The following is a 113,618-nucleotide window of genomic DNA, read 5'->3' as shown; positions in this document are numbered from 1 at the left end:
CGGTTCCGGTCCGCAGGGAAGCGCCAAACCCAGCGACCCGTGGGAAGTCAAGGTGGGCGGCCGCAATCCGGGCGATCCCAAGACACTGAAACCGCCGGCATGGTGGCAGGCCATCGGCGATGGCGATGGCGACGGCGACGGCGAGGACCCGGAGCCGTTCCCCGGACAGCCGCGTCTGCCGTCGCCCGTTCCTCCCGGCGGTGAACCGGTGCCGCCGGCCGGCCTTGGCGTCAACCATTTTGTCGAACACCGGCCGACGCAAGAGCAGATGGATCAATACCAGGCGGAGTATAAGAAATGGGTGCAGGACAACTGGGATGCCATCCAGAAGAATCAGGAACTGAAGCGCCAGGGGCTGCCCACCATTCCGCTGCCACCTCCGCCCCGCAATCCCCGGGAAGGGATACCGGGCGTCCTCTATGCCGTCGATCCGGCGGGAGCCACGTCGTCGCCTGCGGGTAAGCCGGCCCCTTTCCCCAACCACACCATCAACCAGGACGGCATCGACGGCAACCAGGCCTATGCCGAAATGCTGGGACGCGATTCCGACCCCAGCCAGACCGCGCGCATGCTGAAACGCGCCATCGACGATTACGGCGACCAGGGGCGCGGTGACGTCGCCGATTTGCTGGCGCGGTTCAAGAAGATCGACGGAACGAAGGCCGAGGATCTGCGCCGCGAATTGCACAAGGCCACCGGCGAGATTCTGCCCTACCGCCTTGCCCCCTTGGGCGAGGGTTTCCGCGAACTCACCGAAGAGGAGAAGATCGCCGCCGCGCCCAAGACCCCGTTCGGGTCCGCCCAGGGCGCCGACCGCTGGGCGGCGGGCACCATGGCCGACGCGCTGCTGGGCAAGGGCGATTACGCCGACGCCATCACCCACTTCCAGGGCGAGATCGGCCGCAACCGTGCCGAGGCCATGCCCTATCTCGCCGCCGTGCACGAGATCATGGGCGAGAAGAATCCCGGGCTGGCGGCCAAATTCGCCACCCAGATGCAGAAGGCGGGGTTGGCGGCGGAGGCGGAGAAAAAGCCGGAGACCGCGCCAAAACCGGTCCCACCCAAACCGGCGCCGATTCCAGCCCCAGAGCTGCCAAAACCCGAACCGGCGCCTCAGCCGCAACCAATTCCTCCGACGCGGCCTGCCACGCAGCCTACAGAGAGCAAGCCGGCTCCGGTTCCGCCGGAAACCACTCCGCCTGTTCAAGGGAAACCCGAGCCTGGAAAGGGCGGGCCGATCATCACACAGCCAATCCCCCCTGTGGCGAAGCCCAGCCCGATCCCGCCGCCGGGTGCTCCGGGCGGACCGATGAAACCAGCCCCCGACCTTCATCCATCGGTGACCATTGAATTCGACGGAAAGGAGTTTAAGGCCATTGAAGACGGCAAGGTGGTCAAGAGTTGGCCGGCGGTTTCAGGCCGTCCGGGATATCAGGGAGCGGAACATCAGGGGGAAAAGGACAAAGGTCCTCTGCCCGAAGGTGAGTGGGTTTTGAGGCAGGACCAGTTGCAGAACATCGACAAGCTCTCCGAGTGGGAGCGCTTGAAGGGGCGCTTTGGAGGCAGCAGTTGGCCGGGCCTGGAAGATTCTTGGGGCAAGACTCGTATTTGGCTTGAGCCAGGAGAGGGGACTGATACCAAGGGGCGTGGCGGTTTCTCTGTACACGGCGGCAAAACGCCAGGTTCTGCTGGCTGTATCGACCTCACCGATCAGATGGAGGATTTTGCAAACTACTTCAAGGGCATGGGAAAGGACGTAAAGGTCCGCGTCGATTATCATCGAGAATAGACGCCCAGATTCGAATTGAACGGGTGTGGTGCGGTCACTTAATCTCTGCTGCTGACCGCACCACAAACGACTGAGAACAAAATGAGATGGTTGAAAGGAGTAGCTCGATATGCCGGGGTCGCGATCCATGCGGCAGCGGGGCTGGCATTGCTCAGCATGTCGGTTGACCCCTATTTGGGGAGTCTGAAGGATTTTCGTTTTCCGTGCGAGCCTTGCGGTTGGTATTATGAAACAAAATTGACCTATTTTTTAACCTTCGCAGTTCCTGGCGCGCTCTTGTTAGTGTCTTCTGGTATCATGTGGCGTTCCAGATCGCGGCGATTTGTGTTTCTAGGACTGGTGCTACTTCCCGCTGTGGTCTATCTGTTTTTTTTTGCATTATCCGGCTCTGCATGAGATGGGGGTATCTGCAAATCTCAATTCCATGGCATTGGCAACGGGTTCTCATTGCGGTGTGCCTTGTTAGGTGCAATCGTCGCGGATTGCCTGGCTGCTGATTGGGGGGAGAACACCGTAGGGTACCCGCACCCACCCGCCCTACCACCAACAAGCGCCATGGGTCAAATTTTGCCGAAACACGTTTCTGCGGCAATGTCCGGTTTCCCTGTTTGACATCCGATAGCCGCCTTTCCCCTTCCGGCTATTACAAGCCGCTGACCAATGACGGCCCCAACGGCTGGCACAATTCCAACCTGGATCAGGCCATCCGCAGCTTCCAGAAGGACAAGGGGCTGGAGGTGGACGGCTTCCTCAAGCCGGGTGGTCCCACCATCGGCAAGATCGGCAGCCTGTTGGGCGGTTCCGGTCCGCAGGGAAGCGCCAAACCCAGCGACCCGTGGGAAGTCAAGGTGGGCGGCCGCAATCCGGGCGATTCCAACACACTGAAACCGCCGGCATGGTGGCAGGCCATCGGCGATGGCGATGGCGATGGCGACGGCGACGGCGAGGACCCGGAGCCGTTCCCCGGACAGCCGCGTCTGCCGTCGCCCGTTCCTCCCGGCGGTGAACCGGTGCCGCCGGCCGGCCTTGGCGTCAACCATTTTGTCGAACACCGGCCGACGCAAGAGCAGATGGATCAATACCAGGCGGAGTATAAGAAATGGGTGCAGGACAACTGGGATGCCATCCAGAAGAATCAGGAACTGAAGCGCCAGGGGCTGCCCACCATTCCGCTGCCACCTCCGCCCCGCAATCCCCGGGAAGGGATACCGGGCGTCCTCTATGCCGTCGATCCGGCGGGAGCCACGTCGTCGCCTGCGGGTAAGCCGGACCCTTTCCCCAACCACACCATCAACCAGAACGGCATTGACGGCAACCAGGCCTATGCCGAAATGCTGGGCCGCGATTCCGATCCCAGCCAGACGGCGCGCATGCTGAAACGCGCCATCGACGATTACGGCGACCAGGGGCGCGGTGACGTTGCCGATTTGCTGGCGCGGTTCCAAAAGATCGACGGGACGAAGGCCGAGGATCTGCGCCGCGAATTGCACAAGGCCACCGGCGAGATTCTGCCCTACCGCCTTGCTCCCCTGGGCGAGGGTTTTCGCGAACCCACCGACGAGGAGAAGATCGCCGCCGCGCCCAAGACCCCGTTCGGGTCCGCCCAGGGCGCCGACCGCTGGGCGGCGGGCACCATGGCCGACGCGCTGCTGGGCAAGGGCGATTACGCCGACGCCATCACCCACTTCCAGGGCGAGATCGGCCGCAACCGTGCCGAGGCCATGCCCTATCTCGCCGCCGTGCACGAGATCATGGGCGAGAAGAATCCCGGGCTGGCGGCCAAATTCGCCACCCAGATGCAGAAGGCGGGGTTGGCGGCGGAGGCGGAGAAAAAGCCGGAGACCGCGCCAAAACCGGTCCCTGCGCCCACACCTGCACCGGCTTCAGTTCCGACTTCTGCTCCAGCGGTCCCGCCAGCGAGCCCGCCATCTGCTTCCGCGCCCGTTTCCAAACCGGACCCGGAGAAGAAGCCAGGAACCAAGGAAGGAAATCCTGGTGGTTTGGGTGGCGCCGTTGGCATTGCCGCCGGTCAAACGGATATGCCGACTGTCCCGAAAAATGGCGGCATTGCCGGAGGCGGGAAAAGCGGGAAAGTTACCTCTCGTGCCTCCAAGGTATTGCGCGATGTGACAGGAGGAGCTCGAGCAAATATATTGAAGCCAATCACAAGAACGCTGAGCGTCTGAGGATCTATTGCGCGGACAATTCCGTTCCTTGGGGCATTCGCTACCTTTCTGGACTTCATCAATTACATGAACTCGGATGAGCCGCCCCCACCTTCCGCATAGAACGTCATAACTATCGACGGCGCCAGGAAATGCCGACCGTTGAAATTTGAGGCGGAACGTGGGTAACGTAGGCTTACGGGGCGGGGCTGGCCGCGCAAACACACGACCATCACCTCCATGTCGCTTCGCGGGATAATCTCAGAATTGCGTGCTGAGTAACCACCGTCACCCTCAAGCTAGACCCAAAAGTGACGGTGGTTTTCGCGGCAGAGCAACTCGGACAAACCTTCTTTCAAGTTCCTGGAGTAGAAATTGGATCGAGAAATTCTTTACTCCCTTATCTCAAAGATATCTGGGGTCTCTAAAGGAATTTCGGATTCAACGCGGATTTACCATGACCTGTTCATTTCCGGCGAGGATGCTTACGAGTTTTTTGAAGAGGTTCATCGTGCATTTGGAACGGATCTGTATTCCCTAGACTTTTCGAAATATTTTCCAGATGAATCCGAGTCTTTCATCTGGGGTCTGCTTATGCGCCTTGGCGTTAAGTACAAGAAAAAAGAAATAACAATAGGCCATCTTTTGGAGGTTATCCGAAAAAAGGCTTGGTTTGATCCATAATCACGCAGCCCCGGCGGAAAAATATGTCCAACATTGTGTCGTTGCCGCTACGCTATTCTGGGATTCCATGGCCTGAAGCGTCATAGGGGAGACGTCGCGATGGTAGAGACGGCATTGCTTGGCCTGCGTCCCTCATTACAGTCGTCTCGTCCATAGCGGACTGGCAGCATCCGGCCCGCAACGGGCATTGGTGGACGGTCCAGTCATGCCGCATTCCGTTCTCCCGTCGTCTCCCAATTTTTCGCGCCCATGCCAACGGCCAGTTGCGAAGCATCCGGTTTTGCGCTTTCATCCACTGGATAGAGATAAAGCGTTGGAAAACAATATTTAATTCTGATTTTCCATAAAATTCTTCGCATTTCGCACGGGGGCGATGGCGATGACGGAAATGGTGATTGGGGCACCGGGAATCGACGCCAGGACGGCAATCCAGAGCGTCAACCAGTCGCTTCAGGGGCCGGTGGCGGAAATCCTGGGGCGCTTCGTGCCCGAATTGCGACGCCTGCCACCGGACAGGGCCTATGAACGGGTGCTCGACGACATCGGGCTGTTGCAACGCTGTTTCGCCGCCTTCAACGCCCAACGCGACAGCTTCAAGGCTGTCCTGCTGGATGCCCAGGCACGGCCGGTGAGCGACGACCGGGCGATCCTGTCTTGTGGCCGCACCTTGGAACAGGTGGTGGCGATGATCGTTCGCTCGGCCGCCAAGCGCTATTTCCGCCGCAAGCTGGACAGCGCCGGCCATCATCACAACCTGCATGACGCGTCGTTGCGCAAGGACATTCCGGCCAAGGGGCTGGTGCACCGCCTGACCTCGGTTCTGGGCGAGACCAAGCCGACCAAGCCGGCGGTCAGCGCCAAACCGGTCCGCTCCCGCGCAGACGAGCTTTACGACGCCATCAAGGAACACCTGTTGCACGACTGGCAGGTGCCGTTGGTCCCCACCTATGCCGATATGAGCCCCAACTTGGCCCGCGCCCTGGGCGCCAAGATTTTGGACCTGCGCACGCCCGAGGATTTGCGTCGGGTGGTGGATGATCCGGCCGAGGCGGCGAAACTGTTCGACATCCCGGCCGAACAGGCGGCCAAGACCGAGCCGGCCGCCGCCAGCGCCGGCCGCCGCGACGAACGGGCCCGGCTGTCCGACGTGTTGACGCCGGACAACCGGCGTCTGCGGGTCGAGGCGCTGGCCAACGCCCTGGTGCGGCCCGACGTGCGGGCGCAATTGGGGGCCGGCCCCGTGGGATTGCGGCTGACCGAGGTCTTGCGCGGCGTCGGCGGCATGCCGGTCAAGCTGTTGGTGGCCGAGCTGGGCCTGACCGTCGAGCAGTTGGCGGTGTTCCTGTTGGTCGCCCACGAGACCATGGGAACCGAGGTGTTCGGCCGCATCTTCGGCCAACCCGGCGAGGCCGACCTGGTCATGCGCGTCACCCAAAAGGCACGGCTGGCCGGCATCGGCCAGCGCAGCTCGCTGCCCGAATGCGCCGCCTTCGTGCGCGGGCTGTTCGCTCGTTTCGCTTGCCGGTCTTAGGGTTTCGGTAATCAGCACCACGTCATAGTCGCATCTGGAAAGGTGTGCCCTGGGGAACGGGTCGAGCGCATCGGAAGAGGCGTCATGCCGCAAGTACGGCTGGAAGATCACAACAGCGTCGTCCGCAGGATCAGCGAGACCTTGCAAGGCCCGGTGATGGAAGCCTTGGGCGAGTTGGTCCCTGAGGTTCGCCGTCTGCCTCGGCGCAGCGCCCTTGAGGCGGTGATGGACGACGTCGATCTGTTGCACCGTTGCTTCCTGGCCTTCCGCACCAATCCCGACCGCTTCCGCGCGCTTTTGGTCAACAAGCACAAGGTGCCGGTGGACGACGCCGAAGCGTTGCTGGAATGCGGCCGCAGCCTGGACCAAGTCATCGCCATGGTGGTGCGCACCGCCGCCAAGCGCCATTTCCGCACCCGCCTGGACGGCAGCCCCAAGGCCCGCCGCGCCCGCCCGCTTTATCGCGCCCAACGCAAGAGCCTGCTGGAACGGCTATGGAGCGCGCTGGGAGGAGAACCGGCGCACCCAGCCCTGGGCGGCGGTTACCAGGCGCCGAAAAGCCGGGGAGAAGCGCTGTACGAGGCCTTCCAGGATTATCTGTTGCATGACTGGCAAGTGCCGATGATCCCCGAATACGCGCTGTTGTCGCCCGGCACCGTGCGCCGGCTGGGCCCCCGGCTGCTGGATTACCGCATCGCCGAGGACATCCGCCGCCTGCGGGTCGATCCCGACAACCCGCCGCCGCCGACACCGTTGACCGCAGCGCCGCAACAGGCGTTGGCCGGGATGGCGTTGCCGGCCTTCCTGACCGCGCCCAAGGACGGCGCCCCCATGGTCAGGCCCGCCGCCCCGCCGCCGCCGGAAGCGCCCCCGCCCACCGCCGCCGTCACCGCCATCGTCACCGCCGACACCCGCGTCAGCGATGGCATGGCCAAGTTGGAACCGGAAGCCGCCGACAGCACCATCAAGGACGAACGCGCCCGCCTGGACGACATCCTGGGGCCCGATGGCAAGCGGCTCAAGGCCAACGCCTTTACCCTGGTGCTGTTGGATCCCCAGGTTCGCGCAGCCATCCCCCATTCGGAACAGACGGTGCGCATCACCGCCATCCTGGGCACGGTCAACGGTCTGGCCGGCAAGATGCTGGTGGGCGAACTGGGGTTGCGCACCGACCAGTTGGCGGTGTTCCTGATGACCGCCCACGCCGCCCTGGGCGACAAGCGTTTCGAGACAGCCTTCGGCGTCCCCGGCCGTCCCAGCTACATCGCCCGTATCGTCGAACGGGCCAAGATCTACAAGATCGGCCAGGACTCGTCGCTGCCGGCAATCGCCGAATTCGTGCTGGGCAGCTTCAAGACGGCGGAAAAATAAGACCATATCCCGGTGATCGGAACCGATCCCCGGTGCCCTCAAACGGCGGGCGGGTTTCTCCGAAACCCTGGCCTCCCGCGGCATAAGCCGCGCGGCCCATCGCGGACAATGTCCGCCTTCGGCAGAGGGGCCTAACCAAATCCCGATGAGTTCCTCTCATCGGGATTTGGTATAACGCCCGTTCACCCCACCTTGCGAAACACCAGATTGGCGCAATCCAGCGCCTTGGCCAAACGATCGAAGGAACGGTCGTTCTCGATGGCGAAGGCGGGGTTGTTGCCGGGAACTTCCAGAACCAGTTCGCCCGCGTCGCCGTAAAGACGGGATTCGCGCAACAGATTGGGCGCGCCGCCCGACAACGTGTGGGCCAGCCGAAGCGCCGAACCGATGACGCGGCAACGTTGCAGCCGGGCCTCGTCCAACAATTGGATGGCCATCTGCGCCTGCGGCGTGTCGTCGCTCCCCTGATAACGGTGGTAGATGACATAAGCGATGGCGGCGCGGTCGCGATGTTCCACCCCCATGAACGGCAGCCGCAGGATACGCAAGAAAGCCTGTTCGGCGCGGTAATCGGGGTGTTCGTTCCAGAAGATGTCAGACACCAGGCAACAGGCATGACGCAAGCGCGCCTGATGCTGCGTTTCGTTCGGGAACAAGGGCGCCATCCACGCCATCAATTCGTCGCCGTGTTCGGGGAAACGGGCGTTCATCTGGGCCATCTGGCGGCACACCGACAACAGCGGGTCCTGTTGGCGCAACCGCTCCGGCAAACGACGGTAGAAATTGCCTTCCCGCATGCCGTAGATGGAAAACACCAGACGGTCTGGATTGGTGGCGTGGATGACCTTTTCCAGGATCAGCGCCGCCAGCGGCAGGTTGGCGATACGTTTCTTCGAAACGCCGGGAACCTTTTCCAGCGACTTCTTGCTTTGCGAGGACACCAGTTCGATGATCCGCAGCGCCTCGCGCGCTTCCAGCGAGAAATTGTCCAACACCGTCAGCGGATGGTGGGTCTGGCTGATGCAGATCCGCGCGATGGCGCGCCATGCACCGCCCACGGCGTAAAGAGCACGGCCCGTGCCTTCCTTGAGCCAGGGCACCGCCTTGAGATGGCGGTCGATGATGGCCGCCGCCTTGACCTTGTCGTCACCCGACGCTTCGGACAGTCGCAACACCCCCAGGGGCATGGTGACATATTCGCCGAAATCACCGTTCTGCACGGTCACCAGCTCCAGCGACCCGCCGCCCAGGTCGGCGACGATCCCGTCGGCATCGGGAGTGCCGCACAACACCCCCATGGCCGCCGCCTTGGCCTCCTGGCCGCCCGACAATACCCTGACCTCGACCTGATAGCCCTGTTCGATGGCACGGACGAAATCCTCGCCATCGGCGGCGTCGCGCACCGCCGCGGTAGCCAGGATGTCGAGCCGCTCCACCTGCATGGCCCGGCTGAGCGCCACATAGCGCCCGACCACCGCCACCGCCTGGGCGACACCGGCGGGATTGAGGCGGCCGCTGGTGCCCAGGCCCAGGCCCAAGGCGCACACCGCCTTTTCATTGTACAGCGGCACCGGCACGCGGGCGGCGCCGTCGTATACGCACAGGCGGATGGAATTGGAACCGATGTCGATGATACCCACCGGTTCCAGGTGGCGCTTGATCTTCATGCCCTCAGAGATCCTTGCCCAGCACCAGCTTCGGCTTGCGGCTCTTTTCCGAGGCGCTGCCGCGTCCCGACAGGCTGGGATTGGTCATGAAATAGGTGTGGGCGTTGAAGCCGTTCTCGACCGAGGGCATGCGGGTATAGGTGCCGTCGGCGCCCAGAATCCAGCTTTGCTCGTTGTCCTTCAGGTTGGCCACCATGATCTGTTCCAGGATCTGGCGATGCACGGTGGAATTCTCGATGGGCACCAGGGTTTCGACGCGCCAGTCCATGTTGCGCTGCATCCAGTCGGCCGACGAGATGAACACCTTGGCCTGACGCGACGGCAGGCGGGCGCCGTTGCCGAACGCCACCACACGCGAATGCTCCAGGAAGCGGCCGACGATGGACTTGACCCGGATGTTGTCGGAAAGGCCGGGCACGCCGGGCCGCAGGCAGCAAATGCCGCGAATGATCAGGTCGATCTGCACCCCGGCCTGGCTGGCGCGGTAAAGCGCGTCGATCAGCGTGGGATCGACCAGCGAGTTCATCTTGGCCCAGATGGCCGCCGGCTTGCCGGCCTTGGCGTTCTCGGTCTCGGCCTCGATCAGCGCCAGAAGCTTCTTCTTGAGGCCCAAGGGCGCGATGTTCAGCTTTTCCATCTGCTCGGGCGTGGCGTAGCCGGTCATGTAGTTGAAGGCCTTGGCCGCGTCCAGGGTCAGCTTGGGATCACAGGTGAAATAAGACAGGTCGGTGTAGATCTTGGCGGTGATGGGATGGTAGTTGCCGGTGCCGAAGTGGACATAGGACACCAACCCGCCGGATTCGCGCCGCACCACCAGACTGATCTTGGCGTGGGTCTTGAGCTCAAGGAAACCGAACACCACCTGGGCGCCGGCGGCTTCCAGGTCGCGGGCCCAACGGATGTTGGCTTCTTCGTCGAAACGGGCCTTGAGCTCGACCATGGCGGTCACCGACTTGCCCGCCTCGGCCGCCTCGACCAGCGCCTTGACGATGGGGCTGTCCTTGGAGGTGCGGTAAAGCGTCTGCTTGATGGCGACCACGTTGGGGTCGCGCGCCGCCTGACGGATGAACTGCACCACCACGTCGAAGCTTTCGAACGGATGGTGGACCACGATGTCCTTCTTGCGGATGGCGGCGAAGCAATCGCCGCCGAAATCACGCACACGCTCGGGGAAACGGGCGTTATAGGGCGGAAACAACAGGTCGGGACGTTCGTCGGTGATGACCTGTTTGGTGTCAACCAGTCCTATGGAGGACTCGAACTCGTACACATCGCTTTCGGCCACGTGCATCTCGGCGATCACCAGTTTCTTCAGTTCCTCGGGAATCGAGGTGTTGAAGGTCAGACGGATGACATGGCCGCGACGGCGGCGCTTGAGCGCCGTCTCGAACACCCGGACCAGATCTTCCGCTTCCTCGTCGATGTCCATTTCCGAATCGCGGATGACCCGGAACATGCCGTGGCCTTCCATGCGGAAGCCGGGAAACAGCTTGTCCAGGAACAACAGAACCAGGGTTTCCAGCGGCAGGAAACGGATCGCCTCGCCCGGCAGGCGGATGAAGCGCTCGGTCTGCTGCGGCAACGGCACCAGGGCGCGCAACACCTCGCCGTCATCCAGGCGGAACAGATGCAGCACCAGCGCGATGCCGGCATTGGGAATGAACGGGAACGGGTGCGCCGGATCGATGGCCAACGGCGTCAGCACCGGAAAAATGTGCTCCATGAACCGGCTTTCCAGCCATTTCATGTCGGTGGGCGTCAATTCCTCGGCGTCGATCACCGCGATGCCGACGGCCCGCAACTCGACCTTGAGCTCGCTCCAGCAGCGTTTCTGAGCGGCCAACAAATCGCTGGCCTCACGGTTGATGGCCGCCAATTGCTGGGCGGGGGTCAGCCCGTCCTCGGACGTGGTCATGACGCCGGCATCAACCTGCCCCTTCAGGCCGGCGACGCGCACCATGTAGAACTCGTCCAGGTTGGACGCGGAAATGGACAGGAACCGCAGGCGCTCCAGCAGCGGATGGCGGGGATTGAACGCCTCCTCGATGACCCTTAGGTTAAAAGCCAGCCACGACAATTCGCGGTTGATGAAACGGTCCTTGGAACCAAGGTCGATGGCCGGGGTCTCGACGGATTGCGGTGTTGTCACGGATCTTTCTCCGAATAGGATGCGCTAACGTCGCTGACCTCCTTTATATAGTTTCACAAGGACCCTGTCATGGCCGCGAGGATGACGGAAATGCGACAGCTTTTTTTGCTGCGTCACGCCAAATCCAGTTGGGACGACAACGTTCCCGACGATTTCGACCGCCCGCTGAACGGCCGGGGCCGCCGCAACGCCCAAGCCCTGTCCACCCATCTGGCCCATGGCCATGTGCGGCCGGCCCTGGTGCTGTGTTCGGCGGCCAAGCGGACCTCGGAGACCTACGACATTCTTGAACCGGCGCTGGAAGGCGTGCCGGTCGCCTTCGAAAGCGACCTGTACGAAGCGACCAAGCACGACCTCATGACCCGCCTGCGCCGGTTGGACGACCATTTGTCCAGCGTCCTGGTGATCGGTCACAATCCCGGCTTGGAACGTCTGGCCGCCGCCCTGTGCGCCGGTCATGGCGAAAAGGCGCCGCTGGCGATGCTGGCCGAGAAGTATCCCACCGGCACATTGGCGGTGCTGGAAACCGACATCGAACATTGGGCGGCGCTGGAAGACGGCTGTTGCCGTCTGGCCCAGTTCGTGCGCCCGGCCGATCTGGGATAGCCGCGTCGGCCGGACGCTTTTACTCACTCCACCTTGCCGGTGGTGCCGTTCACATGGATCTCGCGCACCCGGCCCTGGTCGTCGGCGGCCTTCACCTCCCAGCGACCGTGCTCGTAATCCATTTCGCGCAGGTCCCAGAAGCCGGTTTCGGCCGCCGCGACCATGGCTTCGACGGCACCGACGCGCGGCGCCACCTTTTCCGGCCGGCCCGGCCGGGCATGGCTGAAATCGTCGGTCAGGAAGGCGGTGTGGGGATCGACGCCCACCTTGACCAACTGCCCGTCGGTCGCGACGACACGCGCTTCGAACACGCCGTCCTCAGCCTCGATGGAACGCAGTTGCAGACCGTCGGCACTCAGCTTGTGCACCAGATAGGCGGCCGGCAAGGACTGTTCCTGGGCCACGGCCGGCAGGGCGGAAACGCCAAGGACGACAGTGACGACAGTGGCGACGGTGGCGGAAAGAATGGAAAGGGTCTTCATGGCAACCTCCTGAGGGATCGTGTTGCCGACCAAATTGCGCCACCGCCCCTGAGCCTGGCGTGAACGACCCGTTCAGGAAGCGTTCAGCTTCGGGGTCAGAACAAATCGCCCTGGCGGTCGTCGCGTTCCATCTTTTCCAGGACGGAGCGGGCCAGGGAAACCGAGATGGCCCGCCGCCGTGCCAGCGAGGCGGCGTCCATCGCCTCGACCACCGCGCGGGCGGCGGCGAAGCTGCGTTCCATCCGGCCCAGGACATAGCCCACCACGTCCTCGCCGACCCGCAACTGGCGGTCGGCGAATTGCTTGACCAGGATGGCGGCCAACAAGGCGTCGTCGGGCGCGCCGATGCCCACCGCCGGCGTCGCCGCCAGCCGCGACGCCAGATCGGGCAGACGGACCCGCAGCCGAGCCGGCGCCGACCGCCCGGCCAGCACCAGCCAACGACCGGTTTCCTTGGTCAGGTTCCACAGATGGAACAACGCCGTCTCGTCGGCAAGCCGGTCCAGGTCGTCCACCATCACCACCGAGGCGTGGACCACCAACTTGGGCACAGCATCGACGGTCAACGCCTCGCCCGTGGTGGTCACCACCTGCCCCAGACGGTGATGCGAGGAAAACGCCGCCAACAGATGCGACTTGCCCGACCCCGGAGGACCATAGACCGCCAGCGCGTGCGCCGGCCAGTCGGGCCAGCGTTCCAGCCATGCCACCGCCTCGGCGTTGCAGGGCGCCACCAGGAAATCGTCGCGGCCCAGGGCGGGACGGTGCCCCAAGTCCAGCGCCAGTTGGAAATCACTCATTGCGGCCCGTGTCCGTGATAAAGCGGGCTAGAGAGATAGCGGCCAAGCGCGAACCGGACAAGCACCCCGATCACCGCCGCCAACGGCACCGCCAGCAACAATCCGACGAAACCGAACAGCGCGGCGAAAGCCAGCAAGGCGAACATGATCCACACCGGGTGCAGACCGACCTTGTCGCCCACCAGCTTGGGCGTCAGGAAGTTGCCCTCCGCCACCTGACCGATGGCGAACACCACCGCCACGAACACCGGCAAGTGCCAATCGGCGCCCTGAGCCAGGGCCAACCCCATGCCGGTGACGAAACCGGCGATGCTGCCCAGATAGGGAATGAACGACAACACCCCGGCGCCCAGGCCGATCACCAGCCCAAGGTCCAGCCCCACCACCGACAGCCCGATGCCGTAGATCAGGCCCAGGCACAGGCAAACCGTGGCCTGACCGCGGATGAAGCCCGACAGGGTGCGGTTGATTTCCTTCATCTGGGTGCGGATGGTGTCGGCGTGGTCGCGCGGCAGCCACGAATCCACCCTGGACACCATCTTGTCCCAGTCACGCAACAGGTAGAACGTCACCACCGGCGTGATGAACACCAAGGACAGCACGTTGAACACCGCCAACGACCCGCTGAGCACGCTGCGCAGCGCCCCCAGCCCCCAACTGGCGAAGGTGCCGGCATATTCGCCCACCGACGAGCGTAGTTTTTCGATGTCGCGCGGGGAAAGCCGCTTCTTGGCCTCGACCAGCAACGGCTGTAGCCGTTCGTTCAAGGTGTCCACGTATCCCGGCACCTTGTGGGCGAAGGCCAGCACCTGATCCTCGATCACCGGCACCAGGATGACCAAGGCCACCACGACCACCATGAAGAAGCTGGCGGTGATGACGCTGGTGGCGGCCAGACGCGACAGCCCCGCCCGCTCCAGCCGGTCGGCCAGGGGATCAAGGAAATAGGCCACCGCCATGCCGGCCACGAAAGGCAGCAGCATGCCCCGCAACACGTAAAGCAGCGCCAAAGCCAGCGCCAACCCGATCAGCCAAAAGCGAAGCCGTTGTCCCGAGGTCATTCCCAAGATTCCCCTTGGCGTCCATCGGCTTGTGGGTACCCGTTCCGTAAGAAAAGCGCAATGGCTGCGAAGAGGTAGCCTTGAACCCGAGGCCGCGACACCGTAGCCTTCAAGGCACCATTCCGCCCTTGGGGGGGCACCGGCATCATGCCCGACACCGACGACCTGATCCATGCCGCCCTGGCGGCGCTGGCCGAAGACCGCCTGGACGACGCGGTGGAAACCGCCGCCCGCGCCCGCGCTTCGGCACCGTCCAACGCCGCCGCGCGCTTGGCCGAGGCGCGGGCGTTGCGCGCCGTGCGCCGACTGGACGAGGCGGCCGAAGCGGTGGCCGAGGCCCGCCGGCTGGCCCCCGATGACACCGCCGTCACCCACACCATGGCGTTGATCGAATTGTCACGCGGCAATTGGGAAAACGGCTGGCGCCTGTTCGAGGTCCGGCTGGCGATGCCCCAGCGCAGGGAGTTTCGGTTCTCGCACCGGGCGCCGCCGATGTGGCGGGGACAGGATCTTTCCGGCCACAGCCTGCTCCTGCGCTGGGAAGGCGGGATTGACGACACCATCCAGATGCTGCGCTATGTCGAGCCGCTGACCTGTACCGGATGCACCTTGTTCCTGGACGTGCAGAAACCGTTGCTGCCCTTGGCGGAAACCCTGCCCGGCGTGGCTGGAATCACCGCGTCCGACAGCGACGATCCGGTCTTCGGCCATGCCGACTTTTTCCTGCCCATGCTCAGCCTGCCGCGCCACGCCGACGACCATCTGGCCCGCCCCTGTCCGCCCTATCTGACCGCCGATCCGCGTCGCGTCGCCGGATGGAAGACGCGGCTGGCCGCCCTGCCCCGGCCGTGGCGGGTGGTGCAATGGCAGGGATCGCCCGTCGCCGGTTCACAGCCGGACCATGCCCGCTCCGTCCCCGCCGAAACCTTCGTGGCCGCGTTCGCCGGCCTGTCCGGCAGTCTGATCTCGCTCGACAAGGACACGCGCTGCCCGGCTGGCATCATCGACCTGAGCGCGGAAGCGGACGATTTCGCCGATCACGCGGCCATCCTGACCTTGGCCGACCATGTGGTCACCGTGGACGGCGAGCTTGCCCATCTGGCCGGGGCGCTGGGCGTCGCCGCCCAGGTGCTGGTGGCGGTCAACGCCGACTGGCGCTGGCTGGCCCCCAATTCCGGCAATCTTTATCCCTCGCTGGTTCCGCACCACCAGGAACGCCCCGGCGGCTGGGACACACCGTTGGCCGCCGCCGTCACCGCCCGGAAACGGGACGCATGATCCAATAGCCCTCGGCCGGTTCCAGTCCCAGGCCGGCACGCTGAAGCGCGGCCACCACCTGATCGTGTTCGCCCACCGTGTGCAGCACCAGCGCCGCCTCGGCCTTGGACAGGCTGACCAGTTCCCAACGCCGCACCTGCGGCACCTGGGACAGGCGTTCACGCACGTTCAGCCAGTCGGCGAGCCCTGCCAGCGGCACCAGTGTCGACAGGCTGCCGACACGATCGAAAGCCAACAGGTTGGGTTGCTTGAACACCGTGTCCATGCCCCGGCTGATGTCCCGCACGGCGCGCAACATCACCGCGTCCAGGTTTTCCCCTTCGGTCAGGGGATAGGCGATGGAATCGAACGGTTTGGGCGCGGACGGGCTGGCGATCAGGCTGACATCCAGCCCCTTGCCGCCGGGACTGGGACTGGCCACCGCCACCACCACGTCCGAGGTCCGCCACCGCGCCCCCATGCTCTGCATGGCCTGGACATCGCCGGCCAAGGCGCGTTCGGCGGTGATGGTCTGAACGTCGGCCAGATCGCCCGGCGGCACCGCCACCGGCACCAGCCCGCCGCCGCCCAGGGCGTTCCAGGCGTCGCGCCAGGGATTGGGGTCGTCCCACAGCACGGCCCGCCCGCCGGTCGGCACATAGACCGGCACCACCACCAGAACCCGGCCGCGCGGCTCGGCATAGGCGATGCCTTCGCCCTGCAACAGCTTGCGCACCGCCGTCGGATTGAATCGCACGGTCAGCGTGGCGATGTAGCGGGTCGCCGAGGACCGTTCCTGATCGACGCTGAAATCGCGCACGTACAAGGTGCCGTCCACCTTGGGCAGGCGGGCATGGTCGGCCGGCTGGGTCAGCCGTTCCAGAAGCGTGCGGAAAGCGCGCTCCTGCCCCTCGGCCAGGGCCTGTTCCTTGGCCGCCTGAGGATTGGCGGCGGTCACGTCCACGTCGACGCCACGCACGGCGAAGGCGTCGCCCGCCGCCTGCGCCCAAACTGGCGAGACGGCGCAGACCATGACCAGGACGGCCAGCGACAGCAGCCATGCGCGGGGAAAGCGGAGAGAAGGCATTGAAAACCGTCCGGGTTGGAGTATCTTCGGGCCGCCCGAAGCTCTGATCGCGAGACGGGACACCATACCACACGCTAGCCGACGAGGAAGACCATTCCCGCCCCCACCGAAACGCAGGGCCTGACCTACCGTGACGCCGGTGTCGACATCGACGCCGGCGAGGCTTTGGTCGAGGCCATCAAGCCGCTTGCCAAGTCCACCGCCCGCACTGGCGGCGCCGCCGGGCTGGGCGGTTTCGGCGCGCTGTTCGACCCCAAGGCCGCAGGCTTCAACGACCCCATCCTGGTGGCCACCACCGATGGCGTCGGCACCAAGCTGAAGGTCGCCATCGACGCCGGCAAGCATGACACCGTCGGCATCGACCTGGTGGCCATGTGCGTCAACGACCTGGTGGTCCAAGGCGCCGAACCGCTGTTCTTCCTGGACTATTTCGCCACCGGCAAACTGGACGTCCAGGCGGGCACCGCCATCGTCTCGGGCATCGCCGAAGGCTGCCGTCAGGCCGGCTGCGCCCTGGTCGGCGGCGAGACCGCCGAAATGCCGGGCATGTACGCCAAGGGCGATTACGACCTCGCCGGGTTCTCGGTCGGTGCCGCCGAACGCGGCCAGTTGCTGCCCAGTGTCGACGTCAAGGCCGGCGACGTGCTGTTGGGCCTCGCCTCGTCGGGCGTGCATTCCAACGGCTATTCGCTGGTGCGCCGCATCGTCGAGAAGGGCGGCCTGTCCTATGCCGATCCCGCCCCCTTCGCGCCGGGCAAGACGTTGGGCGATGCGCTGTTGGAGCCCACCCGCATCTATGTGCGTTCCACCCTGGCCGCCATCCGCGCGGGCAAGGTCAAGGCCATGGCCCACATCACCGGCGGCGGCCTGATCGAGAACGTGCCGCGCGTCCTGCCCGAGGGCGTGGTCGCCCAGATCGACGCCACCCGATGGACCATGCCCGAAGTGTTCAAGTGGCTGGCCGCCGAAGGCGGCGTCGCCGCCCACGAAATGGCCCGCACCTTCAATTGCGGCATCGGCATGGTGGTGGTGGTGGACGCCGCCGACGTCGCCGAGGCGACCCGTATCCTCTCGGAACACGGCGAAACCGTCTACACCATCGGCCAGCTTCGCACCCGTCAGGGCGACGAGGCGCAAAGCCAAGTGACCGGTTTCTAAGAACGATCCCCCCCTCCCGCCGGACGGGAGGGGGGGATCATCCCTGCGGAGCGCTCGCATGAAGAAGAAAGTCGGCGTTCTCGTCTCGGGGCGCGGATCCAACCTCCAGGCGCTGATCGACGCCATCGTCGCCGATCCCACTTTTCCGGCCGAAATCGTTCTGGTCATCTCTAACGTCGCCGGGGCCTACGCCCTGGAACGCGCCGCCAAGGCCGGCATTCCCACCCGCACCATCCCACACAAGGGCTTTCCCTCGCGTGAGGCGTTCGACGACGCCATGGATCGCGAATTGCGCGCCGCCGGGGTCGAGATCGTCTGCCTTGCCGGTTTCATGCGCCTGTTGTCCACCGCCTTCACCCAAGGCTGGGCCGGCCGCATGATCAACATTCATCCGGCGCTGTTGCCCAGCTTCAAGGGGCTGCACACCCACCAACGCGCGCTGGAGGCCGGGGTCAAGCTGCATGGCTGCACCGTCCACCTGGTGACCCCGGAACTGGACGACGGCCCCATCCTGGTCCAGGCGGCGGTGCCGGTGCTGCCCGACGACGATTCCGACACCCTGGCGGCCCGCGTCCTGGAACAGGAGCACCGTGCCTATCCGCTGGCGCTCAGGCTGGTCGCCGAGGGCAAGGTGACGGTGGACGGCCCCCGCGCCCATGTCGACGCCCCCGGCAACGGCGCTTTGATGAATCCCCTGCGTTAGGCCCGTCCCGCGCCCAGAGCATGGCTGTACCCAAGGAACAGCCATGTTCTTGCCTCAAATTTACGACTATCTGCTTGGGTGTGCATAAGACACTCTTGGCGCAAAGGTCCCCCGCATGTCACTCAGTCAATTTTCCATCCCGCGCCGCATCGCTGGCGGCTTCGCCATGGTCCTTGCCCTGCTGGTGATCGTGGCCCTGCTGGGCGGTCGCGGGCTGCATAGCGGACGCATCGCCATCGACCTTTATTCCGACGTCGCCGAGGCCGCGCTCCAGATCAAGGATGCCGACGCCCGCTTCGAGGAATTGCGCCGCCATGTGGTGGCCGGCGATTACGACAAGGGTGACGAGACCCTGCGTCAGATCGAAACATTGATCGCCGAGACCGCGCCGCGGGCCGGCACGCCGGAATTGAGCGAGGCGCTGGCCTCGGTCTCGCCAAAGCTGGAAACCTACCGCTCGCTGCTGGAGCGTCTGCGGACCGGACAGGCGAGCATGGGCGAGATGGTCGCCGCCGGCAACACCGCGCAAGGATTGTTGGATCAGGTCGAGGAACGGCAGATCGCCTTCCTGCGCGCCCAGGAGGAAGAGGCGAAAAGCGCCGCCCTGACCGCCGAGATCGCCGACAGCGTCATTTCCGCCCTGGCCGTGGCGTTCGGCGCCCTGGTGGCCTGGATGATCGGTTCGGGCATCGCCAAACCGCTCAAGGAAATGACCGCCGCCATGGCCCGGCTGGCCGAGGGCAAGCTGGACACCGCCATTCCCACGGCCACCGGCAAGGACGAGATCGCCGCCATGGCCGAAGCGCTGGCGGTGTTCAAGTCGAACGGCCTGAAACGTCTGGAACTGGAGGCCGCCCAGCATGCCGCCGAAGCCCGTCGCGCCCAGCGCCAGGAAGCGGTGGACCGGCTGACCGCCGCCTTCGACGGACAGGCGTCGCATCTGGTGCGCACCGTCGCCGACACCGCGTCCGAATTGTCCAATACCGCCACCGGCCTGTCGGCCGCCGCCGACCAGACCTCGCGTCAGGCGACCTCGGTAGCCGCAGCCTCGACCCAGGCCAGCACCAACGTCGAGACGGTCGCCGCCGCGGCCGAGGAACTGGCCGCCAGCATCGGCGAGATCGGCCGTCAGGTCAGCCATTCCAACGAAATCTCTCGCCGCGCCGCAGACGAGGCCAAGCGCACCGATTCCGACGTCCAGCAACTGGCCGTCACCGCCAACCGTATCGGCGAAGTGGTCAAGCTGATCAACGACATCGCCAGCCAAACCAATTTGTTGGCGCTGAACGCCACCATCGAGGCGGCACGGGCCGGCGAAGCGGGCAAGGGTTTCGCGGTCGTCGCCAACGAGGTCAAGAGCCTGGCCAACCAGACCGCCAAGGCCACCGAGGAGATCGGCGCCCAGATCGCCGCCGTGCAGGACCAGACCAAGACGGTGGTGGACGCCATCCGCTCCATCGGCGACGTCATCGATGAAGTCTCGGCCATCGCCGGTGCCATCGCCGCCGCCGTGGAACAACAATCGGCGGCAACGCGCGAGATCGCCCGCAACGTCGAACAGGCGGCGGCCGGCACTTCCGAGGTCAGCAGCACCATCGCCGGCGTACAACAGGCCGCCGGCGACACCGGCGACGCCGCGACCTCGGTGCTGGGGGCCGCCCAATTGCTGTCGGGACAGGCGTCCGAACTGCGTCAGGCGGTGGACAAATTCCTGGCCGATGTCAAGGCGGCCTGACGGTAACCGTCCGGTCACCTATCCACGGTTGGTTTCCGCCCCGGCCCGCGCTATCGTGAAGCATGCTTCACGTGGCGCCACGGTCGGGGAGTTTCCTGCCCCGCTTGTTGGCGGCGGTCCTTGCGACCGCCGCGATGGCGCCGTGTCCGGTTGGGGCGGCCAGCACGAACGACGACCCGTTCGAATCGTTCAACCGCACCATGTTCGACTTCAACCGCGCGGTGGTCACAAAAGTGGTCAACCCCACCGTGGACACCTTGGGGCCAAGAACGCCGGACGGCGTCAAGACCTCGCTCAAGAACGCCTACAACAACCTGACCGAAATCGAGTTCGTCCTGAACGGCGCGTTGCGCGGCGACCTCAAGGGCATGGCGGTTCCGGCCGGGCGGTTCGTCGTCAACTCGACGATCGGCGTCGCCGGCCTGTTCGACGTGGCGACGCCGATGGGCATGCCGCGACAGGAAACCGATTTCATCGAATCGCTGTGCCACACCGGCCTGCCGCCCGGCCCTTACGTGGTGCTGCCGCTGGTGGGGTCGGCCAACACCTATTCCGCCGCCGCCCTGGCCGGCGGCATCGCGCTCGAGGTCTATGCCCTCAGCTTCATTTCCACCACCCTGGCGGCGGCGGATTTCATCATTATCGACCTGGGCGGCTCGGCCGCCGGATTGCGTTATATGAACAGCGCCGCCGAAGCCGGCGGCGACGATCCCTACCAGACCTTGCGCCAACAGCATCAGGCCTATGTGGTCAAGGGCTGCGCCGACACCATGGCCGACGCGGCACCGGCCCCGCCGAAGACCACCGCCACCCCGCCAAAGATTTCCGTCGCCCCGGCGGTGTTCCGCCGCACGGCGGCAACGCGGCCGTTGGCTCGGATCATAGCGGAGCGGGTGACGCCATGAAGACCCTAGCCGTCGTGGCTGCTGTTGCGGCGGTGCTGGCGGCCCCCGGCGTGGCCCAGGCGGCCGAGGACCCGCTGGAAACGTTCAACCGCGCCATGTTCGACTTTAACCGGGTCCTGGTTCTCGACGTGGTCGGCCCGACCATGGACAATGTCGGTCCCTATGTGCCAGACGCCGTCCAGACCGGCCTGCTCAACGCCTACCACAACCTGACCGAGATCGAATTCATCATCAACGGCGCGCTTCGCCGCGACCTGCACGGCATGGCGGTGCCCACCGGGCGCTTCCTGGTCAACTCGACAATTGGCGTCGCCGGCCTGTTCGACGTCGCCACCCCCATGGGTCTGGAACGCCAGGAAAGCGACTTCATCGAATCGGCCTGTCAGGTGGGCGTGCCGCCCGGCAATTATCTGGTGCTGCCCCTGGTCGGCCCGGCCAGCCTGAATTACGCGCTGTTGATCGCCGGCGGCGCCGCCATCCAGATCTATGCCTTCAGCCAGGTTTCCTATGCGCTGGTGGCGTTCGACGTGGTCACCGACCTGGGCGTGGCGGCGGGCGGGTTGCGCTACAGCACCACCGCCGCCGAAGCCGGCGGCGACGACCCTTATGTCAGCCTGCGCGACCAGCATCAGGCCTATGTGGTCCAGGGCTGCGCCCCGCAAGCGCCCGAGACGACAGCCAAGGCCGAGGAACCGCCGCCGGTTCCCTTCCGCCGTTCCGCCGGCCCGGCGCCGGTGTCGCGCTCGCTGAGCGCCCGGATCGCGCCGGAACCGTGATACAGAATCTTAATACAGGTGTTGGCCGCCGGTGACGAACACCTCGGACCCGGTGACATAGGCGAAGTCCTCGCCGCACAGGCGGAACACGGTGCCGGCCACGTCCTCGGGCGTGCCCATGCGGTCCAGCGGAATGCGCGGCACCAACGCTTCGTATTCGGCCGAGATCATCTCGGTGCTGATCTCGCCGGGTGCCACAGCGTTGACCCGCACCCCCAATTGCGCGAACTCAACCGCCATCTCGCGGGTCAGCCCCGACAGCGCCGCCTTGGAGGTGGAATAGGCCGACCCGGCGAAGGGATGCACGTAATGGCCGGCGATCGAGGTGATGTTGACGATACAGCCCTTACCCCGATGCAAGGCACTGGCGAAACCGCGCGCCAGTCTGAGCGGAGCGAAGAAATTGAGCTCGAACACCTGTTTCCAGCCCTCGATGGGGCCGTTCAGGACGCCAAGCCGTTCCTTGTACGGCGTCTTGGGACTGACGCCGGCATTATTGATCAAGGCATGCAGGGGATCGTCGCCCAACAGCTTGCGCGCCTCGGCCACGAAACCGTCGGCGGCGGCCGGGTCGGCCAGATCGACGGCGAAGTGATAGGCCCAGTTGGGATCGCGCTTGCATTCCGGCGGCACCTCGGCGCGGGCGCAGGTGAGGACCCGCCATCCCTCGGCCAGGAACCGCCGCGCGGTGACATGGCCGATGCCCCGACTGGCACCGGTGATCACCACCGTTTTGGGGGGGCCGCTCAACGCGGCAGCTCCCCTTGCGTCACCGGCAACCGCAAGGCCCCGGCACGCGGCCCCGCCGCCTCCAGCTTGTCAAGCACCGGCGCCATCACGCGCGCCGCCCGCAACAGGGTTTGGGCGCCTTCCTCCTCGGCGACGCCGCCGCGCGATGCCAACCGGGCCAGCATCTGCAACGGCGATTGCGGCTCGGGAAACGCCTTCATGGCCAAGGGCGCGTCGGCCGGCAACTTGAGTAGGGTCCTGATCTGCGCCTCGGCCACGTCATAACCGCCCAGGGCGTCCACCAACCCCAACCGTGCCGCCTCGGCCCCGGTCCACACCCGGCCGCGGGCGTATTGCTCCAGCTTCTCCACCGGCATCTTACGGGCCTGGGCCGCCTTGGCGGTGAAGTCGGCGTAGATGCGGTCCAGCATGACGTTGACCCGGTCCCAGGCCTGGGGAGTGAAGGGCTTGTTGGCGCTCCACATCACCGAATTCTCGCCGCGATGCAGTTCGTCCCAACTGACGCCCAGCTTGGGCCAGAAATCGGCCATCACCATCTTGCCGGTAAACACGCCGATGGACCCGGTGACGGTGCCCGGCTGGGCGACCACGCGGTCGGCGCCCATGGCCACGAAATAACCACCCGAAGCGGCGGTGTTGCCCATGCTGACCACTACCGGCTTGCCGGCGGCGCGGGCGCGCATGACCTCGTGCCACACCGTGTCGGAGGCGACGTAGGAGCCGCCAGGGCTGTCGACGCGGAACAAGACGGCCTTGACCTCGTCGTCGTCGACGGCGTCGCGCAAGGCGCCGGCGATGGTTTCGGAACCGAAGCCGTCCTCGCCGCCCCACGGGCTTTCCGCCTTGCCGCGCATGATCGCGCCCTCGCCGGTGATCAACGCGACCTTGGTGCCCTTGCCGCTGTCCGCCGCCTTGGCGTAGTCGGCGATATCCACTTCCTCTGGCTTGGCATCGCCCTGGGCGGCGGTCAGGGCTTCGTCACGATAGCCGAGCTTGTCCACCAGACCGGCCGACAGCGCTTCGGACGACACGAAGGGTCCCTTGCCGAACAACGCGCCCACCTTGTCGGCGGGCAGGCGCCGCGCCTCGGCGATGCCGGCGATCACCTGACCCGACCAGCCGTCCAACAAACCATTGATGGTTTCGGCGTTGGCCGGGCTGTACTGCTTTTCGGTGAAGGTCTCGATGGCGGTCTTGTATTCCTTGCGCCCGGCGAATTGCGGTTCGATCCCCAACAGGTCGAGCGTGCCGCGCAAGAACGGGCTTTCCGCCATGAAGCCGGTCAAGCCGACGTCGCCCGACGGTTGCAGCCACACTTGACCGAAGGCACTGGCCACATAGGTTTCCAGCGTGCCGTTGCCGAATTCGCCCAAGGTTTCGGCGAACACCACCGCCGGCTTGCCGGCGGCCCGGAAGCGGGCGACGGCGTCTCGGATTTCCTGGGCACGGGCCATCCCCATCTTGGCTTGGCCGACAGTGGCGAACAAGCCGACCACGCGGGGATCGCCGGCCGCCCGGTCGATCCCGGCAACCACGTCGCGGGTGACGTAGCTGTCGTTTTGAGTCAGGGCGGAAAACGGATCGCGCGATGGCGCGTCGCGGAATTCATGTTCAAGATCCAGCGTCAACAGCATGTGCTTGGGCATGCTTTGCCCACCCTTGCCATGCAACGCGACCGCCCCCCAGATGGCAAGACCAAGCCCCACCACGAACAACAGGCCGATCACGGCCAACGACACGACGATGAAGCGACCGATCCGGCGCATGGCGGTACATCCTTTTGGTTTCAACCGTCCTGTGTTGGGTGTAAGCGCGCCAGCGCCGCCGGTCAACCCCAGCCCCATGACCAGGGTGCATTGACGGCGGACCAGACGGCCTTTATGCTCCCGCCGCTTCGGAGCACGAACACCCCATGACCCGCGTCGCCGCCCTGTTTCTGGCCTGCCTTGCCCTTGCCGCCCCGGCCTGGGCAACCGAGGAACCGCGTCTTCTGGCCCAGGTACCGTTGGTGCCACCAACGGAAAACCTGCCCGACGACATCGCCGATCTGGTCTACGCATTTTGGCCGGAATACTACAACGGCTATGGCGAGAACGCCTTCACCCGCGACAACCTGCGCCTGGGCCGCACCGACCTGAACGGCGACGGCAAGGCCGAGCTGGTGTTGCTGGTCGATTCCCCCTCCTGGGAGGCCGCGCAGGGCTTTCCCTTCGTGGTGGCGCAGTGGCGCAAGGGCCGGTGGTTCGCCATCGGCTGGAGTTGGGGCGACGAAGACACGGTGTTCGTCACCAGCGAGAGCCACGACGGCTGGCACAGCCTGGACAGCGGCAAGGTGGTGCTGCGCTGGCAGGGCAAGCAATACAAACCCGAGGAAAAAGCCGCGCCCTAAGGCCGGGGTTTCCCGATCAGCCGCCGCACTGGGCGCGATGACGCAACAGGTGGTCGGCCAAGGTCACCGCCATCATCGCCTCGGCCACCGGCACGGCACGGATGGCGACGCAGGGGTCGTGACGCCCCTTGGTGACGACGTCGATGTCGTTGCCGAAACGGTCCACGCTTTTCTTGGGAACCAGGATCGAGCTGGTCGGCTTGATCGCCATGCGCAACACGATGTCCTGGCCGGTGGAGATGCCGCCCAGGATGCCGCCGGCATTGTTGGACTGGAATTGGACGCGGCCGTCCGCTCCCATGCGCATTTCGTCGGCGTTGTCCTCGCCCGACAATTGGGCGGCCAGGAAGCCGGCACCGATTTCCACGCCCTTGACGGCGTTGATGCTCATCATCGCCTTGGCGAGGTCGGCGTCCAATTTGTCGTAAACCGGCGCGCCCAGGCCCACCGGCACACCCGAGGCCACCACCTCGACCACGCCGCCGGTGCTGGACCCGGCCTTGCGTACGCCGTCCAGGAACCCTTCCCAATGCGGCACGGTGTCGGCATCGGGACACCAGAATGGATTTTGCTCGCGCGCCGCCCAATCCCAGCGGCCGGGATCGATGGCATGCGGTCCCATTTGCACCATGGCGCCGCGGATGACGATCCCGCCGGGAACCAGGGCGTTCAGGATGACACGCGCCACCGCGCCGGCGGCGACACGCATGGCGGTTTCCCGCGCGCTTGACCGACCGCCGCCGCGATAATCGCGCAGGCCGTATTTCTGTTCATAGACCCAATCGGCATGACCGGGACGGAAGGTGTCCTTGATCTCGCCGTAATCCTTGGACCGCTGGTCGGTGTTCTCGATCAACAGGCCGATGGAGGTGCCGGTGGTGACGCCGTCGAACACCCCCGACAGGATCTTGACCTGATCGGGTTCGCGGCGTTGGGTCATGAAACGGTTCTGGCCGGGCTTGCGGGCATCCAGCCAGGGCTGGATGTCCGCTTCCGACAAGGACAGCCGGGGCGGCACGCCATCGATCACGCAACCGATGGCCGGACCATGGCTTTCGCCGAAGGTGGTGAAGCGAAAAGTATGGCCGAAGCCGTTGCCCGACACGGATGTCCCCTTTTAGTCCTTGGCCACGGTGATGTCGGGGGCGTCCACCGCCTTCATGCCGACAACGTGGTAGCCGCTGTCCACGTGATGGCATTCGCCGGTCACGCCCGACGCCAGGTCGGACAGCAGATAAAGGCCCGAACCGCCGACGTCGTCCAAGGTGACGTTGCGCTTGAGCGGGCTGTTGTATTCGTTCCACTTGAGGATATAGCGGAAGTCGCCGATGCCCGAGGCGGCCAGGGTCTTCATCGGACCGGCCGACAGCGAGTTGACGCGGATGTTCTGACGGCCCAGATCGACGGCCAGATAGCGCACGCTGGCTTCCAGCGCCGCCTTGGCCACGCCCATGACGTTGTAATGCGGCATCACCCGCTCGGCGCCATAATAGGTCAGCGTCAGGAGCGAACCGCCATCCGGCATCATGTCGGCGGCACGCCTGGCCACCGAGGTGAACGAGAACACCGAGATGTGCATGGTGTTCAGGAAGTTCTGCAACGAGGTGTCGGCGTAGCGGCCGCGCAGCTCGTCCTTGTCACTGAAGCCGATGGCGTGGACCACGAAATCCAGCTTGCCCCATTCCTTCTTGATGGCGTCGAAGGTGGCGTCGATGGACGCTTCGTCGGCGACGTCACAGGGCAGCACGATGTTCGAGCCGGCTTCCTGAGCCAGCGGACGCACGCGCTTCTCCAGCGCCTCGCCCAGATAGGTGAACGCCAGCTCGGCCCCCTGGGCCCGGCACGCCTTGGCGATGCCCCAGGCGATGGAGCGGTCGTTGGCGACGCCCATGATCAGGCCCTTTTTTCCGGCCATCAGGGGTGTAGGAGCGGTCATGCGATCCTCTTTGCGTAATGCTATGGTAAGCCTGTTCAAGGCGGGCGGCATCCTACACGAAACCGAACGGGGGGCAAAGGTGGAGAGAACCCAACAAGACGCAAAGCCGACCCACGGCCATGCCGAAGCCCTGATCATGCGTGCCAGGGCACGGCGTTTCGTCGGTTTCCTGCGGTTCGTGGCGAAACGCTTCCAAGCCGACGGGGCGACCCGCATCGCCGCCGCGCTCAGCTACACCTCGTTGTTGTCGCTGGTGCCGCTGATCGCCATCGCGCTGGCCATGCTGGCCGCCTTTCCCGCCTTCGACGCGATCCGCGCCGACCTGATCGGCGCCGCCGTCAAGAATCTGGTGCCGGCCATCGGCAACGTGGTGGAAACCCAGATCAACCGCTTCATCGCCAATGCCGGCAAGCTGACCGCCGCCGGCGTGGTCGGGTTGGCTCTCACCGCCGTCATGCTGTTGGTGACCATCGAACGCGCCTTCAACATGATCTTCCGGGTGGCCCGCGAACGGCCGCTGCTGTCCAAGCTGCTGATCTATTGGACGGGTCTCACCCTTGGCCCCTTGCTGCTGGGCGTCGCCGTCTCGCTTCAGGGCTATGTGGCGGCGGCCAAGGCGTGGCCCATGGCCCAGGCGGTCAGCCCCATGCTGTCGCTGCCGCTGCCGTTCCTGTTGACGGTCCTGGTGTTCACCGGACTTTACGCAGCCATCCCCAATCGCCGCGTCCAGGTCAAGGACGCCGTGGCCGGGGCGGTGGTGGCGGCGGTGCTGTTCGCCGGGCTGCGCTGGGGCTTCGCCTTCTACGTCACCAGTTCCAAGGCCTACACCAACCTTTACGGCGCGGTCGCGGCGGTTCCCATCTTCCTGTTCTGGATGTTCCTGTCGTGGGGGGTGGTGCTGGTGGGCGCCGAGATCACCGCCGCCTTGCCCGAATGGCGGGCCGGCCACCACGAGACCACCCGCCGCGCCAAGGGCGCCCGCCGCCTGACCCTGGCGCTGGAGGTATTGGCCCGCCTGCAACAGGCCATGACCGCAGCCAGCAAGGGCGCCGCCCGCCAGGACCTGTTGGCGGCCACCGCCGCCGCCGAACCGGAACTCAACGCGGTTCTGCAACGGCTGTGCGATTCCGGTTTCGCCGCCCCCCTGGCCGGCGGCCGCCATCTGCTGGCCCGCGACCTGGACCACACCACCTTGGCCGATCTGGCGACGGCGCTGGAACTGAACCTGGCCCTGGATGACGAACTGTTGTCGGCGGCCCCCTGGCGGGCCAAGGTGGCGCCATTGGTGGCCGAGGCCCGAGAGCGGCAGCGCGCCGCCCTGGACGTGCCGTTGCGTGACCTTGTCACTTAAGTTCTTTCTAATATTTAACTTGTTCCCCGCCCTCCTTTCCGTCACACAGGGCCACCCAACAGCGAAGGACACCCACCGCCCATGACATCCCGCCGTCTGCGTCGTCTATTGCTGTCGCTGCTGGTGCTGGCCGCACTGGCCGCCGCTGGTGGCGCATGGTGGTTCCGCAACAGCGCCCGGGTGGTGGAACTGGCGCAGCCCACGCGCGGCCCGGCGGTCGAGGCGGTCTATGCCACCGGTGTGGTCGAACCCGAAAACTGGGCCAAGGTGGCGGCGGTGACGCCGGGGCGGCTGGCGGAAATCCTGGTGCGCGAGGGCGAACATGTGACGCGCGGCCACCCCCTGGCCCGCCTGGACGACCGCGAGGCCGGGGCGCGGGTCGCCGAGCTTGAGGCCAAGGCCGCCTATTGGCGCGAGCAGATGAACCGCTCGGCGGCGCTGGTGCAAAGCGGCGTACGCTCACGCGACGCCTATGAAAAAGACAAGAGCGAACTGAACCAGATCACCGCCGCCATCGCCGCCAGCCGCCAGCGGCGCGCCGATTTGCTGGTCGTCGCCCCCATCGACGGCCAAGTCATGCGCCGCGATTTCGAAGTGGGCGAAGTGGTGGGCGTCAACGACGTTCTGTTCTGGATCGGCGATCCCCGACCGCTGCGCCTGACCGTGGACGTGGACGAAGAGGACATTCCTCGTGTCCAGCCGGGCCAGAAGGTCCTGATCAAATCCGACAGCTTCCCCGGTCAGGTGCTGGAAGCCCGCGTCGGCCGCGTCACCCCCAAGGGCGACCCGATCAACAAGACGTTCCGCGTGCGTGTCACCTTGCCCGACGACACGCCGCTGATGGTCGGCATGACCACCGAAGTCAACATCGTCACCGCCGAGACCGCCGACGCGCTTTTGGTCCCCTCGACCGCCCTGGTGGACGGCAAGGTTTACGTGGCCGAGGACGGCGTCGCCAGCGAACGGCCGGTCACCATCGGCATCCGGGGCCGCAACCGGATCGAGGTGAAGGACGGATTGAGCGCCGAAGACCGCGTGCTGGCCGCGCCGCCCACCGGCCTGAAGCCGGGCGAGCGCGTCCGCGCCAAGCCCTGAGGAGCCAGCCGTGGCCTTGCCGCTTGGTCTCGACATCGCGCTTCAGCATCTGGCGCACCGCCGCCGCCAGACGCTGGTGTCGCTGTTGGGCGTCAGCCTGGGCGTCGCCTTTTTCATCGCCATCGCCTCGATGATGCAGGGCTTCCAACAGGATTTCATCTCGCGCATCATCGACATCCAGCCCCACATCATCGTCAAGGACGATTTCCGCGACCCGCCGCGCCAGCCGGTGGAGGTGCTGTACGGCGACGGCGCGCTCGACCTGCGCGGGCTCAAGCCGCTGGACGAGACCCGCGGCATTCGCGGCGCCCGCTCCATGCTGGCGGTGCTGGAAGAGGAAGCGGGCATCCACGTGGCGCCCACCTTGTCGGGCAACATCTTGCTGCGTTTCGGCGGCAAGGACGTGTCGGCCAACGTCACCGGCATCGTGCCCGAACGGCAACGCCGGGTCAGCCACCTGGAAAAGGATCTAGTCGAGGGGGCGACGCTCGACGCGCTCTACACCACCGCCAACGGCATCATCATCGGCGACGGCGTCGCCAAGCGCGGCGGCATCCGCATGGACGACCTGATCAGCGTGGTGTCGCCGACCGGCGTGGTGCTGAAGATGAAAGTGGTGGGAATCTTCAGTTCCGGCCTGACGCTGATGGACAATTTCGACACCTACGTCCTGTTGAAGAAGGCGCAGGTGCTGCAAGGCCGGGCCAACGTCATCAACCGCATCAACATCCGCCTTGACGACGTGGAACAGGCCGCGCCCCTGGCCGCGCGCATCGAGCGCCAGTTCGGATACCGCGCCGAACCGTGGCAGGAACAGTCGCGCAACGTGCTGGGCATCTTCGTCATCCAGAACGTGATCATGTATTCCACGGTCAGCGCCATCCTGATCGTCGCCTGTTTCGGCATCTTCAACGTCATCTCGACCGTGGTGTTCGAGAAGACCCGCGACATCGGCATCCTGAAATCCATGGGATTCCGCGACGCCGACATCCGCCGCATCTTCCTGATGGAGGGGTTGATGGTCGGCGTTCTCGGCACGGTGATCGGCTGGGCCCTGGGTTACGGCATCGTCGAGTTCATGGGCACCCTGCGCTTCGCCATGGAAGGCTTCGTCAAGGCCCAGGGCTTCATCCTGTACCGCACGCCGCGCCATTACCTGATCAGCGGCGGCATGGCCATCCTGTCCGCCACCCTGGCCGCGTGGATTCCGGCGCGGCGCGCCAGCCGCCTGAACCCGGTGGACATCGTGCGGGGTGCCGGATGAGCGCTTTCGCCATCGAGACCCGCAAGGTCACCCGCGAGCTTCCCGGCCCGGTGCCGGTGACCTTGGTGCGCGACATCGACTTCCGCGTCGCCCCCGGCGAATTCGTCGCCGTCACCGGCCCGTCGGGGTCGGGAAAGTCGTCGCTGCTTTATCTGTTAGGGTTGTTGGACCGGCCCAGCGCCGGCACGGTGGCGATCCAGGGCGCCGAAACCTCGAACCTTTCGCCCGACCAGGCCGCCGCGCTGCGGCTGGAGCGGCTGGGCTTTGTCTTCCAGTTCCATTTCCTGCTGCCGGAATTCACCTCGCAGACCAACGTGGAAATTCCCATGAGGCGGCTGGACCGGCTGGACGACCGCGCCATCCGCCGCCGCGCCACCGAGTTGCTTGAAACCCTGGAACTGGGCGAGCACCGGCACAAACGCCCCGACCAGCTTTCGGGCGGCCAACGCCAGCGCGTCGCCATCGCCCGGGCACTGGCCAACGATCCGCCCATCCTGTTGGCGGACGAGCCCACCGGCAATCTGGACACCCACACCGCCCAGATCGTGTTCGAACTGTTCCGCGACCTGGCCCACCGCCAGAACCGCTCGGTGGTGGTGGTGACCCACGACACCCATTTGGCCGAACTGGCCGACCGACGGGTGCATCTGGTGGACGGCGTCATCGTCGACGACTGATCGGACGTTTTCCACAGATTCCCCAACTTTATCCATCTATTTCGCAGCATTATTTCGCACGCAATGTGCAAGCGTTCATGCGGCTATGGACATGGGCATGAACAGCCCTTGTGAGCATCTGAACAAAGCCCACGGAACCACCTGGCGCCCCCCGGCGCCATCACCCAACCAGTCGCGTGTCGCCATGGAACAGAGGCTGCCGCCACATCATCCGGGATCATTCATCCCCACCATTCCAACAGGTTTTCAACATTTTTCGCATTATTATTTTGCACGCGCATTGTAACGGCCATTCATACTCGAAACCTCTGCCTGGAATCGAAAAACCCCGGCATTCCACATTATGCATTATCATTTCGCATCGACGCATTTACACCGCGATCATCTTGGTGACGGCATGAGCCGGCATTTTATCCACAGGAGATGCAGCCAAGAAATTAAGCAGGCAAACCGCTGTCGCGATGCCATAATCGGCCAACGACGGGAACACACGACGCGACGCGGGAGAAATGGCATGGCGATGGGGTTGGCGGCGGCAAGGATTTACGTGCTGGCGGCGGCACTCGCCCTGGGGACGGGAAGCGCCACGGCGGCGGACGATCTGCCGCCTTTTGTCGGCGATGGCCGCGACCCGTCGTTTCCGGCGCTCGGGTCGGTGTTTACCCCGGTGGCGTCGCTGCCGAACGAAGCCCCCCTGGCCGGCGAGGATCGCGCCGCCCTGATGTCCATGCTGGACAACCAGGCCCGCGCCCTGGACAAGGCCAAGGGCGAACCGGCGGCGACCTTCGACGGCGTCGGACGGCGCGTCACCGCCGCCGACCTGAAAGGCACGGTCGAGCGTCTGCGCCAATGGGCCGGCAGCGGCCGCCCCTTGGGCGAATACGTCCAGCCCTATATCCTCAAGGGCGACGGCCAGGGCAACGTGCGGTTCACCGGCTATTTCACCCCCAGCATCCGCATTTCCGACAGGCCGTCCGACACCTTCCGCTTCCCGCTGTATCGCCGCCCCACCGGCATGGCCGAACTCTTGCCCAACCGCAAGGAGATCGACGAGGGCGCGCTGAGCGGCAAGGGCTTGGAACTAGCCTGGACCGACGACTTGATCGGACTTTACTTCCTTCAGGTCCAGGGATCGGGATACGGCTTCGACACCGCCGGCACCAGCCGCCTGTTCTCGTATGGCGGCAAGAACGGCCATCCTTATGTCAGCATCGGCAAGTATCTGGTGGCCCAGGGTGAAATCCCCGCCCAAGAGATTTCCATGGCGGCGATCAAGGATTGGTTCGCCCGCCATCCCGCCCGCGTACGCGAGGTGATGGACCTCAACCCTTCTTATTCCTTCTTCACCACCGACATCGCGGCGGTCACCGGCGCGGCGGCGGTGCCTTTGGTGCCGTTCCGCAGCGTCGCCGCCGACAGTTCGGTGCTGCCGCTGGGTGCCATGGTGCTGATCGAGATGCCGATCCTGGACGACCAGGGCCGGGTGGCATCGTACCAACCCCGGTTGATGGCGGTCCAGGATCGCGGCGGCGCCATCAAGGGTGTGGGCCGCATCGACATCTACGCCGGAGCCGGCGCCAAGGCCGAGGACTTCGCCGGCCATCTCAAGCATTTCGGCCGCGCCTGGCTGTTGCTGCCGCGACCGTGACCCCCGCCCAACACTCGGGCATGGGCGTTCCAGACGGTCGGCCGACACCGCTGGAAGGTCCATTCCTGGGGCTGTGGGCAAAAGATCCCATGTTCCTGCGCCGGATCGTGCAAAACATCACTGCATGAAACTGTCGCACCTAAAAACGCTTGCTTGCCATCGCCTCTCCCCCAACGGTCAACCGCGCCAAAAGCTGCGGAAACGCCGTGCGAAACCTGTGGACAAGCTGGGGAAAGTGGACAACCTTGCGGACCAGCTTGTGAAACGGAGAATCCATTCGTGATCGTCGGCTATTTCCGTCGCATTGATGTCGAGGAAGCGGGCGCGCCCCAGGCGATCCTGCGTGCCGAACGCTGCTTGCGTATCGAATCCGACCCGGTCGGGCGCGACGACGCCCGAATTCGGCTGTTGGCCGATCTGAGCGGAGGCGACGTGCTGGTGTCGCCATCCATTCCCCATCTGGCGGTATCGATCGGCGAATTGCTGCGGGTGTGCCATCGGGTGCATCGGGCGGGGGCGACCCTGCGGCTGGCGGCGGAACGGATCGACACGTCCATTCCGGCGGCGCGCAACGCTTTGGTGGCACTGGCCGATTTCGACCGCCGCCTGTTGGCTGAACGGCGCCGCGTCGGGCGTGAGGACGCGGCCTTGCGCGGGGCCCAGCCGGGCCGACCGCGCAAGCTGGACGATCAATTGGTACGCATGGTGCGCGACGATCTGGCGGCGGGCCGCACCTACGCCTCGATCGCCCGCACGCTGGGGGTGCACCCGACCACGGTGATGCGCCTGCTTCAACGCGCCGAGGCCCAGGCCGGCGGCGGCGAATAGACCGCCGCCGCAAGCGTCTCCGACGTCAGTGGGCCGGATACATGGCCTGGATCAGTGTCACGTAGATGGCCGCCATGATGGCGGTGGTGATGACACCGGAAATGTTGACCCCCAGGGCATGGGGCATGACGATGGCCGCCGGGTTGGCCTTGGACACCTCTTTCTGCGCGACCTTCGCGGTGGTGGGCACGCATGACACCGCGGCGATGCCGATGACCGGGTTGTATTTCCGCCCGGTCATGAAATACAGCACATAGCCGCCCAGGATGCCGCCGATGCCCGAGATCAGCAGCGCCAGCATGCCCAGCAACAGCAGCTTGAGCACCTGGGGATCAAGCAACAGCCGGGCCTCGCACAACACGCCCAGCAACAGCCCCAGGAAGAAGGTGCCGCCATACAGGAACACCCCGCTCAGCAAATCCATGAACGGCACCAGCCCGCTTTCCCTGATCACCACTCCCAGGAACAGGCACAGGATCAACGGCGCGGCCACCGGGAACAACAGCGACAACAGGATGCACATCACCACCGCGAAGGCCATTTTCTGGGTCGAGGTGATGGGCTTGGTGGATTTGGGCGGCGGCATGGGCAAGGCCCGCAGCTTTTTCGGCACCATCAGCCGGATCAGATAGGGATAGCCGCCATAAGTCAGCCCCAGATAAAGATAGGCGACCACGGTGATCGGCACGAACAATTCGCGCGCCAAGGACAACGAGGTGAACAGCACCATCGGCCCGTCGGCGCCGCCGATGATGGCCACCGACGCCGCCTGTCCCGGCGTCAGCCCCATGGCGATGGCGATGGGATAGATCACGATGGTTCCCAACTCGCCGAACAGCGCAAGGAACATGCTCTGGAACGGCCGCGCCATCACGTAACCCACGTCCAGCAGCACGCCGATCCCCAGGAACACCATGCAGGCGATCAGGCCGTTGGAAAAAGTGAAGGTGTAGATGGGCTGGAGCCAGTTGATCTGAAGGATGTTCATCAACTGGGTGGTCTGAAGCGCGGTGTCGGCGCTGGCCAGGGCATCGACGAAAATCTGGTTGGGACCGGGACGCAGCCAGCCGCCTTGGGGAATGAACAGGACCGCGGCGTTGATGGTCGCCATGCCCAGCCCCATGGGAATCATCAACAGGGCCTCGAGCACGCCCTTCTTGCCCAGGTAGATCAACAGCACCCCCAGCCCGATCAGCGCCAGACGCATGATCAGGATGGAGGGGTCGGCCGCCACCAGCGTGGCGATGCCCTGGAACAGGTCAAGGACGTTCAGGCGCTCCATGGCCGTTCTCCAGAGTTCAGGCGATGGTCATCAGAACGGCACCCGCTTCCACCGGATCACCCGGCTTGATGGCGATGGACGCCACCGTGCCGGAATGATTGGCGTGCACCGGAGTCTTCATCTTCATGGCCTCGACCACCGCGATCCTGTCGCCTTGCGAGATTTTCTGGCCAACCGTCACATCGACGGATTCCACCACGCCGCCCAACGGGCAGATTTCGGCCCCCGGCACAGCCGAGGCGGCCGGCGCGGCGGCCGGCACATGCGGCATGGGCGCGGACAAGGGCGCCGCCACCACCGAGCTCGAGGCGCCGGTGCCGGCAATGGACGGATAGGAGGGAGCGGCGTGGCCGTTCTCGGTCAACTCCTCGACCGTCACGTCGTAGACCTTGCCTTCGACGGTGATACGAAGCTTCTTTTGCATGACGCGATCCTTCGCGGCTCTGGCGATTAGTGTGGATGGTGGGCGTTGTGCTGGGCCAGCCGGCCCTCGGTGGACCAATAGCGGCCCGAGGCGGCGGCGCCGATGTGCAAGATGCGATGCGCTCCGACCATGGCATGAGCGGCCGCCGCGATGGCGACCAGATGATGGGCGGGGATCCCCTCGGCCGCAACCGGCGCCGCACCCGGCCGGGCCGCCGGCGCGGCGGCGGCCGACGCGGCCGCTGCCTTGGCCTCGGCATGGCGTTCGCTGAAGGCCAGGGCGCCGACGATCAGCTTGATCAACAGCGCCGCGCCCATGGCGATGACGAAGGCCAGGGCGTAGACCACCCCGACCAGGGACAAGGATTCGCTGAACTCGCTCACGTCGGTTTCCCCCTGCTCGCCGCCGTCACAGCGGGATGTTGCCGTGCTTCTTCGGCGGCCGCATCTCGCGCTTGGCCAGCGACTTGCGCAAGGCCAGCGCCAGCACGCCGCGGGTTTCCGACGGCAAGATGACGTCGGTGACGTAACCGCGCGCAGCCGACAGATAGGGCGAGGCGAATTCGTCGCGGTATTCCGCCGCCAGTTCCTTGGCCTTGGCCCGCCGATCCTCGGCCTCGGCCAGTTCCTTGCGGTAAAGGATGTTGATGGCGCCTTCGGCGCCCATCACCGCGATCTCGGCGGTGGGCCAGGCGTAAACCCAGTCGGCACCCATTTCCTGGCTGCACATGGCAAGATACGACCCGCCATAGGCCTTGCGCAGGATCACCGTGATCTTGGGCACCGTGGCCGAGCCATAGGCGAACAGCAGCTTGGCGCCGTGGCGGATGATGCCGCCGCGTTCCTGTTCGATGCCGGGCAGGAAGCCGGGCACGTCCACCAGCGTCACCAGCGGAATGTTGAAGACGTTGCAGAACCGCACGAACCGCGCGCCCTTGTCGGACGCATTGATGTCCAGCGCCCCGGCCATTTCCATGGGCTGGTTGGCGATGACGCCGACGACGATGCCGCCGATGCGGGCGAAACCGACGATCAGGTTGCGCGCCCAGCCGGCATGCACTTCAAGGAAAGTGCCTTCGTCCACCACGCGGTCGATGACCAGACGCACGTCCATGGGTTCGGACGGGTCTTCCGGCACCACCTGGTTCAGGTACTCGTCTTCCTCGAGCGGGATGTCGTCCCACGGCCGGTGCGGCGGGTCCTCGGAATTGTTGGCCGGCATGTAGCTGAGCAACGCCTGGGCGATGGCCACCGCGTGGGCGTCGTCCTCGGCCACGAAATGGGCGTTGCCGCTGACGGTGGCATGCATGTCGGCGCTGCCCACCTCGTCCATGGTGAAGGCTTGGCCGGTCACCGCCTTGATCACCTCGGGACCGGTGATGAACATGTGCGCGTTCTTGCGCGTCATGATCACGAAATCCATCAGGGCCGGCGAATAGGCGGCACCGCCGGCGCAAGGCCCCAGGATCAGCGCGATCTGCGGCACCACGCCCGACAGCAGGACGTTCATATAGAACACCTTGCCGTAACCCGATTGCGCGTCCACGCCTTCCTGGATGCGGGCGCCGCCCGAATCCTTGCACGCCACCAGCGGCACGCCCATGCGCAGGGCGTATTGCATGGCCCCCACCAGCTTTTCCGCATGCATCTTGCCCAAGGTGCCGGCGGCGACGGTGAAATCCTGGCTGAACGCCGACACCTGACGGCCGTTCACCAGACCGTTGCCGGCGATGGCGCCGTCGGCCGGCAGGTCCTTGTCGGCCATGCCGAAAGCCGTGCCGGAATGGCGGATGTGCTGGCCCGATTCCTGGAAAGTGCCATCGTCGAACAAAGCGTCAAGGCGCTCGCGCGCGGTCAGAAGACCCTTGTCGTGCCGCTCCTGTTGCTTGGCCGCGCCACCGCCCGACTGAACCTTGGCCCGGCGTTCGCGCAACTTGTCCAAAAGCCGCTGAGAGATGGGCATGGAACCGCCTTCCTGAAATCCGCTCTTGAGGCAAGGATGGTAGGCGTTGCCTTGATCAAGAACAAGGACCGATCCATCGATTTTTTGCAATGGTCATCAGTTTGTCTTGAACACCCGTGCCGGCCACTCGTCCCACGAATGACGGGGCATCGTGCGCAATTGTTCGGCCCGCGTCATCACCCCCCGCCACATGAACCACGCGACCCCCGGAAGGAACAGGGTCACGCACAGGCGCAGCAGCACCGCCGAGGCGCCCTCCTGACCACCATCGACCAGGATGGTTTCAGCGCAAGCATAGCGACGGGCATAGTCTCCCTCGCATTGGCCGACCCGCTCCTGAACCTGGGGGGCGCGATGGTGCTTCAAGTCATCGGGGGAAAGGTCGCGGATCAGCACGGTTCCGACCACGGCGATCCACAGACAGCACACCACCCCCAAGGCCTTGCCCAACAGGCTGAGGCGTTCGTACAACCGCTCAAGCGGATCGGTGGCGTAATGCGTCATGTCCACTGCCTTGGCTTCTGCCGACCGGTGGAACGGTCTTCGTTTCTACGCTCAGGGTGCCACTTTCGGGCTGTGCGTTTCAACAAAAACGCTGTTCACAACGCAGGCAGACGCACCACGAACACCGAACCGGGCTGACCGTCGTCGCGCTCCTCGACCGAAATGGAACCGCGATGACGTTCGACGATGCGCCGGCACAGGGCCAGACCGACACCGCTGCCGCTGACGCCGCGCCGGTGCAGGCGCTGGAACACCTTGAACACCCGCTCGCGGTCGTTCGGGCCGATGCCGATGCCATTGTCGGCGACACGCAACACCCAATCCCCCCCCTCGCGCCGGGTGGTCACCACCACATGCGGCGGCCGTTCGGGAGAAGCGTATTTGATGGCGTTGCCGAACAGATTTTGAAACAGGCTGACCATCTGGCTTTCGATGGCGACCACCACCGGCAGCGCGCCGATTTCCACCGTCGCCCCGGTCTCGTCGATGGCGGCCAACAGGCTGTCGCGCGCCTTGGCGGCGCAGTCGTCCAGTTCCACCGGGGCGGCCTGGATGTCGGCGCGGCCGATGCGGGAATAGGCCAGCAGATCGTCGATCATGCCGCTCATGCGCTGGACGCCGTCCACCGCCAGGTCGATGAATTCCACCGCCTCGTCCGGCAGCAGATCGCGATAGCCGCGCTTGAGCAAACCGACGAAACCGGAAATGGTGCGCAACGGTTCCTGAAGGTCGTGCGACACCGCATAGGCGAATTGTTCCAGGTCGGCGTTGGAGCGCTTGAGCTCCTCTTCCATGCGCCGCCGCGCGCTGATGTCGCGGAACACCACGACACAACCGCGGCTGCCGTCGGGCAGATCAAGGCGACCGGCGGTATATTCGACCGGAAAGAAGCTGCCATCCTTGCGCCAGAACACCTCGTCGGCGATGACGCACAGTTCGGCCTCGCGCACCCCGCGCTGCATGGCGCAATCCTCGGCCGGATAGGGGGTGCCGTCGGCATGATGGTGGTGCACCAGGGGATGCAGGGGCTGACCCAGCATCTCGATACGGCTGAAGCCGACCTGGGACAAGGCGGCGTCGTTGACGAAGATGACGCGGTCGTCGGCATCCATGCCGATGATGCCCTCGGGCGTCGCCGCCAGCACCGAGGTCAGGCTTTGGTTGACGCGGGCCAGGTCGCGGGCCGCCGCCTCGGCCTCGGCACGGGCCTGCTCGGCGGCGTGGCGGGCGTCCTCGGCCGCCGCCAGCCCGGCCTCCTCGCGCCGGATGCCGGAAAGCGCCAGCCGCCCCGCCATCACCAGCGCCACCATCACCACCGCCAGCAGCGACACCACCTGAAGGGTGAAGACGCGCCAGGGCGCCAACAGTTTGTTCATGGTCTGGCCGACCACCACCACCAGCGGATAGTCGCCGACCCGGTCCCAAGCGTTCAGGCGGTCGAAACCGTCGACCGCCGTGGCGGCGATCACCGCGCTGCCGGTGGATTCGGTTTGCGAGCGCTGCACCGCCCAGGCGTTGGGATAGCGTTTGCCCGGCGGTTCCGGCGGATTGCGGGCGATCAGCACGGAATCGGTGCGGAACAGGGTCACCGCCCGGCCATCGTCGGTATGGGTCTCGGCGAACAGTTTTTCCAGATAGCGTATCTGTACCCCGACCAGCGCCACCGCCAACAGGCGACCATCGGCCGCCCGCACCGCCCGCGAAATGGTCAGGATGGATTCGCCGCTGGTGCGCGACATCACCGGATCGCCGATGACGAAATCGCGGCCGTCGCGATGGGCCTGGAACCAACCGCGGTCCACATAGGACAAGTCCTCGGGAACGCTTTTCTGACTGGACGCCACCAGCCAGCCGTCACCGTCGGCGACCAGGGCGACGCTGACTTCGGACAACGGCTGGACCAACTGCGCCAAGGTGTCCTGCAACGAGGCGCCGCTACGGCGCACGGCATCGACGCCACCCTGGCGGTCCAGTTCGGCCAGCATCTGTTCCAGCAGCACCTCGGACGAGCGCACCACATGGAAAACGTGCCGTGACAGCGCCCGCGCCGTGCCGCGATGGTTGGCGTGGGCCTCGGCCTGCACCGACTGGCGGGCTTGCCACACCAACGCCCCGGCCCCCGCGGTCATGATCCCGACGATCAGGACGGCCAGCAGGGCGAAGGGCACACGGAGACGAGACCGTCGAGAACCGTCATTGGCAGACATGCACCGAAAGTTGAAGCGATTTAACCGAACGGTCAAACGTAAAAACACCTAAGGCAGGCTTGTTCAGCGTTGCGTACCGGGAATGACGGTTGCGGGCTTCCCTTCGCCGCCGGGATGGTTACAGTGAAGGGCGAAGTTTCCTGCCGAAAAGGTCACGCCATCATGAAGATCGGTTTCGCCAAGCCCCAGATTCCCACCGAAGGCGCCGTGGTCGCCGGCGTGCTGGAGGGCAAGGTGCTTGCCGCCACCGCCGCCGAGTTGGATCGTCAGAGCGGCGGCGCGCTGGTCCGCGCCATGAACGCCAGCCGGTTCGAGGGCAAGGCCGGGCAAAGCCTGACCATCCTGGCCCCGGCCGGGCTGGAATTGGGGCGCGTCGTGCTGGTGGGATTGGGCAAGGCGGAAAAACTGGACGCCCTGGCTGCCCAGGCGTTTGGCGGCACCGCCCTGGCCCAGGTGGCCAATTCCGGCGAAACCGTGCTGTCCGTCGCCGCCGACGCCATCGACGGCGCGCCGCTGAACGCGACGGCATTCGCCGCCAATCTGGCTTTTGGTGCCCGTCTGCGGGCCTATCGCTTCGACAAGTACTTCACCACCGAAAAGAAGACCGACAAGCCGTCGCTCAAGAAGCTGAACGTGCTGTCGGCCGCCGCCCCCGCCGCCAAGGCCGCCTATGCCCCGCTTGAGCGGATCGCCGACGGCGTGTTCCTGACCCGCGACGTGGTCAGCGAACCGGCCAACGTCATCTATCCCGAAAGCCTGGCCGCCGAATGCCGCAAACTGGCCGAACTGGGCGTCGACGTCGAGATCCTGGGCGAGAAGCAGATGAAGAAGCTGGGCATGGGGGCGCTGTTGGGCGTTGGCCAGGGCTCGGACCGCGAAAGCCAATTGGTGGTCATGCGCTGGATGGGCGCCAAGGACCAGAAGACGGCGCCGCTGGCGCTGATCGGCAAGGGCGTGTGCTTCGACACCGGCGGCATCTCCATCAAGCCGGCCGCCGGCATGGAGGACATGAAGTGGGACATGGCCGGGGCCGGCGCGGTGATCGGCGCCATGAAGGCGCTGGCCGGCCGTCAGGCCAAGGCCAACGTGGTCGGCGTCGTCGGCCTGGTGGAGAACATGCCGTCTGGCACCGCCCAGCGTCCGGGCGACGTGGTCACCTCGGCCTCGGGCCAGACCATCGAGGTCATCAACACCGACGCCGAGGGCCGTCTGGTGCTGGCCGACGCGCTGTGGTACGCCCGCGAGCATCTCAAGCCGTCGGCGATGATCGACCTTGCCACCCTGACCGGGGCGATCATCATCTCGCTGGGCGGCGAGCATGCCGGGTTGTTCGCCAGCGACGATTCCCTGGCCGAGGCCATTTCCGCCGCCGGCAAGAGCGTGGGCGAGAAGGTGTGGCGCCTGCCGCTGGGCGACGCCTATGACAAGCAGATCAAATCCGACATCGCCGACATGAAGAACACCGGCGGCCGCGAAGCCGGCTCGATCACCGCCGCCCAGTTCCTCAAGCGCTTCACCGGCGACACGCCGTGGGCCCACATCGACATCGCCGGCACCGCATGGTCCAAGAAGGACACCGCCACCTGCCCCAAGGGTGCGACCGCCTTCGGCGTGCGCCTGCTCGACGCCCTGGTGGCGGAACGTTACGAGGAAAAATGACCCAGATCGGCTTTTACCACCTGACCCGCCTGCCCCTGGACCAGGCGTTGCCGCGCCTTTTGGAAAAGGCGCGGGCGGCAGGGCTCAAGGTGGTGGTCATGGCCGGCAGCCGTGAACGGGTCGAACATCTGAACGGCCTGTTGTGGACGTTCAGCGAGGAAAGCTGGTTGCCGCACGGCTCGGCCGCCGATGGCGAGGCCGAGCACCAGCCCATCTGGCTGACCGACCAGGACGAAAACCCCAACGGCGCCACCGTTCTGGTGTTGTGCGACGGTGTCGCCCCGGCCGAGATCGGCCCCTACGACCGTTGCCTGGACCTGTTCGACGGCCGCGACGACGACGCCGTCCAGGCGGCGCGCGAACGGTGGAAGACCTGGAAGGCCCAAAGTCACCAACTGATCTATTACCAGCAAAGTCCGAACGGTGGTTGGGAAGAAAAATCAAGGACTTAGCGTACACCCAATTGATATGCATTGCGCAAAACCACACCTTGGGCTTGCCCGGAACGAGCTGAGAACTTTCCTCGGCTTATACGGCTTCGGCATCGAAGCGGCACGTCGGCTGATGGGCCGCATCCGCGTGCTGTATGACACCTCCGGCAAAACGGTCCATACAGCCACTTACGGAAGAGGTATTATAATACCGCGCATCTAAGTATCTGTTTTTAAACGATTTATTTGCCATTGACTCTGGCGGCGACAATGGCATACTGCGCGACCTTCGGAGGCCGGGTTTGTCCGGTTTCCTCAACTGGTTTTGCCGTGGGTGCCATGAAGACCTATAACGTCAAACCGTCCGAAATTGAGAAGAAGTGGGTTGTGATCGACGCGGACGGCGTCGTTCTGGGCCGCCTCGCCAGCATCATCGCGATGCGCCTGCGTGGCAAGCACCTGCCCACCTTCACCCCGCACATGGACATGGGCGACAACGTGATTGTCGTCAACGCCGAGAAGGTCAAGCTGACCGGCAACAAGCTGGCGGATAAGACCTTCTATTGGCATACCGGCCACCCGGGCGGCATCAAGGGCCGCACCATGGGCCAGTTGCTGAGCGGCCGTTTCCCCGAGCGCGTCATCATCAAGGCCGTCGAGCGCATGATCACCCGTGGTCCGCTTGGCCGCGCCCAGATGAAGAATCTGCGCGTTTACGCCGGCCCCAGCCACCCGCACGAGGCGCAGAACCCGACCGTGGTCGACGTCGCCTCGATGAACCCCAAGAACAAGAGGTAAGCCCAGATGGCCGATCTCTCCAGCCTGGCCGATCTCAAGGCCGCCGCTCCGCAGGCTGACCAGCCCGTGCATGAGCGTAAGGTCGATGCCCAGGGCCGCTCGTATGCCACCGGCAAGCGCAAGAACGCCGTCGCCCGCGTGTGGGTCAAGCCCGGTTCGGGCAAGATCACCGTCAACGGCCGCGACGTCACCCAGTACTTCGCCCGTCCGGTGCTGCGCATGCTGATCAACCAGCCGTTCCAGACCGCCCGCGTCGAGGGTCAGTTCGACATCGTCGCCACCGTCGCCGGTGGTGGCCTGTCCGGTCAGGCCGGCGCCCTGCGCCACGGCATCAGCCGCGCGCTGACCTTCTTCGACCCGGCGACCCGCCCGGCGCTGAAGGCCGGCGGCTTCCTCACCCGCGATCCCCGCGTGGTCGAGCGCAAGAAGTACGGCAAGCACAAGGCCCGTCGTTCCACCCAGTTCTCGAAGCGTTAAGCTTCCGAACTGCCTGTCAGCGAAAAACTGGCAAGAGATCAAGGGCTTGGAGCAATCCAAGCCCTTTTTCCTTGCCTTATGCCGGGCTTATGCTGCCTATTCCAGCCCCTTGACGCCCCTCATCTTCCAGTTCACCAATATATGCGGTTCCTTATGCCTGATGCTGACAACGGGGGGAGCGAACTCCCCTGAACACCACGCGAACAGGCCACCGAGCAGAGAGGGGGATGCGCGATGGTGAGATATGTTGAAAGGCACGAACTCCACGACGGGCGCGTTCTCCTTTACATTGATGGCGACAAGAAAAAGCCCATCTGGAACGCCCGCTTCCGCCTCCCCGGCGTGAACGGCTACACGCTCAAATCCAGCGGCACCACCAACCTTGCCGAAGCCGTGAGTTGGGCAGACAACCTTTTTACCGAGATGAAGGTAAAGGTCAGGAACAACCTCCCCATCAAGGAGCGCAGGTTCAAGGACGCCTTTGAGCTGTGGCTGAAAGAGGGTGCAACTTGCCTGAGCGAGCATCGCCAACGGCTTCATAACAGTATTGGAAAACGCTATTTCGTTGGGTTCTTCGGCGAAATGGACCTTGTGACCATCACGGATGCCAAGGTTGAGGATTATTGGGATTGGCGGCGCAGCTATTGGACAAAAAGCCCCGGCAAAGACGAACTGGCCAATGTGCCGAATGCGGCGATATCGCCCGCCACCGCCACATTGAAGATGGACAAGAGCTTGCTGAACCAAGCCTTCAAATGGTTCAAGCGCAAGGGGTGGATGGTCACTCTCCCCGTGACCACGATCACAAAAAGTCGCTCCAAAAAGGGCGTAGAAAAGGCGTCCACCACGCGCCGCCAGCACTTCACCCCCGACGATATGGCAACCCTTATTGCTTTCCTGGAAGATTGGCCATCCAAGGGCAAGAACGGCCTGCACAAATATTACCGCGCGCTAATGGGACACGCGGTAATGATCTGTTATTATTCTGGATTGCGTCCAAACGAACTTTTCCAACTGCGCTGGTGCGACATAACCCACCACAAGGGCAATGTGATTACCTTTCACATCGCACCGACCACCAAGACCGGCGAACGCACCTGCGTCGTGATGCCGCAAGTCCTGACGCACCTTGAGGAGTTGCACGAGCTGACCGGAAAGCCGATGGACGGCAAGGATTTGGTCATCATCGGCAAGGACGGAAATGCCCCCGAATGGGGCTATAAAACTCTCAAAGCGATGCTGAAAGATGCAGGGGTCGCACGCGACAGCTTTGGCCGCACCAGGACCCTCTACTCGTTCCGCCACACCTATGCAACGGAGCGCCTCCTGGCAGGCGTACCAGTGGACAAACTGGCGAAGAATATGGGCACATCAGTTTCCTACATTGAGAAACACTACGACCACACCCGCAACATCCAGAACGCAGAAACACTGAATAAATCCAACGTCACCATTGACGATGCGGCGGAACTAACGCGACAAACTGTCCTGCCCACCGGTGAAAAGGTCGTGGATATGGATTTCCTGTTAACGGACTGAGTGGACTCCACCCCGCAGGCGCTTATCGGTGGCCTGGGCCGCGCCCAGGGCGGCATCAAGTTCCCCAGCCATCACCGATTCGGCAATGACTATCAGAGCAGCCTCCAGAGCGTCCAGATTGGGGCACGCCACCACCGTCTTGCCGTCGTGGAGCGGCAGGGCACGGTGGCCGTAGAACACCTCCAAGCAGATATGTCCCTGCGGGGAGCGCCAATACCACTTACGGGGGCGCAGGCGCTGGACGCGCTCGCCGCCGTCCTTGCCGGTGATGGTCTTGGTCAGATTGATGGGCTGGCCGCTGCGGGCGGCCTGGATGAATAGCCGCTGATTCTGGATGCCTTTGAGGACGGCAGCGCGAGCCTTGAGGATGGGCGTATCGGCGGCATCGGCAGGGCGGTGTTCGTCGGTGAAGTTGAGCGAGGAAAGCACGATGGGGCCTCAGAAATGTTAGCCTTCCATCGTATCACCCTCCTGTATCTGTCAAGGGCAGGCTGGCAGTAAAGTGCGGGTATAAAGCTCCTGGCTCATCATCAGCCGCAACTCAACATCATCAGGATTGGCAATCTCGCCCATCTTCACCAATCGCCGGGTCGCAATGGACCATATTTTGGCGGCTTCGTCTGCCTCTCGGGCGAGGAAGCTGCTGACCAGCAGATTGCGGAACTCGTCTGCGGTCGTGTGCCATTCGGACAGGAAGGTGAGTTCGTCTTTTCTGAGCAGCAGCAAGGTTTCGTCCTGCGGTTCCACCAGCAGCAGTCGGTGATGGCCTTCCACGCCCCAGACCTGGGTGACGAGGTAGTGGGTCAGGAACTGGCCCACTGCCCTGAAATGGATGCCGTACCGGTCGCGGATCAGGCCGGTGATGGTCGGTGGGATGCGCCAATCGCCCTCTATGGCTTCACGCGTGCCCTCGTGGATGGAGAGGTAAACGCCCGAATCGTCGGCTACAACCATCTCCTCGGAGACCAGGGCCACGCGCATCATTGGTCACCATCCTGGGGGAAATCGCCGCCCGAGAAGCAATGGACCAATGCGGCCCGAAGCCGAGAGATTTGCTCACGATCACCGATCCTAAAGAGATGATGGAGGCGGCCATACAGGGCCACCAGATGGGCCTCGGCCTCCTCAATCTCCTGGATGGTGGCAGCAGCCACCATCACGGCGGCAGCATCTTCAAGCGGAGCCGGTTGTGAATCTTTGATCCGTTGGGGAAAGAACATCAGCCGTTCGTCGTCGGCGGTGAGCTTGAGGGTCAGGAGCGCGTCATCATCGGCGATGATGGGCTGGACCGCGTATCCTACCGCCACGCTATGGCGCAGGAACCGAATCAGCCCATCTAGCGTCGTGTCGGCGTCGGTGGCCGGGTCATCCATCAGCATCTTGGGCGACAGGCTGTTCTTGGCCCAAAGCTGCCGGAACAGCACTCGTCCATCATCGGTCGCCTGGGCATAGGCGCTGTCATCTGGATTCTCTTCACGTTCGGCATCCCACAGCAGAAGATGGATGTTTGGGGCGTTCATTTTGCGCCTCCCTTGCGGCAGCGGGCGGTGATGTCGCGGAACACACCATCCCTAAACTCGGCCACCATCCGGTGGGCGACCTTCCGCGACTCTGAGGCATCAAACCCGAACACGATCAGGTCTCTGAACTCGTCCTCCAGTTCCGTCAGCCGGGTATGGAGTTGAGCCATTGAGTCCACGCTTGGCTGCTTGCCGCGTGCTTTCAATGAACGGACATAGGATGGGCGCTTGCCCATCAGATCACTCATCTGCTCTTGGGTTTCGGCCACCTTGGTGGCACGGCAGGCGCGCATCAGGTCGTCCCAACTCAACATTGGGCACCTCCCTCAACGCGGTCCTGGATGTCGGCACGAACCTTGACCACGAACTCCCTAAGAGTGGCGGTCGTGGGATCAGCCAGTGGGGTGGTCTCAGCCAGCTTCTCCAGTTCACCCAGCAGGCGCATCGCGGCAGCGAGCGATGGCTTGGTCTCGGCGCTTTCGCGGTTACGCCAGTAACCAGGGGAGCACCTGAAGAAGCGACGAGCGAAGTCGCTCTTGGATTGGCAGATGCGCTGGCTGGCGAGGAACCAGTAGAGCGCGTCATAAAGATCAACAGTTTGTGTCATTGGACACCTCCTTTCTCGGATATTTATCCGTGAAGGGGCGAATCGCCTTGTTTGGGGCGATTTTGATGTGTTTTGGCGGCTCTGTGATAAATACCTTTACCAAACTCTACAGGAGCAGCGACGGGGTTCCTCCACCCCATTCCGCCCGAGCACGGCGGACACCATTATGGTAGTTGAGTAGAGCAATGACCGGAGACATACCGACCTCATCGGCCCATATTGGATACCGAGGTTGCGAGCGCCGGGCTGATGGTTCATCAGCGAAAGGGGTCTCTCCACTGCTGGTGGGGAGCAAATGAAATGGGCAGATAGCGTCTGTCCATTCACGCCGCAGGGTAGACGCTTGATTGCTCTGTGGCGTGGCGTGCGCAAGCACAACCGTTGTGGTCGCAAGACCGGATGACCGTCCCCACGGCTGGTACAGGATAACCGCCAGCCGGGTGAATAACCAAAGGACGAGCAAGCAGCAGGCCGAAGGGTCAGATCAGAGACACCCTCCAGCTTACATCCCCCTCATTGATGAGATAGGCGAGGCCCCTGGCTGGCCTCTTTATGCCCGGTCTCATCAATGGGGGGGATTGAGCTATTCGCAGCAAACCTCTGCTATCAATCAGAAACGCAAATCTCAAGAAATCCGCGATTGAGCGTCAGCCGAGCGCAAGCGAGAGCGAGCGAAAATCGCCGGATGTGCGACAGCACAGCCGCTTCACGAGACCAAGCCCTTGTTGGACCTATTGCTCTCCTTGGACTTCTTGCTGCTCCTTGTGCGTGGAGTCAGGGCTGACGCCCGTTGCCGCTGCTGGCTTCGCCACCAGCAGCAACATCCGGCTCCTTGTCGCTGGCGCTCGCTCGCGCTCACGCTTGTGCGACGGAGCCGGGTTACCATTTCCCCTATGGGGTTCCCATTGGGTAGGTGAAGGAACTGGAGCGAGGGGAACCCGCGCGATCACCCCGATGCTACCCCGGTAGCGCCGATGACGGGCCGGAACAGGCCCATTTGTATGCCAAGAAGACTCCCGCCCGATCAATCGGGTGGGTAATAGAGGTCGGGATTCACGAACGTGGAATACAGGTCGCTGCCGCAATCCGAGCGATTCCTGCGCGGCTCGTTGTTCATCGTGTTGGTGAAATAGCACTCCACGTAGCCGCGATAGCGGGCTGCCGTGGCCTGACAGGCCGACACATCAACCTCACCATAGGTCAGTTGTCGCATCGCCTCCTGGAACCGCGCCATCTCCTCACGGGTATCCCTCATAAAGATTTCCCGGCTGTTGTGCTGGACCCAGCCCTGGTCCGACATATCGTAGCTGTTCGCATAGACCTGATTGACCCAGGTATTGACGGTGCGGACGACCTGTTGGCGCAGGCCGTCGCACTCCGTCACCTTCCGCTTCATCTCAAGGGCGCGTTGCTGCTGGGCGCGCTGTTCCGGCGTCGGGGTGTAGCCCCCATTGGGAAAGCCATACATATCGGCAAACGCCGAGGATGGGGCAGTCGTCAGAGCGCCCAGAAGCAGCGCGGCAACGGCGGAGCGGATCATCGTCCCAGCCTTACTGGACGCTTTCAATCTCGGCCTTGCCGGTGGCGATGGTGTAGGCGCAGTTGTAATAGACTGGCTGCTTCTGACCGCGCCCCAGGTCAAGAGTGATGTCCGTGCCGTGAATCTTAATCACGTTGCCATCCGAGGTGGTCCATCCGAACTGGGGCGTCCAGTTAGTTTGTGATCCCGGAACCGCCTTCCGCGCCTCCTGCTGGCAAGCGCCCCAAGCGGCATAGCTCCTTTCATCGGCGGCAAGATACTGCTCGGGCGTGATGCCCCATTTCGCCGCCATCTCCTTGGCCTTCACCAACTTCTCTTGCTGCTCGGCCTCCTTCTTGGCCGCGTCCGCGCTCTGCTTTTGCTGTTCCGCCACAGCGGCAGCTTCCTTCTCTCTAGAAGCTTCAATCTTCATATTCGCGCTGAAGACGAAGAGCAGAGCCGCGACGATGCCCGCGCCTACCTGAAAGCCCCTACGATTCTTGACCAGTCTTTCGTTGGTGACGTTTCCTTTCTGGAGATAGCCGATGAAGATCACCAGTGCGAAGGCAAGCACGAAGGCAATCTGCCCCGAAAACTTGACCAGAAGGGCGATCACGCCCATCAGCAGCAGGAATGCCAGTATGTTCTTCATCGTTCCCCTCTCCACAGGCCGTGCCGCCCCACCGACCGCGTGAGCAAGTCACTTGGGCAGCCCCAATGAGCACAAACTTGATCTATCACATCAAGTTCAGCCCGGCAATCTGCGTCATTCTACGGTGGATATGAAGGGATAATGGGGTTCTGACGCCCCAATGAGGCTCAGGTAAAAATCCGTATGATTGTGTCAATAGGCTCCAACACGCCCCGCACAGAGAATGCGGGGTATGGAAATGGAGCTTGGAAGACGCATTGGGAGTCGAATCCGGCAGTTGCGCGAAGAGCGCGGGCTGACGCAGGCGCAGTTTGCGGAAATGACCGGCAAGGCCGTTGAGACCATCTCCAATATGGAGCGTGGCAAGACGATCCCTGGTCTGCTCACCCTGGATCAGTTCGCCCGGCATCTGGGCGTTCCATTGGAAGAAATGGTGAAGTCCAACCAGCCGGAAGCCGATCCCCATTCCCAGAACGCCGCCATCGTGGCGGCTGCCGCCAGACGGCTGCCCGACAACGAAATGGAGTTGGTGGCGGGGATGATCGGACTGCTGGACAAACAGCGCCGCAAAAGCCGCCGATCCCAGCCGTAACGGCGATCAGGCGGTTTGGTGGACCATTTCGGCCAGCCAGCCCCGGATTGGACGCAAATCCCCACCCATTGGCGCGCCGTCATCTCCACCGCGTCCAGGTCCGTCATCGCCGCCTCGGGTGTCTACGGAGAATACGTTATGCGGTCTGCCCGAACACCTGGGCTAACAGCGATTGGGCCATCTGTTCCGCTGCCGTGGTGGCGCGGTCGTTGAGGGACGAAATGCCCTCCACCTCGGCCACGCGCTGGGCGAACTCTTGCTGGAGAGGCACAGGGGGGGCGGGGATAGGTAAGGCCGTTAGCACATCCATCTCAAGCTTCTTGGTGCCGTGCGCCGCAGTGGAAATCTTCGCGAGCAGATGGTTATGGAGGCACTGAAGGCACCACCGGATGAACTGTTCGCTCATTCCCGGCTTCGGCAACATCGCTTTGAGGTCCTGGTTGATCGCCACCGGAACCGCATTCACACGGATCGGTATGGTGTGGGCAAGGATCATTCCCCGCACCACGATGAGGACTGATCCGGCTGGTATCAGTTTTAGGTTCGTTTCAGCAAAGGCCGCATCAGAAACCTCGTCTTCAGCGGCCACGATTGGGTCAGCTTTCATATCCTTGGCAGAAACCCAGGGCGTACCATCAGCCCAATATCGCGGCTCTTGCTTGGAGGGGGTTGCTCCGCTGACGAAACTAACCTCTGCGTCCAATCTGGAGACAGGCCACCCCTTGGGGTTCGTGGCCGGGTCGCCGAACATATCCACGAACAGCGCCGGGATGATGTCGCGCGCCTTGGCCCGTGCCTCCTCCCGCAGCCGCCGGATGCTGGCCGCGTGATTGAGGATGTCCACGATGTGGCGCTGCTCGTCCAAGGGCAGAACCGGAACGGGAATGCTTTCCAGGTAGCCCGCAGACAGACTGTGGACGGTCGCGCCCTTCTTGACGCCCACGACCAGGGCACGCGGTTCCGCCGCGCGCAAGAGCCAGAAAATGAACTCTGGCAAGAACCTGGTTTCGTCAACCACCAGGGCCTTGATGTCTTGGTTGAAGGCGACCGGGCGAGTGGTTAACCCGATGGGCAGCTTTCTGACCAGAATACCCGAACGCACCACAACCAGGATGCTGGCCGTGGGGACAAGTTTCGTCGCCGATCCCTCCACCGCGTCTGCTGAAATGTGGTCCTCGGCATCGGAAATGCGGTCCTCGCCCATATCCTTCGGGGAAACCCAGGGAATATCGCCCACCCAGAACGAGGCGTTTGCTTTGCTGGGGGTTCCGCCGCTGTAGATCGTCGCCACTTCCCGCAGGGGAACCGTGGCAACCGCAACCGGCTGGATCGCAGTCATCAAGCCACCCGCTCCCGCAGCTTGTCCGCCAGGGCGTCCAGTTCCGACAGGATATCCCCTTCAATGGCGCGAAGCTCGTCCAGCAGTTCCAACGGATCGCGGTGCTCCACCTGGGCCTGGGATTGAGGCCGATACCGACCCGCCGAGAGATTGAAGTCGGCGGCGCGGACGGCATCCAGGCCAGCGAACCACCACTTCTCCGACCATTCCGCGCTTTCGTCGCGTGCCTCCCATTCGCCCCACAGATCGCCACGGCGCTGATAGGCGTCCACCAGCACCGGCAAGTCGTCGGCATCCACCGGGGTGTCGTGATTAGCGTCCAGCTTGTAGCCGTCCGCGTCGGCGTGAAGGAACAGCACCTTGTCGGTGGTGCCGCCCTTGCGGAACAGAAGCACGGAGGTCTTCACGCCCGAATAGGGCTGGAAGACGCCGCCGGGCAGGCTCATCACCGCCTCCACGGTGTTGTTCTCCACCAGTTGGCGGCGCAGTTCCTTGTGCGCTCCGGTGCTGCCGAACAGCACGCCCTCGGGCACGACCACGCCGCAGCGCCCGCCTTCCTTCAGCGAGTTCAGCATATACTTGAGGAAGAGGATTTCGGTGGCGGTGGAGGCGCCCACCTTCACATCGTCCACCACCCGGTCCTTGTCCAGCTTGCCCGAGAACGGCGGATTCGCCAGCACCACATCGTAGCCGTCCAACGGAAGGCCAAGCTCGGCCTTCTCTGTGCGCTCCATCGTGGTCGTCAGCGCATTGCGCTTGAGGATTTGGACATTGGGCAGCCCGCGCAGGGTCAGGTTCATCGTGGCAAGGCGGACCATCTTGGGGTCAACGTCGTTGCCATAGAACGTGGCATTGGAGAGCTTGTTGGTCATCGCCGCCGAGAGCTTGTCGCCCCAGCCACGCTTCACCATCTTGCCGTCCAGTTCTGCCTCAAAGATGCCCGCAGGGGAGGAGTTGGCGAGCCGGATGTGATTGTAGGCAGCCACCAGGAAGCCCGCCGTGCCCGCAGCCGGGTCGTAGATGGTCTCCGTTACCCTGGGGTCCACCATCTCAACGATGGCGCGGATGATGTGGCGCGGGGTGCGGAACTGGCCCAGTTCACCGGCCTGCTTGACCTGCTTCAGCACATATTCAAACAGGTCGCCCTTGGTGTCGGCATCGGCCTCGTCCAGCCGCAGCTTATCAATCAGGCCGACCACCTGGGTGAGCACGGTCGGCTCATCAATGCCCAGTCGCGCGCCGGTCATAAAGTTCATCGCCGACCGCTCGGCCACATCGGTGAAGAATGGAAACACCTCGTCGCGAACCCACCGCACCAGGGTTTCACCGGCCATCACATTCCACTGTGACCACTTCATCCGCTCGGCGGGCACCTTGGCCTGTCCAGGAGCATTGAGGGGATTCTTGATGGCCCACTCACCCGCGAACATTGAGGTGTAGTCGCGCTTGGTCGCCCTTGCCCGCATCAGGTTGTCGGCGTCCATCCCTTCCACGAGATAGAAGAAGAAGAAGAACGAAAGCTGTTCAGCGTTGTTCAGCGGGTCCGGGAAGCCGCCGCCATAGAGGTAGTTGCGGATTTCATCAATGCCGCGCCGAAGGTCGGGGGTAAGGGGCATCGTCTGATCCTATCTCAATGCGCCGAAGGCTGTTCAGGGGCGGGGCCGTCGCCGCCGGGAGCGGCAGGAAACACGGCGGCGTTCAGGCTGGCAAGCATCTCGTTCAGGGCGTCATCGCCGCCGAACACCTGTCGCGCCCGCTGGTAGCCGCCATTGAGGGAAAAGGGCGGCATAGTGAAATGGTAGGCTTGGAACTCCTCCATCTCACCCGCGTTGGCGCGGATTTGGCTCTCAATCATCCGCAGCCAGCGCATCTGCTCGGTGTCAAACGAGCGCCCGACCAGCCACGCCTCAAACAGCAGGCCCAACTCGGTGGCTTTGGCCTCCTGCTCGTCGGTGCGAATCAGGTTGCCGTCCTCGTCAACGGTGAACCATTCGCGGGTGGACGGGTCAATGTGGTCATAGATGTCCAGGGTGAGCAGTTTACGGGGTTGCGCGGTCGGGTCGCGGGGCTTGGACGGAATGACGAATCCGCCCTCACCTGCATCCTCGTCGTCGCCGTGGAAGTCGGTCACGCCCACGAAGTCAAACATCGTGAACGCGGACTTCTTGATGTGCGGGGCCTGCCGGGTGCCGCGCCCGCGCATCTGCTGATAGAGGATGGTGGACTTGGTGAAGCGGGCCATCACCAGATTGACCACCTCGGGGGCGTCAAAGCCGGTGTCCAGCATATTCACCGAGACCAGGACCTTGGGAAACTCCTCGTCCTTGAAACGCTTGATTTTCGTGAAGCCGTCCACGGTGTCGTCTTCGCCCAAGCCCGACACAACGAAATCCGCATAGCGGGTCTGGGGAGACGGCTTCTTGTCGGCGAACTCCTGGTCAAACATATGGGCCAGGGTCTCGGCGTGCTTCTTCGTGACAGCGAACACGATGGTCTTGCCCCAAAGGGGTGCGCGCTTCACGCCGTCTTTGCCGGTGAAGCCCTTCTCCAAGACCTGACGAAACTCGCGCACGATGGCGCGGTTGCGCTCCGGGATAGTGAACTTCCGCTCCAGGGCTGACGGGTCCACGACGATGGAATCCGCACCATTGAACAGGGCCTCAAACTCGGCCTTCGTGGCCTCGTCCATCGCCGACCAATCAAGCTCGTCCCGCTTCACTTCAAACCCGCCCTCGGCGGCGGTCTTGACCGTCAGTGCGCGGTAGATGTGGTAGGGGAGGAGGTTGCCCTCCTGGATGGCCTGTTTCAGCGAATATGTGAACGTCGGCTCCTTAACCTCAAAAAACTTGAGGGTGTCGCGAATGAACTGGCCGTCCTCGGGATCGGGCAGATCATCGGCATCCTTCATCACGCAAGGCGTGGCGGTGAGGCCAACCTGGATACCATCAAAGTGCCGCAGGGTGCCCGACCACTTGCCGTAAATGCTCCGGTGGCACTCGTCCACGACGACAAGCTGGAAATACGATGCGGGGAGCTTGGCGTATTCGCCGATGAAGGTCTGAAGGGTGGAGATGGTGATACGCTTCTCATCCTGGAAGCGGCGGCCACCGCGCAGCACATAGGCGGGGTAATCGGGGAGGTATTCCGCGAAGGCGTCCTCGGCCTGCTTCGCGAGGGTGATGCGGTCCACCAGGAACAACACCCGGCTGACCACATTGGCTTCAAACAGTCGCTTGATGAAGGCGGCAGCGGTTCTGGTTTTGCCAGTGCCAGTCGCCATTGAGACCAGCATCTTGCGGCGGCCCAGGTTGATCTCCTGGCAGAGCGCGTTGATGCAGGCTTTCTGGTAGTCGCGCCCGGCGATCTTGGCGTCAATCGCCACCGTCATCGGGTCAACACGGAGCTTTCGCAGGGCTTCGGCGCGCTCAAGATCGGCCTGGGAGGAGAAGGTGGCGACCTTGCGGGGATGGGCTTCCTTCTCCCACTCCCAGAACCACACCTCCTCGCCGTTCGCCAGGAAGATGAAGGGGACGCCAAGCTGCTTGGCATAGGCCAGGGCCTGCCCCTCGGCCTCAACGGGATTGATGGACGCCTTTTTGGCCTCCACGACCGCCAAGGAATGACCGTGCCGGTTACACAGCACATAGTCGGCCTTGGTCTTATCGGGAAGGACATACTCGTATCGGACGCTCTTCCCGTCCGACAGGCTCCAGCCGACATCCCGTAACTGCGCGTCAATCTTTACGCGACTAAACGCCTCATTGGCCGACATCACGCGACTCCCCCAGCGACTTCAACAGTCTACCGAGGCGACATCGGGGCGACAACCGCGAGATGCTGTGTTAGGTAGTTAAAGCACCAGGGCGCGCACGCTTGGCGACCCACGAGGTGAACTTTTCGGGGGATCGGGGGATGGCGAAGGACTACGAATCTTACATTGCCGACTGCAAGGATGATGTTGCAGCTTGCATAGAAAATATGGGGTGCCAGCCAATCCTTTTTGTCGGCTCCGGTCTTTCCCGGCGTTACTTTGGTGGGCCAAGTTGGGAAGAGCTTTTGCAGAAGATGGCCGAACAATGCCCGGTCATTGGGAAGCCATTCGCCTATTTTAAACAAGCGTTCAAAAGCTACAGCGATATCGGTGAAACTTTTGCGGACTCCTACCGTGAATGGGCTTGGGGAAGTGGTCAGGCATTGTTCCCGAACTCAATGTTTACTCCCGAGACCAGGGCAGACGCTTACTTAAAGTTTAAGGTCTGCGAACACTTAGCCAGCATCACCCCCAAGTCTGCCGACCAAGTGAAAGACCCGGCCCTTCGGGCGGAGTTGGCGGCTCTGCAAGCGATTCGCCCGCACGCCGTTATCACGACCAACTTTGACAGCTTTTCGGAAGCGGTTTTCAGCGACTACGCCCCAGTCATTGGTCAGAAAATACTTCGCCATCAATATGCTTCGGTGGGAGAGATTTTCAAAATCCACGGATGCGTTTCGGATCACGCCAGCCTTGTCCTCACCACATCTGACTACGTTGAGTTTCAAAACAAAAAGAAATATTTGAGCGCAAAGCTTCTTGCCTTCTTCGCCGAACACCCTTTGCTTTTTGTCGGCTACAGTGCCAACGATGAAAATATAAAAGCCATTCTGTCTGACATTGACGAGATACTTTGTCCAAATGGAGAGCTTATACCCAACATCTATCTGGTTGAATGGCAGGAAAAAATCACAGAGGCATACCCTGCCAGGGAAAAGCTGATTTCAGTTGGGGGCGATAGAAGTGTGCGCGTCAAAAGCATTTGCGCATCCTCATTCCAGTGGGTGTTTGACGCATTTGCCGCAGATGAAGCGGCAATCAAAGTAAATCCTAAAATCCTCAGGTCATTGATGGCGCGCACCTATGAACTTGTTCGCCACGACCTTCCTAGCCGTGCGCTGGAGGTGGATTTCAAGGTGCTGGAGCACGCAGTCAGTTCAACCGATGAACTGGCGAAGGTTTACGGCATTACGACCCTGGACAATCCATCTGCTCTCAATGCCAAGTACCCATATCTCCTAACCAATCTTGGGGAAAAGCTGGGCGGGAAAGGTTGGCACTGCGCACACAAGCTGATTGAGCAGCTTCGGCAGGATACTGGCGTTGACATCAAGGCAAGCGATAACCGCTATCATATCGCCGTGAAAAGCGGAAAGACGACCATTAACCACAAATATTCTGAAGACGCACTCACCTTATTGAGCAGCCTTTCCGCTGGGCAAGAATACACTCTTGAACTTTAGCGGGAAACTCACCCGTTCTTGGAAGGCGGCGACCCCACACAACGTCGCGCCCTAAGGGACGCGTCTCAAAAGACCGTGGTTCAGCGAATCACTGGGCGCTGGCGCTTATGACGGCCAAATCTGTCTCATATACGTTGTCTCATTGACGAAACAGGGATTCGTGATAGCGTTTAAAGAAGTAAATGAGACGGATTTGGACAAATGCTCGTCGGATACGCCCGCACCTCCACCATTGACCAGCAAGCTGGCCTGGAAGCCCAAGTGCGCGACCTAAAGGCCGCAGGCTGCGAAAAGCTGTTTTGCGAACAAGTGTCGTCGGTGGATGTCGTCGCCCGCGAGCAACTTGCTCTTGCGCTGGATTTCGTTCGCGAAGGTGACGTGCTGATCGTGACCAAGCTTGACCGGCTGGCCCGCTCGGTCTCCCACCTCCTTCAGATCACGCAAACCCTGGAGGAGAAAGGCGTTGGCCTGCGCATCCAGAATATGGGGATGGACACCAGCACGCCAAACGGACGCCTGATGCTGACCTTGCTCGGTGGCATCGCCCAGTGGGAGCGCGAGGTAATGCTGGAAAGACAACGGGAAGGCATCGCCAAAGCCAAGGCTGAAGGCAAATACAAGGGGCGCAGGCCGACCATCAAACCGGAGGAAGTGCGCGCCCTGAAGGCCCAAGGCGTGCGCCCTGCGGATATCGCTCGCACTCTCGGGATCGGTCGGGCCAGCGTCTATCGGGCGCTGGCCGATGACCACTAATCAACGCCTAATCAGTAATATCCAACAAGGTCTTTTTGGCATTGTCGCGACGATGAATAAGCGCCATCAAGCGGTTGTTTTCTTCCGGATTTAGCTTGCCCTGCTTCTCCGCTTTGTAAATCTCTAGATGGAAGGCGTACCAAGCTCCATAAGCAGCAACAAACTCCATCAATGCATCCCGGTGTCCCTTAGCCAGGGCGATGCGCTCAAAGGCATCCTCCGGAATAAACTGGTCCCCTTCAGAAATAAGCCCCAACGAAAGCGAGGTCCGCTGAATCGCCCACAGGATGACCTGTTGCAGGATTTCTTCGGTGAAGTACATTGTTCCTCCTAAGTTCGGCGGTGCCGCTTGGCGGCTCCTAACGCCAACAATCGCACGGGTCACCTCTCCCAACAATCGCCCTCACTCAATGAGCGCGAGTTGACCTCTTGCCCCCTCTGGTGGTGCGTGTTAGAAAATGCGGACCGCCCGGTTCTCAAAAAAATATGCTTGTGCTGACCTTGTGCTGCTTTTTATTCCATCGCAAGGCATTGATATTAAATACTTTTTAAAAGCCACCATTTCACCAAGCGCTAATCCGGCGTCATCGACACTTGGTGCGTGGTTCAAGGGGGTCGCCGGTTCTGCCGGCGGCCCCCTTCCCATTTCGGCACACCGCCGTTTCAACGGAGCGAAGAATGGCAATCCTTTACGTCGCCATCAGCAAGACCATGCAGGAATGGGGCGCCGATGTCGGCTTGGGCAAGAACCTGTTCAAGGTCGGGCTGGCCGATGGCCAAGGTCCCGACGAAGCGGTGGCCGGCTTGGCCGGTTACGATGATTGGAAGGTTCTGAAGACCGCCGAGACCGAGCAGAGCGAGGACGAGGTGATGACACGGCTGACCCGCAAGGAAAAGCTGGTCGATCCCAACTACTACCCCAAGCTCAGGGGGGCCGTCGGCATCGTCAAGGTCAACCTGGTGTCGGTAGAGAACGCGCGGCTGATCGCCCTGGCGCTGGACGGCAAGGAGCCGCCCAAGACCAAGGCCAAGGCCGCCGACATCGCCACCTATCTGGTCAACAACGCGCTAAGATAGCCAGAGCCCTCAGCCGCCGCCCGGCAAACGCTGGATGACGTTCCAGGCCTGTTGCACCGTGTTCAAACCTTGCAGCAACCCGCTGCCGGAACTGCTGTTACCGGCGGAGGACGCGGCCTGACGGCCCTGTAGCAAGGCATCGGAATCGGCCAGTTGGCTTTCGCTGTCCTTGACCATGCCGGCCAGCAGCGCCTGCCCTGAACCCGAGCCGACACCGACGCCGCCAGCGGCAAGCCGTGCCCGCGCCGAGGCCATCTGACGGGACAGAAGGTCGCGCTGCTGCTTGGCCTTGATCTGCTGTTGCTGCACCACCAGCGCGTTTTGCGCCTCCATCTGCGCGGACTGGGCCTTCGCCGCCTGACGGGACTGCTGTTGGTTGGCGACCATCGACCCCAAAGCCATGGCCGCGCTCTCGAAACCACCCATTTCTCACCCTCCAAACAATGTTCGCTTTATGTTCTTACCAGAACATGCGAGCCATTGTCAAGGAATACAATCCCAGGGCGTAGAGACGACAAGGGCGGCGCCGGCCATCGCCGACGCCGCCCCGTCACCACACCGATCCAGAAATCAGACCGCGCGGGCCTTGACGTAGGAGCCGGGCGCCTCGTCCAACGGCTTCAGCTTGCCCTCGCCGGGCTGTCGCGCCGCCACCTGCGGGCCGCCGAACTTGGACGCCCAGGCATGCCAATCCGGCCACCACGAACCGTCTTCCTGTTTGGCGCCGTTCAGCCAGGTGTCGGGGTTCTTCACCTTCTTGGCGTTGGTCCAGTAACAGTACTTGTTGGCGGCCGGCGGATTGACCACGCCGGCGATGTGCCCCGAGGCCGACAGCACGAACTTGACCGGCCCCGAGGTGTTCTGGGTCAGCGAGAACGTGCTTTTCCACGGCGCGATGTGGTCTTCGCGGGTCGACAGCATGTAGATCGGCGTCTTGATCTTGGACAGGTCGATGGCGACACCGTCCAAGGTGATGCCGCCGGGAACCACCAACTGGTTTTCCTGGTACATCTTGCGCAGATAGAAGCTGTGCATGGCCGCCGGCATGCGGGTGGAATCGGAATTCCAATACAGCAGGTCGAACGGGAACGGGTCCTTGCCCAACAGATAATTGTTGACCACGAACGACCAGATCAGGTCGTTGGCCCGCAACATGTTGAAAGTCATGGCCATGTCGCGGCCGTCCAGATAGCCGCTTTGGCTCATCATGCCTTCGAGGTTCTGGAGTTGCTCTTCGTCGATGAAGACGCCGAGTTCGCCCGGTTCCTTGAAGTCGGTCATGGTGGTGAACAGCGTCGCCGACAGGAAACGGTCGTCGCCCTTGGCCGCCATGTAGGCCAGGGTGCACACCGTCAGCGTGCCGCCCAGGCAATAGCCGACCACGTTGGCCTGACGCTCGCCGGTGGCTTTCTCGATGGCGTCCAACGCCGCCAGCGGGCCTTCCTTCATGTAGTCGGCGAAGGTCTTGGCCGCCAGCTTCTCGTCCGGGTTGACCCAGGAGATGACGAACACGGTGTGTCCCTGGTCCACCGCCCATTTGATGTAGCTGTTCTTGGCCCGCAGATCGAGGATGTAGAACTTGTTGATCCACGGCGGCACCACCAGCAGCGGCGCCTTCAGCACCTTGTCGGTGGTCGGGGTGTACTGGACCAACTGCATCAGGTCGTTCTGATGGACCACCTTGCCCGGGGTGACGGCGATGTTCTCGCCCACCTTGAAGGCGTCGTAATCGGTCATCTTGATGCTGAGCTTGCCGTGCCCCCGTTCAAGGTCGTCAAGCAGGTTGTTCAAGCCCTTGAGCAGGTTCTCGCCACCCGATTCGACGGTGGTGCGCAGCACCTCGGGATTGGTCAGCACGAAGTTGGACGGCGCCATGGCGTCGACGAACTGGCGGGTATAGAAATCCACCTTCTGGGCGGTGTGGTCGTCAAGCCCCTCGACCCCGTTGACGACGCCATGCAGATAGCGCGCCGACAGCAGGTAGGATTGCTTGATGAAGTCGAAGATCTCGTTCTCTTCCCACATCTCGTCCTTGAAGCGGCGGTCGGCGGCGTCGGGTCGGGCCACCGGCTCGGCTACTTCGCCCATGAACTTGAGCGCGGTGTTCTGCCACAGCGCCATGTAGTCCTGCCACAGGTTGAAATTGGCCTCGACCAGCTTGGCCGGGTCGGTCATCAACCGGGTGGTCATCTCCATGAAGGCGTTGCCGATGTTGAGCGGATCGAGGTTGACCGAGGCCGGGTCCGCCGTCTGGCGGCTAAGGAACTCGGCGACGACGCGCTGGCTGCGTTCCGCGATGTTGGCCATCGCCTTGGACAGTTCGGCAGGGTCGATCAGCTTGACGTCGTTACCCATCTCTTCGGCCATAAGAATCCTCGTCTGGAGTTTCCACGAAACGCAAAAAAGCAATCGCGACTGTTCCACGTCGAGGATAGCACCGTCCGCGAAACGGCATCACCCCCTTCGAAAGCCCCTACCTGACCTATATACTTTCAATCGCCAGCCTGTTAAACGTGAACATGCCGTAAAAGTTGGCACTGCGTCCATTCTCTACGACAATCGGGGTGGTGGGTCTTACCATGATGGGTCGCTTGGATTTGAGCATCGGTCGCAATCGTGAACGCGCGCTGACGGCCGTCCGGGTACTTTTCGCCGTTGGGATGCTGAGCGGTTGCTCGTCGGTTCCCGACGCCGTCAACCCGGTGGAATGGTACAAGGGTGCCGAGCGGATGATCGCCGGCGACGACGAAACCCCAGTGGCCGAGCCCGTGCCCGCCAAGGGACAGGCCGAGGCCGCGTCCGACAGCAAGACCGGCGCCGATTCGCGCGACGACCTGACCGAAGGGTTGCCGGCCGACCGCACCAATTCCAAATACGCCGAACCGATCCGCCGCGAGGTGACGCCCACCAAGCAACTGGCCCGCCGCACGCCGCCGCCGGCCGGCACCCAGGTCGCCAGCGCCGAGGGCGTGCCGCCCAAGCCGGCCGTCACCGCCCAGGCGCTGCCAGGTACGGCGCGCGACGACGGCCCCAACGCCCCGCCGGACAGCGTCAACATGACCCCGCCGGCGCCCGCCGACATTCCCGAGACCGTGCCCGCCCGCGGCGGTCGCCAGTTGCAGGCGCAGTTCCAGCGCCGCTTGGCGGAATCGGCACAACAGAGCCTGAGCCCGAACATGGTCGCCAGCTATGGCGGCTCTCCCCGTTACGAGGAAGAGCCGATCCATCTGGTGCCGCCGTCGTCGGCCAGGAACCGCGTCAAGGGTGGCGGCAAAGGCATGGCCGCCCCCGAACCCGTGGCCCAGCCCGCGGCCAGCTTCCAGGTGGCGTCGCTCGACTTCAACGCCGGTTCGGCCAACCTGACCTCGGCCGACCGCGCCTCGATCGCCGAGGTGGCGCGCGTTTATCGCCAGACCGGCGGCGTGGTCCGGGTCGTCGGCCATGCCCCCGCGCCCTTGTTCGGCGGTGACGACGTGCAGCAGATGATGGGCAGCCTGGATGCCGCCATGAAGCGAGCCAACGCGGTGGCGCGCGAACTGACCAAGCGCGGCGTCCCCGCCCGCAAGATCATGGTCGGTGCCGATCCCAGTGCCGCCGGCATGGTTTCGGACGTCGGCGCCCAGGTCTATATCGACGTCATTTGACCGCACGGCGCGACCGCATCGCCCAGGCGTTGACGGTAATGGCCCCGGCCTTGCCCGCGTTCGAGCGGGCCGACATCCTGGACCATGCCGTCGATTCCGCCGGCCTGCGCGTCGCGTCGCCCCAGGCGGCGGCGTGGGCGGCGCTGGTGGCCCACGCCCGTCACGTCCACACCGATTACGACGGCTTGCTGGCCGAAGGCTACGACGTCGAGGCCGCGCGTTTTTTCGTGCGCGACCAAATCAACGCCACGTTGGCCGCATGGGGATGCCGTCATCGGGTGCAAGAGCAATAACGCGACGCCAGCCCTACCAAAAAGGTGTCGATTCTTGCCCGAGGGCGCGCTAGAACTGCCCCTTCCCAATCCTCGCGAAAGGCTTTTCCGGCCTTGGTTTGTCGAGGCCGGATTGGCGGAAGAAAGAATCGGCATCATGAGCACGGAACAGGAATTCCATCGGATCAAGCGCCTTCCCCCTTATGTGTTCGCGGAAGTGAACGCCATGAAGGCCCGAGCTCGTGCCGCCGGCGACGACATCATCGATTTCGGCATGGGCAATCCCGACCAGCCGACCCCCGAACACATCGTCGACAAGCTGGTCGAGGCCGCGCGCAATCCGCGCGCCCACCGCTATTCCATGAGCCGCGGCATCCCCGGTCTGCGCAAGGCCCTGGTCAACTATTACCAGCGCCGCTTCGGCGTCGAGTTGGACCAGGAGAGCGAATGCATCGTGACGCTGGGGTCCAAGGAAGGGCTGGCCAATCTGGCCAACGCCATCACCAGCCCCGGCGACGTGGTGCTGGTGCCCAATCCCAGCTATCCCATCCACCCCTATGGCTTCATCATCGCCGGCGGCTCGTGCCGCTATGTGCCGGTGACCCCCGACGCCGACTTCCTGCGCGCGCTTGACCGCGCCGTGCGCCATTCGGTGCCCAAGCCCATCGCCCTGGTGCTGAACTATCCCAGCAACCCGACCGCGTTGCTGGCCAATCTGGACTTCTATGGGCAGGTGGTGGATTTCTGCCGCCATCACGGCATCTGGATCCTGTCGGACCTGGCCTACGCCGAAATCTATTTCGACGTGACGCCGCCGCCCTCGATCCTTCAGGTGCCGGGCGCCAAGGACATCGCCGTCGAATTCACCTCGATGTCCAAGACCTATAACATGCCGGGCTGGCGTATCGGCTTCGCCGCCGGCAACAAGAAGCTGATCGCCGCCTTGGGCCGCATCAAGTCGTACCTGGATTACGGCGCCTTCACCCCCATCCAGGTGGCGGCCACCGCCGCCCTGAACGGCCCCCAGGATTGTGTCGAGGACATCCGCCAGATGTACAAGGCGCGGCGCGACGTGCTGATCGAGGGGCTTCAGGCCGCCGGCTGGGACGTGCCCAGCCCGCCCGCCACCATGTTCGCCTGGGCGCCGATTCCGCCGGCCTTCGCCCATCTCGGCTCGCTTGAGTTCTCGAAGCTGTTGATGCGCGAGGCCCAGGTGGCGGTGGCGCCGGGCATCGGCTTTGGCGAGTACGGCGACAATTTCGTCCGTATCGGTCTGGTCGAGAACCGCCATCGCACCCGTCAGGCGGTACGCAACATCAAGGCGTTCCTGGGCAATTACGACAAGATCCTGGAAGAATCCGAGAAACAGCGCGTGGTGTCCGGCTGATGAAATCCCTGAAGATCGCTGTTGCCGGCCTGGGCACCGTCGGTGCCGGGCTGGTCAAATTGCTTGCCGACAACGCGGGCATCATCGCCGCCCGCTCCGGCCGCGCCATCGAGGTCGCGGCGGTGTCGGCCCGTGACCGCTCCAAGGATCGCGGCGTGGCCATTCCCGACAGCGTCGTCTGGTACGAAGACGCCGCCGTGATGGCGGCGGAAGCCGACGTCGACGTGGTGGTCGAGGTGATCGGCGGCTCGGACGGTATCGCCAAGCAGGTGGTGGAGACCGCGCTGGCCCGCGGCCTGTCGGTGGTCACCGCCAACAAGGCGCTGTTGGCCCACCACGGCACCCAGCTGGCCAAACTGGCCGAGGACAAGGGCGCGGCGCTGGCCTTCGAAGCGGCGGTGGCCGGCGGCATCCCGATCATCAAGGCGCTGAAGGAAGGGCTGGCCGGCAATTCCATCGCCCAGGTGACCGGCATCCTGAACGGCACCTGCAACTACATCCTGACCACCATGCGCGAAACCGGGCGCGACTTCGCCGACGTGTTGGCCGAAGCGCAGGCCCTGGGCTATGCCGAGGCCGATCCCAGCTTCGACATCGACGGCGTCGATGCCGCCCACAAGCTGTGCATCCTGACCTCGCTGGCCTTTGCCACCCCGGTGGATTTCCAGTCCATGCATGTCGAGGGTATCCGCCACATCTCGGCGGTGGACATCGAATTCGCCGAGAAGCTTGGCTATCGCATCAAGCTGTTGGGCATCGCCCGCAAGACCGAACTGGGCGTGGAACAGCGGGTGCACCCGTGCATGGTGCCGGTGCGCGCCCCCATCGCCCGCGTCGACGGCGTGTTCAACGCGGTGGTGGCGGAAGGCGATTTCGTCGGCCGCTCCATCTACGAAGGACGCGGTGCCGGGGCCGGTCCCACCGCCTCGGCGGTGGCCGCCGATCTGGTGGACATCGCGCGCGGTTGCCGCACTCCCACCTTCGGTGTGCCGGTGGCGGCGCTGTCACCCTTGCCGGCCGCCCCCATGACGGCGCGCCAGGGGGCCTATTACATGCGCCTGATGGTGTTGGACCGCCCCGGCGTCCTGGCCGACGTCTCGGCGGCGCTTCGCGACGAACAGGTGTCGGTGGAACAGATGATCCAGCCCGGCCGCGCCCCCGGCGAGACCGTGCCCATGGTCATGACGCTGCACGACACCACCGAGGCCGCCATGGAACGCGCCGTCGCCCGCATCGGCACCCTGGCCGCCGTGGTCGAGCCGCCGCGTATCATCCGCATCGAGAACCTGTAGGGGGGAACGTCCTCGCATGCCCAACCGCATCTTCGTGCCGCCGCCACAAGCCCTGGACCGCAATCTGGCGCTTGAGGTGGTGCGCGTCACCGAGGCCAGTGCGCTGGCCGCCGGCCGCTGGGTCGGCCGCGGCGACGAAAAATCCGCCGACGAAGCCGCCACCGCCGCCATGCGCGAGGCGTTGAACAGCCTGGCCATGGACGGCGTCATCGTCAACGGCGACGCCGAGGACCCGAACCAGCCGCTGCACAACGGCGAGCACGTCGGCACCGACAAGGGACCGCGCGTCGATATCGCGCTGACCGCCATCGAAGGCGTGACCATCTGCGCCAAGGGTAGCCACAACGCCCTGTCGGTGGTGGCCGCCACCGATTCGGGGTCGTTCCTGCATGTGCCGCAGAACGTCTACATGGAAAAGATCGCGGTCGGCGGCCGTCTGCCCAAGGGCATCATCGACCTGGAGCGCGAACCCGAGGAGAACCTGGCCCGCGTCGCCGCCGCCAAGGGCATGGCGGTCACCGAGCTGACGGTGTGCATGCTGGACCGCCCGCGCCACGCCGACCTGTTGGGCCGCATCTACGATTCCGGTGCCCGCGTGGTGCTGATCGATGACGGCGACGTCTCGGGAGCCATCGCCACCGGACTGCCGGAAACCGGTATAGACCTCTATATGGGTTCGGGCGGTGCCGCCGAGGGTGTGCTGGCCGCCGCCGGCCTCAAATGCCTGGGCGGCCAGATGCAGTGCCGGTTGATGCTGCGCAGCGAGGACGAGAAACAGCGTGCCCGCCATGCCGGCATCCAGGATCTGAACGCCAAATGGGACGTGGATCAGATGGTGCGCGGCGACGTCATGTTCGCCGCCACCGGCATCACCGACGGCCATCTGCTGAAGGGCGTGCGCTTTTACAAGGGCGGCGCGATCAGCCATTCCATCGTCATGCGTTCGATGACCGGTACCATCCGCCAGCTTTCGGCGCGGCACGATTTCGACAAACACGCCAAGCTGCACGACCGCTGAGCACATGTCCGTCCCCGCCGCCCCCCTTCCCACCGCCGAGGCCTTCCTGGGTGTCGAGCGGTCGCTGACCGGGCGGCGGTGGCAGGCGGCCGCCGGCGATCCTCGGGTGGCGCTGGCGCTGGCCCAACGTCTGGACTTGCCCGAAGTGGTGGGCCGTGCCCTGGCGGCGCGTGGCATCGGACTGGACGACGCCGAGTTGTTCCTGACCCCCACCCTGCGCCACCTGTTGCCCGACCCGTTCCACCTCAAGGACATGGACAAGGCGGCGGAACGGCTGGCCCGCGCGGTGATGGGCGGCGAGCCCATCGGCATCTTCGGCGATTACGACGTGGATGGCGCCACCTCGTCGGCACTGTTGCGATTGTTCCTGGAATCGGTCGGCGCGGTGGTGCGCGTGCACATTCCCGACCGCATCACCGAAGGCTACGGCCCCAACGCCCCGGCACTTCTGAAACTTCAGGCCGAAGGCGTCGGCGTAGTGGTGACGGTGGATTGCGGGACCACGGCTTACGCGCCGCTGGCCGCCGTGGCCGAGGCCGGGCTGGACGTGGTTGTCGTCGACCACCACGAGGCCGAGCCGGAACTGCCGCGCTGTTTCGCCCTGGTCAACCCCAACCGCCTGGACGAAGACAGCCCGCACGGCCATCTGGCCGCCGTCGGCGTCGCCTTCCTGGTGGCGGTGGCGGTCAACCGCGTGCTCAAGCAACAGGGCTGGTATCAGGGACGCACCCCGCCCGACCTTCTGCAATGGCTGGACATCGTCGCCCTGGGCACGGTGTGCGACGTGGTGCCGCTCAAGGGCGTCAACCGCGCTCTGGTCACCCAGGGGCTCAAGGTCATGGCCAAACGCGGCAATGTCGGCCTGTCGGCGCTGGCCGACGTGGCCGGCGTCAAGGAACGGCCCGACGCCTACCACCTGGGCTACCTTCTCGGCCCGCGCGTCAACGCCGGCGGCCGCGTCGGCGAGGCCGAGTTGGGCACCCGTCTGCTGGCCAGCGACGACCCGGCCGAAGCCAGCGAGATCGCCAAGGTTCTGGACGGCTACAACAAGGACCGCCAGGAAATCGAGGCCGCTGTCCTGCAACAGGCCATCGAACAGGTGGAAGACGCCGCCGACGACGGTCTGCCGCTGGTGCTGGCCGCCGGCGAGGACTGGCACCCCGGCGTCATCGGCATCGTCGCCGGCCGGCTCAAGGAACGCTATAACCGCCCGGCCTGCGTGGTGGCCCTGGACGGCGCCGAGGGCAAGGGATCGGGGCGTTCGGTTCCCGGCCTGGATCTGGGCGCGGCGATCATCGCCGCCCGCCAGTCCGGCGTGCTGAAGGCCGGCGGCGGCCACGCCATGGCCGCCGGCTTCACCGTGGCCCGCGAAAAACTGGACGAGTTCCGCGCCTTCCTGGCCGCCCGGCTTCAGGCGCAATTGACCGGAGAACTGGTGCCGGTGCTGGAACTGGACGGCGCGCTTGACCCCGCCGGCTGCACCACCGACATGATCGAGGCGTTGGGACAACTGGCCCCCTTTGGCGCCGGCAACCCGGAACCGCGCTTCGCCGTCACCGACGCCCGCATCGTCAAGGCCGACGTGGTCGGCAACGGCCATGTGCGGCTGATCGTCAAGGGCATGGGCGGCGCCAGCCTCAAGGCCATCGCCTTCCGCGCCGCCGACAGCGACATGGGCCAAGCGTTGCTTCTGGGGCGCGGCGGTGCCTTCCACTTGGCCGGCACCTTGCGGGCCGACACCTGGCAAGGCACCACCTCGGTCCAACTGATCGTCGACGATGCCGCCCCCGCCCGCTGAACGGATTGTTTTTCTTTCCATTCACAAGTTGTCAGCCTCGCGTTTTCCGCCTTTGTCAAACGGTCTCGGCGAAGGTCAGACACGACGCGGGTGAAATACCCCTATTACTTCAGTGGTATTACAACTGAGCATTCGATCCTGTATCGGGGGGAGAAGTCCCATGCCCAGTTCCATGAAAAAGCTTGGCTGGCTGGCCATTGCCGCCCTGGGGGCGGTATCGCTGGCGGTGATCGCGCTCAAGCGCGGCGAAAGCGTCAACGCATTGTGGCTGGTGGTGGCTGCGGTGTGCAGCTATTTCATCGCCTTTCGTTTCTACGGTCTGTTCATCGCCAACACGGTGATGGGCGCCGACGGCAACCGCCCGACCCCGGCGGTTCGCCGCAACGACGGACTTGATTACGTTCCCACCAACAAATACGTGCTGTACGGTCACCATTTCGCCGCCATCGCCGGCGCCGGCCCGTTGGTCGGACCGGTCCTGGCCGCCCAGATGGGTTATCTTCCCGGCACATTGTGGATCATCGCCGGCGTCATCCTGGCCGGCGCGGTCCAGGACAGCATGGTCCTGTTCTGCTCGATGCGGCGCGACGGCCGGTCGCTCGGCGACATGATCCGCGCGGAAATGGGACCGGTGGCCGGCTCCATCGCGTCCGTCGGCATCTTGCTGATCATGATCATCATCCTGGCCATCCTGGCGCTGGTGGTGGTCAAGGCCCTGGCCGGCAGCCCGTGGGGCACCTTCACGGTGTTCGCCACCATTCCCATCGCCATCCTGATGGGCGTCTATTGCCGCTTCATCCGTCCCGGCCGCATCGCCGAGATGAGCGTGATCGGCTTCATCCTGCTGATGGCGGCGCTGATCTTCGGCCGCAACGTCTCGGAAAGCGAGACACTGGCCCCGCTGTTCACCTTCACCGGCCAACAACTGGCATTGATCATCATCGCCTATGGCTTCGTCGCCTCGGTGCTGCCGGTGTGGCTGTTGCTGGCGCCGCGCGACTATCTGTCCACCTTCCTGAAGATCGGGGCCATCGTGGCGTTGGCGCTGGGCATCGCCATCGTCATGCCGCCGCTGAAGATGCATGCCATCACCCAATTCGTCGACGGCACCGGCCCGGTGTTCAAGGGCGCGTGGTGGCCGTTCCTGTTCATCACCATCGCCTGTGGCGCGGTGTCCGGCTTCCACGCCCTGATCAGCTCGGGCACCACGCCCAAGATGATCGAGAACGAACGTCAGGTGGCCTTCATCGGCTATGGCGGCATGCTGATGGAATCCTTTGTCGCCGCCATGGCCATGGTGGCCGCCTCGGTCATCGAGCCCGGCATCTATTTCGCCATGAACAGCCCCGGCGCGGTGATCGGTGGCGACGTGGCCGCCGCCGCGGCCAAGATTTCGTCCTGGGGCTTCATCGTCACCCCGGAAATGCTGACCGAGATGGCCAGGGACGTGGGCGAACACACCATCTTGTCGCGCACCGGCGGCGCGCCGACCCTGGCGGTGGGCATGGCCTACATCTTCTCGAACGTCATCGGCGGCAAGGCGATGATGGGCTTTTGGTACCATTTCGCCATCCTGTTCGAGGCGTTGTTCATCCTGACCGCGGTTGACGCCGGTACCCGCGCCTGCCGTTTCATGGTCCAGGACATGCTTGGTGCGGTCTACGAACCCTTCCGCGCCACCAGAAGCTGGAGCAACAACCTGATCGCCACCGCCATCTCGGTGGCCATGTGGGGCTACATCCTTTATGCCGGCGTGATCGACCCGTTCGGCGGCATCAACAGCCTGTGGCCGTTGTTCGGCATCTCCAACCAGATGCTGGCCGGCATGGCGTTGATCATGGTGACGGTCATCCTGTTCAAGATGAAGCGCGAGCGTTGGGCGTGGGTCAGCGCGGTTCCGGCGGTGTTCCTGTTGATCTGCACCACCTGGGCCGGGCTGTTGAAGATTTTCTCTCCCGATCCCGCCATCGGCTTCTTCGCACTGGCCAACAAGTTCAGCACGGCCATGGCCGAGGACAAGGTCCTGGGCCCGGCCAAGAACATGGACCAAATGGCGCAGGTGGTTCACAACAACATGCTCGACGGCGTCCTTTCCATCGCCTTCGTGCTGGTGGTGGCGTCCATGGTGATCTATGGCGTCGTCTCCATCCGCAAGGCGCGTCAATCCGAGAAGCCGACCACCGTCGAGGTGGGCGGCGGCAATCCAGCCCCGGCGGAGTAAGCGGACATGCTTGGCGACCTCAAGCTGATCAAGGACCGTCTGGTGCAGATGAGCCGCCTTATGGTGGGCATCCCGGATTACGACGCCTATGTGGCGCACCGTATGGTCCAGCACCCGGACGAGCCGATCATGACCTACGAGGAGTTCTTCAGAAATCGCCAGGACGCCCGCTACGGCGTCGGCGGCGACGGGTCGGTGACCCGTTGCTGCTAGACCTTCTGGGGCGGCTTCGAAACCGAAGCCGCCCCTTTCTTTTCGGCCATCGATTTTTTTAAAAAGAGGCCTTGCCCTCTCCCTCGGTCGAGGTTATAAAGCGCGCCTTGCCTCGACGTCCCCATCGTCTAGAGGCCTAGGACACCGCCCTTTCACGGCGGCGACAGGGGTTCGAATCCCCTTGGGGACGCCAATTCCGCTAGCGTGTTGATTTTCCAGCAAAATCCGCCACGTTGTTGAATGGCCCGTTGTCCATGATGGACAACGCGATCAGGCGCGACACCTGGCTCTTGGAGATGCCGGTCATGCCCATTGCGGTGTGTGAGCCGGTCGGCGGGATTACGCTCGCCGTGCCCGGCGCCGGTCAGCGTCGCCACCTCCAGTTCCATCAGCCGCTCGGCGGCAAAGCCGATCATCTCGCGCAGCAGGTCGGCGTCTGCGCTCTTTTCCAGCAGCCCGCGAAGGCTCATCATCTCATTGGTCATCGTCTTGATCCTTGGTTCGGTTGAAGGTCGCAACCAAACCCTACCGAAGATCGACGATGACCACCCGCGCCGACGTCGCCAAGGTGCAGACCCTGCTGGGCAAGGCAGGCTATCTCGATCTCGGTCAGGACGGCCCCAGCGGCTACGCCAATCCCAATACCGACAAGGCCATCCGCGATTTCCAAAAGGAGAACGGCCTACAGGTGGATGGGGTGCTGAAGCCGGGCGGCCCGACCATCGCCAAGCTGGGCGGTCTGCTGGGCGGCGGCACGCAGGCGAATTCGTTCATGCCCCGGCGCGCGCCTTTCGACGAAAAGCCGGACGTCCCGGACATTCGCACCCCGCCCACCTTTCCCCAGCAGCAGCCCAACGGCACCCGGAAACCCGCCGACCTGCTCAGTATCCTGTTGGGCGAGGCGCCCGAGCCAACCATCTGGTCTCCCCAATCGACGCCGCGCGACAAACCCCAGGGAGGAAGGTGGACCTCCAACTGAGCCGCGATCTCGATGTCCAGTACAAGACGGCCTTCGTCCTGGCGCACAAGCTGCGCGAGGCGATGGCGGCCGAGGATGCCGGCGCCGTGGCCTCGGGCGAGGTGGAGATCGACGGCGCCTATTTCGGCGGCTACGTGAAGCCGGCCAACTGGAAGGAAAACCGCCGCGACCGCCGCCTGCGCAAGAACCAGAACGGCAAGCGCCGGGTGGTGATCGTCGCCCGAGAGCGCAACGGCAAGACCCTGACCTTCGTGGTCAAGAGCGAGGACGCGGCCGTTCCGACCATCCACGAGCGGGTGGCGCCCGGCAGCACCATCCACGCCGACGAGGCCCCGCATTGGGACCAGTTGCACGCCCGCTTCCTGACCAAGCGGATCAACCATTCCGAGGTCTACAGCGACGGTGAAAGCTGCACCAACCAAGCCGAGAGCTTTTTCAGCCGCCTCCGCCGCGCAGAATTCGGCACCTACCACCACGTCGCCGGCCCGTATCTCGCCGCCTATGCCGCCGAAATGGACTGGCGGGAAGACCATCGCCGCGTCAGCAACGGCGAGCAGTTCATGATGGTGGTGGCTGCTGCCGCCAGCCATCCGGTCAGCCGCCAATGGAAGGGCTACTGGCAGCGTGGTTGCTAACCATTGCTCGACCAAGGCGCAGCAAAACGCTACCTTTGGGGTGCAGATATCCTGCATTCAACAAGGACAAGGGGACGATGGATGACACCAGATAACGCGATGAAGCAGGCCTCGGACACGGCAGAGACGTACATGCGCAACACGTTCTATGCCTTAACTTCCCGCCTGGACATAGACCCAAACAAGCCCGGTTTTCGTGAGGCGCTGGCTCCTTTCGCCTGTGTTTGGGCGGCGATGATTGAAACGTCTGCCAAGGATTTCCATACAGCGACGGTTGGTGGGGTTGTTGATGGGAGCGGCGACCCTGGGTTACACGCCGTGGCCGAAGCCTTACTCAAAATCGCCCGCGATGGCCTCGATTTGCGCACTGAATGATGGCGTCAAGTGGACATCGTTGATAGCTGCAAAGACATTCATTCGATCAATCGCCACACGCAGACACCCTTCCGACGTGTAGTGCCATCTACCAGTCCACGACGGGCGCGAGATCGAAGCGTTTGAACGATCCTCAGCGCGATGGCCTGCGACAGCACCTTGTCGTGTTCGTCCAGGCCCTTTCGCCGCATGAGACGGGCTGTAAGCTCGCGGGTATCCAGCGGCCCTTCGACCCGAAGCGTTTCGAGGCAGAATGAAGTCGTCTCGCCACGGCGAAATACCCGGTTCAGATCGACGTAGGCTGGGAAATCATCGGCATTGCCGTCGATCTCGAACAACCTCAAGGCCGCGATGACGTGCGCCAGGTCCGCCTGAGCCTCTTTAAGCCGCGCCTCATACTTGGCGATGGTGTCGCGGATGCGGTCGCGCTTCTTGCGGAGAATGGTAATTGCGAGCGGCTCGGCCATACGCCATTGTCGGCGAATGGCACCGGGCTGACTATCCGGGGTTTGGTGAGCTTGCTACATAATGCCGAAGTAAATGGCTGGGGGACTAGGATTTTCCCGAGGCCGAGGCAGGCCCATTGAATTTCAATGGCTTACAGCGATTGGCGTGCCGCACTGAGGGACTGAATGTAGCAAATTTGCGGGTTGCCGGCAAATGAGAAGAACCCTCTGATCTCGGCCGCATGTTCACTTTTTGTTCTTGACGAGACACGCGCCTTCTGGTAGATACTTATTGAAGTGACCGACGGCCCATCGCGTTCGCAAAACGATGGAGAACCGATCTGGATGCACTCTTCGGATGACCCGGCGGCCTGCCGCGTTTGCGAACGCGGTGGAGAACCGACAGGAAGCGTCCCCAGCCACTGGATCAACCGCACTTGGCCTCCGCCCAGTGCCTGCCGATGCGTCTGCGCCTTATCGCGCGGATCGCGAGGAGAAGAGTCATGTCCTGGTTTAAGCTGAAAGAGCCCGTCGGAACAAATTACCGTGTTGATCGGACCGATCTGATGAACACGAAGAAGGCCTTGAATCAACTCGGCTACTACAACATTCCGCCCCATCGCGGCATCGACGACTGGACCGACGAGGCGACGTTTGAAGGCATCAAGCGGTTCCAGAAAGATAACGGCCTGAAGGTTGATGCATTCATGCGCCCCGGAGGCCCCACGGAGACCAAGGTCAATCAGCAAATCGCTGCTGGTGAACCACAATTTGGCGGTACGGATGATGAGGTGGATCGGTCCCCCAGGTACACTTGTACCGTCTGCGGGGCTAAGCACGGCGGCGTCTTCTCCCCCACCATCTGTCACAACTGCATTCTCAAATAGCGGCTGCGGCGCATGTGATCCATAAATGCCGAAATTTCCTCACGGCTGTAACCGAGAAGTTGGCCGAGGCGGACATCATCCGCCTCGCTTCCCCTTCGGGAGCCTGTGAATATCGCTTTTTGGATCGCATGCGCCGCCTCCATCCGCCATTCATGGCTCGGCAGAGCATAATAAAGGCAGCGGGTGATGAAGCCACCAACGAGATGTCGATATAGTTCCTCCCGGCGAACGATCCGCCCCGAGGAAACATGAGGAGCGAATTCATCCTCGGGAAAATAGTCGCAATAGCCCGCGACTTCGCAGAACATCGCCAGCGGCTTTGTGCCTGCCAGCATCAGTGCGCATTCCCGTCCCTCATGGGGACCTACGCCAGGAGGAAGTTCAATCGGCATGTACAAGACATTTCAAACTGGCGGTCAATAGAGCCATTGGAGTAAGCGATGAAAGGGAAAAGCCTCTCGGCTCCGTTCCTGAAACAGATTGCCCTGCAGCGGGATAAAGCTGACACGACGGCATTTCCATTCAATCGCCTGACCTTCCTGCGAGACGGGAACTTCGTCCTTGATCTCGCCTCTTCCGTTACGATCCTAGTGGGAGAGAACGGCTCGGGCAAATCCACATTGGTCGAGGCCATCGCCGCAGCAGCCGGGTTCCCCATGCTCGGCGGCAGCCAGGACCACCAGCCCGAGAGCCTTCCTGCTGAAAATGCGCTGACGCACGCCTTGCGGCTTTCGTGGCTGCCAAAGGTGTCGAACGGCTTCTTTTTCCGGGCGGAAAGTTTCTTCAGTTTGGCGAGCTACATCGACGCCGTTGCCGACCTTGACAATTACGGCGGACGGCGCATGCACCATCAGAGCCACGGGGAGTCGTTCCTCGCCCTGTTCCAAAGCCGGCTCGGCACCAGTGGACGCGCCATCTACGTGTTGGACGAGCCGGAGGTGGCATTGTCTCCGACACGGCAACTGGCATTTCTGCGCATATTGCGCCACTGGCAACTGAGCGGCCAAGTGCAGGCCATCATCGCCACCCACTCCCCCATTCTCATGGCACTGCCCGGCACCCAATTGCTTTCCTTGGACGGCGACGCCATCCATCCGGTGCGACTTGAGGAAACCGAGCATTACCGGGTGACACGCACGTTTTTGAGCGATCCGGCCAGGGCATTGGAACGATTATTTGCCGACGAATCCTCTATTCCCCCTCCCACCCCAGCGGCATAGTGAAGGCGGCGGCGTTCCGGTGACCACCCCCACCGTACCGCTTGGCGATGGCCGATACGTCGAAGTCGCCAATGGAACGCAGGCTGAAGCTACGCCCCCTGGGGCGGTCATAATAAATGCCTGCGAACGGCGGGGCGGCCCCATCCAGCGTCCCCCGGCACAACACATTCCCCGCATCCGACGCCAGGGTGAAGGGCAGGTTGGCGACGGGGACGCGATGACCGGCGATGGTCATGGTGCGGGTGCTGGTGCGCAGCAGTTCAGCAACATTTTTATGGTGCATTCGCTCGATGGCCGTTCCTTCGGCCAGTATGGCGGTGGGGTCACGTTCGATCTCGGCGGCAAGCCAGTCCCAGCGGGCCATCTCGAAGGCGTAGCTGAAGATGCAGGCGCTGATTTCCCGCGTGCCCGGCAAGGCGAAATGCCATAGATCGCGGTCCTGAACGTGCTGAAGCAGGCGGGGAATGGGCTGGCCGGGATGGAAATGCTCCCAGGCCAACACCGCCCCGGATTTCTCCATGTCGATGGTGACGATGACCGCAATCGGGTTTTCCTGGGGCGCGGCCAAACCATCCAATTCCTCGGCGGCAGTCTTATGGTGATCCAGCACAATGACGCTGGCGGCGTTGCGGCACAGGGCCTCCATCACCGGGCGCTTGTAGCTGAAATCCACCAGCACCACGTTACGCCCGGTCACGTCAGGCGGCGGTGCGCCATAAACGCCGGGGACGAACTCCACCGTATCGCCCAGGGCCCGGCAATCTCCATAAACAGTTCATACGTCTTGCGTGACTGCTGGGTATGCTGGCCGCGCCAAGTCCCTTCCCGGCGCTGCTGGAGACGGAATTTTTCGGCAAACTCCGAAAACATGGGGGCTTTCGATGCCGGGGGAGCCGGGGGCACCGGCTTGCGTGGGAAATGCACGGAAGCCGCTGAAGGTGTGGGCTGTGCGGAGGCCTGTGTCTGGACCTGCTGAATGACCTGTGTAAGCAGCTTATCGCGGGGTTCGTAGTTGAAATCCCCTTCGTAGCGGGCCTTGATGGCCTCGGCCAACTCGATGCCTGCACGCAACATCGACTGCCTGACGTGGGCAAGGTCCTCCTCGGTGAAAATACCGAACATTCGGGTCTTCAGCAGCATTGCCTCTGTCGCGGAAGCCATGAATTGGAGGTCATTCCGGGCCAGGGCGTCTTTGCAGTCCGCCGCCCACGCTGCATGGCGTTCAATCTCCGTCTGCCGCTGTTCTGCTGAGATTACCCCCTGAAGGAGCCGCTTCTTGTTCTCCTCCAGCAATACTGTCTCGTAGAAAGTCTGGACGAGTTTGGCGAGCTTGTCAGTGGTCAGCATGGCTATCGGCAAGGTCCGAACGGTGTCGAATAAAGTCTCCGACACAATGTATAGCTGACGAGCGCGAATACGTGCATCCCTCGCGTCACTGGTGTCGAGGCTGCGGGTCAGTTCCCGACGCCCAAGGATGGCCCGAATGTCGGTGGGCACTGCCCGTCGAAAGTGGAAGGTATTGCCGCGCCGGACGGCATTCGGAATGGAGCGCACGCTTGCCGTTTCCCTGCCCGAATGTAGCAGCGAAATGTAGCAAACGCCCATCTCGCCGGGCGGCGTGCTGGAAACCGTAAGTTATTGAAATACTTAGGGTGAGTTGGCTGGGGGACTAGGATTCGAACCTAGACTGGCGGAGTCAGAGTCCGCTGTCCTACCGTTAGACGATCCCCCAGCAGGCGGCTTTGCCGGCCGGTACGGCGGAAGATGGCTTCGTTGCGGAAGCTTCCCCGTCGCGAGAGGGGCACCTTCTATCACAAGATTTTTGCTGTTGAAAAGAGAAAAAAAATGCCCTGCGACGTTTTAATCCTAAGCCCCTTTGGCTGAACATTTTTTCTTGGGCACGCCACAGGTGGCACGGTATGTTGGCGGGCTGCGATACGCTAGCCACTCCCTGGCATCGCCTTTTTTCCGAAAATGAACCGGTCCCAAGTTTCGTGTCCTCGTCTTCGCCCGCCGACGCCATTTATGCCGCCCTGGATCTCGGCACCAACAATTGCCGCATGCTGGTGGCACGGCCCACGGGACGGCGGGGCTTTCGGGTTGTTGACGCCTTTTCCCGCATCACCCGGCTGGGCGAGGGCGTCGCCGCCACCGGGCGGTTGAGCGAGGACGCCATGGCCCGCACCGTCGCGGCACTGAGCGCCTGTGCCGACAAGATGTCCCGAAACCGCGTCACCCATGCCCGGCTGGTCGCCACCGAGGCGTGCCGACGCGCGACCAACCACCAGGAATTCGCCGCCCGTGTCGCCGGCGAGACCGGATTGACGCTGGACATCATCTCGGCGCACGAGGAAGCGGGGCTGGCGCTGGCCGGCTGCGCCTCGCTGATGGAGCCGGACGTCCCGTGGGCGCTGGTGTTCGACATCGGCGGCGGGTCCACCGAACTGGTGTGGGTCAGGAACAATGGCGGACGCCACGAGATGCAAGGCGTGCAATCCTTGCCGGTCGGCGTGGTCACCCTGGCGGAAAGCATGGGCGAAAGCCTGAACACCAAGGCGGGATACGACCAAGCCGTGGACACCATCCGCACCCGGCTGATCGACTTCGAAACCCGCCATCATATCGCCGAACGGCTGAAAAGCGGAGAGGTGCAGATGCTGGGCACGTCGGGAACCGTCACCACCCTGGCGGCACTGCATCTGGATCTGGTCCGCTATGAACGCAGTCTGGTGGATGGCGTCGATCTGCATTTCGAGCACATCGCCGACGTCACCGACCGGTTGGCCGCCATGAGCGCGGCCGAACGCGCCAACCATCCCTGCATCGGCCCGGAACGGGCCGATCTGGTGCTGGCCGGATGCGCCATCCTGGAAGCCATGTGCCAATCGTGGCCGCTTGCGTCGTTGCGGGTGGCCGACCGCGGCGTGCGCGAGGGGCTGTTGCTGTCCATGATGGCCGAAACCGCCCGCCGCCGGACCCAAGGAGAACGCCGAGCATGAGCAAGCCCCCTTCGAGATCGGCCGGCGGCCGTGCCGGTTCGGGCAGCCGCATGATGTTCGAGACGGTCAAGACGGCGAAGAAGCGCAAGCCGTCCTCGACGCGATGGCTGCAACGCCAACTGAACGACCCCTATGTGCACGAAGCCCGCAAGCTGGGCTATCGTTCGCGCGCCGCCTTCAAGTTGATCGAGTTGGACGACCGCTTCCACTTCCTGGAGCGCGGCGCCCGCGTGGTCGACCTGGGCGCCGCCCCCGGCGGCTGGACCCAGATCGCGGTGAACCGCGTCGGCCCCAAGGGCAAGGTGGTCGGCATGGATATCCTGGAATACGACCCGGTGCCGGGCGCCATCTGCATGCAGGGCGACTTCCTGGCCGACGATTCGCCCGACCGCCTTAAGGCCGCGCTGGACGGTCTGGCCGACGTGGTGGTGTCCGACATGGCCGCGCCCACCACCGGCCATCCGGCCACCGACCACCTTCGCATCATCGGTCTGGTCGAGGTGGCCTTGCATTTTGCCATGGAAGTGCTGGCACCCAACGGCACCTTCGTCGCCAAGGTGTTCCAGGGCGGCACGGAAAAGACGCTGTTGGACATGCTGAAGCGGAATTTCACCAGCGTCCGCCACGCCAAACCGCCTGCCAGCCGCAAGGAATCGGCGGAAACCTATGTGGTGGCCATGGGCTTCAAGGGTGTGTCGGACCAAGACGCCGACTGGCGCGACGACCGCGAGACAAACGAGGCGGAATAGGCCCCCGCCCCGTCCGAAAAAAGCATCAGTGCCGCAGCACCATACCGAGATGGGCCTCCAACTCGCGCGGGCTGCGACCACACAGGTCGCGCTCGACCTCGCCCACCACGCGGGCGCGGGTCCCAGGGGCCATTTCCTCTTCGACAGCCATCAGAACCGCATGCGGTCCCACCAGGACCAAGGTGTTGAACAGGCTGTCGCGCGCCGCCCGGTCCAACTGCGCAGCCAACCGGCCGGCAAAGGTCCGCGCGCCCTGCGGCAGGCCGAACCCCATCACCGGCTCGACAGCGTAGCCCGGCGACTCGCAATGATAAAATTGCGCGCGGTCACCATCCGCCAGGCATATCCAGGTTTCCGACGTTCGCATCGCTCCCTCCCGTGATCCAGGCACCGAAGGGGCGAGGTTTCCCTGACGCGACGAACCCATGCGCCGGGATGCATCTCGCTCCAGCATATCTACCATACCATATCCAAACCGATAATGCTGCCATGGCATGCTTGAGAGACGGCCCATATTGTGTATGATGGCGCGCCACTACTCCCCGGAGGTGGCATGGAAATCAAGGAAGCCCTCACGTTCGACGACGTTCTGCTGGTCCCGGCAGAATCGGACGTGTTGCCGACGCAAGTCGACACCCGTACCCACATCACCAAAAGCATCGAACTTGGCATTCCGCTGGTCTCGGCGGCCATGGATACCGTCACCGAAGCCCATCTGGCCATCGCCATGGCCCAGTCCGGCGGCATCGGCGTCATCCACAAGAACCTGGACATCGCCGCCCAGGCGGCCGAGGTGCGCTCGGTCAAGAAGTTCGAGTCGGGCATGGTGGTCAACCCGGTGACCATCCACCCCGACCAGACGCTGGCCGAAGCCCTGCGGCTGATGGCCGATTTCAAGATTTCGGGTATTCCGGTGGTCGAACGCGGCAGCGGCAAACTAGCCGGCATCCTGACCAACCGCGACGTCCGCTTCGCGTCGAACGTCCAACAGCCGGTCGCCGAGTTGATGACCAAGGACAAATTGGTCACCGTGCGCGAAGGCGTGGACAAGGAAGAAGCCAAGCGCCTGTTGCACCAGAACCGCATCGAGAAGCTGCTGGTGGTTGATGGCGACTATCGCTGTACCGGGCTGGTGACCGTCAAGGACATCGAGAAGGCCAAGGCCCACCCCAACGCCTGCAAGGACGCCAAGGGCCGGCTGCGGGTCGCCGCCGCCACCGGCGTCGGCCCCGACGGCATCAAGCGTGCCGAAGCGCTGTTGGAGGTTGAGGTCGATCTGATCGTCGTCGATACCGCCCACGGCCATTCCAGGGGCGTGATCGAGGCGGTGCGCACCATCAAGCGTCTGGCCCCCCATGCCCAGGTGGTTGGCGGCAACATCGCCACCCCCCAGGCGGCACAGGCCTTGGCCGACGCCGGCGCCGACGCGGTCAAGGTGGGCATCGGTCCGGGCACCATCTGCACCACCCGCATGGTGGCGGGCGTGGGCGTGCCCCAGCTCTCGGCCATCATGGAAGTGGCCGAAATCACCCGCAAGGCCGGCATCTGCCTGATCGCCGATGGCGGCATCAAGTATTCCGGCGACTTGGCCAAGGCCATCGCGGCGGGTGCCGATTGCGTCATGGTCGGCTCGCTGCTGGCCGGCACCGAGGAAAGCCCCGGCGAGGTGTTCCTGTACCAGGGGCGTTCGTACAAATCCTATCGCGGCATGGGCTCGATCGGCGCCATGGCCCGTGGTTCCGCCGACCGTTATTTCCAGGCCGACGTCCAGGACAGCCTGAAGCTGGTGCCGGAAGGCGTCGAGGGCCGTGTCCCCTACAAGGGTCCGGCCGGCAACGTCATCCACCAGCTGGTGGGCGGTCTGCGCGCAGGCATGGGCTACACCGGCAACCGCACCATTCCCGAGATGCAGACCCGTTGCACCTTCCGCCGCATCACCAGCGCCGGACTGCGCGAAAGCCACGTGCACGACATCTCGATCACCAAGGAAGCGCCGAACTACAAGAGCGAATAGCCTTCCACACTCCTCAACGCCCCGGAAGGTTCCGACCTTTCGGGGCGTCGTCGTTTCGGGAATACGAATTTAGGTCAGCAACACTTGCCTTTCTTGTGGAATGGGCATAGGGTCGCCATAGCGTCGGGCGAGGCCATCGACGCAACAATATTTTCCCTGACGCGCATTTTTTGGCGTCCGCCAAACAGAAAGCTCTATTACAATCGTCGTTCTTTGCGCGGCGGGACAATGACAAGGATGACTGCGGTGATCGATTGGGCTGACCGTTTCTCTCCCTTCGGCAAGCGTGCCAAGGCTTCCGAAATTCGTGAGCTTCTGAAGCTTCTGGACCAGCCGGACATCATTTCCTTCGCCGGCGGCATTCCCGACCCCAAGTTGTTCCCGCGCGAATTGATGGGCGACGTGCACGCCGAGATTTTCGGCGACGAGGCGACGTCCAACATGGCGCTGCAATATTCGGTGTCCGAAGGCTACGGCCCGTTGCGCGACCACATCGTCGCCGAGATGAAGTCCCTGGGCGTCGAGTGCACCAAGGACAACATCGTCATCACCAACGGCTCGCAACAGGGTCTGGACTTCCTGGGCCGTCTGTTCATCGGCCCCGACGACAAGGTCCTGGTGGCGCGCCCCACCTATCTTGGCCTGTTGCAGGCGTTCACCGCCAGTGCGCCCACCTATGGCGACATCGCGCAATTGACCGGCCCGACGCCGGTCAAGGCCAAGCTGGCCTATGCCATGCCCGATTTCCAGAACCCGTCGGGCACCACCATGACCATGGCCGAGCGTGAGGCGCTGTTGGACGGCGCGCGGCGCAACGACGTGGTCCTGATCGAGGACACCGCCTATAACAAGCTGTCGTTCGACGGCCCGCTGCTGCCGTGCCTGATGGCGCTGGACATCGCCCGCGAAGGCAGCATCGAGAACAGCCGCGTCGTCTATTGCGGCACCTTCTCGAAATCGGTGGTGCCGGGCCTGCGTGTCGGCTGGATCGTCGCCGCCAGCCCGATCATCCAAAAGCTGGTGCTGATGAAGCAGGCCTCGGACCTGCACACCTCGACCCTGGCCCAGGTGGCGTTGGCCAAGCTGCTGGACCGCTTGCCGGCCGACCATGCCGACACCTTGTGCGCCACCTACCGTCCGCGGCGCGACGCCATGGTGGCGGCGTTGGACGAATTCATGCCCGAGGGCGTGACCTTCACCCGTCCCGGCGGCGGCATGTTCATCTGGGTCGAGTTGCCCGAGGGCTTCGACGGCGCCGCCCTGTTGGCCCGCGCCATCGAGGAGGAACGGGTGGCCTTCGTCCCCGGCTCGGCCTTCTATGCCACCCAGGCGTTGAAGAACACCATCCGCCTGTCGTTCTCGGCCACCTGCCCGGACAAGATCCGCGAGGGTATCCGCCGCCTGGGCGCGCTGATCACGCGCGAACACAACAGCATGACCCAGGCCCGCTCGGCCTGATATACATCCTTCTTCCGTCTTCCCGCCCCTTCCGGCCCCGACGGCCCGAAGGGGCGGACCTTTTTTGGATACCGCCATGACCCCCGCCGCCCGCCTTGCCGCCGCCATCGAATTGCTGGACGAGATCGAGGCCACCCACCGCCCCGCCGACCAGGTGGCATCCTTCTATTTCAAGGGACGCCGCTATATCGGTTCCAAGGACCGCCGCGCGGTGGCCGAGACAGTGTGGCGGGTGCTGCGCCGCAAGGCCCGTATCGATTGGTGGCTGGAGTTCCTGGGCCATCCGCACGACGCCCGCGCCCGCGTCTTCGCCGACCTTGCCTTCGAAGGCGGCGAGTTGAAGCCGGAGCTGTTCGACGGCGCCCATTCCGCCCCCAAGCCGGGCAAGGAAGAACGGCGCCTGTTCGACCAGCTCAAGGGCAAGGACATCTTCAACCGCGACATGCCGACCTGGGTCAAGGGCGAGTTCCCGGAATGGCTGACGCCCCGGCTCGACGCGCTGTGGGGCGAGACCATGTTGCGCGAGGTGGCGGCCATGCGCGACGAGGCGCCGTTGGACCTGCGCGTCAACACGCTCAAGGCGACGCGAGAGGAAGCCCTGATCGCCTTGAAGAAAGAGGGCATCGCCGCCGAGCCCTGCCCGTTGTCGCCGCTTGGTCTGCGGCTCAAGTCCCGCGTCGCCCTGGTCCAGGTTCAGGCGTGGCGCAACGGCCTGATCGAGGTCCAGGACGAAGGCTCGCAACTGGTAGCCCTGGTGGCCGACGCGCGACCCGGCATGGCGGTGGTGGATTATTGCGCCGGCGCCGGCGGCAAGACCCTGGCGCTGGCGGCGGCCATGCAGAACAAGGGCCGGCTGGTGGCCTGCGACGTCGCCGAATGGCGGGTGGACAAGGCGCAAGAGAGGTTGCGCCGCAACGGCGTGCACAACGTCACCCGCCGCGTCATCTCGGGTGAATCCGACAAGTGGATCAAGCGCAGCGCCGGCAGCTACGACCGCGTACTGGTGGACGCGCCGTGTACCGGCACCGGCACGTGGCGACGCAACCCCGACGCCAAATGGCAATTGACAGAAACCGACCTTTTGGAATTGGTGGAACGGCAAAGAGCCATCCTGGACAGCGCCGCCCGTCTGACCAAGCCGGGCGGATTGCTGGTTTACGCCACCTGTTCGATCCTGCCCGAGGAAAACGAAAAGCGGGTCGAGGCGTTCCTGGCCGACCATCCCGATTACGTGGCCCGTCCCATTCCCGAATTGTGGGCGGAACTGGCGGGAACGCCCTGCCCGGTCGCCGGCCCGTGGCTGCGGCTCAGTCCGCTGTCGCACGGCACCGACGGTTTCTTCGCCGCGGTGATGCAGAAAAAGGCGGAAGAATCCTAACCCAGGAAGCGGTCGACGATCCGCTCGACCTCGGCGGCGTAAGAGCCGCCGAACAGGCGGACATGCACCAGCAGCGGGTAAAGCAGGTAAAGCTCGCGCCGTGCTTCCCAGAAACCGGGACGCAACGGGCGATGTTCCCCGTAACGGGCGAAGAACGCCTCGCCGAAGGTACCGAACAAGGTGGCGAAGGCCAGTTCCACCTCTGGATCGGCGTAATAGATCGCCGGATCGATGAAAGCGGCGACCCGGCCGTCGCGGGCCAGCACGTTACCGCCCCAGCAATCGCCGTGGATCAGACGCGGCTGGTCGGGTTCGTCGAGCCAGCGGTCCAGACGCCCGGCCAAGGTCTCGATCCGTGCCATCAGGTCCGGCGACAGCCGCCCGGCGGCCAGCGCCTCGCGCGCCATGAACAACACTCTCCAATCCCGGAAGAACTCGACCCATGACCGGGCCGGCGGGTTGGGTTGCAACAGACCGCCGATGACCGTGTCGCGCTCGGCACCGAACGAATGCCACGTCACCTCGTGCAGTCGCGCCAACAAATCGGCGGCATGGGCTTCGACCGAGGCCGAGATGCCACCGCCGGCCGGAACGTATTCCAGCAACAGCAGATCGTCCTCGGCCAACACCACATGGGGAACCGGAAGCGTGGTCCGGCTGGCGAGATAGCCGAGCATCCAGCCCTCGGGCTCAAGTCCCGGTCCCAGCTTGGCCACCACCCGGCCGCCACGTTCCAGGGTCACCAGATGGACGCGGGCCACCGAACCGCCGGCCAGGGCGGTGGAGCCGGTCACCGCGCGGCCCAACGCGCGGGCGATTCGTGAAGCCGGAACCTCCATCACAGCAGGGCGGCCCGGATATGCGCCAGCAAACCGGCCGATCCGGCCTCGATCATGTCCAGCACCCGTTCGAAACCGTCACCGTCGCCGTAATAGGGATCGGGAACGTCCTTGGCACCCGAATCCGGGGCGAAGTCGAGAAACAGCCGCACCCGTTCCGCCCGTTCCGCCGGGCACATCCGGCGCAGGATCTCGGCATGGCCGCGATCCATGGCCAGCACCAGGTCGAAACGCTCGAAATCCTCGGCCTGGACCTTGCGCGCCCGCAGGTCCGCAAGCTCGACGCCCCGCTTGCGCGCGGCCGCCGTGGACCGGCGATCCGGCGCCTCGCCCACGTGATAGGCATGGGTGCCGGCCGAATCCACGGCGATATGCCCATCCAGCCCGTGTTGCGCGACCAGGGCGCGGAACACGCCCTCGGCGGTGGGCGAACGGCAGATGTTGCCGGTACAGACGAACAAGACATTGATCATGGCCTTGGGCATACCTGCTTTTCCCCGGCCCCCGCAAGAGCCTTTGCGACACCAATTGACCGAGGTCACGGACAAGTCCGCCACCCCAACCATTTTCTAGCGGTTACTAGATTGGAACACACCCTGGGGAGGGGGTTCATGAACGTAAGCGGATGGTGGGCGGCACAGCCCATCGGCCGGCGGTTGGCCTTGGGCTTCGCCGCCTTGTGTGCGCTGTTGTGGGTGGCCGCGACGCTGGCCGCCCTGTCGGCGCAACGGCTGCAAGAGGTCAACGACCGCATCGTCGGCTTGCGGCTGCCGGTATCCGAAACCAGCGCCCGCATGGAAACCCAGCTTCAGGCGTCGCTGGCGGCATTGCGCGGCTTCTTGCTGACCGGTGCCGACCGCTTCCGGGCCGACCGGGCCGAGGCATGGCGCAATCTGGGCACCTTGGCCCAAGACATGGAACCGTTGGCCGCCCGCTTCACCGATCCCGCCAACCGCGAGCGCTGGCAGGAATTGAAGACCCTGTTCCCGCAAATCAGCGGTTTCCAGGATCAGGCGGAAGCCGCCGGTCCCGGCCCCCAGGGCACCCGCATCCTGGTCGAGGATCTGGTGCCGCGAGTGACCCGCGCCATCACCATCCTGGCGGGCGAGCGCGGCGCCGACGGGCGCCGCCACGGCGGCATGGTGGACAGCCAGAAAGAACTTTTGACCATCGACGCCGCCGAGGTGGAAAGCCGCCTGAACCTTTTGCTGATCGGTGCCTGGACCACCTTGGCCGGCGGGTTCGTGTTGGGGGCGCTGGTCGCCTGGCGCACCCAGCGTTCCATCGTGCCGCCCTTGGCGGCGGTGACCGGGGCCATGCGCGCGCTGGCCGACGGCGACGCCGCCGTGACGGTCCCCGGAGCAGACCGCCGCGACGAAATCGGCGCCATGGCCACGGCGTTGGAGGTGTTCCGCCAGACGCTGGTGGCCCAACGCGCGCTTGAGGAACGCGAGCGCGCGGAACTGGCGGCACGTCAGCGCCGGGCCGAAGCGATCGCCCGCATGACCGCACGTTTCGACGCCGATGCCTCCGCCCTGGTCGGTCATGTCGCCGCCGCCGCGCAGCAGTTGGAAGCCACCGCCGGTACCATGTCGGCCGCCGCCGGTCAGACCGCCGCCCAGGCGGTCGCCGCCACCGCCGCCTCGGACCAGGCGTCAAGCAACGTCCAGATGGTGGCCGCCGCCGCCGAGGAACTGACCGCCTCGATCGCCGAAATCAGCCGTCAGGTGGCCCAATCCTCATCCATTTCGGAAAGCGCGGTCGCTGACGCCAACAACGCCGCCCGCGAGGTCGAACAACTGGCCGAGACCGTCGGCCATATCGACGAGGTGGTGCGTCTGATCGCCACCATCGCCAACCAGACCAACCTTCTGGCCCTGAACGCCACCATCGAGGCCGCCCGTGCCGGCGAGGCCGGCAAGGGTTTCGCCGTGGTCGCCGGCGAGGTCAAGAACCTGGCCAACCAAACCGCCAAGGCCACCGAGGAGATCGGCGCCCAGATCGCCCGCGTCCAGGATCAGACCAGAACCGTGGTCGATACCATCCAGGAAATCGTGCGGGTCATCCACAACCTTGGCGCCATTTCCGGCGAGATCGCCGCCGGCATGGGCGAACAGGCCAGCGCCACCGCTGAAATCGCCCGCAGCGTCGACGAAGCCTCGGCCGGCAGCGCCGAAGTGCACGGCAACATGGCCGGCATGCGCGAGGCCGCCGACACCACCGGCGCCGCCGCCGCCCAGGTGCTGGGATCGTCGGGAGACCTGGCGCAACAGGCGCGGTCCTTGCGGAATGTCATTGGCGAATTCCTGGACGGCGTGCGAACGGCTTGATGAGCGGGGCGGCTTTGTTATGCTGCACCCGCACAATAGCCGCAGCAGGGATCGCCCATGACCCGCCCCATTCTTTCGCCCGAGACGCCCATCGTCGTGTTGACGGGTGCCGGCATCTCCAAGGAATCCGGGTTGGACACCTTTCGGTGTGCCGGTGGCATCTGGTCCAAGGTGCGGCTTGAGGACGTGGCGACACCCGAAGGTTTCCGCCGCGATCCCGATCTGGTCCAGGAATTCTACAACGCCCGCCGCCGTCAGCTGAGCGAACCGGAAATCCTGCCCAATGCCGCCCATCTGGCGCTGGCGCGGCTGGAACAATGCTGGCCCGGCGGCGTGTTGCTGGTCACCCAGAACATCGACGATCTGCACGAGCGCGCCGGATCGCGCGACCTCGTTCACATGCACGGCGAGTTGCGCAAGGTGCGCTGTGACGGCTGCGGCACCGTCATGGACTGGCCGGGCGACGTCGCCGCCGATACCCCTTGCCCCCGCTGCCTGTCTCCGGCCCTGCGGCCGCATGTGGTGTGGTTCGGCGAAATGCCGTTGGAGATGGAGCGCATCTACAGCGCATTGGACGAGTGCGGTCTGTTCGTGTCCATCGGCACGTCGGGCCACGTCTACCCGGCGGCCGGCTTCGTCCACGCCGTCCGCCAACGCGGCGTCGCCCACACGATGGAACTGAACCTGGCCCCCAGCGAAGGGGCTTCCCTGTTCGCCGAAGCCATCTATGGACCGGCGTCGGAAGTGGTGCCAGAGTTCGTCGAAGCGCTGTTGAGCCTGACCTGAGAACCGGAAGGTCTTGGGAAGAATCCTTGACTCTCCCTGGGGGCTGCCGCCTATATCGCGCGACGCATACGGGGGAATACGCATGCCAAACGCTTCCGTTCCCACGGACCAGGACGGCCACGGCCATTCCCGCAACGTTTTCGCGCTGATGTTCGGCGCCATCGGCGTGGTGTTCGGCGACATCGGCACCAGCCCGCTTTACGCCATGAAGGAAACCTTCGCCGGCCCGCATCCGCTGGCGCTCGACCGCCTGCATGTACTGGGGGTCCTGTCCCTGGTGTTCTGGGCGATCATGCTGGTGGTTTCCATCAAGTACGTGATCTTGGTGATGCGCGCCGACAACCGCGGCGAAGGCGGCTCTCTGGCGTTGCAGGCCCTGATCACCCGCGCCATCAACAGCCGGCCGGGCATGCTGGTCCTGGTCGGAACCTTCGGTATCTTCGCCGCCGCGCTTTTCTATGGCGACGCCATGATCACCCCGGCGATCTCGATCCTTTCCGCCGTGGAGGGACTTCAGGTGGTGGCGCCCGAGATGGAGCATTGGGTGGTGCCGGCGACCATCGTCATCCTGGTGATCTTGTTCGCCATCCAAAGCCACGGGACGGCCGCGGTCGGCAAACTGTTCGGGCCGGTCACCACCGTCTGGTTCCTGGTCCTGGCCATCATGGGCATCCGCAACATCGGCCTGGACCCCAGCATTCTGAAGGCGCTTTCACCACATTACGCGATCCTTTTCATCGCCTATGACGGCAAGCTGGCCTTCCTGGCGCTGGGCTCGGTGGTGCTGGTGGTCACCGGCGCCGAAGCGCTTTACGCCGACATGGGGCATTTCGGCCGCCTGCCCATCCGGCTGGCGTGGTATCTGCTGGTGCTTCCGGCGCTGCTCTTGAACTATTTCGGCCAAGGCGCGCTGCTGCTGACCCGCCCCGAGGCCATCGAAAATCCATTCTTCAACATGGCGCCGGCCTGGGCCGGCATACCGTTGCTGATCCTGGCAACCTGCGCCACGGTGATCGCCTCGCAGGCGGTGATATCCGGGGCGTTCTCGGTCACCCGTCAGGCGATCCAGCTTGGCTATCTGCCACGCATGACCATCATCCACACCTCGGAAAAAGAGATCGGCCAGATCTACATCCCGATTCTCAACTGGGTGCTGATGCTGTTCGTCATGGCCCTGGTCATCGGCTTTCGCTCGTCGTCCAACCTGGCCTCGGCCTACGGCATCGCCGTCACCGGAACCATGGCCATCACCACCGCCATGCTCGGCATCCTGATGGTCACCGTGTGGAAGTGGAACCGCACGCGGGTCTGGTTGCTGCTGGGCGTGTTCATAACCTTGGACCTCGCCTTCTTCCTGGCCAATGCCACCAAGATTCCCCACGGCGGCTGGTTCCCGCTGGCGGTGGGCGTGACCATCTTCGTGTTGTTGACCACCTGGAAACGCGGCCGCGCCTTGCTGATGGGCCGTCTCAAGTCCGACGCCATGCCCGAGGACGTATTCATGGCGTCGCTTTCCGACAAGGTGACGCGCGTTCCCGGCACCGCCATCTTCCTGACCGGCACCGCCGCCGGTGTCCCGCTGGCGCTTTTGCACAACCTCAAACACAACAAGGTCATCCACGAACGGGTGGTGATCCTGACCGTGTCCATGGAAGAAATACCGGTGGTGTCGGCCGCGCGCCGGATCGAATGCCATGAACTGGCCCCAGGCTTTCAACGTCTGATCCTGCGCTTCGGCTTCATGGAGGACACCAACGTTCCACGCACCCTGGCCCACGCCAGCACGGCGCAATTGGGTTTCTTCTACGAACCCATGAGCATTTCCTATTTCCTGTCGCGCGAAACCATCATCCCGTCGAACGCCCCAGGCATGGCCATCTGGCGGGAACATCTGTTCGCTTGGATGGCCCGCTCGGCCACCTCTGCCATGGATTTCTTCCACCTGCCCTCCAACCGCGTGGTCGAGCTGGGCAGTCAGGTCGAAATATAACAGGGGTATTATTTTTATATCATTCCCCTTTTGCGCCTTTTGAAGGGATAGAAACACCACCAACGATACGCTACCCTAAGCCCCTGAAAAGTTTAACGGTTGTGTTACCAGGGGCCGCCATGACGACTTTCCTCTCCCGCCTTTCGATCACCCACCGCATCGTGGCGATCTCGGTTCTCGGTACGATTTTCAGCACCGTGGCCGTGGTGTCGCTGGTGTTGTCCATCGTCCAGTCAAACTTGGCCGAGCAGGCGGTAGCCCAACAAAAGAGCAACATGCGCATCTTCCAGGAGTTGCTCCGGGCCAAGGGCGGCGGCGAGCCGCACATCGTGGACGGCAAGCTGGCCTGGGGATCCTACGTTGTGGACGACAACCACGAAGTGGTGGACAAGCTGCGGGCCGCCATGGGCATCGGCGCCACCATCTTCCGCGACGATGTCCGCGTTTCCACCAACGTGGTGGACAAGGAAGGCAAGCGCGGTGTCGGCACCAAGTTCAAGGATGGACCGGTCAAGGATCAGGTCTATCGTGACGGCAAGCCCTATGACGGCGAAGCCAACGTCATCGGAACAGATTACCTGCTGCGCTACGAGCCGTTGCGCGACGACAGCGGCAAGATCATCGGCGCCATGGTGGCGGGCATGCCGAAATCCACCTTCTTCCAGATGCTCGAAGACATCCGCCTGCCGGTGATCGGTGTGGCGACCGCCATCGGCGCCTTGCTCTGTGTGGCCCTGTTCTTCGTCACCCGCGCCCAGATGTCGGCCATCGGCCGGATGTCGGCCAGCATGGACAGACTGACCGCCGGCGACTACACCGTGACCATCACCGACACCCACCGCGGCGACGAACTGGGGGCCATGTCCAAGGCGTTGGACAGTTTCAAGAATTCGCTGGCCCGTGCCGAGGAACTGGACCATCAGCAAAAAGCCTCCCAACAGGAACAGGCCGCCCGCCGCGCCGCCATCGACACCGCCACCCGCGCCTTCGCCGACAACATCGAAAAGGTGGTGAGCGAGGTCACCGCCGCCGCCCAGCAATTGCGCGGCAACGCCCAGGGGCTGTCCTCGACCGCCGACCTGACGCTGAACAAGGCCTCGTCGGTGGCTTCCGCCTCGGATCAGGCCAGCGGCAACGTCGGCGCAGTGGCCTCCGCCACCGAGGAACTGAGCGCCAGCATCGGTGAAATCAGCCGCCGCGTCGCCGAGGCGTCGCAGGTGGCCGCCCAGGCAGTGGGCGAGGCCAAGGACACCAACGTCATGGTGCGCGGTCTGGCCGAGGCCGCGACCCATATCGGCGAAGTGGTCGGGCTGATCAACGACATCGCGTCGCAGACCAACCTGTTGGCCTTGAACGCCACCATCGAAGCGGCGCGTGCCGGCGAGGCCGGCAAGGGTTTCGCCGTGGTGGCACAAGAGGTCAAGTCGCTGGCCAACCAGACGGCCAAGGCCACCGAGGACATCCAGTCGCAGGTGGCGGCGATCCAGGCGGCCACCGGCAAGGCGGTCGCCGCCATCGGCGGCATCACCCAGACCATCGACGTCATCTCCGAGATCACCACCACCGTCGCCTCGTCCGTCACCCAGCAAGGCGCGGCCACCGGGGAAATTGCCCGCTCGGTACAACAGGCTTCGGTTGGCACCGCCGAAGTGTCGCGCAACATCGTCGACGTCACCGACGCCGCGCGCCAGACAGAACAATCGGCATCCGACCTGCTTGGCTCCGCCGAAGCGCTGCACCACCAATCCGACGCCTTGCGCAGCGAGGTGACGGAATTCCTGAAACAGGTCCGGGCGAGCTGACGGGCGTCCGGTCCCCATGACGATGAGGGAAGCCTTGAGCCCCCCAGATTGCTGACAAAGTCCCGCACAATCTGATTATCCGTCAAAATATGGTGTTGTTGCACCATGGATTCGCGTTCGCGGGAATGACGATAGACGAGAGGCTTTTTCAACAGCCTGAAAGGCCCGGCCATTCGCCGGGCCTTTTTTCGTGACAAAAGCCAGCCTTGAGTCATAGGATACCCCCCCACCCTATATTCGCGGAGCGATCATGAGCCATGTGTTCAAGGACAAACCCAAGCTTTTGGCGCGAATACGTCGCATTCGCGGACAGGTGGAGGCGATCGAACGCAGCCTGGACGGCGGCAACGATTGTCTTGAGGTATTGCAGTTGATCGCTTCGGTGCGGGGCGCCATGAACGGCCTGATGGGGGAACTGATCGAAGGACATGTGGACCACCACATCGTCAAGGCCCCCACCGACGACGCCCGCCGCCAAGGTGCCGAGGAACTGGCCTCGATCCTCAGGAGCTATCTCAAATGAGCGTCAGCCATAGCCATGTCTTCCTGGGACACGACCAGGACCGCAACGAACGCCGCACCTGGGCGGTGATCGCGCTGACCACCGTCACCATGGCAGCCGAGATCGGCGCCGGCACGGTATTCGGCTCCATGGCGCTGGTGGCCGACGGCTGGCACATGGCCACCCATGCCGGGGCCATGCTGATCACCGCCGTGGCCTACCTGCTGGCCCGCCGCCACCTGCACGATTCCCGCTATTCCTTCGGCACCGGACGGTTGGGCGACCTCGCCGGCTTCACCAGCGCGGTGGTCCTGGCGCTGGTCGCCGCCGGCATCGGCTGGGAAAGCGTGGGCCGCCTGCTCTCGCCGGTCAGCATCCACTACCGCGAAGCGCTGGTGGTCGCCGTCCTGGGACTGGCGGTCAACCTGGCCTCGGCCTGGCTGCTGCGTGAGGAGCACGAGGATCACGGGCACCACGGGCACGGGCATCACCATGACCACGCCCATCATCACGGCACCGACAACAATTTGCGCGCCGCCTACATGCACGTTCTGGCTGACGCCCTGACCTCGGTATTGGCCATCGCCGCGCTGTTGGCCGGCTGGGTGTGGAACTGGCCGTGGCTGGACCCGCTGATGGGTATCGTCGGCATGGTGGTGATCGGCCGCTGGTCGTGGGGCCTGATGAAGGACAGCGGCGCCGTGCTGGTCGGCCGTCTGCCCCCCGGCGAGGACCTGCCCGAGGAAATCCGCGACGCCCTGGAACAGGATGGGGATCGCGTCACCGATCTGCACGTCTGGCAGGTCGGCCCCGGCCACCACGCGGCGGCCATCGCGGTGGAAACCCCGTGTCCCCAACCGCCGGGGCATTACAAGGAACGACTGGCCCACCTGCATGACCTGTCGCACGTCACCGTCGAGGTGGAAGCGGCAGGGTGACATGACAACGGCCCCGGAAGTCGCCTTCCGGGGCCGTTGTCATTACGGGATCAGGCCAGGGCCGCTTCGATCTTCTCGATGGCGGCCTGGGCGTTGGCGGCGTCGGGGCCGCCGGCCTGGGCCATGTCGGGACGGCCGCCGCCGCCCTTGCCGCCGACCGCTTCCGAGCCGATCTTCACCAGATCGACGGCGGAAATCTTGCCGGTCAGGTCTTCGGTGACGCCGACCACCAGGCTGGCCTTGCCGCCATCGGTGGACAACAGGGCGACCACGCCCGAGCCCATCTGTTTCTTGATCTCATCGGCCATGCCCTTGAGATCCTTGGCCGGAACGCCGTCCAGCACGCGGCCGGCGAAGGTGACGCCGTTGACGACCTTGGTGGCTGCGCCGCCCTGGCCGCCGCCGCCGGTGGCCAGCGCCTTGCGAGTATCGGCCAGTTCGCGTTCCAGCTTGCGGCGATCGTCCTGAAGCTGAGCGATACGGGCTGGCAGTTCGGCCGGCGCCACCTTGAGGGCACCGGCGGCACGGGCCACCAGTTCGGCCTGTTCCTCGGCCCAGGTCAGGAAGGCCCCGGCGGTCACCGCCTCGATACGGCGCACGCCGGCGGCAACGGCGCTTTCGGCGACGATCTTGAAGGCGCCGATGTCGCCGGTACGGCGGACATGGGTGCCACCGCACAGTTCCACCGAGAAGTTGACGCCGTTGTCGCCCATGGAAACGACGCGGACCTCGTCACCGTACTTTTCGCCGAACAGGGCCATGGCGCCGGCCTTGATGGCTTCTTCCTGTCCCATCAGCTTGGTGGTGACGTCCTGGTTCCGACGGATTTCACGGTTGACCGAATGTTCGACCACGCGGATTTCATCCGGGCTCATGGCCTTGGGATGGGCGAAGTCGAAGCGCAGACGGTCGGGACCGACCTGGCTGCCCTTCTGCGTCACATGCTCGCCCAGCGCGTTGCGCAGCGCCGCGTGCAACAGGTGGGTGGCCGAGTGGTGGGCACGGGTGGCGTCGCGCCGTTCGGCGTCCACCGCCAGATGGGCGTCCTCTCCCACCGCGACCGGGCCGCCCTCGACGGTGCCCATATGAACGATCAGGTCGCCCAGCTTCTTTTGGGTGTCCTTCACCACCACGCGGGCCTTGCCCACGGTGACGATGCCGGCATCGCCCATCTGGCCGCCCGATTCGCCATAGAACGGCGTCTGGTTGGCAACCAGCATGACCTCGTGGCCGGGATGGACCGCCTCGACCAACTTGCCGTCCTCGACCAGGGCGACGATCTTGCCTTCGGCCTCGATGGTGTCGTACCCCAGGAACTCGGAGGCGCCGTGGGTTTCCTTGACCTCGAACCACAGGGTCTCGGTCGCCGCCTCGCCCGAACCGGCCCAGGCCTTGCGGGCCTCGGCGCGCTGACGGTCCATGGCGGCGTTGAAGCCGTCGGTGTCCACGCCCAGCCCCTTGGACTTCAAAGCGTCCTGGGTCAGGTCCAGCGGGAAGCCGTAGGTGTCGTACAGCTTGAACGCCACCTCGCCGGCCAGGGCGGCACCGGAGGCCAGCTTGCCCACTTCCTCGTCCAGCAGCTTGAGCCCCTTGTCCAGTGTCGCCTTGAACCGGGTTTCCTCGAGCTTCAGGGTTTCGGTGATCAGGGCGCTGGCGCGGACCAGCTCGGGATAGGCCTGGCCCATCTCGGTCACCAGGGCGGGCACCAGCTTCCACAGCAACGGCTCGGTGCATCCCATCAAATGGGCGTGGCGCATGGCACGGCGCATGATGCGGCGCAGCACATAACCACGGCCTTCGTTGGACGGCAGCACGCCGTCGGCGATCAGGAAACAGCTTGAGCGCAGGTGGTCGGCGACCACGCGATGGCTGATCTTGTAGGGGCCATCGGCGTCGGCGCCCGAGGCGTTGGCCGAGGCGACGATCAGGCTGCGCATCAGGTCGATATCGTAATTGTCGTGCTTGCCCTGAAGCACGGCGGCCAGACGTTCAAGCCCCATGCCGGTGTCGATGCTGGGCTTGGGCAGCGCGACGCGGGTGTCCTTGTCCACCTGCTCGAACTGCATGAACACCAAATTCCAGATCTCGATGAAGCGGTCGCCATCCTGGTCTGGGCTGCCGGGCGGGCCGCCGGGGATGTGGTCGCCGTGGTCGAAGAAGATTTCGGAACACGGACCACAGGGGCCGGTGTCGCCCATGGCCCAGAAATTGTCCGAGGTGGGAATGCGGATGATGCGGTCATCCGAGAAACCGGCCACCTTTTTCCAGGTGTCGAAGGCATGGTCGTCGTCATGGTAGACGGTGACCAGCAGACGCTCCTTGGACAGGCCGAATTCCTTGGTGATCAGCTCCCAGGCCAGACGGATGGCGTCGTCCTTGAAATAGTCGCCGAACGAAAAGTTGCCCAGCATCTCGAAGAAGGTGTGGTGACGCGCGGTATAGCCGACATTGTCCAGGTCGTTGTGCTTGCCGCCGGCCCGCACGCATTTCTGGGCGGTGGTAGCGCGCGTGTACTCGCGCTTTTCCACGCCGGTGAACACGTTCTTGAACTGCACCATGCCGGCGTTGGTGAACATCAACGTCGGGTCGTTGCGCGGCACAAGCGGACTGGATTGCACGATCTCGTGGCCATTCTTGGCGAAGAAATCCAGAAAAGTACGGCGGATGTCGTTTGCGGTCTGCATGGCCTTTACCGTGATCGTGCGTGGGACGCGCGCAAGCGTGCGCCAGGACCGGAATTCCCGGAGCGAACCGGCTTTTTACCTCGCCCTCACACCCGCTGTCCAGTTGGCGTCGCGCCACCGGCACGCTATGGTGGCGGCATGCATGCGAAACGCGCTCTTGCCCAAGCCCTTCTCCTGATGCTTGCAGCCTCTTCGGCCCAGGCCGGCCCCATCCGCTGTGCCGACGACGGTGACGGCGGCGGCGCCTGCGTGTGGGGCCGGGCCGAGGCGTTCGACGCCGACACCATCCAATTGCGCGGCCTGCGCATCCAGGTTCTGGGCGTCGCCGCGCCGGGACCGCGCGACCTGTGCGCCACCCGCGACGGCAAGAGCGAATTCGCCTGTGCCCGCCCCGCCCGCAAACGCATGGCCGAACTGGTCGCCAAGGGCGTGGCCTGTGACATTCTGGACGTTTCCGGCGGCATCCTGTTCGGGCGCTGCCGTGGCGCCGAAGGCGATGTCGGCCGCTTGCTGGTGGCGGCCGGCGTCGCCCGCGCCGCCAAGGACGGCCCTTATGAGGCGGAACAGGCCGCGGCCCTGGCCGCCGGCAGGGGATTGTGGGCCGACAGCCTCTCTTCTCCCAAGGAATGGGAAAGCGCTCGGCGCAAAGCTGCCCGCGACTGATCCGTATGCGGCCCATGATCGGGCTTGATATCCCCCCATATCGCGCGTACTATCATGCCCATGAACCGTCCGCATGCGGGCCATTGCCCGGCCGGAGGTGGACCATGCAATTCCGCGAACGCAGCCGCGTCATCCAGGTGATCCGCACCGTCTACGACCCCGCCATCAAGCGCGGCAGGGCCGAAGTGGTGGCCCGGCTGGACAAGGACAACCCGGAAATCGACGAAACCGTACGGCGCTCGTGCTCGCCCGCCGAACTGGCCGAGTTGGAAGAGTTCCTGGCGACACGCAACGCGCTCTTGAACCGCGAAACCACGCGCGCCGCCGCGCAATCCCTGGCCGCCCAGATGCGGCTGGCGGAAGCGTTCTTCCGCACCGGGCCCAACGGCGTCGCCGGCATCACCGCCGCCGACATCTACACCGCCTGGGACGACCTCAAGAAAGCCATGCACAAGGCGGGTTACCGCAAGGCCAAGGACGGTCACTGACCGCCACATGGCCAACAGGGAGGCAATCATGGTCGACACCGAGAAACTGGTGATCTGTGGTCAGGAACTGACCCGTGCCTTCGACTTTCTGGACCGCGCCAACGACTGCGTCTGGCCAAGCGCGCCGCAACTGGCGACCAAGCGCGGCCTGCTCGACGCCGCCCGGCTGGCGGTGGACGCCGCCAAACAGGCGCTACCCCACTGAGGCCGGCCTCCAACATCCTGATGGCGGCGATGCTGGCGCTGGCGCCGGCCGCCGCCCACGGCGAGCCAAGCCTGACGGCGGCGGCGGCGGAGTTCCGCCAAGCCTGCCATGCCGCCGACTGGATGGTGCCCCGTGTCGCCCTCGGCCGCGCATTGTGGCAACGCATCGACGAAACCCTGGCGACCGCCGCGTCCGATGCCGATTTCTCCATCCTGGCCCGTCGCCTGGAGACGGAAGCCGCCGCCCAAGGAGGCGATTGTCGCATCGCCCCCGACACCGTCGACCGTTTCGGCCGGGTTTCCGTCTTTTTTGGGCGAACCGGCCCCTATGTCGAGGTCCGAACCACACTGGGACTGGTCTGCGGCAACGCCATCGCAACCGCCCTTTACCACCGCACCCCAAACGGCTGGCGGCGCTTCTGGCGCGACATGGGCGACGGCACGCCCTCGGCGCTGTTGGCGCTGCGCGTGGTCGAGGATGGCGACCGCAATCTGGTTCTGGTCGCCGAACGCGGCCAATGGTGCGACACCGTCTGGCAACCGCTGCGGCTGCGCCTGTGGCGGGCCGGCCCCGGCATGCCCCCTGCCCTGCTGTGGGAACGGCGTGAATACGCCCATTGGGGCACTGGCGACGACCGCTTCGCCTTGGCGTTCGACGGGCACCGGCTCAGGGTGGAATTCGACGTCGCCAGCATTGATGCCAGTCGCGGCCAACGCCACGTCATTCGCCATTTCAGCGTCGAGGGCGACACCGTCCGCCGTCGCGACCCGGTCGCCGCCGGGCCGGCGGAATTCGTCGAGGAATGGCTGAGCCAACCGTGGCAAGCCGCCGCCGACTGGACCGAGCCTTCGGCACGCGATGGCACCGGCCGCATGCACGCCTTGTTGCGCGGCCGTGGCGGCGCGCCGTCATTGTCTGGAATTTTTGCCGGTGCGGCCGAACGTTGCCGCCACGATTCCAGCCTGTGGCAGGTCCGCATGGATTTCGCCGACCTTTCCCCCGAACGGCGAAGCGTGACGTTTCTGATCCGCGCCGGCCAAGGCGGTCTGTTGCGCATGACGGCTGTCCGCCACGCCCCATGGCCGGACTGCACAATTCTTCGATGATGAACGGAAGCAAGACCACAAAAGCCGAGCCCCGCGGGCGACTCAACGCTCTTCGCGGGGCTATCGGTCTTGGGTCGGCGCGACCCTAATATTCGGCGCGATGCCGATAGGAGTACTCGCTGATTTTGTAAACATACGGGACCTTATTCAAAGGCGCCCTCAATCTTACCCGGTGGTGTCATGCCGGTATCGCATCCTCCTTCCCGGTTCATCCACCCCACATGGGGTGAAATGTTGTCCGGTTAACTTGGGTACTGCCGGTGAAAACAACCAACCTCACTTCCTTGTTTACGACCTCATTATGCCTCTGTTTCGAGTTCCGAGTCAAGTACAGCGAAAGCCCATAACATCTTGACGGAAAAGGGGCGCCGATTGGCGCCCCTCGTGTCACTCCCGAAAAAGCGGCGTCATTCCACCAGTTCGGGGACCTTTTCCTCCTTGCCGTGACCTTCGACGATGTCGAAGGCCAGCTTGGCCTCGGCCACCCGCACCTTGACCACACCGCCACGGGCCAGCTTGCCGAACAAAAGCTCCTCGGCCAGCGGCTTCTTGATGTGTTCCTGGATGACACGGGCCAACGGCCGGGCGCCGTATTGGCGGTCGTAGCCTTTCTTCGCCAGCCATGCGCGGGCTTCGTCGTCCAGTTCGATGGACACGTCGCGGTCGCCCAACTGGGCCTCCAACTGCATGATGAACTTGTCCACCACCAGGGCGACGATCTCGTGGCTCAGGTTGGCGAACGGAATGGTCGCGTCCAGGCGATTGCGGAATTCCGGGCTGAACATGCGCTGGATGGCTTCCTGGTCGTCGCCTTCGCGCACCTCGCGCTCGAAGCCGATGGCCGGCTTGGCCAGATCGGAAGCCCCGGCGTTGGTGGTCATGATCAAGATGACGTTGCGGAAATCGACGATCTTGCCGTTATGGTCGGTCAGCCGGCCATGGTCCATCACCTGCAACAGGATGTTGAACAGGTCGGGATGGGCCTTTTCGATCTCGTCCAGCAACAGCACGCAATGGGGATGCTGATCGATGGCGTCGGTCAACAGGCCGCCCTGGTCGAACCCCACATAGCCGGGCGGCGCGCCGATCAGACGCGACACCGAATGACGCTCCATGTATTCCGACATGTCGAAACGGGTGAGCTCGATCCCCAGGATCTTCGACAATTGCCGCGCCACCTCGGTCTTGCCGACGCCGGTCGGACCGCTGAACAGGTAACAGCCGATGGGTTTTTCCGGTTCGCGCAAGCCGGCACGCGCCAGCTTGATGGCCGAGGCCAGCGCCTCGATGGCACGGTCCTGACCGAACACCAGGGTCTTGAGGTCGCGTTCCAGGTTCCTCAGCGCCTCCATGTCGTTGGCCGACACCGACTTGGGCGGAATGCGGGCGATCTTGGCGACGATCTCCTCGATGTCCTTGACCGTCACCGTCTTGCGGCGCCGGGATTCGGGCAACAGCATGCGGGCCGCGCCCACCTCGTCGATGACGTCGATGGCCTTGTCCGGCAGCTTGCGGTCGGTGATGTACTTGGCCGCCAGTTCCACCGCCGCCTTGATGGCGTCGGTGGTGTACTTCACATGGTGGTGGCTTTCGTAATAGGTCTTGATGCCGTTCAGGATCTTGATGGAATCCTCGATCGACGGCTCGTTGACGTCGATTTTCTGGAACCGGCGCACCAGGGCGCGATCCTTTTCAAAATGGTTGCGGAATTCCTTGTAGGTGGTCGAGCCGATGCAGCGCAAGCTGCCCGAGGCCAAGGCCGGCTTCAACAGGTTGGACGCATCCATCGACCCGCCCGAGGTGGCGCCCGCCCCGATCACCGTATGAATCTCGTCGATGAACAAGACGGCGCCGTCATAATTCTCAAGCTCGGTCACCACCGCCTTCAGGCGTTCCTCGAAATCGCCGCGATAGCGGGTGCCAGCCAAAAGCGTACCCATGTCGAGCGAGAAGATGGTGGCGTTCTTCAGTACATCGGGCACCTCGCCCTTGACGATGCGCCGGGCCAGACCTTCGGCGATGGCGGTCTTGCCGACGCCGGGATCGCCCACGTAAAGCGGGTTGTTCTTGGACCGCCGGCACAAAATCTGGATGGTCCGCTCGATCTCGTGGTCGCGCCCGATCAGCGGGTCGATCTTGCCCTGTTCCGCCTTCTTGTTGAGGTTGACGCAATAGGCGTTCAGGGCATCCTCGCCCTTTTTCACCACCTTCTCCGCCTGCGCCTCGTCGTCGGCGCCGTGCACGGTGCGGGCCTGGGCGCGGCCCGGCGCCTTGGCGACGCCATGGCTGATATAGTTGACGGCATCCAGCCGGGTCATGTCCTGGGCTTGCAGGAAATAAACCGCATGGCTTTCACGTTCGGAAAACAGCGCGACGACGACATTGGCGCCGGTCACTTCCTCGCGCCCCGAGGATTGAACGTGGATGGCCGCGCGCTGCACCACCCGCTGGAAGCCGGCGGTGGGCTTGGGCTCGGCCGCGCGGGGGCTGACCAGATCGGCCAGGGAATTGTCGATGAACTCGGTAAGGTCGCGTTTCAGCCTTTCGACATCGACGTTGCAGGCCCGGAGTACGGCGACCGCATCCTGGTCCTCGGACAACGACAAAAGAAGGTGTTCGAGCGTCGCGTATTCGTGACGGCGCTCTGAGGCGTAGCCCAAGGCCCGATGAAGACTTTGCTCCAGGTTGCGTGACAGCATGCGGGCTCCTTCCGAAGGTTAGTCCTTCTCTATTGTGCACTGAAGCGGATGCTGGTTCTGCCGGGCCAAATCCATGACCTGGGTCACCTTGGTTTCCGCCACCTCGTATGTGTACACGCCGCAAATCCCCACACCGCGGGTATGGACATGCAGCATGATGCGCGTCGCCTCCTCGCGGTTCTTGTTGAAAAAGCGCTCGAGCACATGGACGACGAACTCCATCGGCGTGTAGTCGTCGTTCAGCATCAGCACCTTGTACATGGACGGCTTTTTCGTCTTGGGCCGAGCCTTGATGGCCACACCCGTCTGGTTGCCGTCGTCGTTACGTTGGTCGTCTCGATGGTCGCTCATTTTCTCGCATGCACGGGTGTTGCCCACTGGTACACCTCTATCATATTGGGCGAAACGGTCCGGCGAAAAGGGTCTCGTGTGCCGCAAAAGCCGTCGCACGACTTTTTTTGCCCAAGAAAAAGGCCCGGCGAACGAATTCGCCGGGCCTTCTCGCGCGAAACGTGCGCCGCGTTCTCAGTGCTCGATCTGGCTCAGTGCTCGATCTGGCTCAGTGCTTGGTCAGATTGGAAATCTTGTCCACCGTCGCCTGAAGACGGCTTTGCACCGGGGCCAGGGCCTCCTCGAACAGCTTGCGGGTGCTGTCGGACAGGCGAGCACCTTCGGACAGCAACCGGTCGATCTGGGCCTTGGCGTGAGCGGAATGGATGTCCACCGCCTCGTGCAGGCTCTTGGCGCCCAGAAGCTTCTTGGTCGAGGCCACGCTTTCCTCGACCGCTTCCTGGGTCAGCACCACCACCGACTTGCTGAGGTCCTGAAGCCCCTGGGCCAGCATCTGGCCGGCCTTGACCACGGCGTCCAGGTTCTCCTTGGCGGCGGCCAGGGCTTCCTCGGACGACTTCACCGCCTGGGCCTGGGCCTTCTGCACGGCCTCGACCTGATCCTTGGCGACGGCGACAGCCTGGTCGTACCCCTTGGTGGCAGCATCCTGCGACGCCTTGACCACCTGCTCCAGGGTATCCTTGCCGGCGGCAACCGCCTGCTCGATGACCTCGGCGGCCGGAACCAAAGCCGGAGCCGCGGCTTCTACAGGAGCGGCGACAGCCTCGACCGGCGCGGCGACTTCGTCGGTGGACGCAGGCGCGGCCTCGGCCGGCTTGGCCTTGGCGGCGGTGGTCTTGGCGGCCGGCTTGGCCTTGGGGGTAGTGGAGGCGGTGGTCATGACAGGCGTGCTCCTTCAGGTCGTCGTCGGAGGAGGAGACGACAAGGCGTCATCCGTCCGGGGCTGATGGGATGCGCCATCGGCGCCGCGCGTCCGGTCAACCGGAACACGCCATGCTGCGGCGCAATATTCACCGCACTATGCCCCCGCAGCAAAGCCCGAGTCAATATGACTTTGTGCAGCGCAACATCACTGTCATGGCGCTATTGCAGCAACCCGTCGGCAGTCACCTTGAGGGAGAAATTCGGCACCTCCAGACGTGACGCCTTGTCGTTCCACACCGGGTCCACGGGCAATTCGCGCGCCGGGTTGATTTCGATTCCGGTGGTATCGAGCGCGAACAACTGGACATCGAATCCCATGGCCGCGAAGGACACGGACGGATATTTCCAGGCGGTCAACCCGAAACGGCCGTCACGACACATCGCCGCCGTCCAGAAAAACGAGCGCGATGGCAGTTCCAGCCCAACCGGCGGCGGGGCGAACATGCCGCCCTGGGCAAACCCTTGAATCAGACGGTCGTAACCGTCCTGGTCAAGCTGGACCTTGGCTTCGGTCGCCCGCCACGGCGCCAGCAGATCGTCGCCCGACAATTTTCCCATGGCGCCTTGGTTCACCACCCGGATCGTCAACAGCCGACGCAGCGAATCCACTTCGTAGATCCGCAATTGTTCATTGTAATCGGCATTGTAGACCAGCCGGAAACGGTCGGGCGTGCCAGCGGCGCAAGTGGTTCGAATGTCGTCGCCACCGACGAACGAAAACCAATGCAGCTTCCGTTCGACGGGATCGCCGATGTCGCCGCCACTCCAGGTACAGGACGGCAAAAGCGCAAGACCGGCAAGGATCAGGGCGGCACGGGCAAGCAACGACGTCATGGCGGTTCCACCTTGGGATTCGAGACGACCATACATAAACATATCCTGCGAAAGTTGCGTCGCGAAACCGCGCTCAGGCAAAAAATCCCTGAAAAGCGCGGGGAAACTGGACACAGATTCGCAATTTCTTTATCCTTGCCTCCTACTCTAGTCGATGTCGATCGGTGAACGGAAGGTCGAGGAATTGAACGCGGCCCGCAGCCCTTACGGATTCGTCTCGCGGATTTTTCTGCTTTGCCTCGCCATGCTGGTCACCGGCCTGGCGCTCCCCTCCCTTACCCAGGCCGCCCAGCGCGACAGCCGTTACGGCGCCATCGTCATGGACCATGACACTGGCGCCGTTCTTTATGCGGTCAACGCCGATCGGCGATCCTATCCGGCGTCGCTGACCAAGGTCATGACGCTTTACCTGCTGTTCGACGCCCTCAATTCCGGCAAGCTTCGCCTTGACAGCACCATGCGGGTGTCGGCCCATGCCGCCGCCCAGGCGCCGTCCAAACTGGCGCTGGCGCCGGGCGAACGGATTTCGGTCGAAGACGCGGTGCTGGCCCTGGTGACCAAGTCGGCCAACGACGTCGCCGTGGTGGTGGCCGAAGCCCTGGCCGACAGCGAAGGCGACTTCGCCGAGTTGATGACCCGCAAGGCGCAGCAATTGGGCATGGACGACACCACCTATCGCAACGCCTCGGGCCTGCCCAACCCCGGCCAGATTTCGACGCCGCGCGATCAGGCCCTGCTGGCCCGCGCCCTGATCCGCACCCACGGCAAGTACTACCATTATTTCTCGACCCGCCAGTTCAAGTGGCGCGGCCAGCCCATCAGCACCCACAATCGCCTGATGCTGCGCTATCAGGGTGCCGACGGCATCAAGACCGGTTACATCAACGCTTCGGGTTTCAATCTGATGGCCTCGGCCAAACGCCAGGGCCGGCGCCTGATCGGCGTGGTGTTCGGCGGCAACACCGCCGCCTGGCGCGACCGCAACATGGCACAGATCCTGGACAAGGGCTTCGCGCGGGCGGGCAAGGGCCCCGACATCCGTAGCGCCAGCATCGAATCCGACGACCGCGCCGACCTTGACGCCCTGATCGCCGCCGCCAACCGCGACAGCTCGGTCAAGCAGGTGTCCATGCGCGCGGCCAAATCCGCCGAGACCGAGGAAGAAGGCGACGACGACCCTTCGACCTGGGCCATCCAGGTGGGAGCCTTTAATTCCTACAAGCCGGCGCACTCGGCCGCCAGTTCAGCCGCGAAAAAGCTTGGCGGGCTGGTCAGCACCGCCGCCGTGGACGTCTCTGAGCTCCACCGGGGCAAGAAGACCACCTACCGCGCCCGCCTGACCGGTTTCACCGAGGATCAGGCCCGTGCCGCCTGCAAACGCCTTGGCCGCGCCAAACAGGCCTGCCAGGTGGTTCAGGGCAGCTAACTTCTATTTCTTCCGCCGCAACGGCCGCGACGCCAGCACCGGACGGGGGCGCGCCGACACCGGGGCGCCGGGCATGCGTCCGGTTTTCAGGGCGCGTTCCATCAATTGCCGCGCCTTGGGCAGGAAAGCCCGTTTGTGACGCAACTGCCATTGCTCCAGCCGCCAATCGCGGTTGTGGGCGTTCACATGCGGTGGGCACAGAAACACCTGGGCCATCACCGACGCCCCGGACGCGGTGCGGACCTTGATGGCGTGCAGACCGTATTCCCAGCCTTCGTACACCTGAAGCCGGTGCAGCGATTCGGCGTCCACACCGCGCACCAAGGTACCTTCGACCCAACCCGAGGCATGGGGCAACATCATGGGGTAATGCCGGCCTTCCACGTGCACCCGGCGAAATCCCTGGGCGACAGCCGGCTCGGCGGCGTCCAGCCGTTTGCCGCACACCAACTGCCGCACGTCCGAATCCATCAGCGTGCCGTAAAAAAACAGGTTCATTACCCCAATCCCACGAAAGCGCGGACGGCGCCACGGCACCGCCCACCACCGCTCGTTTCTTAGTGGCGGCCCGCCGGTTCCGGCCACCAGGGCCAGTCCAACGCCGGGTCCAGCGCCTCTTCGATCTCGAGCGGCGGGTTCATGTTGTGGCGCACCTGCCCGGCATGGTCGGTGCGCAGATGGAATTCAGCGTCCACCTCGCGGCGGGCACGGTCAAGGAATGCGTCGAAATCTTCCGGGCGGGCGAAATCGGCGCGGGCGGAAACGGTGGTTTTTTGGTTACGCATGGCGTCCCCCCTTGGTCGGAAGAAGGCCTATTGCCATCCACAAATATATTCCTCGACCATCGGCACGACAAGGCCGCGCCCTGTTTGGCGCAAAGCGCGGCAGCCATGTCCCATCAATGCGGCAAAGCGACGCCGCTGGCGGTCAACTGTGCTTCCAGTGCCTTGCGCAGACGTTTGAGGCCGTCGGCATGAGTGGCCTCGCACCGGGCCACCAGCACCGCCTGGGTGTTGGAGGCGCGCAACAACCACCAACCGTCGTCGGTGTCCACCCGCACGCCGTCGATGGCGTTGACCTTGGCCCCGGCGGCAGCCAGCCGTTCCTTGACCTCGGCCACCACCTGGAACTTGCGCTCCTCGGCACAGTCGAAGCGCATTTCCGGGGTGTTGACCATATGCGGCAGCTTGTCGCGGCGACTGGCCAGGGTCTGACCCTGCCAGCGCGCCACGATGCCCAGCAGGCGGATGGCGGCGTAAAGCGCGTCGTCGAAACCGTAGTACTTATCCGCGAAGAAGATATGGCCGCTCATTTCCCCGGCCAACGGCGCGCCGATCTCGGCCATCTGGGTCTTGATCAGCGAATGGCCGGTGCGCCCCATCACCGGCTGGCCGCCCAGCCGCGCCACCTCGTCGAAGAACACCTTGGACGCCTTGACGTCGGCGATGATCGGGGCACCGGGACGGGATTTCAGCAAATCCTCGGCCAGGATCACCAGGATCTGGTCGCCCCACAGGATGCGCCCTTCGGCATCGACCACGCCCACCCGGTCGCCGTCGCCGTCGAAGGCCAACCCCAGATGAGCATGCGAGAACAGAACCTCGTCCATCAGGGCACGAAGGTTGTGCGGTTCGGTCGGGTCGGGATGATGGTTGGGAAAAGTGCCGTCGATGTCGCCGAACAGCACGGTATGGGTGCCGGGCAGACGACGGGCCAGTTCCTGCGCCACCTCGCCGGCGGCGCCGTTGCCGCAATCCCACACCACCTTGAGCGGATGAACGCCGTCGTAATCCGCCAACAGACGATCAACGTATTCGGCGAACACCGGTTCATCCACGGCCTCGCCGGCACCGGCGCCATCAAGCCAGTCACCGGCGGCGGCGATACTTCCCAGGTCCTTGATGTCGGGACCGAAGAACGGCCTTCCCTGGAACACCATCTTGAAGCCGTTATGGGTGGGCGGATTGTGGCTGCCGGTGACCATGATGCCGCCATCCGCCCCCTTTATCTTGGCGGCGTAATAGAGCATCGGCGTGGGACCGCGCCCGACCTTGGCGACGCGGCAACCGGCCGACACCAGGCCGTCCACCAGGGCGGCGGCCAGTTCCGGGCTGGACAGCCGGCCATCCCAGCCGACACAGATCGTGCGCCCGCCCGCCCGGCGGACACGGGTGCCGAACGCCTTGCCGATGGCGAAGGCGTCGGCCGCGAACAGGGTTTCGCCGACGATGCCGCGAATGTCGTATTCGCGCAGGATGGTGGGGTGGAAGGTGTGATTCATGTGGCGACCTTTTTCAAATCGGCGACCGTTAGATCAATCTCTTCGAGCAAACGCGTTTTGTCATCCGCGCGCCATTCATCCTGAAGAGATATGAGTATTCTTATGCTGATGTCGGCGTATCGCGGATAATTTCTGAGTTCGTAGATGATTGCTTTCTGCGCTGCGATTCGAACTGTTTCTCCACCCTGAGCCAAGTCTCGCACCAACTGGTGATAGTTCTCAAATTCGCGTTGCCGTTGATCGGCCTGCCGCGTCGACATATAGCGATTTGCTTGGAAGGCGATAACGGCAAGAGACACCGTCGCAGCAATGAAAGCCCCAATTGTTGCCCACTGGGCCGCCATGTTCAACGCATCACTCATCGCCAGCCCTCATGAATAAACCACAGAGGCACAGAGGCACAGAGAGGTTGGTTCTGAGGCGACATCGCGTCCCCACATCAGACACCTCTGTATCTCTGTGGTTCATATCCTCAGGTGATCACCGTCGGTTCGCTGCGCCCGGTGCGGGCTTCGATCTCGGCCACGTCGCGGGCAATCTTGATCAACTCGGCCAGGGCGTCCTGGGGGTCGGCGCCGTGCTTGGCCGGGTCGGGCTCGTATTGTTCGATATAGACCCGCAGCGTCGCCCCTTCGGTGCCGGTGCCGGACAGCCGGAAGACGATGCGTGAGCCGTCCTCGAACACGATGCGGATGCCCTGTTTGGTGCTGACGCTGCCGTCCACCGGATCGGTGTAGGCGAAATCGTCGTTGAAGGCGACCGTATAAGCTCCCAGCGTCTGTCCCTTGAGCGACAGGCCGCGCAAATGGTCCATCAATCCGTTGGCCGCCGCCGTGTCGATGCCTTCGTAATCGTGGCGGGAATAGACATTGCGGCCGTACTTGGCCCAATGCTCGCGCACGATGTCGGCCACCGGCTGCTTGCGTGCGGCCAGCACGTTCAGCCACAGCAGCACCGCCCACAGCCCGTCCTTCTCGCGCACATGGTCGGAACCGGTGCCGAAGCTTTCCTCGCCACACAAGGTGGCGAGACCGGCGTCGAGCAGGGTGCCGAAGAATTTCCAGCCGGTCGGCGTCTCGTAGGACTTGATGCCCAGCGCGGCGGCGACGCGGTCGGCGGCGGCCGAGGTCGGCATGGAGCGCGCGATGCCGGCCAGCCCCTTGGCGTAACCCGGCGCGCAGGTGGCATTGGCCGCCAGCACCGCCAGCGAATCCGACGGCGTCACATAGAAATCGCGGCCCAGGATCATGTTGCGGTCACCGTCGCCATCCGACGCCGCGCCGAAATCCGGGGCGTCGGGGCCGAACATCTCCTCGACCAGATCATGGGCGTGCACCAGATTGGGATCGGGATGGCCGTGGCCGAAATCCTCGAGCGGGATGCCGTTCATCACCGTTCCCTTGGGCGCTCCCAGGATGTCTTCCAGGATGACGCTGGCATAGGGGCCGGTGACCGCGTGCATGGCGTCGAAGCGCATGCGGAAGCCACCGGCGAACAGGGCGCGGATGGCGTCGAAGTCGAACAAGCTGCCCATCAGTTCGGCATAGTCGGCCACCGGGTCGAACACCGTGACCGCCATGCCGCCCAAGCTACGGTCGCCCACGCTTTCGATGTCCACGTCGGCCACGTCAAGGATGCGGTATTCGTTGATTTCCGTGGTCCGCGCGTAGATCGCCTCGGTCACGCCCTCGGGCGCCGGGCCACCGGCCGGAATGTTGTACTTGATGCCGAAATCCTCGTCCGGGCCGCCGGGATTGTGGCTGGCCGACAGGATGATGCCGCCGAAAGTCTTGTACTTGCGGATGACGCAGGACGCAGCCGGCGTCGACAGGATGCCGCCCTTGCCCACCATCACCTTGGCGAAACCGGCGGCGGCGGCCATCTTCAGGATGGTCTGGATGGCGCTCCGGTTGTGGAAACGGCCATCGCCGCCGACCACCAGGGTCTTGCCGGCAACGTCGCCGATGCTGTCGAAGATGGCCTGGACGAAGTTTTCCAGATAATGCGGCTGCTGGAACACCCTGACCTTCTTGCGCAGGCCAGACGTGCCCGGCTTCTGGCCGTCGAATGGCGTGGTCGCCACATGCTTCACGGTGGTCATCGGCGTTTCTCCCCTCACTCCGCATGGTTGCCCTTGGTCATCGCTCAGGAGCGGGCCGCTGTCAATGCGACGCCGTGCCATGCAGGCCGGATTGAAGCGCGCTTGACCCATACCGCAACTCGGCTTGCCCCTGTGGCACATCTTCCCTTTAATCAAACCCATGTCGTTCGCGTTTGTCCAACTGACCGCCATGACCCGGCAAAACCGCCTGATCGCCACCGACGCGGCCAAGGACGCCATCGTCGCCGCCGATGGCTGGATCGACGACTTCCACATGTATTCCAACAAGATGACCTGTATCCGCTGTCAGTTGCCGGCGGCCGCGCTGCCCCGCCTGTGCACCCTCCTCGACCAGGCCGGCATACGGATCGACACAGAATCGCGCACCAAGGCCGAGGCCTTGTCCACCAGCCCCCTTGACGCCTACGCCACGCTGCAATTGAGCTTCGTTCACGACGAACCCGACCTGATCCGTGAGGTTCCGGCCATTCCGGGGTGAACATCAACGAAGAAAACAGGAACAGATGCGAACATTCCCGTTGTGTTCCAGAACGGAATGTGTACTCTATTCGCAGAACCGCGTTGCATCCGCCCCAGGATCGGGCTAGATGAGGGGGTACTGCCATGTCGCAGGCTGTTTTGCGTCTCGTGGACAAGGACACCATGGATAGACAAAAGGCATTGGAAGCCGCCGTCAGCCAGATCGAGCGGGCGTTCGGCAAGGGTTCCATCATGAAGATGGGGCAAAAGGAAACGGTCGAGACCGAGGTGGTTTCCACCGGTTCGCTGGGCCTGGACATCGCGCTTGGCATCGGCGGCTTGCCGCGCGGCCGCATCATCGAGATCTATGGCCCGGAAAGCTCGGGCAAGACCACGCTGGCGCTGCACGTCATCGCCGAGGCGCAAAAGCGCGGCGGCACCTGCGCCTTCGTCGACGCAGAACACGCGCTTGACCCCTCTTATGCCAAGAAGCTGGGCGTCAACCTCGACGAATTGCTGATCAGCCAGCCCGATGCCGGCGAACAGGCGCTTGAGATCGCCGACACCCTGGTCCGTTCCGGCGCCGTCGACGTGCTGGTGGTCGATTCGGTCGCCGCCCTGGTGCCGCGGGCCGAGCTCGAGGGCGAGATGGGCGACAGCCATGTCGGCCTGCACGCCCGGTTGATGAGCCAAGCGTTGCGCAAGCTGACCGGTTCGGTGTCCAAGTCCAAGACCATCGTCATCTTCATCAACCAGATCCGTATGAAGATCGGCGTGATGTTCGGCAACCCGGAAACCACCACCGGCGGCAACGCGCTCAAGTTCTATGCCTCGGTGCGCATGGAAATCCGCCGGGTCGGCGCCATCAAGGACCGTGACGAGGTGGTGGGCAACCAGACCCGCGTCAAGGTGGTCAAGAACAAGCTGGCGCCGCCGTTCAAGGTGGTCGACTTCGACATCATGTATGGCGAGGGCGTGTCCAAGATGGGCGAGCTGATCGACCTGGGCGTCAAGGCCGGAGTGGTGGAAAAGTCGGGGGCATGGCTGTCCTACAACTCGACCCGCATCGGCCAGGGGCGCGAAAACGCCAAGACCTATCTGCGCGAGAACCCCACGGTCGCGCAGGAGATCGAGAGCGCCATCCGTACCAATTCCGGTCTGGTGGCCGACGCCTTGGCCGGCAACCCCGGCGATTTGGACGGCAACACCGTCGAGGAATAGGGAACGCCCGTAATTTTCCGCGCAACTTCGCGGCCGCCCCCAATGGGGCGGCCGTTCTTGTTTCCGCCGTCAGGCGTTAATATCCGGGGGAGCCACAGGGAAACAGGAACCGATGTCCAGCAACGACGCCACCTTGCGCACCTATGCCCGCACCATCCAGGGCTATATCGACCGCACCCCCCATGTGGTTGACGGGGCAACCCGCGACTGGCTGGACCGGACGATCGAGGACTTGCCCGCCGAAGCGCGCATTTTCGAACTGGGCAGCGCCTTCGGCCGTGACGCCGCCTATCTGGCGCAACGAGGTTTCGTCCCGGAATGTTCCGACGCGGTTCCAGGATTTGTCGAACATCTGCGCGGCCTTGGCTTTGACGCACGCCTGTTCAATGCCTTGTCGGATTCCCTGTCCGGCCCCTATGACCTGATTTTGGCCAACGCGGTGATGCTGCATTTCACCGCCGCCGAGTTCGCCCAGGTGGCGACCAAACTGTGCCGAGCCCTGGCACCGCACGGCCGCTTCGCCTTCAGCCTGAAACAAGGCCAAGGCGAGGAATGGTCGACCGCCAAATTAGGGGAGCCCCGCTTCTTTCGCTATTGGCAGGCCGAGGAACTGCCCGCCGTGCTGACAGCGGCAGGGTTCAAGCGGTGGGACATGGTCGCCGCCCATACCGGTCGCAACCACGCCGACTGGCTGTATACCGTCGCCCGCCCGGACTGATCAGCCGCCGCCGGCCGGATCGCCGAACACCTCTTGCCACGCCGCCATCAAGGCGCAATCCACGTCTTCCATGGTCGGCGTGTTGCCCAGATCCCACAGCGACGTCACCCCGTATTCGCTGATGCCGCAGGGCACGATGCCCTGAAAATGGCCTAGGTCGGGATCGACATTAAGCGCGACACCGTGAAAGGTGACCCATTGGCGAACCCGCACCCCAATGGCCGCCACCTTGTCCTCGCGCCGGGCAAGGCCCGGACCGGGCCCACGATCCACCCAGATGCCGACCCGTCCGTCACGGCGTTCGCCCTTGACGGTGAAGCGAGCCAACGTGCGGATCAGCCATTCCTCGAGATCGTGGACGTAGGCGCGGATGTCGGAACCGCGCTTTTTCAGGTCCAGCATGACATAGGCCACCCGCTGGCCCGGCCCATGATAGGTGAACTGGCCGCCGCGTCCGGTGTGGTAGACCGGGAAACGGTCGGCCCACAACAGGTCCTCGGGCTTGGCGCTGGTCCCGGCGGTATAAAGCGGCGGGTGCTCCAACAGCCACACGCATTCGGACGCGGTACCGGCACGGATGGCGGCGACCCGTTCTTCCATGAAGGCCAAGGCCTGGTCGTAGGGCACTAAATCGTCGCTGATTCGCCATTCTAGAGAAAAGCTCATGACACCCCTGGAAAGTCCGCTTGATTCGCGAAGGCGAGTTTGGTATTCCCCTCTCTCCTCGTTGGCAAGCCTCTCGTGAGACGAGCCGATGCGGTTCTACCGGCTATGCGACCGTGGCGGAACTGGTAGACGCGCACGCTTGAGGTGCGTGTGACGTAAGTCGTGGGAGTTCGAGTCTCCCCGGTCGCACCAAATTCGAACCCCCGCCGGTGGCGACACCGGCGGGGGTTTGAGTTTTAAAGGCTGGCGTCAGGACGCGGTCCCGTCATCCTCTGCCTCGCCATCCAATTGCCGGGAAATGCTGAGAATGGCCAGCGACAGCAGACGCGCCGCCGTATCGTACCCCGAGGACGAGATTTCCTCACGCAGATAGTCGAGTGCGGCCATCTGCCCCTCCGCACGCCGCCGCTCGCTCTGCTCGCGCCGCCAGCTCTCCAGGTCGATCAAGGTCATTGCTGCCCCCTTTGATCGTGCGATTACCGCCAGTGTGCCACGAAACGCAGGTGGAATATATACCTTTGACATAGGCTAAGCCGCCAGCAGCCATCCGCCACACACAATGCTCGCACATTGGTAATACCATTATCGGATTTCCGACAGGGGAGACATTTTCGATTCCTTCTACTCTTGTCGTTTTCTCTGGAGTGGCGTATGCCGATTTGATCTCGCGCAGGCCCGCGCGCACGATAATAAAATTACCCGAGGTCATTGTTCATGAGCATGTCGGACGAGTTGCGCGACGCCGCGCTGGAATACCATCGGCTTCCGGTCCCTGGTAAGATTTCCGTCAATCCTACCAAGCCACTAGCCAACCAGCGCGACCTTGCCCTGGCCTATTCCCCAGGTGTCGCCGCCGCCTGCGAGGCCATCGTTTCCGACCCGGATGCCGCCGTCGAAGTCACCGCGCGCGGTAATCTTGTTGCTGTCGTCACCAACGGGACCGCCGTCCTGGGCCTGGGCGCCATCGGCCCGCTGGCCGCCAAGCCAGTGATGGAAGGCAAGGGCGTGCTGTTCAAGAAGTTCGCCGGCATCGATGTCTTCGACATGGAAATCAACGAGTTGGACCCCGACCGGCTGGTGAACGTCATCGCTGCCATGGAGCCAACCTTCGGCGCCATCAACCTGGAAGACATCAAGGCCCCGGAATGTTTCGAGGTCGAACGCCAGCTCAAGGAGCGGCTGTCGATCCCGGTGATGCATGACGACCAGCACGGCACCGCCATCGTGGTCGCGGCGGCGATGATCAACGCGCTCCGCATCGTCGGTAAGGATATTTCGCAGGTCAAGCTGGTGGCCTCGGGCGCCGGCGCCGCCGCTCTCGCCTGCCTCAACCTTCTGGTGTCGGTCGGCGTCAAGCGCGAGAACATCTGGGTCACCGACATCAAGGGCGTGGTCTACAAGGGCCGCAACGAACTGATGGACCCCTATAAGGAGATTTTCGCCCAGGAAACCGAGGCCCGCACGCTGGCCGAGGTCATTCCCGGCGCCGACATCTTCATGGGACTGTCGGCGCCGCGCGTGCTGACCGGCGAAATGGTGGAAACCATGGCCGACAAGCCGATCGTCTTCGCCCTGGCCAACCCGACCCCGGAAATCCTGCCCGAGGAAGTCAAGGCGGTGCGCCCCGACGCCATCATCGCCACCGGGCGCTCGGACTATCCCAACCAGGTCAACAACGTCCTGGTATTCCCCTATATCTTCCGCGGCGCGCTGGACGTCGGCGCCACCCAGATCAACGAAGACATGAAGCTGGCCGCCACCTACGCCCTGGCCGATCTGGCCATGGCGGAATCGGACGAGCGCGTGCGTGCCGCCTATGGCGAACAGCCATTGTCGTTCGGCCCGGAATACCTGATCCCCAAGCCGTTCGATTCGCGCCTGATCCTCAAGATCGCCCCGGCGGTGGCCCGCGCCGCCATGAATTCCGGCGTGGCGCGGCGCCCGATCATCGATTTCGATGCCTATCACGAGACCCTGGCCCAATTCGTGTTCCGTTCGGGCCTGGTGATGAAGCCGGTGTTCGACCGCGCCAAGCAGGATTTGCGCCGCGTGGTGTTCACCGAAGGCGAAGGCCGTCGCGTGCTGATGGCGGTGCAGGCGGTGGTGGACGAAGGCGTCG

At 64.0% G+C, this 113,618-nt stretch carries 108 protein-coding genes, 3 tRNA genes and 2 pseudogenes (2 of these 113 only partly in view); 63 read left to right on the top strand and 50 right to left on the bottom strand.

Annotated elements, in window-relative coordinates:
• From G4223_RS17740 to G4223_RS17720, 5 genes are all read left to right on the top strand, one after another.
• Window positions 1-1,789, top strand: partial view of a L,D-transpeptidase family protein gene (locus G4223_RS17740; protein ID WP_163682474.1) — the 3' portion only. Its footprint begins 404 nt before the window's first position; only the last 1,789 of its 2,193 coding nucleotides appear in the window; its start codon lies beyond the left edge, outside the window; the stop codon is at window positions 1,787-1,789.
• 608 nt (window positions 1,790-2,397) lie between these two features.
• Window positions 2,398-3,975, top strand: a complete 1,578-nt coding sequence (locus G4223_RS17735) for a peptidoglycan-binding protein (protein WP_163682471.1) — start codon at window positions 2,398-2,400, stop codon at window positions 3,973-3,975.
• A 354-nt stretch (window positions 3,976-4,329) separates the two neighbouring features.
• Window positions 4,330-4,638, top strand: coding sequence for a DUF1493 family protein (locus G4223_RS20455; protein WP_163682469.1), 309 nt, complete (start codon window positions 4,330-4,332; stop codon window positions 4,636-4,638).
• 373 nt (window positions 4,639-5,011) lie between these two features.
• Window positions 5,012-6,169: a hypothetical protein gene (locus tag G4223_RS17725; RefSeq protein ID WP_241004197.1), complete on the top strand. Its 1,158-nt coding sequence runs from the start codon at window positions 5,012-5,014 to the stop codon at window positions 6,167-6,169.
• Window positions 6,170-6,253: 84 nt separating this feature from the next.
• The gene (locus G4223_RS17720) at window positions 6,254-7,540 is read left to right on the top strand and encodes a hypothetical protein (RefSeq protein WP_163682467.1); all 1,287 of its coding nucleotides are present in this window, start codon (window positions 6,254-6,256) and stop codon (window positions 7,538-7,540) included.
• Between the two features lie 182 nt (window positions 7,541-7,722).
• Here the strand turns inward: G4223_RS17720 and G4223_RS17715 are convergent, their stop codons facing one another.
• Together G4223_RS17715 and G4223_RS17710 are read right to left on the bottom strand one after the other, a co-directional pair.
• Window positions 7,723-9,207, bottom strand: coding sequence for a Ppx/GppA family phosphatase (locus G4223_RS17715; RefSeq protein ID WP_163682466.1), 1,485 nt, complete (start codon window positions 9,205-9,207; stop codon window positions 7,723-7,725).
• Window positions 9,208-9,211: 4 nt separating this feature from the next.
• Window positions 9,212-11,356, bottom strand: a complete 2,145-nt coding sequence (locus tag G4223_RS17710) for an RNA degradosome polyphosphate kinase (protein ID WP_163682464.1) — start codon at window positions 11,354-11,356, stop codon at window positions 9,212-9,214.
• A gap of 90 nt (window positions 11,357-11,446) precedes the next feature.
• Between G4223_RS17710 and G4223_RS17705 the strand changes: the two genes are divergently transcribed.
• Window positions 11,447-11,962 carry a SixA phosphatase family protein gene (locus G4223_RS17705; RefSeq protein ID WP_241004196.1) on the top strand — a complete coding sequence of 172 codons (516 nt, stop codon included), beginning with the start codon at window positions 11,447-11,449 and terminating at the stop codon, window positions 11,960-11,962.
• Between the two features lie 23 nt (window positions 11,963-11,985).
• On the opposite strand, the gene G4223_RS17700 is transcribed toward G4223_RS17705, so the two are convergent.
• From G4223_RS17700 to G4223_RS17690, 3 genes are all read right to left on the bottom strand, one after another.
• Entirely contained in the window at window positions 11,986-12,444 is a 459-nt protein-coding gene (locus G4223_RS17700; protein ID WP_163682460.1) for a PepSY domain-containing protein, read from the bottom strand.
• Between the two features lie 95 nt (window positions 12,445-12,539).
• The gene (locus G4223_RS17695; protein ID WP_163682458.1) at window positions 12,540-13,244 is read right to left on the bottom strand and encodes an HdaA/DnaA family protein; all 705 of its coding nucleotides are present in this window, start codon (window positions 13,242-13,244) and stop codon (window positions 12,540-12,542) included.
• Window positions 13,241-14,305: an AI-2E family transporter gene (locus tag G4223_RS17690; RefSeq protein ID WP_163682456.1), complete on the bottom strand. Its 1,065-nt coding sequence runs from the start codon at window positions 14,303-14,305 to the stop codon at window positions 13,241-13,243. The genes G4223_RS17695 and G4223_RS17690 overlap by 4 nt, the downstream gene beginning before the upstream one ends.
• Window positions 14,306-14,452: 147 nt before the next feature.
• On the opposite strand from G4223_RS17690, the gene G4223_RS17685 reads away from it, so the two are divergent.
• A complete protein-coding gene (locus tag G4223_RS17685) occupies window positions 14,453-15,583 on the top strand; it encodes a tetratricopeptide repeat protein (protein WP_163682454.1) in 1,131 nt (376 codons plus the stop codon).
• Here G4223_RS17685 and G4223_RS17680 read toward each other — a convergent pair.
• Window positions 15,558-16,649, bottom strand: a complete 1,092-nt coding sequence (locus tag G4223_RS17680; RefSeq protein ID WP_241004195.1) for a DUF2066 domain-containing protein — start codon at window positions 16,647-16,649, stop codon at window positions 15,558-15,560. The two genes, G4223_RS17685 and G4223_RS17680, sit on opposite strands and share 26 nt — an antisense overlap.
• 120 nt (window positions 16,650-16,769) lie before the next feature.
• Between G4223_RS17680 and purM the strand changes: the two genes are divergently transcribed.
• The 5 genes from purM to G4223_RS17655 all read left to right on the top strand — a co-directional run bounded on the left by purM (window position 16,770) and on the right by G4223_RS17655 (window position 21,926).
• Window positions 16,770-17,807 (top strand): phosphoribosylformylglycinamidine cyclo-ligase, encoded by a 1,038-nt coding sequence (gene purM / locus G4223_RS17675; protein WP_163682592.1) that lies wholly within the window; start codon window positions 16,770-16,772, stop codon window positions 17,805-17,807.
• Window positions 17,808-17,865: 58 nt separating this feature from the next.
• Entirely contained in the window at window positions 17,866-18,510 is a 645-nt protein-coding gene (gene purN / locus G4223_RS17670; protein WP_163682450.1) for a phosphoribosylglycinamide formyltransferase, read from the top strand.
• A gap of 115 nt (window positions 18,511-18,625) precedes the next feature.
• Window positions 18,626-20,245: a methyl-accepting chemotaxis protein gene (locus G4223_RS17665; RefSeq protein ID WP_163682448.1), complete on the top strand. Its 1,620-nt coding sequence runs from the start codon at window positions 18,626-18,628 to the stop codon at window positions 20,243-20,245.
• Between the two features lie 71 nt (window positions 20,246-20,316).
• A complete protein-coding gene (locus G4223_RS17660) occupies window positions 20,317-21,150 on the top strand; it encodes an MlaA family lipoprotein (RefSeq protein ID WP_338086917.1) in 834 nt (277 codons plus the stop codon).
• On the top strand, window positions 21,147-21,926 hold the full coding sequence (locus G4223_RS17655; RefSeq protein ID WP_163682444.1) for an MlaA family lipoprotein: 780 nt from the start codon (window positions 21,147-21,149) through the stop codon (window positions 21,924-21,926). Before G4223_RS17660 ends, G4223_RS17655 begins: the two co-directional genes overlap by 4 nt.
• A gap of 9 nt (window positions 21,927-21,935) precedes the next feature.
• Here the strand turns inward: G4223_RS17655 and G4223_RS17650 are convergent, their stop codons facing one another.
• Both G4223_RS17650 and sppA read right to left on the bottom strand, forming a co-directional pair.
• Window positions 21,936-22,676, bottom strand: coding sequence for an SDR family NAD(P)-dependent oxidoreductase (locus tag G4223_RS17650; protein WP_163682442.1), 741 nt, complete (start codon window positions 22,674-22,676; stop codon window positions 21,936-21,938).
• A complete protein-coding gene (sppA, locus tag G4223_RS17645; RefSeq protein ID WP_163682440.1) occupies window positions 22,673-24,442 on the bottom strand; it encodes a signal peptide peptidase SppA in 1,770 nt (589 codons plus the stop codon). Before sppA ends, G4223_RS17650 begins: the two co-directional genes overlap by 4 nt.
• A gap of 146 nt (window positions 24,443-24,588) precedes the next feature.
• On the opposite strand from sppA, the gene G4223_RS17640 reads away from it, so the two are divergent.
• On the top strand, window positions 24,589-25,065 hold the full coding sequence (locus tag G4223_RS17640; RefSeq protein WP_163682439.1) for a hypothetical protein: 477 nt from the start codon (window positions 24,589-24,591) through the stop codon (window positions 25,063-25,065).
• A gap of 16 nt (window positions 25,066-25,081) precedes the next feature.
• Here G4223_RS17640 and aroC read toward each other — a convergent pair whose 3' ends face one another.
• Together aroC and fabI are read right to left on the bottom strand one after the other, a co-directional pair.
• Complete coding sequence (gene aroC, locus G4223_RS17635) at window positions 25,082-26,170, bottom strand: chorismate synthase (protein WP_163682437.1); 1,089 nt, start codon at window positions 26,168-26,170, stop codon at window positions 25,082-25,084.
• A 12-nt stretch (window positions 26,171-26,182) separates the two neighbouring features.
• Complete coding sequence (gene fabI, locus G4223_RS17630) at window positions 26,183-27,001, bottom strand: enoyl-ACP reductase FabI (RefSeq protein WP_163682435.1); 819 nt, start codon at window positions 26,999-27,001, stop codon at window positions 26,183-26,185.
• Window positions 27,002-27,080: 79 nt separating this feature from the next.
• On the opposite strand from fabI, the gene G4223_RS17625 reads away from it, so the two are divergent.
• The 6 genes from G4223_RS17625 (at window position 27,081) to G4223_RS17600 (ending at window position 33,864) form a co-directional block, all read left to right on the top strand.
• A complete protein-coding gene (locus tag G4223_RS17625; RefSeq protein WP_163682432.1) occupies window positions 27,081-28,352 on the top strand; it encodes a YihY family inner membrane protein in 1,272 nt (423 codons plus the stop codon).
• Window positions 28,353-28,433: 81 nt separating this feature from the next.
• Entirely contained in the window at window positions 28,434-29,447 is a 1,014-nt protein-coding gene (locus tag G4223_RS17620) for an efflux RND transporter periplasmic adaptor subunit (RefSeq protein ID WP_163682430.1), read from the top strand.
• A gap of 10 nt (window positions 29,448-29,457) precedes the next feature.
• Window positions 29,458-30,711, top strand: coding sequence for an FtsX-like permease family protein (locus tag G4223_RS17615; protein WP_163682428.1), 1,254 nt, complete (start codon window positions 29,458-29,460; stop codon window positions 30,709-30,711).
• Complete coding sequence (locus G4223_RS17610) at window positions 30,708-31,388, top strand: ABC transporter ATP-binding protein (protein ID WP_163682425.1); 681 nt, start codon at window positions 30,708-30,710, stop codon at window positions 31,386-31,388. The genes G4223_RS17615 and G4223_RS17610 overlap by 4 nt, the downstream gene beginning before the upstream one ends.
• Window positions 31,389-31,902: 514 nt before the next feature.
• On the top strand, window positions 31,903-33,036 hold the full coding sequence (gene mltA / locus G4223_RS17605; protein ID WP_163682423.1) for a murein transglycosylase A: 1,134 nt from the start codon (window positions 31,903-31,905) through the stop codon (window positions 33,034-33,036).
• 279 nt (window positions 33,037-33,315) lie between these two features.
• Window positions 33,316-33,864, top strand: coding sequence for a recombinase family protein (locus G4223_RS17600; protein ID WP_163682420.1), 549 nt, complete (start codon window positions 33,316-33,318; stop codon window positions 33,862-33,864).
• Between the two features lie 25 nt (window positions 33,865-33,889).
• On the opposite strand, the gene G4223_RS17595 is transcribed toward G4223_RS17600, so the two are convergent.
• The 6 genes from G4223_RS17595 to G4223_RS20425 form a co-directional block, all read right to left on the bottom strand.
• A complete protein-coding gene (locus tag G4223_RS17595; protein ID WP_163682418.1) occupies window positions 33,890-35,146 on the bottom strand; it encodes a sodium ion-translocating decarboxylase subunit beta in 1,257 nt (418 codons plus the stop codon).
• A gap of 16 nt (window positions 35,147-35,162) precedes the next feature.
• Window positions 35,163-35,570 carry a biotin/lipoyl-containing protein gene (locus G4223_RS17590; protein WP_163682415.1) on the bottom strand — a complete coding sequence of 136 codons (408 nt, stop codon included), beginning with the start codon at window positions 35,568-35,570 and terminating at the stop codon, window positions 35,163-35,165.
• 26 nt (window positions 35,571-35,596) lie between these two features.
• Window positions 35,597-35,953 carry a hypothetical protein gene (locus tag G4223_RS17585; RefSeq protein WP_163682413.1) on the bottom strand — a complete coding sequence of 119 codons (357 nt, stop codon included), beginning with the start codon at window positions 35,951-35,953 and terminating at the stop codon, window positions 35,597-35,599.
• 25 nt (window positions 35,954-35,978) lie between these two features.
• On the bottom strand, window positions 35,979-37,532 hold the full coding sequence (locus tag G4223_RS17580; protein WP_163682411.1) for an acyl-CoA carboxylase subunit beta: 1,554 nt from the start codon (window positions 37,530-37,532) through the stop codon (window positions 35,979-35,981).
• A gap of 96 nt (window positions 37,533-37,628) precedes the next feature.
• On the bottom strand, window positions 37,629-38,036 hold the full coding sequence (locus tag G4223_RS17575) for a hypothetical protein (RefSeq protein ID WP_163682410.1): 408 nt from the start codon (window positions 38,034-38,036) through the stop codon (window positions 37,629-37,631).
• A gap of 95 nt (window positions 38,037-38,131) precedes the next feature.
• Entirely contained in the window at window positions 38,132-40,204 is a 2,073-nt protein-coding gene (locus G4223_RS20425) for an ATP-binding protein (protein WP_163682407.1), read from the bottom strand.
• 201 nt (window positions 40,205-40,405) lie between these two features.
• Here G4223_RS20425 and G4223_RS17565 point away from each other — a divergent pair, with 201 nt between their 5' ends.
• From G4223_RS17565 to G4223_RS17545, 5 genes are all read left to right on the top strand, one after another.
• On the top strand, window positions 40,406-41,902 hold the full coding sequence (locus G4223_RS17565; protein ID WP_163682405.1) for a leucyl aminopeptidase: 1,497 nt from the start codon (window positions 40,406-40,408) through the stop codon (window positions 41,900-41,902).
• Complete coding sequence (locus tag G4223_RS17560; protein WP_163682403.1) at window positions 41,899-42,354, top strand: DNA polymerase III subunit chi; 456 nt, start codon at window positions 41,899-41,901, stop codon at window positions 42,352-42,354. The genes G4223_RS17565 and G4223_RS17560 overlap by 4 nt, the downstream gene beginning before the upstream one ends.
• A gap of 318 nt (window positions 42,355-42,672) precedes the next feature.
• Window positions 42,673-43,131 carry a 50S ribosomal protein L13 gene (rplM, locus tag G4223_RS17555; RefSeq protein WP_163682401.1) on the top strand — a complete coding sequence of 153 codons (459 nt, stop codon included), beginning with the start codon at window positions 42,673-42,675 and terminating at the stop codon, window positions 43,129-43,131.
• A 6-nt stretch (window positions 43,132-43,137) separates the two neighbouring features.
• Complete coding sequence (gene rpsI / locus G4223_RS17550; protein ID WP_163682399.1) at window positions 43,138-43,608, top strand: 30S ribosomal protein S9; 471 nt, start codon at window positions 43,138-43,140, stop codon at window positions 43,606-43,608.
• A 234-nt stretch (window positions 43,609-43,842) separates the two neighbouring features.
• Window positions 43,843-45,147: a tyrosine-type recombinase/integrase gene (locus G4223_RS17545; RefSeq protein WP_163682397.1), complete on the top strand. Its 1,305-nt coding sequence runs from the start codon at window positions 43,843-43,845 to the stop codon at window positions 45,145-45,147.
• Here G4223_RS17545 and G4223_RS17540 read toward each other — a convergent pair.
• The 7 genes from G4223_RS17540 to G4223_RS17510 all read right to left on the bottom strand — a co-directional run bounded on the left by G4223_RS17540 (window position 45,136) and on the right by G4223_RS17510 (window position 49,445).
• Window positions 45,136-45,576 (bottom strand): hypothetical protein, encoded by a 441-nt coding sequence (locus G4223_RS17540; protein ID WP_163682395.1) that lies wholly within the window; start codon window positions 45,574-45,576, stop codon window positions 45,136-45,138. The two genes, G4223_RS17545 and G4223_RS17540, sit on opposite strands and share 12 nt — an antisense overlap.
• A 51-nt stretch (window positions 45,577-45,627) precedes the next feature.
• On the bottom strand, window positions 45,628-46,131 hold the full coding sequence (locus tag G4223_RS17535) for a hypothetical protein (RefSeq protein ID WP_163682393.1): 504 nt from the start codon (window positions 46,129-46,131) through the stop codon (window positions 45,628-45,630).
• The gene (locus tag G4223_RS17530) at window positions 46,128-46,667 is read right to left on the bottom strand and encodes a hypothetical protein (RefSeq protein WP_163682391.1); all 540 of its coding nucleotides are present in this window, start codon (window positions 46,665-46,667) and stop codon (window positions 46,128-46,130) included. Before G4223_RS17530 ends, G4223_RS17535 begins: the two co-directional genes overlap by 4 nt.
• Window positions 46,664-46,981 carry a DUF6626 family protein gene (locus G4223_RS17525; protein ID WP_163682389.1) on the bottom strand — a complete coding sequence of 106 codons (318 nt, stop codon included), beginning with the start codon at window positions 46,979-46,981 and terminating at the stop codon, window positions 46,664-46,666. Before G4223_RS17525 ends, G4223_RS17530 begins: the two co-directional genes overlap by 4 nt.
• Complete coding sequence (locus G4223_RS17520) at window positions 46,975-47,274, bottom strand: hypothetical protein (protein WP_163682387.1); 300 nt, start codon at window positions 47,272-47,274, stop codon at window positions 46,975-46,977. Before G4223_RS17520 ends, G4223_RS17525 begins: the two co-directional genes overlap by 7 nt.
• 1,024 nt (window positions 47,275-48,298) lie before the next feature.
• A complete protein-coding gene (locus tag G4223_RS17515; protein ID WP_163682386.1) occupies window positions 48,299-48,814 on the bottom strand; it encodes a hypothetical protein in 516 nt (171 codons plus the stop codon).
• A gap of 10 nt (window positions 48,815-48,824) precedes the next feature.
• The gene (locus G4223_RS17510) at window positions 48,825-49,445 is read right to left on the bottom strand and encodes a hypothetical protein (protein ID WP_163682384.1); all 621 of its coding nucleotides are present in this window, start codon (window positions 49,443-49,445) and stop codon (window positions 48,825-48,827) included.
• A 232-nt stretch (window positions 49,446-49,677) separates the two neighbouring features.
• Between G4223_RS17510 and G4223_RS17505 the strand changes: the two genes are divergently transcribed.
• Window positions 49,678-50,037, top strand: a complete 360-nt coding sequence (locus G4223_RS17505) for a helix-turn-helix domain-containing protein (RefSeq protein WP_163682382.1) — start codon at window positions 49,678-49,680, stop codon at window positions 50,035-50,037.
• A 136-nt stretch (window positions 50,038-50,173) separates the two neighbouring features.
• On the opposite strand, the gene G4223_RS17500 is transcribed toward G4223_RS17505, so the two are convergent.
• From G4223_RS17500 to G4223_RS17490, 3 genes are read right to left on the bottom strand one after another with little or no spacing between them, the layout of a single operon-like run.
• Window positions 50,174-51,376 carry a restriction endonuclease subunit S gene (locus G4223_RS17500; protein WP_163682380.1) on the bottom strand — a complete coding sequence of 401 codons (1,203 nt, stop codon included), beginning with the start codon at window positions 51,374-51,376 and terminating at the stop codon, window positions 50,174-50,176.
• Window positions 51,376-52,992: an HsdM family class I SAM-dependent methyltransferase gene (locus G4223_RS17495; RefSeq protein WP_163682378.1), complete on the bottom strand. Its 1,617-nt coding sequence runs from the start codon at window positions 52,990-52,992 to the stop codon at window positions 51,376-51,378. Before G4223_RS17495 ends, G4223_RS17500 begins: the two co-directional genes overlap by 1 nt.
• A 14-nt stretch (window positions 52,993-53,006) precedes the next feature.
• Window positions 53,007-55,148 carry a type I restriction endonuclease subunit R gene (locus tag G4223_RS17490; RefSeq protein ID WP_205762560.1) on the bottom strand — a complete coding sequence of 714 codons (2,142 nt, stop codon included), beginning with the start codon at window positions 55,146-55,148 and terminating at the stop codon, window positions 53,007-53,009.
• Window positions 55,149-55,288: 140 nt separating this feature from the next.
• Here G4223_RS17490 and G4223_RS17485 point away from each other — a divergent pair, with 140 nt between their 5' ends.
• Both G4223_RS17485 and G4223_RS17480 read left to right on the top strand, forming a co-directional pair.
• Window positions 55,289-56,650 (top strand): SIR2 family protein, encoded by a 1,362-nt coding sequence (locus G4223_RS17485; protein WP_163682373.1) that lies wholly within the window; start codon window positions 55,289-55,291, stop codon window positions 56,648-56,650.
• Window positions 56,651-56,851: 201 nt separating this feature from the next.
• Entirely contained in the window at window positions 56,852-57,403 is a 552-nt protein-coding gene (locus tag G4223_RS17480) for a recombinase family protein (protein WP_163682371.1), read from the top strand.
• 7 nt (window positions 57,404-57,410) lie between these two features.
• On the opposite strand, the gene G4223_RS17475 is transcribed toward G4223_RS17480, so the two are convergent.
• Entirely contained in the window at window positions 57,411-57,725 is a 315-nt protein-coding gene (locus tag G4223_RS17475) for a hypothetical protein (protein WP_163682369.1), read from the bottom strand.
• Between the two features lie 356 nt (window positions 57,726-58,081).
• On the opposite strand from G4223_RS17475, the gene G4223_RS17470 reads away from it, so the two are divergent.
• Window positions 58,082-58,480, top strand: coding sequence for a hypothetical protein (locus tag G4223_RS17470; RefSeq protein WP_163682367.1), 399 nt, complete (start codon window positions 58,082-58,084; stop codon window positions 58,478-58,480).
• Window positions 58,481-58,489: 9 nt separating this feature from the next.
• Here G4223_RS17470 and G4223_RS17465 read toward each other — a convergent pair whose 3' ends face one another.
• Together G4223_RS17465 and G4223_RS17460 are read right to left on the bottom strand one after the other, a co-directional pair.
• Window positions 58,490-58,906 carry a hypothetical protein gene (locus G4223_RS17465; protein ID WP_163682365.1) on the bottom strand — a complete coding sequence of 139 codons (417 nt, stop codon included), beginning with the start codon at window positions 58,904-58,906 and terminating at the stop codon, window positions 58,490-58,492.
• Between the two features lie 144 nt (window positions 58,907-59,050).
• Entirely contained in the window at window positions 59,051-60,847 is a 1,797-nt protein-coding gene (locus G4223_RS17460; protein ID WP_163682363.1) for a PHA/PHB synthase family protein, read from the bottom strand.
• Between the two features lie 212 nt (window positions 60,848-61,059).
• Here G4223_RS17460 and G4223_RS17455 point away from each other — a divergent pair, with 212 nt between their 5' ends.
• The 9 genes from G4223_RS17455 (at window position 61,060) to G4223_RS17415 (ending at window position 70,518) form a co-directional block, all read left to right on the top strand.
• Window positions 61,060-62,124, top strand: a complete 1,065-nt coding sequence (locus G4223_RS17455; protein WP_163682362.1) for an OmpA family protein — start codon at window positions 61,060-61,062, stop codon at window positions 62,122-62,124.
• The gene (locus G4223_RS17450; RefSeq protein WP_241004194.1) at window positions 62,121-62,417 is read left to right on the top strand and encodes a DUF2293 domain-containing protein; all 297 of its coding nucleotides are present in this window, start codon (window positions 62,121-62,123) and stop codon (window positions 62,415-62,417) included. The genes G4223_RS17455 and G4223_RS17450 overlap by 4 nt, the downstream gene beginning before the upstream one ends.
• 136 nt (window positions 62,418-62,553) lie before the next feature.
• The gene (locus tag G4223_RS17445) at window positions 62,554-63,783 is read left to right on the top strand and encodes an LL-diaminopimelate aminotransferase (protein WP_163682360.1); all 1,230 of its coding nucleotides are present in this window, start codon (window positions 62,554-62,556) and stop codon (window positions 63,781-63,783) included.
• A complete protein-coding gene (locus tag G4223_RS17440; protein WP_420844460.1) occupies window positions 63,783-65,075 on the top strand; it encodes a homoserine dehydrogenase in 1,293 nt (430 codons plus the stop codon). Before G4223_RS17445 ends, G4223_RS17440 begins: the two co-directional genes overlap by 1 nt.
• A gap of 16 nt (window positions 65,076-65,091) precedes the next feature.
• Complete coding sequence (gene glpX, locus G4223_RS17435; protein WP_163682358.1) at window positions 65,092-66,093, top strand: class II fructose-bisphosphatase; 1,002 nt, start codon at window positions 65,092-65,094, stop codon at window positions 66,091-66,093.
• A 4-nt stretch (window positions 66,094-66,097) separates the two neighbouring features.
• Window positions 66,098-67,891, top strand: coding sequence for a single-stranded-DNA-specific exonuclease RecJ (gene recJ, locus G4223_RS17430; RefSeq protein WP_163682356.1), 1,794 nt, complete (start codon window positions 66,098-66,100; stop codon window positions 67,889-67,891).
• A 160-nt stretch (window positions 67,892-68,051) separates the two neighbouring features.
• Window positions 68,052-70,112, top strand: a complete 2,061-nt coding sequence (locus tag G4223_RS17425; RefSeq protein ID WP_163682354.1) for a carbon starvation CstA family protein — start codon at window positions 68,052-68,054, stop codon at window positions 70,110-70,112.
• Between the two features lie 6 nt (window positions 70,113-70,118).
• A complete protein-coding gene (locus G4223_RS17420) occupies window positions 70,119-70,325 on the top strand; it encodes a YbdD/YjiX family protein (protein WP_163682352.1) in 207 nt (68 codons plus the stop codon).
• Between the two features lie 117 nt (window positions 70,326-70,442).
• Window positions 70,443-70,518: transfer RNA gene (locus tag G4223_RS17415), tRNA-Glu, on the top strand.
• Between the two features lie 97 nt (window positions 70,519-70,615).
• On the opposite strand, the pseudogene G4223_RS17410 reads toward G4223_RS17415, so the two are convergent.
• Window positions 70,616-70,810 (bottom strand): annotated as a pseudogene (locus G4223_RS17410) (IS256 family transposase); the annotation flags it as partial.
• Window positions 70,811-70,866: 56 nt separating this feature from the next.
• On the opposite strand from G4223_RS17410, the gene G4223_RS17405 reads away from it, so the two are divergent.
• From G4223_RS17405 to G4223_RS17395, 3 genes and pseudogenes are all read left to right on the top strand, one after another.
• Window positions 70,867-71,304: a peptidoglycan-binding domain-containing protein gene (locus G4223_RS17405; RefSeq protein ID WP_163682350.1), complete on the top strand. Its 438-nt coding sequence runs from the start codon at window positions 70,867-70,869 to the stop codon at window positions 71,302-71,304.
• Window positions 71,295-71,939, top strand: a pseudogene (locus G4223_RS17400) (IS1595 family transposase); the annotation flags it as partial. The gene G4223_RS17405 and the pseudogene G4223_RS17400, both read left to right, overlap by 10 nt.
• An 81-nt stretch (window positions 71,940-72,020) precedes the next feature.
• Entirely contained in the window at window positions 72,021-72,314 is a 294-nt protein-coding gene (locus G4223_RS17395) for a hypothetical protein (RefSeq protein ID WP_163682348.1), read from the top strand.
• Between the two features lie 38 nt (window positions 72,315-72,352).
• On the opposite strand, the gene G4223_RS17390 is transcribed toward G4223_RS17395, so the two are convergent.
• The gene (locus tag G4223_RS17390; protein WP_163682346.1) at window positions 72,353-72,781 is read right to left on the bottom strand and encodes a hypothetical protein; all 429 of its coding nucleotides are present in this window, start codon (window positions 72,779-72,781) and stop codon (window positions 72,353-72,355) included.
• Between the two features lie 482 nt (window positions 72,782-73,263).
• Here G4223_RS17390 and G4223_RS17385 point away from each other — a divergent pair, with 482 nt between their 5' ends.
• Window positions 73,264-73,647, top strand: a complete 384-nt coding sequence (locus G4223_RS17385) for a peptidoglycan-binding domain-containing protein (RefSeq protein ID WP_163682344.1) — start codon at window positions 73,264-73,266, stop codon at window positions 73,645-73,647.
• Here the strand turns inward: G4223_RS17385 and G4223_RS17380 are convergent.
• A complete protein-coding gene (locus G4223_RS17380) occupies window positions 73,626-73,982 on the bottom strand; it encodes a hypothetical protein (RefSeq protein WP_163682342.1) in 357 nt (118 codons plus the stop codon). The two genes, G4223_RS17385 and G4223_RS17380, sit on opposite strands and share 22 nt — an antisense overlap.
• 105 nt (window positions 73,983-74,087) lie before the next feature.
• On the opposite strand from G4223_RS17380, the gene G4223_RS17375 reads away from it, so the two are divergent.
• A complete protein-coding gene (locus G4223_RS17375) occupies window positions 74,088-74,867 on the top strand; it encodes an AAA family ATPase (protein ID WP_163682339.1) in 780 nt (259 codons plus the stop codon).
• Here G4223_RS17375 and G4223_RS17370 read toward each other — a convergent pair.
• From G4223_RS17370 to G4223_RS17360, 3 genes are all read right to left on the bottom strand, one after another.
• On the bottom strand, window positions 74,839-75,564 hold the full coding sequence (locus G4223_RS17370; RefSeq protein ID WP_338086916.1) for a phosphohydrolase: 726 nt from the start codon (window positions 75,562-75,564) through the stop codon (window positions 74,839-74,841). The two genes, G4223_RS17375 and G4223_RS17370, sit on opposite strands and share 29 nt — an antisense overlap.
• Complete coding sequence (locus G4223_RS17365) at window positions 75,561-76,421, bottom strand: DUF6538 domain-containing protein (RefSeq protein ID WP_163682335.1); 861 nt, start codon at window positions 76,419-76,421, stop codon at window positions 75,561-75,563. Before G4223_RS17365 ends, G4223_RS17370 begins: the two co-directional genes overlap by 4 nt.
• Window positions 76,422-76,525: 104 nt before the next feature.
• Window positions 76,526-76,599 (bottom strand) — tRNA-Gln (locus G4223_RS17360).
• Window positions 76,600-76,861: 262 nt separating this feature from the next.
• Here G4223_RS17360 and G4223_RS17355 point away from each other — a divergent pair.
• Together G4223_RS17355 and G4223_RS17350 are read left to right on the top strand one after the other, a co-directional pair.
• Complete coding sequence (locus tag G4223_RS17355) at window positions 76,862-77,866, top strand: Ppx/GppA phosphatase family protein (protein WP_338086915.1); 1,005 nt, start codon at window positions 76,862-76,864, stop codon at window positions 77,864-77,866.
• On the top strand, window positions 77,863-78,615 hold the full coding sequence (locus G4223_RS17350; protein WP_163682333.1) for an RlmE family RNA methyltransferase: 753 nt from the start codon (window positions 77,863-77,865) through the stop codon (window positions 78,613-78,615). The genes G4223_RS17355 and G4223_RS17350 overlap by 4 nt, the downstream gene beginning before the upstream one ends.
• A gap of 25 nt (window positions 78,616-78,640) precedes the next feature.
• On the opposite strand, the gene G4223_RS17345 is transcribed toward G4223_RS17350, so the two are convergent.
• Window positions 78,641-78,982: a host attachment protein gene (locus G4223_RS17345; RefSeq protein ID WP_163682331.1), complete on the bottom strand. Its 342-nt coding sequence runs from the start codon at window positions 78,980-78,982 to the stop codon at window positions 78,641-78,643.
• 186 nt (window positions 78,983-79,168) lie between these two features.
• On the opposite strand from G4223_RS17345, the gene guaB reads away from it, so the two are divergent.
• From guaB to G4223_RS17330, 3 genes are all read left to right on the top strand, one after another.
• On the top strand, window positions 79,169-80,629 hold the full coding sequence (guaB, locus tag G4223_RS17340) for an IMP dehydrogenase (RefSeq protein WP_163682329.1): 1,461 nt from the start codon (window positions 79,169-79,171) through the stop codon (window positions 80,627-80,629).
• A 237-nt stretch (window positions 80,630-80,866) separates the two neighbouring features.
• Entirely contained in the window at window positions 80,867-82,087 is a 1,221-nt protein-coding gene (locus G4223_RS17335; protein ID WP_163682327.1) for an aminotransferase-like domain-containing protein, read from the top strand.
• A gap of 76 nt (window positions 82,088-82,163) precedes the next feature.
• Window positions 82,164-83,465, top strand: coding sequence for an RsmB/NOP family class I SAM-dependent RNA methyltransferase (locus G4223_RS17330; protein WP_163682325.1), 1,302 nt, complete (start codon window positions 82,164-82,166; stop codon window positions 83,463-83,465).
• On the opposite strand, the gene G4223_RS17325 is transcribed toward G4223_RS17330, so the two are convergent.
• A complete protein-coding gene (locus tag G4223_RS17325) occupies window positions 83,462-84,304 on the bottom strand; it encodes a fructosamine kinase family protein (protein ID WP_163682323.1) in 843 nt (280 codons plus the stop codon). The genes G4223_RS17330 and G4223_RS17325 overlap by 4 nt on opposite strands.
• Window positions 84,304-84,777, bottom strand: a complete 474-nt coding sequence (locus tag G4223_RS17320) for a low molecular weight protein-tyrosine-phosphatase (RefSeq protein WP_163682584.1) — start codon at window positions 84,775-84,777, stop codon at window positions 84,304-84,306. Before G4223_RS17320 ends, G4223_RS17325 begins: the two co-directional genes overlap by 1 nt.
• 138 nt (window positions 84,778-84,915) lie before the next feature.
• Between G4223_RS17320 and G4223_RS17315 the strand changes: the two genes are divergently transcribed.
• From G4223_RS17315 to dmeF, 6 genes are all read left to right on the top strand, one after another.
• Window positions 84,916-86,634, top strand: coding sequence for a methyl-accepting chemotaxis protein (locus G4223_RS17315; RefSeq protein ID WP_163682321.1), 1,719 nt, complete (start codon window positions 84,916-84,918; stop codon window positions 86,632-86,634).
• A gap of 57 nt (window positions 86,635-86,691) precedes the next feature.
• The gene (gene cobB, locus G4223_RS17310; RefSeq protein WP_163682319.1) at window positions 86,692-87,420 is read left to right on the top strand and encodes a Sir2 family NAD+-dependent deacetylase; all 729 of its coding nucleotides are present in this window, start codon (window positions 86,692-86,694) and stop codon (window positions 87,418-87,420) included.
• Between the two features lie 82 nt (window positions 87,421-87,502).
• Entirely contained in the window at window positions 87,503-89,410 is a 1,908-nt protein-coding gene (locus tag G4223_RS17305; RefSeq protein ID WP_163682317.1) for a potassium transporter Kup, read from the top strand.
• Window positions 89,411-89,529: 119 nt separating this feature from the next.
• Window positions 89,530-91,212 (top strand): methyl-accepting chemotaxis protein, encoded by a 1,683-nt coding sequence (locus G4223_RS17300; protein ID WP_163682315.1) that lies wholly within the window; start codon window positions 89,530-89,532, stop codon window positions 91,210-91,212.
• A 250-nt stretch (window positions 91,213-91,462) separates the two neighbouring features.
• Window positions 91,463-91,735 (top strand): metal/formaldehyde-sensitive transcriptional repressor, encoded by a 273-nt coding sequence (locus G4223_RS17295; protein ID WP_163682313.1) that lies wholly within the window; start codon window positions 91,463-91,465, stop codon window positions 91,733-91,735.
• Window positions 91,732-92,652, top strand: coding sequence for a CDF family Co(II)/Ni(II) efflux transporter DmeF (gene dmeF, locus G4223_RS17290; RefSeq protein WP_163682311.1), 921 nt, complete (start codon window positions 91,732-91,734; stop codon window positions 92,650-92,652). Before G4223_RS17295 ends, dmeF begins: the two co-directional genes overlap by 4 nt.
• A gap of 50 nt (window positions 92,653-92,702) precedes the next feature.
• Here dmeF and alaS read toward each other — a convergent pair whose 3' ends face one another.
• A complete protein-coding gene (alaS, locus tag G4223_RS17285) occupies window positions 92,703-95,336 on the bottom strand; it encodes an alanine--tRNA ligase (protein ID WP_163682309.1) in 2,634 nt (877 codons plus the stop codon).
• Window positions 95,337-95,513: 177 nt separating this feature from the next.
• Here alaS and G4223_RS17280 point away from each other — a divergent pair, with 177 nt between their 5' ends.
• The 4 genes from G4223_RS17280 (at window position 95,514) to G4223_RS17265 (ending at window position 97,798) form a co-directional block, all read left to right on the top strand.
• Window positions 95,514-95,999 (top strand): nuclease, encoded by a 486-nt coding sequence (locus G4223_RS17280; RefSeq protein WP_163682307.1) that lies wholly within the window; start codon window positions 95,514-95,516, stop codon window positions 95,997-95,999.
• 104 nt (window positions 96,000-96,103) lie between these two features.
• A complete protein-coding gene (locus G4223_RS17275; protein ID WP_163682305.1) occupies window positions 96,104-96,487 on the top strand; it encodes a hypothetical protein in 384 nt (127 codons plus the stop codon).
• A 28-nt stretch (window positions 96,488-96,515) separates the two neighbouring features.
• Window positions 96,516-96,692, top strand: a complete 177-nt coding sequence (locus G4223_RS17270; RefSeq protein ID WP_163682303.1) for a hypothetical protein — start codon at window positions 96,516-96,518, stop codon at window positions 96,690-96,692.
• A 20-nt stretch (window positions 96,693-96,712) separates the two neighbouring features.
• On the top strand, window positions 96,713-97,798 hold the full coding sequence (locus G4223_RS17265) for a hypothetical protein (protein ID WP_163682301.1): 1,086 nt from the start codon (window positions 96,713-96,715) through the stop codon (window positions 97,796-97,798).
• 407 nt (window positions 97,799-98,205) lie between these two features.
• Here G4223_RS17265 and clpA read toward each other — a convergent pair whose 3' ends face one another.
• From clpA to G4223_RS17245, 4 genes are all read right to left on the bottom strand, one after another.
• The gene (gene clpA / locus G4223_RS17260; RefSeq protein WP_163682299.1) at window positions 98,206-100,497 is read right to left on the bottom strand and encodes an ATP-dependent Clp protease ATP-binding subunit ClpA; all 2,292 of its coding nucleotides are present in this window, start codon (window positions 100,495-100,497) and stop codon (window positions 98,206-98,208) included.
• A gap of 18 nt (window positions 100,498-100,515) precedes the next feature.
• Window positions 100,516-100,848 (bottom strand): ATP-dependent Clp protease adapter ClpS, encoded by a 333-nt coding sequence (gene clpS, locus G4223_RS17255; RefSeq protein WP_163682297.1) that lies wholly within the window; start codon window positions 100,846-100,848, stop codon window positions 100,516-100,518.
• A gap of 208 nt (window positions 100,849-101,056) precedes the next feature.
• Window positions 101,057-101,728: a phasin family protein gene (locus G4223_RS17250; RefSeq protein WP_163682295.1), complete on the bottom strand. Its 672-nt coding sequence runs from the start codon at window positions 101,726-101,728 to the stop codon at window positions 101,057-101,059.
• Between the two features lie 203 nt (window positions 101,729-101,931).
• Window positions 101,932-102,606: a hypothetical protein gene (locus tag G4223_RS17245; protein ID WP_163682294.1), complete on the bottom strand. Its 675-nt coding sequence runs from the start codon at window positions 102,604-102,606 to the stop codon at window positions 101,932-101,934.
• Between the two features lie 244 nt (window positions 102,607-102,850).
• On the opposite strand from G4223_RS17245, the gene G4223_RS17240 reads away from it, so the two are divergent.
• The gene (locus tag G4223_RS17240) at window positions 102,851-104,032 is read left to right on the top strand and encodes a D-alanyl-D-alanine carboxypeptidase (protein ID WP_241004193.1); all 1,182 of its coding nucleotides are present in this window, start codon (window positions 102,851-102,853) and stop codon (window positions 104,030-104,032) included.
• A gap of 3 nt (window positions 104,033-104,035) precedes the next feature.
• On the opposite strand, the gene G4223_RS17235 is transcribed toward G4223_RS17240, so the two are convergent.
• From G4223_RS17235 to G4223_RS17215, 5 genes are all read right to left on the bottom strand, one after another.
• Window positions 104,036-104,530, bottom strand: a complete 495-nt coding sequence (locus G4223_RS17235; RefSeq protein ID WP_241004192.1) for a gamma-glutamylcyclotransferase family protein — start codon at window positions 104,528-104,530, stop codon at window positions 104,036-104,038.
• Between the two features lie 59 nt (window positions 104,531-104,589).
• A complete protein-coding gene (locus G4223_RS17230; protein WP_163682290.1) occupies window positions 104,590-104,817 on the bottom strand; it encodes a hypothetical protein in 228 nt (75 codons plus the stop codon).
• A gap of 113 nt (window positions 104,818-104,930) precedes the next feature.
• Window positions 104,931-106,313, bottom strand: a complete 1,383-nt coding sequence (gene pgmG, locus G4223_RS17225; protein ID WP_163682288.1) for a phosphoglucomutase/phosphomannomutase PgmG — start codon at window positions 106,311-106,313, stop codon at window positions 104,931-104,933.
• Window positions 106,310-106,675 carry a hypothetical protein gene (locus G4223_RS17220; protein ID WP_163682285.1) on the bottom strand — a complete coding sequence of 122 codons (366 nt, stop codon included), beginning with the start codon at window positions 106,673-106,675 and terminating at the stop codon, window positions 106,310-106,312. Before G4223_RS17220 ends, pgmG begins: the two co-directional genes overlap by 4 nt.
• 110 nt (window positions 106,676-106,785) lie before the next feature.
• A complete protein-coding gene (locus G4223_RS17215; RefSeq protein WP_163682284.1) occupies window positions 106,786-108,414 on the bottom strand; it encodes an alpha-D-glucose phosphate-specific phosphoglucomutase in 1,629 nt (542 codons plus the stop codon).
• Between the two features lie 160 nt (window positions 108,415-108,574).
• On the opposite strand from G4223_RS17215, the gene G4223_RS17210 reads away from it, so the two are divergent.
• The 3 genes from G4223_RS17210 (at window position 108,575) to G4223_RS17200 (ending at window position 110,833) form a co-directional block, all read left to right on the top strand.
• Complete coding sequence (locus G4223_RS17210; protein ID WP_163682282.1) at window positions 108,575-108,913, top strand: hypothetical protein; 339 nt, start codon at window positions 108,575-108,577, stop codon at window positions 108,911-108,913.
• Window positions 108,914-109,038: 125 nt separating this feature from the next.
• The gene (recA, locus tag G4223_RS17205) at window positions 109,039-110,115 is read left to right on the top strand and encodes a recombinase RecA (RefSeq protein WP_163682280.1); all 1,077 of its coding nucleotides are present in this window, start codon (window positions 109,039-109,041) and stop codon (window positions 110,113-110,115) included.
• A 112-nt stretch (window positions 110,116-110,227) separates the two neighbouring features.
• A complete protein-coding gene (locus tag G4223_RS17200; protein ID WP_163682278.1) occupies window positions 110,228-110,833 on the top strand; it encodes a methyltransferase domain-containing protein in 606 nt (201 codons plus the stop codon).
• Here the strand turns inward: G4223_RS17200 and lipB are convergent, their stop codons facing one another.
• Window positions 110,834-111,499 carry a lipoyl(octanoyl) transferase LipB gene (gene lipB / locus G4223_RS17195; RefSeq protein WP_163682276.1) on the bottom strand — a complete coding sequence of 222 codons (666 nt, stop codon included), beginning with the start codon at window positions 111,497-111,499 and terminating at the stop codon, window positions 110,834-110,836.
• Window positions 111,500-111,606: 107 nt separating this feature from the next.
• On the opposite strand from lipB, the gene G4223_RS17190 reads away from it, so the two are divergent.
• A tRNA-Leu gene (locus G4223_RS17190) sits at window positions 111,607-111,691 on the top strand.
• Window positions 111,692-111,748: 57 nt separating this feature from the next.
• On the opposite strand, the gene G4223_RS17185 is transcribed toward G4223_RS17190, so the two are convergent.
• The gene (locus G4223_RS17185; RefSeq protein ID WP_163682274.1) at window positions 111,749-111,952 is read right to left on the bottom strand and encodes a hypothetical protein; all 204 of its coding nucleotides are present in this window, start codon (window positions 111,950-111,952) and stop codon (window positions 111,749-111,751) included.
• 267 nt (window positions 111,953-112,219) lie between these two features.
• Between G4223_RS17185 and G4223_RS17180 the strand changes: the two genes are divergently transcribed.
• Window positions 112,220-113,618 carry the 5' portion of an NADP-dependent malic enzyme gene (locus tag G4223_RS17180; RefSeq protein ID WP_163682579.1) on the top strand. Its footprint extends 884 nt past the window's final position, so only the first 1,399 of its 2,283 coding nucleotides appear in the window; the start codon lies at window positions 112,220-112,222; its stop codon lies beyond the right edge, outside the window.

The organism is Magnetospirillum aberrantis SpK (assembly GCF_011022235.1).
Taxonomy (GTDB): domain Bacteria; phylum Pseudomonadota; class Alphaproteobacteria; order Rhodospirillales; family Magnetospirillaceae; genus Magnetospirillum; species Magnetospirillum aberrantis.
This window is presented reverse-complemented; position numbering and strand designations above follow the sequence as displayed.

Coding starts and splice junctions, on each gene's coding strand:
- G4223_RS17725 (WP_241004197.1), top strand. CDS start 5,012: ATGGCGATGACGGAAATGGTGATTGGGGCACCGGGAATCGACGCCAGG.
- G4223_RS17720 (WP_163682467.1), top strand. CDS start 6,254: ATGCCGCAAGTACGGCTGGAAGATCACAACAGCGTCGTCCGCAGGATC.
- G4223_RS17715 (WP_163682466.1), bottom strand. CDS start 9,207: ATGAAGATCAAGCGCCACCTGGAACCGGTGGGTATCATCGACATCGGT.
- G4223_RS17705 (WP_241004196.1), top strand. CDS start 11,447: ATGCGACAGCTTTTTTTGCTGCGTCACGCCAAATCCAGTTGGGACGAC.
- G4223_RS17700 (WP_163682460.1), bottom strand. CDS start 12,444: ATGAAGACCCTTTCCATTCTTTCCGCCACCGTCGCCACTGTCGTCACT.
- G4223_RS17695 (WP_163682458.1), bottom strand. CDS start 13,244: ATGAGTGATTTCCAACTGGCGCTGGACTTGGGGCACCGTCCCGCCCTG.
- G4223_RS17690 (WP_163682456.1), bottom strand. CDS start 14,305: ATGACCTCGGGACAACGGCTTCGCTTTTGGCTGATCGGGTTGGCGCTG.
- G4223_RS17685 (WP_163682454.1), top strand. CDS start 14,453: ATGCCCGACACCGACGACCTGATCCATGCCGCCCTGGCGGCGCTGGCC.
- G4223_RS17680 (WP_241004195.1), bottom strand. CDS start 16,649: ATGCCTTCTCTCCGCTTTCCCCGCGCATGGCTGCTGTCGCTGGCCGTC.
- purN (WP_163682450.1), top strand. CDS start 17,866: ATGAAGAAGAAAGTCGGCGTTCTCGTCTCGGGGCGCGGATCCAACCTC.
- G4223_RS17665 (WP_163682448.1), top strand. CDS start 18,626: ATGTCACTCAGTCAATTTTCCATCCCGCGCCGCATCGCTGGCGGCTTC.
- G4223_RS17655 (WP_163682444.1), top strand. CDS start 21,147: ATGAAGACCCTAGCCGTCGTGGCTGCTGTTGCGGCGGTGCTGGCGGCC.
- sppA (WP_163682440.1), bottom strand. CDS start 24,442: ATGCGCCGGATCGGTCGCTTCATCGTCGTGTCGTTGGCCGTGATCGGC.
- G4223_RS17640 (WP_163682439.1), top strand. CDS start 24,589: ATGACCCGCGTCGCCGCCCTGTTTCTGGCCTGCCTTGCCCTTGCCGCC.
- fabI (WP_163682435.1), bottom strand. CDS start 27,001: ATGACCGCTCCTACACCCCTGATGGCCGGAAAAAAGGGCCTGATCATG.
- G4223_RS17620 (WP_163682430.1), top strand. CDS start 28,434: ATGACATCCCGCCGTCTGCGTCGTCTATTGCTGTCGCTGCTGGTGCTG.
- G4223_RS17610 (WP_163682425.1), top strand. CDS start 30,708: ATGAGCGCTTTCGCCATCGAGACCCGCAAGGTCACCCGCGAGCTTCCC.
- mltA (WP_163682423.1), top strand. CDS start 31,903: ATGGCGATGGGGTTGGCGGCGGCAAGGATTTACGTGCTGGCGGCGGCA.
- G4223_RS17595 (WP_163682418.1), bottom strand. CDS start 35,146: ATGGAGCGCCTGAACGTCCTTGACCTGTTCCAGGGCATCGCCACGCTG.
- G4223_RS17590 (WP_163682415.1), bottom strand. CDS start 35,570: ATGCAAAAGAAGCTTCGTATCACCGTCGAAGGCAAGGTCTACGACGTG.
- G4223_RS17580 (WP_163682411.1), bottom strand. CDS start 37,532: ATGCCCATCTCTCAGCGGCTTTTGGACAAGTTGCGCGAACGCCGGGCC.
- G4223_RS17575 (WP_163682410.1), bottom strand. CDS start 38,036: ATGACGCATTACGCCACCGATCCGCTTGAGCGGTTGTACGAACGCCTC.
- G4223_RS17565 (WP_163682405.1), top strand. CDS start 40,406: ATGAAGATCGGTTTCGCCAAGCCCCAGATTCCCACCGAAGGCGCCGTG.
- G4223_RS17560 (WP_163682403.1), top strand. CDS start 41,899: ATGACCCAGATCGGCTTTTACCACCTGACCCGCCTGCCCCTGGACCAG.
- rplM (WP_163682401.1), top strand. CDS start 42,673: ATGAAGACCTATAACGTCAAACCGTCCGAAATTGAGAAGAAGTGGGTT.
- rpsI (WP_163682399.1), top strand. CDS start 43,138: ATGGCCGATCTCTCCAGCCTGGCCGATCTCAAGGCCGCCGCTCCGCAG.
- G4223_RS17545 (WP_163682397.1), top strand. CDS start 43,843: ATGGTGAGATATGTTGAAAGGCACGAACTCCACGACGGGCGCGTTCTC.
- G4223_RS17535 (WP_163682393.1), bottom strand. CDS start 46,131: ATGATGCGCGTGGCCCTGGTCTCCGAGGAGATGGTTGTAGCCGACGAT.
- G4223_RS17530 (WP_163682391.1), bottom strand. CDS start 46,667: ATGAACGCCCCAAACATCCATCTTCTGCTGTGGGATGCCGAACGTGAA.
- G4223_RS17525 (WP_163682389.1), bottom strand. CDS start 46,981: ATGTTGAGTTGGGACGACCTGATGCGCGCCTGCCGTGCCACCAAGGTG.
- G4223_RS17520 (WP_163682387.1), bottom strand. CDS start 47,274: ATGACACAAACTGTTGATCTTTATGACGCGCTCTACTGGTTCCTCGCC.
- G4223_RS17515 (WP_163682386.1), bottom strand. CDS start 48,814: ATGATCCGCTCCGCCGTTGCCGCGCTGCTTCTGGGCGCTCTGACGACT.
- G4223_RS17510 (WP_163682384.1), bottom strand. CDS start 49,445: ATGAAGAACATACTGGCATTCCTGCTGCTGATGGGCGTGATCGCCCTT.
- G4223_RS17505 (WP_163682382.1), top strand. CDS start 49,678: ATGGAAATGGAGCTTGGAAGACGCATTGGGAGTCGAATCCGGCAGTTG.
- G4223_RS17500 (WP_163682380.1), bottom strand. CDS start 51,376: ATGACTGCGATCCAGCCGGTTGCGGTTGCCACGGTTCCCCTGCGGGAA.
- G4223_RS17495 (WP_163682378.1), bottom strand. CDS start 52,992: ATGCCCCTTACCCCCGACCTTCGGCGCGGCATTGATGAAATCCGCAAC.
- G4223_RS17490 (WP_205762560.1), bottom strand. CDS start 55,148: ATGTCGGCCAATGAGGCGTTTAGTCGCGTAAAGATTGACGCGCAGTTA.
- G4223_RS17485 (WP_163682373.1), top strand. CDS start 55,289: ATGGCGAAGGACTACGAATCTTACATTGCCGACTGCAAGGATGATGTT.
- G4223_RS17480 (WP_163682371.1), top strand. CDS start 56,852: ATGCTCGTCGGATACGCCCGCACCTCCACCATTGACCAGCAAGCTGGC.
- G4223_RS17475 (WP_163682369.1), bottom strand. CDS start 57,725: ATGTACTTCACCGAAGAAATCCTGCAACAGGTCATCCTGTGGGCGATT.
- G4223_RS17470 (WP_163682367.1), top strand. CDS start 58,082: ATGGCAATCCTTTACGTCGCCATCAGCAAGACCATGCAGGAATGGGGC.
- G4223_RS17465 (WP_163682365.1), bottom strand. CDS start 58,906: ATGGGTGGTTTCGAGAGCGCGGCCATGGCTTTGGGGTCGATGGTCGCC.
- G4223_RS17460 (WP_163682363.1), bottom strand. CDS start 60,847: ATGGCCGAAGAGATGGGTAACGACGTCAAGCTGATCGACCCTGCCGAA.
- G4223_RS17455 (WP_163682362.1), top strand. CDS start 61,060: ATGATGGGTCGCTTGGATTTGAGCATCGGTCGCAATCGTGAACGCGCG.
- G4223_RS17445 (WP_163682360.1), top strand. CDS start 62,554: ATGAGCACGGAACAGGAATTCCATCGGATCAAGCGCCTTCCCCCTTAT.
- G4223_RS17440 (WP_420844460.1), top strand. CDS start 63,783: ATGAAATCCCTGAAGATCGCTGTTGCCGGCCTGGGCACCGTCGGTGCC.
- glpX (WP_163682358.1), top strand. CDS start 65,092: ATGCCCAACCGCATCTTCGTGCCGCCGCCACAAGCCCTGGACCGCAAT.
- recJ (WP_163682356.1), top strand. CDS start 66,098: ATGTCCGTCCCCGCCGCCCCCCTTCCCACCGCCGAGGCCTTCCTGGGT.
- G4223_RS17425 (WP_163682354.1), top strand. CDS start 68,052: ATGCCCAGTTCCATGAAAAAGCTTGGCTGGCTGGCCATTGCCGCCCTG.
- G4223_RS17420 (WP_163682352.1), top strand. CDS start 70,119: ATGCTTGGCGACCTCAAGCTGATCAAGGACCGTCTGGTGCAGATGAGC.
- G4223_RS17405 (WP_163682350.1), top strand. CDS start 70,867: ATGACCACCCGCGCCGACGTCGCCAAGGTGCAGACCCTGCTGGGCAAG.
- G4223_RS17395 (WP_163682348.1), top strand. CDS start 72,021: ATGACACCAGATAACGCGATGAAGCAGGCCTCGGACACGGCAGAGACG.
- G4223_RS17390 (WP_163682346.1), bottom strand. CDS start 72,781: ATGGCCGAGCCGCTCGCAATTACCATTCTCCGCAAGAAGCGCGACCGC.
- G4223_RS17385 (WP_163682344.1), top strand. CDS start 73,264: ATGTCCTGGTTTAAGCTGAAAGAGCCCGTCGGAACAAATTACCGTGTT.
- G4223_RS17380 (WP_163682342.1), bottom strand. CDS start 73,982: ATGCTGGCAGGCACAAAGCCGCTGGCGATGTTCTGCGAAGTCGCGGGC.
- G4223_RS17375 (WP_163682339.1), top strand. CDS start 74,088: ATGAAAGGGAAAAGCCTCTCGGCTCCGTTCCTGAAACAGATTGCCCTG.
- G4223_RS17350 (WP_163682333.1), top strand. CDS start 77,863: ATGAGCAAGCCCCCTTCGAGATCGGCCGGCGGCCGTGCCGGTTCGGGC.
- G4223_RS17345 (WP_163682331.1), bottom strand. CDS start 78,982: ATGCGAACGTCGGAAACCTGGATATGCCTGGCGGATGGTGACCGCGCG.
- guaB (WP_163682329.1), top strand. CDS start 79,169: ATGGAAATCAAGGAAGCCCTCACGTTCGACGACGTTCTGCTGGTCCCG.
- G4223_RS17335 (WP_163682327.1), top strand. CDS start 80,867: ATGACTGCGGTGATCGATTGGGCTGACCGTTTCTCTCCCTTCGGCAAG.
- G4223_RS17330 (WP_163682325.1), top strand. CDS start 82,164: ATGACCCCCGCCGCCCGCCTTGCCGCCGCCATCGAATTGCTGGACGAG.
- G4223_RS17325 (WP_163682323.1), bottom strand. CDS start 84,304: ATGGAGGTTCCGGCTTCACGAATCGCCCGCGCGTTGGGCCGCGCGGTG.
- G4223_RS17320 (WP_163682584.1), bottom strand. CDS start 84,777: ATGATCAATGTCTTGTTCGTCTGTACCGGCAACATCTGCCGTTCGCCC.
- G4223_RS17315 (WP_163682321.1), top strand. CDS start 84,916: ATGAACGTAAGCGGATGGTGGGCGGCACAGCCCATCGGCCGGCGGTTG.
- cobB (WP_163682319.1), top strand. CDS start 86,692: ATGACCCGCCCCATTCTTTCGCCCGAGACGCCCATCGTCGTGTTGACG.
- G4223_RS17305 (WP_163682317.1), top strand. CDS start 87,503: ATGCCAAACGCTTCCGTTCCCACGGACCAGGACGGCCACGGCCATTCC.
- G4223_RS17300 (WP_163682315.1), top strand. CDS start 89,530: ATGACGACTTTCCTCTCCCGCCTTTCGATCACCCACCGCATCGTGGCG.
- G4223_RS17295 (WP_163682313.1), top strand. CDS start 91,463: ATGAGCCATGTGTTCAAGGACAAACCCAAGCTTTTGGCGCGAATACGT.
- dmeF (WP_163682311.1), top strand. CDS start 91,732: ATGAGCGTCAGCCATAGCCATGTCTTCCTGGGACACGACCAGGACCGC.
- alaS (WP_163682309.1), bottom strand. CDS start 95,336: ATGCAGACCGCAAACGACATCCGCCGTACTTTTCTGGATTTCTTCGCC.
- G4223_RS17280 (WP_163682307.1), top strand. CDS start 95,514: ATGCTTGCAGCCTCTTCGGCCCAGGCCGGCCCCATCCGCTGTGCCGAC.
- G4223_RS17275 (WP_163682305.1), top strand. CDS start 96,104: ATGCAATTCCGCGAACGCAGCCGCGTCATCCAGGTGATCCGCACCGTC.
- G4223_RS17270 (WP_163682303.1), top strand. CDS start 96,516: ATGGTCGACACCGAGAAACTGGTGATCTGTGGTCAGGAACTGACCCGT.
- G4223_RS17265 (WP_163682301.1), top strand. CDS start 96,713: ATGGCGGCGATGCTGGCGCTGGCGCCGGCCGCCGCCCACGGCGAGCCA.
- clpA (WP_163682299.1), bottom strand. CDS start 100,497: ATGCTGTCACGCAACCTGGAGCAAAGTCTTCATCGGGCCTTGGGCTAC.
- clpS (WP_163682297.1), bottom strand. CDS start 100,848: ATGAGCGACCATCGAGACGACCAACGTAACGACGACGGCAACCAGACG.
- G4223_RS17250 (WP_163682295.1), bottom strand. CDS start 101,728: ATGACCACCGCCTCCACTACCCCCAAGGCCAAGCCGGCCGCCAAGACC.
- G4223_RS17245 (WP_163682294.1), bottom strand. CDS start 102,606: ATGACGTCGTTGCTTGCCCGTGCCGCCCTGATCCTTGCCGGTCTTGCG.
- G4223_RS17240 (WP_241004193.1), top strand. CDS start 102,851: ATGCTGGTCACCGGCCTGGCGCTCCCCTCCCTTACCCAGGCCGCCCAG.
- G4223_RS17235 (WP_241004192.1), bottom strand. CDS start 104,530: ATGAACCTGTTTTTTTACGGCACGCTGATGGATTCGGACGTGCGGCAG.
- G4223_RS17230 (WP_163682290.1), bottom strand. CDS start 104,817: ATGCGTAACCAAAAAACCACCGTTTCCGCCCGCGCCGATTTCGCCCGC.
- pgmG (WP_163682288.1), bottom strand. CDS start 106,313: ATGAATCACACCTTCCACCCCACCATCCTGCGCGAATACGACATTCGC.
- G4223_RS17220 (WP_163682285.1), bottom strand. CDS start 106,675: ATGAGTGATGCGTTGAACATGGCGGCCCAGTGGGCAACAATTGGGGCT.
- G4223_RS17215 (WP_163682284.1), bottom strand. CDS start 108,414: ATGACCACCGTGAAGCATGTGGCGACCACGCCATTCGACGGCCAGAAG.
- G4223_RS17210 (WP_163682282.1), top strand. CDS start 108,575: ATGTCGTTCGCGTTTGTCCAACTGACCGCCATGACCCGGCAAAACCGC.
- recA (WP_163682280.1), top strand. CDS start 109,039: ATGTCGCAGGCTGTTTTGCGTCTCGTGGACAAGGACACCATGGATAGA.
- G4223_RS17200 (WP_163682278.1), top strand. CDS start 110,228: ATGTCCAGCAACGACGCCACCTTGCGCACCTATGCCCGCACCATCCAG.
- lipB (WP_163682276.1), bottom strand. CDS start 111,499: ATGAGCTTTTCTCTAGAATGGCGAATCAGCGACGATTTAGTGCCCTAC.
- G4223_RS17185 (WP_163682274.1), bottom strand. CDS start 111,952: ATGACCTTGATCGACCTGGAGAGCTGGCGGCGCGAGCAGAGCGAGCGG.